This window comes from Streptomyces sp. NPDC050759 (assembly GCF_044456945.1).
Taxonomy (GTDB): domain Bacteria; phylum Actinomycetota; class Actinomycetes; order Streptomycetales; family Streptomycetaceae; genus Streptomyces.
In genome coordinates this window covers 361491-475184 of sequence record NZ_JBITGI010000005.1, presented here as the reverse complement: position 1 = coordinate 475184, position 113694 = coordinate 361491, and the positions used below count along the sequence as shown (strand labels likewise).

Sequence of the window (113694 nt, the reverse complement as noted above, 5' to 3'; positions counted from 1 at the left end):
CGTCATGCGCCCAAGGGTACCGAGTGTCTCATGTGTACACAACGGCTCACTGAAGCCGAAAAGTTACCCACAGGCTGTGGACGGCCGCCACACTGGCCCGGCCCGGCCGGCTCGCCCATGTGCCGGTACGTACGGCGACAGCCCGGCCCCGGCACGCGGCCGTGGTGGCCGGTGCCCTGGCCGGGCCGTCGTTCGCCTACGGCGCGTATCTGGTCGCGATCGCCGATACGCCCGGTAGCGGGAGGACGCCTACTCGTCGTCCTCGGGCTTCTCCGCGTCGTTGACGTCCTCCTCGAGGCCGAGCTGTTCGACGAGCCACTTGTCGAACTCGATGGCGGCGCGCACCCAGCTGACGGTCGAGGAGACGAAGTGCTCCAGGCTGACGCCGGTGCCGATGAGCATCTGCGCCTCGCCGATCAGACGGACGGTGCCGTCGTCATGGGTGTGGCTGTAGACCTTGGGCCACAGGGTGCGCCGGTTCCAGTCGTCGATGGACTCCAGCAGCGTGGGCTTCTCGTCGATCTGGTGGGGCCGGTCGTAGAACGTCCGCACCGAGAAGACCTGCTGGTCACCTTCGCCGCGGAACATGAAATACGTACGGAACTGCTCCCACGGCGCCGCGAGGTCACCCTCGTCGTCGACGACATACTTCAGCTCCATCTGGTCGAGGAGCTGCTTCACAAGATCCTGATCCGGGACGACGGGGCCCGCCGGTCCTTGCTGCGGCTCGGGCTGGCCCCCGAAGTTCGGAATCGAGGACGGGTCGATGGTCACCGTGAATTTCCCTTCGTAATGATTCCGCCATCCTCCCCCATCCGGGGAGGGGGGTGGCAAGCCCAGACGGAACCTGTCCTCCCAGGGCTGACATGATCCGGTCAGCCACGGAAAACAGCGGCCGAAGAAACGGGGAACACATGACACAGACGGAGACCGAAACGGTGCCGGAACAGGTCCGGCCGGGCAGGACCAGATGGGGCGTTTTCACGGCGATCCTGGCCGTGCCGACCCTGGTGGTGGCGGGCCTGATCGCGCTGCTGGTCGCCTGGCTGTTCACGGACGACTCCGTCGACACGGGCGTCCGGAAGGTCTCGTGCACCGAGGCGTTCGCCTACGGCGAGGCGAAGCCGCCGACCGGGGCACGCGACCTCGCGTGTGTCCTGGAGGCCGCGCAGGACCCCCGGTACGAGGCCCGCTTCCGGCTGCCGCGCGCCGAGGTGAACGCCTGGGTGGCGGCCAGCTACCCGGACGGTCCGGGACTGCGGAACGTGCAGTGCGGCGGCGGCGCCGACGTCGAGGCGTGCATGAACCGGGGCCCGGTCGCCGGGCAGAGTTCCTCCGTGCAGCTGGAAGTCACCTACGACGGGTCGAACTGGTCCGTGGTGCGGTTCGTGGCGTTCACGCCGTGACGAGGGGGGTGGCACCCACCCGCACCCACCCCCTCGTCATCGCACTCCTCAGAGCGTCTTGCCGGTCGCCGGGCCCACGATCAGCCCGTCGCCGAAGGCGTCCACCCGGACCGTGTCGCCGTCCTTGACCTCGCCGGACAGGATCTCCTTGGCGAGCCGGTCACCGATGGCGGTCTGGACGAGGCGGCGCAGCGGGCGGGCGCCGTACGCCGGGTCCAGGCCCTCGACGGCGAGCCAGTCCAGGGCCGCGTCGGTGACCTCCAGGGTGAGCCTGCGCTCGGCGAGCCGCTTGGCCAGGCGGTCGATCTGGAGCCGTGCGATGCGGCGCAGCTCGTCCTTGGTGAGGGCCGAGAAGACGACCAGGTCGTCGAGCCGGTTGAGGAACTCCGGCTTGAAGGAGGCCCGGACCACCTCCAGGACCTGCTCCTTCTTCTCCGCCTCGCTGGTGATCGGGTCGACCAGGAACTGGCTGCCCAGGTTGGACGTCAGCACCAGGATCGCGTTGCGGAAGTCGACCGTACGGCCCTGACCGTCCGTCAGGCGACCGTCGTCGAGCACCTGGAGCAGGATGTCGAAGACCTCCGGGTGCGCCTTCTCCACCTCGTCGAGGAGCACCACGCTGTACGGCCGCCTGCGCACCGCCTCGGTCAGCTGGCCGCCCTCCTCGTAGCCGACGTACCCGGGGGGCGCGCCGACCAGCCGGGAGACGGTGTGCTTCTCGCCGTACTCGCTCATGTCGATGCGGACCATCGCCCGCTCGTCGTCGAAGAGGAAGTCGGCGAGGGCCTTGGCGAGTTCGGTCTTTCCGACACCGGTGGGGCCGAGGAAGAGGAAGGAGCCGGTGGGCCGGTCGGGGTCGGAGATACCGGCCCGGGTGCGCCGTACGGCGTCGGACACGGCCCGCACTGCCTCGCTCTGGCCGATGAGCCGCTTGCCCAGCTCCTCCTCCATGCGCAGCAGCTTCTGCGTCTCGCCCTCCAGCAGGCGGCCCGCCGGGATGCCGGTCCAGGCGGCGACGGTGTCGGCGATGTCGTCGGCGCCGACCTCCTCCTTGACCATGGTGTCCTTGGAGACCTCCTCCTCGGCCTCGGACGCGGCCTCCAAGTCCCGTTCCAGGGTGGGGATCTCGCCGTAGAGCAGCTTGCTGGCGGTGTCGAAGTCGCCGTCGCGCTGGGCGCGTTCGGCCTGGCCGCGCAACTCGTCCAGCTTCTCCTTCAGTTCACCGACCCGGTTGAGGGACTGCTTCTCCTTCTCCCAGCGGGCGGTCAGGCCCCGCAGCTCCTCCTCCTTGTCGGCGAGGTCGCGGCGCAGCCGTTCCAGGCGCTCCCGGGAGGCCGGGTCGGTCTCCTTGACCAGCGCGAGCTCCTCCATCTTCAACCGGTCGACACCGCGCTGGAGTTCGTCGATCTCCAGGGGCGAGGAGTCGATCTCCATACGGAGGCGTGAGGCCGCCTCGTCGACGAGGTCGATGGCCTTGTCGGGCAGGAAGCGGGAGGTGATGTACCGGTCGGAGAGGGCCGCCGCGGCCACCAGCGCGCTGTCGGCGATCTGGACCTTGTGGTGGGCCTCGTAACGCCCCTTGAGGCCGCGCAGGATGGCGATGGTGTCCTCGACGGTGGGCTCGGCCACCAGCACCTGCTGGAAGCGCCGCTCCAGGGCGGGGTCCTTCTCGATCCGCTCGCGGTACTCGTCGAGGGTCGTGGCACCCACCATGCGCAGCTCACCGCGGGCCAGCATGGGCTTGAGCATGTTGCCGGCGTCCATGGAGGAGTCCCCGCCGGCGCCCGCACCCACGACCGTGTGCAGCTCGTCGATGAAGGTGATGATCTGCCCGTCGGAGTCCTTGATCTCGGCGAGGACGGTCTTCAGCCGCTCCTCGAACTCACCGCGGTACTTGGCGCCGGCCACCATGGCGCTCAGGTCGAGCGAGACGAGCCGCTTGTCCTTGAGCGACTCGGGCACGTCTCCCTTGACGATCCGCTGGGCGAGCCCCTCGACGACGGCGGTCTTGCCGACGCCGGGCTCACCGATGAGGACGGGATTGTTCTTCGTACGGCGGCTGAGCACCTGCACGACCCGGCGGATCTCCTGGTCGCGGCCGATGACGGGGTCGAGCTTGCCGTCCCGTGCGGCGGCGGTGAAGTCGGTACCGAACTTCTCCAGGGCCTTGTACTGGCCCTCGGGGTCGGCGGTGGTCACTCTGCGCCCTCCTCGGGCCTTCTGGAAAGCTTCGAGCAGCTTCTTCGGGGTGGCGCCCTGCCCGGTCAGCACCTCGGCGGCCGGTCCGCCCTTGGCGGCGATGCCGATGAGCAGGTGCTCGGTGGAGAGGTACTCGTCGCCGAGATCCTGGGCACGGGCCTGCGCGTCGGCGATGACGGACAGCAGGTCGCGGTTGGGCTGCGGGGGCGCGACGGTGGACCCGGCCACGCTGGGCAGCGAGCCGAGCACCTTCTCGGCCCCGGTCCGCACGGCGGCCTGGTCGGCGTCGACGGCCGCGAGCAGGTCGACGATGTTCTCGTTGTCCTGCCCCTGGAGCAGAGCGAGGAGCAGGTGGGCGGGGGTGAGGTCCGGGTGTCCCTCGGTCACGGCCCGGTTGCTGGCCGCGTTGATGGCGTCCCGGCTCCGGTTGGTCAGCTCGGCATCCACGTGTCCGTACTCCTCCTCGGTGTCAGCTCCTGTACCGACTCCTGTTACTGACTCAGTCAGCGTACATAAAGTTGAGTCTATTCCACTCAAGGCAGTCCGTGGGAGGAACGGGGGACTAGCGTCCCGGCATGACCTCCTACGCCCAGGATCCGGGTGCCCCGGACCCGTCGTTCCTCAGCTTCTGGCGGGAACGGCATCTGTGCACACTGACGACACCGCGCCCGGACGGGAGCCCGCACGTGGTGCCCGTCGGGGTGACATACGACCCCGAGGCCCGTCTTGCTCGGGTGATCGCGAGCCGGACGAGCGCGAAGGTACGGCACGTGCTGGCGGCCGGCGAGGGCGGGGCGGCGGTGGCGGTGTGCCAGGTGGCGGGGCCGCGGTGGGCGACGCTGGAGGGGCGGGCGCAGGTCCGCACGGAGCCGGAACGGGTCGCGGAGGCGGTGCGGCGATACGCCGAGCGCTATGAACGGACCCCGGCGCCGAACCCGCTGCGGGTGGTCATCGAGATCTCACTGACGGGCGCGATGGGACGTTTTTGAGCCACGGCCCGATCGTCCGATACCCGGAAATGTCCCCCAAAACTGCAGCGGCGTCACCGTGTTCAGGTCACGGTGACGCCGCTGCGGGGGGAAGCACCTGAGCGATCTTGTTAAGACGGGGGAATCGCGTCAGGCACTGCGGGGGGTGGCTGAGATGGTCCGGGGGGTGGGGGTTTCCGGTTCCACCAGCCGATGGTCTCGTTGGTCCAGGTTCACAAAGATCATTCCGTACCGGATGGCACACCGAACGGGCTGCGGCGCCCCCCGAGGCCGCCGCAGACACCGGTACGCCCGCACGTCCTCGTCCTCGTCGCGCGTGACGACCACCGGTTCGCCGAAGACGGTCACCATCAACGAGTCACCGGGGTGGGGGATCGCGGTGACGAGGTCGATGAAGTGCCAGCCGGAGCGGTAGGCGGTGGCCATCTCTCTGCGGAAGGAGCGGTCGTCGGGTGGAGTAGTCATGTCAAGACCAGATGCTGTCGGCGGGGAAGAGCTGAGCACTCTCGTCGGCAGGCGCAGTCGACGTCACCGCCACTGACCCGGCATCCCCGGATTGCGCGTCACCCTTCACAGCAGAGAGGCCACTCAGTGTTCCGAAGGCCACAACGGCGGAGAAGGCGGCGACAAGCACCGAGCGAAGCATTCTCTTCCTCATAGTCGGCTTCGTCCTCACTTGAAGGTCCCCTCTTCCCCCGTCGGATAAGACGATGGCTCATTCAGGCACGTCATGGCCACACAATCAGTGCATCATGTTCCTGCATGTTCAGGACCCTGGGGGGTGGAGATTTGACAGCAAATCGGACCAACGCGACACATCCCCATGCGATTACTGAACTATGTGCAGAGGGTGAGCGCTTGTATGCGAATGCCCTGCGCACAGGACGCATCGCCCGCGCTGACGTGGAACCCGCGCCGTGCCTGATGGAATACGCCCTTCTGCACCCCGACCCCGACGACGTGAACTGGCTGCGCCCCGTGCCGCCCTCCGTCGCACTGGCCCAGCGTCTCAATCCGATCGAACGCGAGATCTCGGAACGCCGACGGACGTCGATCGAGCTGGCCGAGGTGTTCGAACCGTTCATGGCCCTCAGCGCGCAGGGAACGGCACCGACGCACGCCATCACGGTGCTGGAGGGCCTGGACCGGATAAACGCGGCTCTCGACCTGGCCACGGAGCAGTGCCGGAACGAGATGCTCACGATCCAGCCCAGCGCCAACCACCCCGAGCGCAGGGTCATCGAAGGACTGGAACGCGACAGGACCCTCACCGAGCGGGGCGTCCGGATCCGGACCCTGTACCAGCACACGGCGCGCTACAGCCCGGCCCGGCTCGCCTACATGGAGCGGTTCGCCGACGGCAAGGTGGAGTACCGGACCATCGACGAGCTGGTGGAACGGCTCATCATCTGCGATGAGTCCGTTGCCTTCCTCCCCGTCCGTGACGACCGCCAGGTGGCCCTGGAACTCCGGCACCCGGGCCTCGTCGGCTACCTCATCAAGGTCTTCGAGTTCATGTGGAGTCGCGCGGTACCGCTGAGCGCCGGGGCTCCCTACGAGACCGCTTCCGACGGCATCACCGACATCCAGCACTCCATCGCCAAGCTCCTCATCGAGGGCCACGTCGACGAGGCGATAGCCCGCCGCCTGGGCATGAACGTACGCACCTGCCGTGCCCACATCGCCAAGCTCGCGACCGCCCTGGGAAGTGGCAGCCGCGCCCAGCTCGGCTTCCTCATAGCGCAGTCGGGCATCCTGAAGCCCGACCAGCCGGCATCCGGGGGAGACGACCGCCCGTGACCGGGTCTCACACGCACGGAACGGAGGAGCTGTGCGAGGCGGGCCTGAGCCTGTACACGCGCGCGCTGCGGGAAGGACGGGTACGGGCCGCGGAAGCGGACGGGGCGCCGTGTCTGGTCGACCTCGGTCTGCTGCAGCCGGACCTCGGGGACCTGCGGTGGCTGCGACCCATCGCTCCGGCCTTCGCCCTCCACCGCCTGCTGCGTGGCGTGGAGGAGCGCATCGCGGACGAACGGCGGCGCGAGGAGCGGCTGGCGGCGACGTTCGAGCCTCTGGTGGGGATCTCCGGCGCACTCGCCGAGACGCCGACGATCAGTGTCCTCAGCGGTCTCGACCGTATCGGCGAGGCCATTGAACGGACCGTGTCGGGCACTTCAGGTGAGATGCTCGCCATTCAGCCTCACACCCATCACGTCCCCGCTGCCGGAATCTATGCCGAAGCTCTGGTCCGCGACCAGGCCCTGCTCGACCGCGGCGGCCGTATCCGCACGCTCTACCAGCACACCCAGCGCCACGCGCCCAGCATCCTGGCCCGCTACGAACGGCTGCACGGCGACGTCGAAGCCCGCACCCTCGACGAGGTCACCCAGCGCCTGATCGTCGTCGACCGCGACATCGCCTTCATCCCCGCCAACCAGGACCGCACCCTCGCCCTGGAGATCCGCCACCCCGCCATCGTCGACTTCCTCGTCACCGCCTTCGACCGGCTGTGGCGGCTGGCCACCCCGATGTACCCCGAAGCGGTGCAGCAGCCCACGCGCGACGGCATCACACCCCGTCAACGCGCCATCGCCGCGCTCCTCGTCGAGGGCCACACCGACGCCGTCATCGCCGACCGCCTCGGCATGAACATCCGCACCGCCCGCGTCCACATCGCCAAACTCGCCGCCACCCTCGGCAGCGAGAGCCGCGCCCAACTCGGCTATCTCATCGGGCAGTCCGGGATTCTCGGCCAGGAGGACACGGGCGAGTGAGCACGGCGGCGGCCCATCCGGAGCACGGCCCGGAAGACCCGTGCCCGGAAGGCATCGAGGTCTACGCACGCGCCCTGCGCGAGGGGGGCATCGACAGGCAGGACGCCTCGCCCGTCCCGTGCCTCCTCCACACCGGGCTGCTGCGGCCCGACGCCCGGGACCCCGCCCGGCTGGAGGCCGTACCGCCCGCCCTCGCCCTGCACCGCATGCTCCGCGCCACCACGGACCGCGTGGCGCACGAGCGGCGGCGTGAGCAACGGCTCGCCGAGGCGTTCGCGCCGCTCCTGCGGATCGACGGGCGCGGTGCGGCGGTCGCGGAGAACCCGGCGATCAGAGTCGTCAGCGGTACCGGCCCCATCAACAAGGCCATCACCGAGGCCATGGCCGGCACCGTGCGCGAACTCCTGTGTGTGCAGCCCAACGTCCACTACAGCGACAGCCGGGGCGCCGCCGCCCAGGTCGTGGCCATGGACCGGGACCAGGCACTCCTGGACCGCGGCGCCCGTATCCGCACCCTGTACCAGCACACCCAGCGCCACATGCCGCTCGTCCTCGCCCGCTACGAGCAACTCCGCGGCGACGCCGAGGCCCGCTCCCTGGACGAGGTCACCGACCGGCTCATCGTCGCCGACCGGACCGTCGCGTTCATCCCCGCGGGCGAGGACGGCACGGTCGCGCTGGAGGTGAGGCACCCGGCCCTGGTGGAGTTCCTGGCCGCCACCTTCGACCGGCTGTGGTGGCAGGCCACGCCCATGTACCCGCAGATCGTGCACCGCCCGAGCCTCAACGGCATCACGCCCCGTCAACGGGCCATCGCCGGACTGCTCGTCGAGGGCCACACCGACGCCGTCATCGCCGACCGACTCGGCATGAACATCCGCACCGCCCGCGTCCACATCGCCAAACTCGCCGCCACCCTCGGCAGCGAGAGCCGCGCCCAACTCGGCTACCTCATCGGACGGTCCGGGATTCTTGACCGGGGAGCGTGATCGAGGGCACGGCCGTCGGGCCGTCCAGGCCCACCTGCGCTATGCGAACACCCAGTTGCGTACGACTGGCCGCCCCGAGCGTCTCCGACAGTCGCGCGATATGGGCCCGGCAGGTGCGCACGCTGATCCCCAGCCGTTCGGCGATCACCGCGTCCTGGTGGCCCTCGGCCAGCAGCGCGGCGATGGACTGCTCGCGGTGGGAGATGCCCTCGATGCCGGTGTCCGGGAGGGGGGCGGTGAGGGGGATCGCCAGGCGCCACAGGCGCTCGAAGACCGTCAGCAGGTACTCCACCAGCGCCGGGTGGCGCAGCTCCAGGGCGAGGGTGCGGTCGGCGTTCGCGGGGATGAAGGCCACCGTGCGGTCGAAGAGGATCAGCCGGTCGATGACCTCGTCCAGTGTCCGCGCCTGGACCGAACCGCCCATCAACTCCAGGTAGTTCAGGAGTCCTTGGCCGTGCCGGGCCACATGGGTGTACAGGTCCCGCATCCGCACGCCCCGGCCGCGCAGCGCCAGCGCCCGGTGCAGGCCCTCCGTCAGCTCGTGCTCGGGGCGGATGCCGCCGGGCTGCACCGTGAGGACCTCTGTCGTGCACGCCTCGGTGGCCTCGTCCATCGCGGCCTGGATCCGTGAGAGGCCGTCGAGGACCCTGATCGCGGTCCCCTCACCGGCGCCCGGCACCACACTGGGCCCGAGACCGGCGTACCGCTCGACCGCCGCGACCGCCGCCCCCACCCGCTGCTGGCTCGTGCTGACCTCGTCGTAGACGCCGCGCAGCAGCCGGGTCATGACCTCCTGCGGTGCCGTCGGCACCAGCCAGTCCATGTCGTCGGGGTCCGGGTGCAGCAGGGCCAGTTCCAGCAGACAGGGCACCGGCCCCGCGTCGGCGCGCGGCACGCGGCCGCGCCGTACGGCCCGCGAGTACACCCGGTCCCCGGCCTCGCACAGCCGGTCGGCACCGTGTGGATGGTCGTCCGTCCTGAGCCCGGCCATCGCCCATCCCACCCCCGGTTCCCGCGTCTACCGCCCTCTTGTGCTGTTTTCCCATCGGGGCGTGGAAGCCCCCAGGCTCCGCCACTATGCGCGGCCCCGACCCGCTCCGCAACACGGCTCCTCGGGCCGGCGCCGGGAAAAACGGCCGGTATACCCCGTTACCTCCGGGCCTCCGTCCGCCCGTCTGCAACAAGCTGCTCCCCCGCCCGGCCAGGACCGTCCCCGTGCGGAACAACCCGCTCCGCGCGTCAACTCCCGGAAATCACGCAGTGATCATCCCGTTACCTGCCGCACTTAACGTCAGGTCATGGCGGACATATTTGACGCATACGCGTTGGCCGACGCGTGGGACGAGATGTTCGAGCGGCCGGGTGAGGTCAGGACCGCCTACGAGCCGGTGCTGGCCGCACTCCAGCCGATCGAACCGAGCGAACTCAGGTTCCGGGCCGACCAGATGGCCCGGGCGTTCACCGACCGGGGCGTGACCTACGCCTTCGCGGGCGAGGAGCGGCCCTGGCCGCTGGACCTCGTGCCCAGGATCCTCGACGCCCTCGAATGGGATCTCATACAACGCGGGGTGAGCCAGAGAGTCAGAGCCCTGGAGGCCTACCTCGCCGACGCCTACGGGCCCGCCCGTGCCTTCGAGGACGGTGTCGTGCCCTGGCGGCTGCTGCTGAACTCCCCGCACTTCCACCGCGCCGCCCACGGGCTCGAGCCCACGGGCGGCGTCCGCATCCATGTCGCCGGCATCGACCTGGTCCGGGACGAACAGGGGGACTTCCGGGTCCTGGAGGACAACGTCCGGGTTCCCAGCGGCGTGTCGTACGTCATCGAGAACCGGCGCGCCATGACCCGCGTCTTCCCGTCCCTCTTCGCCGAGCAGCATGTGGTTCCCGTCGACGGCTACGCGCAGAAGCTGCTCGCCGCCCTGCGCGCCGCCGCGCCCGACGGCGTCCAGGACCCCCGGGTGGTGGTCCTGACCCCCGGGCCCAGCAACGCCGCCTACTTCGAACACGCCCTGCTCGCCCGGCTGATGGGCGTGCAGCTGGTCGAGGGCCACGACCTGGTCTGCCGCAGCAACCGGGTGTGGATGCGCACGACACGCGGAGAAGTGCCCGTCCACGTCGTATACCGGCGCCTGGACGACGACTTCCTCGATCCGCTCCACTTCCGCCCCGACTCCGTGATCGGCTGCCCGGGCATCCTCGGCGCGGCCACGGCGGGCCATGTCACCCTCGCCAACGCGGTCGGCAACGGCATCGCGGACGACAAGCTGCTCTACACCTACGTCCCGGACCTGATCCGTTACTACCTCTCAGAGGAACCGATTCTCCCCAACGTGGAATCCTTCCGCCCCGACGAACCCGGCCAGCTCGAGGCCGTCCTCGACCAGATCGACAAGCTCGTCGTGAAGCCCGTCGACGGGGCCGGCGGCCAGGGCATCGTCATCGGGCCGAAGGCGGACCGCGAAACCCTGGAGAGGACCCGTGAGGCCGTCCGCAAGGACCCCCGCGGCTTCATCGCCCAGCGCCCCGTCGCCCTGTCCACCTCCCCCACCCTGGCGGGCGAGCGCATGGCGCCCCGCCACATCGACCTGCGCCCCTTCGCCGTCAACGACGGCAACGACATCTGGGTCCTGCCCGGCGGCCTGACCCGGGTCGCCCTCCAGGAGGGCAACCTGATCGTCAACTCCAGCCAGGGCGGCGGCTCCAAGGACACCTGGGTGCTCGCCGAGGGCCCCGCGGAGCCGCCCACACCCGCCAACGGGACCGCCCTCCTGGACATCGCCCCACGTCAGCACGGTCCCGACGGCAACCCCACCGTCGTACAGGAAGGGGCCCAGCAGTGAACGACGTGATCCTCTCGCGGATAGCCGAGGCACTGACCTGGACCGGCCGTTACGTCGAGCGGGCGGACAACACCGGCCGCATTCTCGACGCCTACCTCCACCGCCTGCTGGAGGACCCGTGGCGCGACGAGGACGTGGCCTGCCGGTCGCTGTACGCGATCCTCGGCGTCGACGCGGGCGGCACCCGGGTCGACATGCAGCAGGTCCTCGACCAGCTCGCCTTCGACGCCCGCTCGACCTGCTCCATCGAGGGCGCCCTCGGCGCGGCCCGGCTGAACGCCCGCAGCGCCCGTGAGGCCGTCTCCTCGGAGATGTGGGAGTGCCTGAACTCCACCTGGCACGCGCTGGCCGACCAGCGGCTCGCGGCCCGCCGTACCGGCCCCTACGCCTATCTGGAACTCGTACGGCGGCGCGCGGCGCTCTTCTTCGGTCTCGCCGACTCCACCATGAGCCGCGACGACAGCTGGCGTTTCGTCGTGCTGGGCCGCAGCCTGGAACGGGTGGACATGACCGTACGGCTGCTGTCGGTCCGGGTCCTGGACGCGCCCCACGCGCCCGACTGGCCGACCCTGCTGAGCGCCTCGGGCGCCGACGAGGCGTACGCGCGCGTGTACGGCGGTTTCGGCGACACCCCGCGCGTCGCCGAATTCCTGCTCCTGGACCGCGACTTCCCGCGCTCCGCGCTGCACGCGCTGACGACGGCGGAGGAGTGCCTGACCGCACTCGGCCGGCCCCGCCAGGACCCCGCGCGCCGCCCGATCGGCCGGATGCGCACCCGTCTGGAATACCTCGACCTGCACGCCCTGGAGGAGCAACTCCCGCTGCTGCTCGGGGACCTGCAAACCGCGTGCATGGCCTCCGCGGAGGCGGTGGCGGAGCGGTTCTTCCCGTACCAGGGGCCCGTCGAGTGGGCCCAGGAAAGAGCGTGAGCATGACCACCCCCGCATCCCGCCGCCTCCGGATCAAGCACACCACGAAGGTCTCGTACGCCCAGCCCGTGGCCTCGTCCCACAACGAGGTCCGCATGACCCCGCTGACGCTGCCCGCCCAGACCACCCTGGACGCCCGGGTCACCGTCAACCCGACCACGCCCACCTGGTCGTACTGGGACTACTGGGGCACCCAGGTCACCGGCTTCGACCTGATGGACCCGCACGGCCATCTCACCATCACGGCCTCCAGCCTGGTCGAGACGTCCCGCCCGGAGCCGCTGCCGGCCGCGCCCACATGGGACGAGGTGGCCGAACGCGTCGCGGGGTCCCGCCTGTTGGAGTTCGCGAGCCCGACGGGCCGTACGACGGTCCCGCCGAAGCTGATCAAGAAGGCCCGGAAGGCGGCGGCCGGCCTCGACCCGCACGAGACGGCGGTCGCGGTGTCGGCGCTGGTCGCCGACCGGGTGTCGTACCTCCCCGGCACGACCAGCGTGAACACCTCGCCCGCGGAGGCCTGGGAGCAGGGCGCCGGCGTCTGCCAGGACATCACCCATCTCACCGTCGCCCTGCTGCGGGGTGCCGGCCTCCCGGCCCGCTATGTCTCCGGCTACCTCCACCCGGAACGCGACGCCGAACTCCACCGGCCCGTCGCCGGGGAGAGCCATGCCTGGATCGAGTACTGGGCGGGCGACTGGTGCGGCTACGACCCCACCAACCGCGTCCGCGCCGACGAGTCCCACGTGGTGGTGGCCCGGGGGCGCGACTACGACGACGTGACGCCCCACAAGGGCGTCTACCGGGGCGTACCCGGCGGATCGCCGGAGGTCACGGTGGAGTTCACGCGGGTGGCGTGAGCGGGCGGGCGGGCGGGCGGGCGGAGGGAGTTTCCGGGGGGTTCCGGTTCCCTCCGCCCCGGTACGGCTACTTCAGGCCCGCCGCCGCGCAGTCGCTCTTGAACTGCGCGGTGCAGATGTCCTTGATCGTGTAGATGCCGTCCTTGACGACCGTGCTCTTGATGTTGTCCTTCGTCAGGGCGACGACCTGGACGAGCTGGGCCGGGATGTTCTTGTTCGTAGGGCTGTCGACGCTGTCCGTGGCGAGGGCGTCGAACTGGATGCCCTTGCCCTGGACCTTCATGACGGCCATCTCGGCGGCGGCCTCCGCCTCGCCCGGGTACGGCTTGTAGACGCTCATGTACTGCTCGCCCGAGACGATCCGCTGCACCGCGGCCAGCTCCGCGTCCTGGCCGGTGATCGGCGGGATGTTCGTCATGCCCGCGTCCTCCATCGCCTGGATGGCGGCGCCGGCCATGGCGTCGTTGGCGGAGTAGACGGCCTTGATGTTGCCCTTGCCGAGCGAGCTGATCGCCTCGGCCATGTCCTTCTGGGCGGTCTCCGGCTTCCAGCCGTCGACGTCGTAGGTCTCGCCGATCGTCACCTTGCCGTTGAGTTCGGACATCGCGCCCGCCTTGAACTGTCCGGCGTTCGGGTCGGAGGGCGAGCCGTTGATCATGACGATCTTGTCGGAGGTGTCGATGCCCGAGCCGAGCGCCTCGACGAGGGAGCGGCCCTGCACCTCGCCGACGAGTTCGTTGTCGAAGGAGACGTACGCGTCGATCGGGCCCTCGGCGAGGCGGTCGTAGGCGATGACCGGAATGCCCGCGTCCTTGGCCTTCGTCACCATGTCCGCGATGGCGTGCGAGTCCACGGCGTCCAGCAGGATGACGTCGACCTTCTCGTCGATCATCTGCTGCATCTGGGTGGCCTGCTTCTTGGCGTCCGCCTCGCCGTTGGCGTAGAGGGTCTTGCCCTTCTTGTCCGTGAGCTCGGCGACCTTCCGCTGGATGATCGGGTAGTCGAACTCCTCGTAGCGGGTGTTCGTCTTCTCCGGCATCAGCACACCCACGGTGATGTCGTCACCCTTGGTCGGGCTCGCCTCGCTCCCGCTCGCGGCGCCGAGCGCCCCGCAGGCGGCCAGCGAGAGGGTCATCGTGGACGCGGCCACGGCTATGGCGATACGACGCATGGGGCTGCTCACTTCTGGTGCTTTCCGGACGCGGGCGCGGCATTGCGGCCCATGTGTCTGAAAAGACAACGCGGGGCCGCCCAACGACGTCAAGCGGAATCACTTAACGAGTGCGCAACGCCACTCTCCGCCGATGGTGTGAAGACTTGGCGCGAACACTAGTACAACCAACTTCACACCTGGCGAGTCGTGATCACAGCAGCCGCACAACTGCTGTTCCCCGTACGACCAGAGGATCGAATGAAGTCAGCCAGACGGACGACCGCAGCCGCCGTCGTCCTCGCCACCGCCGGCACCCTCGTCACCCTGACGGCGGCCCCCGCCTCGGCGGCCGTGTCGTGTGCCTCGCCCGTGTTCAAGCGGCAGTTCTACGCGAACACGAGCCTGTCCGGCACCCCGAAGAAGACCGACTGCGACACCGCGATCGACCAGAGCTGGAGCGGCGCCCCCGTCTCCGGCCTGCCGAAGGACAACTTCGGCGTCCGCTGGACCGTGACCCGCGACTTCGGCTCCGGCGGGCCCTTCGCGCTCAGCGCCACCGGCCTGGACGGCATCCGCGTCTACGTCGACGGCGTCCGCAGGATCGACCTGTGGAAGAACGTCTCCACCACGGTCAAGAAGACCGCGAACGTGACGATCCCGTCCGGCAAGCACACCCTGCGGATCGACTACGCCAACTTCACCGGCGCCGCCAAGGTCAAGGTCACCTACGCGCCCCGCACCTCCGCCGACGTCGACAAGGTCAGGCCGCTGGTCCCGACCGGCACTTCGGTGTCGTACGACAACGCCACAGGCAAGGCCAAGGTCACCTGGGCGAAGAACAAGGAGATGGACCTCGCCGGCTACCGGGTCTACCGGCGCCTGAAGGGCACCTCCTTCGGCAGCAAGCCGCTCACGACGACCACCTCGGCGTCGTACACCGACAGCGCCCTTCCGGTGACCGGCGACACGTACTACTACGAGGTCCGCGCCTACGACAAGGCGGGCAACGAGTCGGGCGGCACCGCCGACCAGGCCGTGGTGACCGCCGACCGGACCGCACCCGCGGCGGCCACCGGGGTGACGGGGCTGGGCACCACGGCGGGCAACTCGCTGACGTGGCAGGCGTCCTCGTCGAAGGATGTCGACCACTACGACGTGTGGGGCGCGCCCGTGGGACAGTCCGACCCCGACGGGCCCGAGCCGGTCTGGGGTACCTCCTGGACGGACGTGACGGCGGACGCCGGGACGGCGTACGCGTACAAGGTGCAGGCCGTCGACACGGCCGGGAACTTCGCGCCGGTCTCCGAGCCGGCCACGGTCACCCGTCCGGTCGCCTCGACCGTGCCCGCGCCGACCGGAGTCACCGGCACGCCCGCCGACGCGGCCACCGCTCTCGCGTGGGCCGCGGCCGACGGTGCCACGGGCTACCGCGTCTACCGGCGTACCGAGGTCAACGGCGCCTGGAGCCTGCTGGGCACCGCGCCCGGCACGTCGTACGAGGACACCTCCGCCCCGAAGGGCAAGGCCTTCTACTACGTGGCCGCCGTCGACGCCCAGGGCGCCGACTCGGTGCCCTCCACCGAGGTCACCGTCGACCGGCTCACCCCGGCCACCGCGACCGGGCCGGCCGCGCCGAAGCTGACCCTGGTCACGAACGGGGTACCGGCACGCGCCCCCATCCAGGTCACCGCGGCCCCCGGCACGGGTGACGAGGGACGCGTCCTGAAGGGCTACGCGTGGGAGATCTCGGGCGCCTGCGGCGACAGCGGCACCCAGTTCTCCACCACCGGCACCCTCTCCTGGACGGCCCCCTGGAACGGCCCCTGCGTCGCCGAGGTGTACGCCGTGGACGCCTACGGCCGCCAGGGCACGCAGAGCGCCTCCGTGGAGTTCTTCAGCGGCCGTTGACCGCACAGGGGAAAGGGCCCGGAGAGATCTCCGGGCCCTTTCCCCTGTCTGCCTAGTCCCTGGCCTTCTTCGGCCGCCACACCACCAGCGCGCTGGTCTGCTGGACCTCCTGGTACGGCACCAGGTCACGGCGGTACGACGCGTGCACCGCCGCCTCACGCTGCTGCATGGCCGCCGCGGCCCCCTCGACGGCCGCCTGGAGCTCGGCCACCCGGGACTGCAGGGCGGCGACCTGGTTCTCCAGTTCGATGATCCGCTTGATCCCGGCCAGGTTGACGCCCTCGTCCTGCGACAACTGCTGCACCTGGCGCAGCAGTTCGATGTCGCGGGCCGAGTAGCGCCGGCCCCGGCCCGCGGTGCGGTCCGGGGACACCAGGCCCAGACGGTCGTACTGACGCAGCGTCTGCGGATGCAGTCCGGACAGCTGGGCCGCCACCGAAATGACGTAGACCGGGGTCTCCTCGGTCAGTTCATACGGGTTGCGTCGACGACCGTCCATCTCGATCAAGCTCCCTTCGCGGCCTGGAACAGCTCCGCCCGTGGGTCCTCACCCACGGTCGCCTCGCGATACGCCTCGAGCGCGTCACGAGCCTTCCCCGACAGCTCGGTCGGGACACTCACCTCGACGGTGACCAGCAGATCGCCCCGGGTGCCGTCCTTGCGGACCGCGCCCTTGCCCCGCGCCCGCATGGTGCGGCCGTTGGGCGTGCCCGGGGGCAGTTTCAGCGTGACGGCGGGGCCGTTCAGCGTCGGCACCCTGACCTCGCCGCCGAGCGCCGCCTCGGAGAAGGTCACCGGGACCGTCACCGTGAGGTTGTCGCCCTTGCGGCCGAAGACGGGGTGCGCGTCGACGTGCACGGTGACGTACAAGTCGCCCGCGGGGCCGCCGCGTTCACCCGGTGCCCCCTTTCCGCGCAGCCGGATCCGCTGGCTGTCAGACACTCCGGCCGGGATACGGACCTGCATGGTGCGGGAGGACTTCGCCCGCCCGGAGCCCTTGCAGATCTCGCAGGGGTTCTCCGCGATCAGGCCGCGGCCCTTGCAGTCCGGGCAGGGGTCCGTGAGGGAGAACCCTCCGCCGGAGCCCCTCGCCACCTGGCCGGTGCCCACGCACGTCGGGCACACGCGCGGGTTGCCGTTGGCGTCGCCGGTGCCCGAGCAGGCCTTGCAGGGGGCCTGCGAGGACATCCTGAGCGGGACCGTCGCACCCTCGATCGCCTCGGTGAAGCTGAGGGTGACCTCGGTGTCGATGTCCTGGCCGCGCCTGGGCTGGACGCGCGTAGTTCCGGAGCTGCCCCGGTTGAACAGGCCCCCGAAGACGTCTCCGAGTCCGCCGCCGAAGCCGCCGGCTCCCTGGCCCCCGCCCTGGGCGCCGCCTCCGAAGAGGTCGCCCAGGTCGAAGTTGAAGGAGCCGCCCGCGCCGGCCGGCCCCGGGCGGAAGCCGCCGTTGCCGAACAGGGCGCGGGCCTCGTCGTACTCCTTGCGCTTCTTGGGGTCACCGAGGACGTCGTTCGCCTCGGAGATCTCCTTGAAGCGCTCCTCGGCCTTGGTGTTGCCCTTGTTGGCGTCCGGGTGGAACTCGCGGGCGAGCTTGCGGTACGCCTTCTTGATCTCGGCCTCGGTGGCGTCCTTGGGGACGCCGAGGACCTTGTAGTAGTCCTTCTCGATGAAGTCCTTGGTGCTCATCCTCGACGCGCCCCCTTTCCGGTGTCCCGATCGTTCTCTTCGACCTCAGCCCTCCTCAGGGCCGTTGTCCTTGTCGTCGCCGGCCTCGGAACCGTCCTCGGCCTTGACCGTCTGCGCGCCCGGCTGCGGTTCGGCCACGGCCACCCGCGCGGGGCGGATGGTGCGCTCGCCGATGCGATACCCGGGCTGCAGAATCGCCACGCACGTCGTCTCGGTGACGTCGGGCGCGTAACTGTGCATCAGGGCCTCGTGGATCGTCGGGTCGAAGGGCTCGCCCTCCTTGCCGAACTGCTGCAGGCCCATCTTCGCCGCGACGGTCTCCAGGGACTCCGCGACGGACTTGAACCCGCCGAGAAGTTCCCCGTGTTCCCGCGCGCGGCCGATGTCGTCGAGCACGGGCAGGAGTTCGGTCAGGAGGTTCGCGATGGCGATCTCCTTGACCGTGATCCGGTCCCGCTCCACACGGCGGCGGTAGTTCTGGAACTCGGCCTGGAGCCGCTGGAGGTCCGCGGTGCGCTCGTCGAGCGACTTGCGCACCTGGTCCAGCTGGGCCGTCAGGCCGGCGATCTGCGCTGTTGCGTCCCCGGCCGGGGCCGCCCCCGCCTCCGAAGAGGGGGCGGCGGCCTTCGGCTCGGCGTCGTCGGGGGTGGCGCCGGAGGGGACGTCGGGCTTCTCGTCGAAGCCCGGGGTCTCCTCCGTCACGCGGCACCGTCCTTACGCTCGTCGTCCACGATCTCGGCGTCCACGACGTCGTCGTCCGCCTTGGCCTGGGAGGCACCGGCGTCGTCGGCGTCACCCGCGCCCTGCGCGGCCTGGGCGTCGGCGTACATGGCCTGGCCGACCTTCTGGGAGACCGCGGCGACCTTCTCGGTGGCGGTGCGGATCTCCGCGGTGTCCTCGCCCTTGAGCGCGGCCTTCAGCTCCTCGACGGCAGCCTCGACCTCGGTCTTGACCTCGCCGGGGACCTTGTCCTCGTTGTCCTTGAGGAACTTCTCCGTCTGGTAGACGAGCTGCTCGCCCTGGTTGCGGGTCTCGGCGGCCTCGCGGCGGCGGTGGTCCTCCTCCGCGTACTGCTCGGCCTCCTGGCGCATCCGGTCGACCTCGTCCTTCGGCAGCGAGGAGCCGCCGGTGACGGTCATCTTCTGCTCCTTGCCCGTGCCCAGGTCCTTCGCGGTCACGTGCATGATGCCGTTGGCGTCGATGTCGAAGGCGACCTCGATCTGCGGGACACCGCGCGGGGCCGGCGGCAGACCGGTCAGCTCGAACATCCCGAGCTTCTTGTTGTACGCCGCGATCTCGCGCTCGCCCTGGTAGACCTGGATCTGCACGGAGGGCTGGTTGTCCTCGGCGGTGGTGAAGATCTCGGACCGCTTGGTCGGGATCGTCGTGTTCCGCTCGATCAGCTTGGTCATGATGCCGCCCTTGGTCTCGATGCCGAGGGACAGCGGGGTCACGTCGAGGAGCAGGACGTCCTTGACCTCACCCTTGAGGACACCGGCCTGCAGGGCGGCGCCGATGGCGACGACCTCGTCCGGGTTGACGCCCTTGTTGGCGTCCTTGCCGCCGGTGAGCTCCTTGACGAGCTCGGCGACGGCGGGCATCCGGGTGGAGCCACCGACGAGGACGACGTGGTCGATCTCGTTGATGGAGACGCCGGCGTCCTTCATGACGTTGAAGAACGGGGTCTTGCAGCGCTCCAGGAGGTCCGCGGTCAGCTGCTGGAACTGAGCCCGGGTGAGCTTCTCGTCCAGGTGCAGCGGGCCCTCGGCGGAGGCGGTGATGTAGGGCAGGTTGATCGAGGTCTCGGTGGAGCTGGACAGCTCGATCTTGGCCTTCTCGGCGGCCTCGCGGAGGCGCTGGAGGGCCATCTTGTCCTTGGCCAGGTCCACGCCGTGACCGGACTTGAACTGCTGCACCAGGTAGTCGACGACACGCTGGTCCCAGTCGTCACCACCGAGGTGGTTGTCACCGTTGGTGGCCTTCACCTCGACGACGCCGTCGCCGATCTCGAGGAGGGACACGTCGAAGGTGCCGCCACCGAGGTCGAAGACGAGGATCGTCTGGTCGTCCTTGTCGAGGCCGTACGCGAGAGCGGCCGCGGTGGGCTCGTTGACGATACGCAGGACGTTCAGGCCCGCGATCTCGCCGGCCTCCTTGGTCGCCTGACGCTCGGAGTCGTTGAAGTACGCCGGGACGGTGATGACCGCGTCGGTCACCTTCTCGCCCAGGTAGGACTCGGCGTCCCGCTTCAGCTTCTGGAGGATGAAGGCGGAGATCTGCTGCGGGTTGAAGGGCTTCCCGTCCAGCTCCATCTTCCAGTCGGTGCCCATGTGACGCTTCACCGAACGGATGGTCCGGTCCACGTTGGTGACCGCCTGGCGCTTGGCCACCTCGCCGACCAGCACTTCGCCGTTCTTCGCGAAGGCGACGACGGACGGCGTGGTCCTGGCACCCTCGGCGTTGGTGATGACGGTGGGCTCGCCGCCTTCGAGAACGCTGACGACGGAGTTAGTCGTGCCCAGGTCGATGCCGACCGCACGTGCCATGGTTGATTCCTCCAGCTGACTTGAGTGGAACAGGCTCAAGTGTGCACGACCGCCGCGGCTCGGTCAACAGACCTGAGTCGTGCGGGCTCAACTCTTATCCGTTCCTTACGCGCAACTGGGTCGTGACCTGCGGCGATACCCGGCGCGGCACCTGGTGGGACTTCACGTTCGGCTTGACGCGAAGCAGCACGAGCACGACCACCAGGGCGACGGCGGCGACCCACAGGGCCGCGGTCGCGGCGACCCACCCGAGGTGCACGAGGGCCCCGACGAGTACCCCGCCGAAGGCCGCGACACCCAGGACGACGGACGCCCCCTGCGGAGTGAGGCCGAGCCGCCGCAACCGGTGGGCGAGATGGTCGGGGGCGGCACGCAGCAGCGGCCGCCCGGACAGCCCCCGGGCGAGAACGACGAGGACGACGTCGGCGGCCACCACCGCGTTCAGCGCGAACAACACCCCCGCACCGGAGCCGAGTTCCTGCCCCGCGCGGGTCGTCACGGCGGCGGACGCCAGCACGAACCCGGTGAACAGGGCCCCGCACGCGCCGAGTCCCACCCGCGCGGGATGCCAGTTGTGCATCAGGAACCCGGTCAGCGCGGCCGCCAGCACGCTCAGCAGGACGGCCACTCCGTCCATCACCTCGGCCGCCGCACAGGCCCCCGCCCCGAAGGCGGTGACGACCCCGACCGTCCCGGCGATCCCTTCGGCGTGGTCCAGCGCCTTGAACCCGAGGGCGACGAAGACGATCCAGCCGGCCGCGAGGAGCCCGGCGAGCACCCCTGTCTCCTCGTACGGCACGACACACACCGCCGCCATCGCCGTACCGCCCACGAGGAACCGGGCCTTGACCCGCCGTACGTCGGCGACGAGCCCGAGGAGGGCGACGGCGGCCCCGGCGACGAGCAGCCGCTCGACCTCGGGCCCCAGGGGTGTGGCCCCTTTCCAATCCCCGACCGCCGCGACCAGACAGGTGGCGACGACCACCGCCACACCGCCGGACAGCGGCATGGGTCGCCGCCATCGCCGGTCGACGATCCCGAGGCGCAGGGCGGGCACCCGCAGCACGGCGGCGAGCACGGCTGCGAGGAGCAGGGCGGAGGTTGCGGCGAGGATCCCATAGAGCACAAGCCCAAATTAGCGGCGTATGCACCAATTCATCACGAATAACACGATCGGGTTTTAAGGTAACCCTCAGCGATTCAGATCACCCCGTGCCCGGCTACAGTGCGGCGGAGGATGGGGGTAGTCTCAAACGGACTGCATAAGTTACCGCTTAGTAATGACGAGAATCCGTCCTCGTGGATCTCTCGTAGACCCCTCGCAGGCCCGAGGAGCCCCTAAATGCAACTCGCCGCGATCATCGTGTCGCTGGTACTGACCGTGGTCGGCGTGGCACTGCTCGCGCGCGCCATCGGCCAGTTCGTCCGGTACTTCAAGCTGGGCCAGCCCGTGCCCGCCGGAAGCAGGACCGACAACCCCTACGCCCGCAGTGTGACGCTGGTGAAGGAGTTCCTCGGCCACACCCGGATGAACCGGTGGGGCATCGTCGGCTTCGCCCACTGGTTCGTGGCGATCGGCTTCCTGACGCTGCCGCCGACCCTCGCCCAGGCGTTCGGCCAGCTCTTCAAGGCCGACTGGGTGCTGCCGGTCATCGGCGAGTTCCTGCCGTTCGAGATGTACATCGAGTTCATCGGTGTCATGACCGTGCTCGGCATCGCCGCGCTCATCGTGATCCGCCTGCTGAGCCTGCCCTCCCGCCCCGGCCGCAAGTCCCGCTTCGCGGGCTCCAAGGCGGGTCAGGCGTACTTCGTCGAGTACGTCATCCTCACCATCGGCCTCGCCATCTACGTGCTGCGCGGCCTCGAGGGCGCGCTGCACCACGTGGAGGGCTACGAGGCCGGGTACTTCGCCTCGTACCCGCTGGTGCTGGCCTTCAAGGGCCTGAGCGTCTCCGCGCTGCAGAACCTCGTCTACTTGGTCGCGACGATCAAGATCGGCACGTCTTTCGTGTGGATGATCGTCGTCTCGCTCAACACCAACATGGGTGTGGCCTGGCACCGCTTCCTGGCCTTCCCGAACATCTGGTTCAAGCGCAACGCGGAGGGCTCCACCGCTCTCGGCGCCCTGCAGCCGATGACGTCCGGCGGAAAGCCGATCGACTTCACCGACCCGGGTGACGACGACGTCTTCGGGGTCTCCCAGGTCGAGCAGTTCTCCTGGAAGGGCCTGCTGGACTTCTCCACCTGCACCGAGTGCGGCCGCTGCCAGTCGCAGTGCCCCGCGTGGAACACCGGCAAGCCGCTCTCCCCCAAGCTCCTGATCATGTCCCTGCGCGACCACGCGCACGCCAAGGCCCCGTACCTGCTGGCCGGCGGCGGCAAGACGATGGAGGGCGAGGAGAAGGCGTCCGAGGAACAGCTGGCCGGTGTGCCCGCGTCCGCTCTCGCCGAGGCCGAGCGCCCGCTCATCGGAACCCTCGAAGAGAACGGCGTCATCGACCCGGACGTCCTGTGGTCCTGCACCACCTGCGGCGCCTGTGTCGAGCAGTGCCCCGTCGACATCGAGCACGTCGACCACATCGTCGACATGCGCCGCTACCAGGTGATGATCGAGAGCGCGTTCCCGTCCGAGGCGGGCACGATGCTCAAGAACCTGGAGAAGAAGGGCAACCCCTGGGGCCTGGCCAAGAAGCAGCGCCTGGAGTGGCTCAAGGAGGTCGAGTTCGAGGTCCCGGTCGTCGGCCAGGACATCGAGGACCTCACCGAGGTCGAGTACCTGTACTGGGTCGGCTGCGCGGGTGCCCTGGAGGACAGGGCCAAGAAGACCACGAAGGCCTTCGCCGAGCTGCTGCACATCGCGGGCGTCAAGTTCGCGATCATGGGCGGCGACGAGAAGTGCACCGGCGACTCCGCCCGCCGCCTCGGCAACGAGCCCCTGTTCCAGGAGCTCGGCATGGAGAACGTCATGGCACTGAACATGGCGTTCGGCGAGGAGCTCGACGACGACGGCAAGGTGGTCCCCGAGTCCGCCAAGCCCAAGTCCGCCAAGAAGATCGTCGCGACCTGCCCGCACTGCCTCAACACGATCGGCAACGAGTACCCGCAGCTCGGCGGCGACTACGAGGTCATCCACCACACCCAGCTGCTCCAGCACCTCGTCGACGAGGGCAAGCTGGTCCCGGTCACGCCGGTCGAGGGCATCATCACCTACCACGACCCGTGCTACCTGGGCCGCCACAACAAGATCTACACGCCCCCGCGCGAGATCATCGCGAACGTCCCGGGTCTCCGTAACGAGGAGATGCACCGCCACAAGGAGCGCGGCTTCTGCTGTGGCGCCGGTGGCGCGCGCATGTGGATGGAGGAGCGGATCGGCAAGCGCATCAACAACGAGCGCGTCGACGAGGCTCTTTCGCTGAACCCGGACATCGTGTCCACGGCCTGCCCGTTCTGCCTCGTCATGCTCACGGACTCCGTGAACGGCAAGAAGAACGACGGCAAGGCCAAGGAGTCCATCCAGGTCGTGGATGTCGCCCAGCTCCTGCTGGAGTCCGTGCGGACCCCGGTCGACCCGGAGGACGCGGCGGAGACGGCGAACGAGCCGGAACCGGAGCCGGTGAAGTAAGCGGTCACAGCTGTGCCGTTCGGCGCCCCCAGGTCCCACCGGGCCTGGGGGCGCCGCGTCTTCCAGATCTCCGCTCAGAAGTGGGTGGCGATCCCGAAGACCCGCCGGAGCTGAGCCATGTCGTGCCGGTCACGCGCCGTCGGCTCGTACCCCTGGTGGAAGTAGACCTGCTGCTCGGCGGACAGACACGGAACGGCCGTCCCGCCCACGGTCCCGGTCACGAAGCTGGAGGCCGGGTACGCGAAGGGTGTACGCGCGCGTGTCGAGCCGTGCGGGACCGTCCGGTACGGCGACCACCAGACGGGACGTGTATCCCCGTACGGCGTCCTCGCCCAGGTCCGCTCGGACGGCCCGCGGACGCTCCACCACCTTCGCCGCGCTCACCTCGGCGCCCGCGTCCCGCAACGCGGCGACCTGTTCGCTCCCCGTGGCCATCAGCCCGACGAAGAGGGCACCGCACGCGAAGGTCACCAGCAGCCAGACGGCACCGCCGCGAGCCCGGATCCAGCGCACCGATTTGAAGGAGAACCCCAGCGCCTCGCCGAGAGCGCCACCGGACCCGGACTTGTCCGGCACCACACGGCCGGACCCGCGCCGCAGCCCCCACAGCGCCCCCGCCCGCAGCACCGCGCACCCGGCCGCGACCGCGCCCCACACCAGCGGCCCCGTCCACGGCCGGGGCGTGGACGCCACTCCCAGCAGCCACCAACAGGCCACCGCCGCCGCGACCCACTCGACCAGCCCGCCCAGCCGGACCGTCCAGAGCAGCGCCAACCGCACGCCTTCCGCCTCTCCCCCGTCGACGACGCCCGCAGGGCTGTCGCCGCATCTCGAACAAGTGCATCATTGCCGGGGTCGTTGTCAATGATGCTGACGAGGTGAACGGTGCGCGTGCGGATCGTGCGGAGAGACGTGATGTGTACGACGCCCCCGGGCGGCACCCTGATCACCGCCGTCGCCGCCCTCGCCGCCACCCTCCTCCTCGCCGCCTGCGGCCCCGCCCAGCACACCGGCTCGGCGGACCGCACCCCCGTACGGATCGCCGACGCCCCGGCACGGCTCCCGGTGCCGAAGGGCAAGGGCAGCAGGACCCCGGACGACTTCAACGGCGACGGCCACCGCGACCTCGTCCTGGGCGACCTGGTCAAGGCACAGGCCCACGCCGACGATCCCGGCATCGGCATCGTCTACGGCAGCGAGCGCGGACTGGTCCCGGGCGCACGGCAGTTGATCACCCCGAGCGGACAGGGCGCGGCCACCGACGGCCAACTCCCCGCCCTGTTCGACGCGGAGGCCAGCTGCGACCTGGACAAGGACGGCTTCACGGACCTCGTCGTCTCCACCGACCCGCCCTACGACGGCCAGGGCCGGCCCCCGGTCCCGCTCCAGATCCTCTTCGGCTCCCCGACCGGCCTGACCGGCAAGGCAGTTCACCTCTCGGTCCCGCCCGCCGCCCGCGTCGGCAACGACTGGCCCGACCAGCCGGTCTGCGGCGACTTCGACGGCGACGGCACGAAGGACCTGGTCCTGCATGCGACGGGCGGTCACCTCACCTACCTGCGCGGCCCGTTCACCCGCAAGGGCGAGCCGAGCGGGGCCGGCGCCCCGATCCGGTCGCCCGGCGAGGTCCCCACGGGCCCGGCCGCCGACGTCGACCGCGACGGCTACGACGACCTGATCGTCCGTACGGCACAGGGCACCGGTCCCTCCGCCGTGGTCCTCGGCGGTCCGGCGGGCCCGACCCGAACCGGAGCCGTCCTGCCGTCCGGCATCGACGTGGCCCTCGGCTCCTTCGGCCGCGGCAAGGCGCTGGACGCGGCGGTCGGGGCCATGGGAGGAACGTCACTGCGCTATGACCTCCCGACCGCGGCGAAGGGCTCCCTGGACTCCCCCGGCTCGGTCCTGGACGCCGCCGACTTCGACGGCGACGGCCTGAGCGAACTGGTCTCCAGCGGCTCGCGCCTGCGCGTCTTCCAGGGCCGTACGACAGGTCCGTCCGAGAAGGCGACGGCCACCGTCGCACCCCCCGCCACCGGAACCACCCGCGTCCTCGCGGTCGGCGACTTCGACGGCGACGGCCGGGCGGACCTGGCGGTACGGACGTACCGGAGCGAGACGAAGGACACGGTCGCCGTCTTCTCCGGGGCGAGGAAGGGGCTCGTGAGCGCGGAGCCGGCCGTGACGTTCTCCACGTCGGCGTTCCTCAGCCGCTGACCCCGTAGGGGACAGACGAGAACCCCCTTAAGGGATGTCACAGCTCGGCAGCAAAGCCGTCCCCGAAACCCCGGGCCGCGCACGCCGCTCCCCGGGACCAGGTACGTTCGAAGACGTGGCTGGATTCAGGATCGGACGCGGCCGGGACAACGGCGCTCCTCACGCGCGACCGCAACAACCTCCGTACGGGCAGCAGGCGCCCCAGGGACAGCCGTACGGCTATCCCCCCGCGCCGCAGCCCCACCCGGGCCAGTGGACCCAGGGCGGCGGCGGCGGGGGCTACGACGAGCCGGAGTACTTCGGCGACGGCGCCGGTGCTGGTGGTGCCCCGCACCCGCAGGGCGGCCATGACCCGTATGCGGCCAACAACCCGGGCCACACCCAGGCGTTCTCGGTCGGGGAGGACCCCTACAACCAGGGCGGCACCTACCGCGCGGGCTCGGCCCCGGCCGCCCCGGTGGGCCCCCGCCTGCACTGGAAGGAACTCCTGAAGGGCATCCTGCTCTCGCCCAGGCAGACCTTCCTCCAGATGCGGGACTACACGATGTGGGGCCCGGCCCTCGTCGTGACCTTCCTCTACGGCCTGCTCGCGGTGTTCGGCTTCGAGGGCGCCCGAGAGGACGCGATCAACGCCACCCTGTCGAACGCGATCCCGATCGTCCTGACCACGGCCGTCGCCATGGTCCTGTCGGCCTTCGTCCTGGGCGTCGTCACCCACGCCCTGGCCCGCCAGCTCGGCGGCGACGGAGCGTGGCAGCCCACGGTCGGCCTCTCCATGCTGATCATGTCCCTGACCGACGCCCCCCGCCTGATCGTGGCCATGTTCTTCGGCGGCGACGCGTCCTTCGTCCAGCTCCTGGGCTGGGCGACCTGGGTGGCGGCCGGCGCCCTGCTCACCCTGATGGTGTCCAGGTCCCACGACCTGCCGTGGCCGAAGGCGCTCGGCGCCTCCGCGATCCAGCTGATCGCACTGCTGTCGATCGTGAAGCTGGGCACGTTCTAGCGTGTACGACGAGAAAGGGTCACCTGGGGAGGGTCGTGTGAGTCCGAGTCCGCGCGAGGTGTTTCTCCGGCTTGTTCACGGGGTCGCCGACGGGAACTTCGACGAGTTGCCCGACCTGTACGGCGAGGTCACCGATGTCCGCCATCCCATGGCCACGCCCGAGTCCGAGCCGTTGACGAGTCGGTCCGCGCTCCAGGAGCACTTCACGGTGCCGCCGGAAGTCCGGGGGTCCTTGCCGAAGAGGCGGGTCGTCGACGTCGTCGTTCACGAGACCGCCGATCCTGAAGTGATCGTCGCCGAGTTCGCCTATGAGTTCACGTTGCCGGACGGCTCCATGTCCAAGGTGCCCTGCGTCTTCGTCATGCGGATCCGGGACGGTCAGATCATCGAGTCACGCGACTACATCGACCCGATTCGTACGTACACGGCACGCGGTGACCTTGACCGCCTCATCACGTCGTTGCGGACGGATGTTCCTCAGCCGAGGGCTTCCTGACCTGCCGGTGCCGCAGTGGCCTGCGGTAACCGCAGGTCAGACCGCTTCCTTGTTCTCCCTGGGTGCCTCGCCCGACCTGTGCACCGGAGGCAGGACGCTCCACGGAAAGTTGATCCAGTCGTCCGTCCGCTTCCAGACGTACTCGCACTTCACCAGGGACTGGGACTTCTCGTAGATGACCGCCGAGCGGACCTCGGCGACGGCGTCGAGGCAGAAGTCGCGCACCAGTTTGAGCGTCTTGCCGGTGTCGGCGACGTCGTCGGTGATGAGGACCTTCTGGTCGGAGAAGTCGATGACGTTGGGGACGGGGGCCAGCATGACCGGCATTTCCAGGGTGGTCCCCACGCCGGTGTAGAACTCGACGTTCACCAGGTGGATGTTCTTGCAGTCGAGCGCGTACGCGAGGCCGCCGGCGACGAAGACTCCGCCGCGGGCGATCGAGAGCACGACGTCGGGCTCGTAGCCGTCGTCGGCGATGGTCTGGGCGAGCTCACGGACGGCGGTGCCGAACGCCTCGTAGGTCAGGTTCTCCCGTACGGCGCTCATACCTGGGTCCGGTGGAAGTTGAGGAAGGAGCGGGAGGCGGTGGGGCCGCGCTGGCCCTGATAGCGGGAGCCGTAGCGCTCACTGCCGTAGGGGAACTCGGCCGGCGAGGAGAGCCGGAACAGGCACAGCTGGCCGATCTTCATGCCCGGCCAGAGTTTGATGGGCAGGGTGGCGAGGTTCGACAGCTCGAGGGTCACGTGCCCGCTGAAACCGGGGTCGATGAAGCCTGCCGTGGAGTGGGTGACGAGTCCGAGCCGGCCGAGGGAGGACTTGCCCTCGAGGCGGGAGGCGAGGTCGTCGGGGAGGGTGATGACCTCGTACGTGGAGGCGAGGACGAACTCACCCGGGTGGAGGATGAAGGGCTCGTCGCCCTCCGGCTCCACGAGCCGCGTGAGGTCGGCCTGCTCGACGGAGGGGTCGATGTGGGGGTAGCGGTGGTTCTCGAACACCCGGAAGAAGCGATCGAGGCGCACGTCGACGCTGGACGGCTGCACCATGGATTCGTCGTAGGGATCGATCCGTACCCGCCCGGCGTCGATCTCGGCCCGGATGTCCTTGTCTGAGAGAAGCACGCCCCGAGGATACGCAAGGCGCGCGGACCGACCACCATCGGACGGACCGCGCGCCTGGTACCGATCTTTCAGTGCTTCTCCAAGGTCACCGGAACGACGCTCCGAAGCCGCGCACAGCGAGGACAGCGGACGAGCCGTCCGGGGCCGAGTCGTTCGGCCTGCTGCATCGGGAACGAAGCGGTGCTGAACACGTGCCCATCGGCACAACGGACGACGGTGCGCTCCATCAAGTCCAAGAGTCCCTTCCCCAAGAGCCGCGTCGGGCTACTGCTCACCTGACGACAAATGCCACGTTACGGGATGAACGGGACGGCCCTCCAGGCGGCACTCCGGTCCCGCCCGGACCCTCTTCCACCCCTCCACCGTACGCCCCAACTCCCGCTGCCCGCAGCCCTGTCCCACCCCTGAGACGCACCAAGGGCCCCACGGCTTCGGCGCCGGGGGCCCGGGATGAGGTAAGGTAACGTTGCGTTCGACACCGGTTCCGTCCGGCGTGTTACGCGGGTGTAGTTTAATGGTAGAACATCAGCTTCCCAAGCTGAGAGCGCGAGTTCGATTCTCGTCACCCGCTCCATGATGAAACCCCAGGTCAGTGGCCTGGGGTTTATGTTTAGCCGATGGTTGTCCAGCGGTTTCCCGCCCGCCAGGCGCACGAAGATTGGGCACGCGGAGGGCACGGGTTCCGGGCGGCAGCCGTACGCACAATGCCTCCAGGCCAGGAAGTCCGGCTTGACCTGCGGCTTCGCAGTTCAGACCCGAACCTCTTCGCGTCAGGAGACCTCAGCCTGCCGTTCCCTCCGCGACTCTGAATGGCGTTTGCGTGCACAGCGGAGGCGATGCCGGCCGAAGTCCCTTTCAGCGGCTGGGACTTCCCTGCCGGAAGACCGTCACAACGGCAGATCGTCGGGCAGGACCCGGAATGCCTTGTGACGCCCCAACGGCCGTACAGCACGGAAGTCACGCCGGTCGAGGGTGAGAATCGCGTCGGTGTCGTACTCCGCGGCCAGCGCCACGTTCACCGCGTCGGCGAGGTCGAGATCCAGTGCGCGGTAACGGACACGAACAGACTGGGCTGCACCCAGGTGATCCTCCGTGATCTCCGGTACGACGACCCGGCCCCGACTCATCCAGCGGCGGAGGTCGTCAACTGCACTGACGGCGGCCTCCCGCCCGAGCCCTCGCGTGGCGACGTGATCGAGTTCCGCCAGCAGGAGCGGCGACATGACCAGCAGGCCGGCCGCCATGATCGCCTCGTTCGCCGCCCTGTATTCCGGGTGCGTCGAGTCGAGGGCAGCCAGGAGGCCGGACGTGTCGGCGATGACGATGATCACGCGGCAGTTCCGGAGTCCGTCTTGCGGCGGACCGCGTCGGCAACCACGTCACGGACCTCAGCCTTGGAGGGCGTACGCCCCGGCCCTTCGAAGGTACGCGAGAACAGCGGCTCGTCCCAGACGCGATTTGCCATCGCCGCAAGGTGGATCCCCTGCCGAATGATCTCCGCTTCGCTTATGCCTCGCCGTTTGGCCGCCTCCTTGATGATCGCAAGGTCCTCGGGATCGGCGTAGACGTTCGTGCGCTTCATGGACATGTACCAAGAGTAGTCCATGTCCTAGATTGATGTATGGCAGATGCCCCCTCGTCTCACGGGCAGCCCCCTAAGAGACCAGCCCCGGCGCCAGACTGCCTGCGGGAAAAGGGGTGCGTCATGGGGTTGGGCTTCAGCGTCGGCGTCCCCCGGACGAGTGCGCGTGTCTCCCCACGTGGGGTGCGAACCGCGATCGGTCCCGAGCCGCGAGGCTCACCGTGGGCAGTGGCGGTACGCGGATCCCGTCCGGTGCCGTTCAGTGGTAAGGCCCAGTTCGTGCAGCCGACGGGCGAGCGCCAGGGCGGCGACCTTCCGACGGCGCTTGGCCTGGAGCCCCGACGACGGTGCGCGAGTCCGTCGGCTCCCTTGTCCGTGTAGAGCTCCCTGTGGAGTCGCAACTGCGGGGCTGCGCCGCCCGCACGGGATGTCGTACGTGTGCCTGCGGGCCTCCCGCCCCAGCTCACGGTCGTCCCTGCTTGCTTCCACCAGTGGCGCGTATCGCCATGGCCAGAGAGGTCGCCCACTCCGCATCAACCGACGACCGCGGTGATGTGCCCTTTCCTCCTTTCCGCGCGGAGCACTGCGCGAGCCGCCCCGAGGATCTCCTCGTCCATCTCCGGCCCGGAGGCCAGCACCTGGAGCAGCCGAGTCCGCCACACATCGGGGTCCGTCTCGTACGCATAAAGCACCCGTACGCCGTAGCCTCCCCGTACGCCGTCGCAGCCACCGGACAATCGTCGGCGAACCGCCTCCTTCAGCACAGCGTGGAGGTCGTGGACGACTCCTCGTGAGGTGTCGGTGAGTCCGGCCGCCGCCCCCGTGGCCAACGCGGTCGCCACCAACTCCACTTCGGTCACGCGGATCCCCTTCGGTTGTGCGGGTTGTGCGATGTCGTGTCCATGAACATGGCCGGGGGTGCTGCAATTCTGATGAAATTCCGATGACGTAGGGAAGCGGAGGGTTCGGGGTGGACGACGGATCTCCTCAGCTGCTGCGGTTCGAAGTGCTCGGACCGTTACGGGCATGGCGGGGCGGGGCGCCGCTGAAGCTGGGGCCCGTCAAGCGGCAGGCCGTGCTGGCCGCTCTGCTGCTGCGCCAAGGGGCCGTGGCGAGTCATGAGCGGCTGCTCGACGCGGTGTGGGGCGAGGAGCCTCCCGCAGGCGGTCACAAGGTCCTGCCCACCCACGTCAACTCGCTGCGCAGGGTGCTCGATCCGGAAGGCACCCCGCCCGCGGAGTCGGTGATCCGCAGCGGCAAGGGCTGGTACTGCTTCGTCGTCGAGGAGGTCAGGCTCGATACGGCGGATCTGGACGAACGGGGCGACGAGGCGCTGCGCACCGTCGCGTCTGGCGACCTGGCCACCGCCGCGGCCCAACTCTCCGCAGCCATCGGGCTGTTCCAGGGCGAGCCCCTGGCCGGGCTGCCGGGACCGTTCGCGCAGGAGGAGCGGCAGCGGTTGGACGAGCGCCGACGGACGTTCCGGCTGGAGCGGCTCAAGTGCCTGGTCCTTCTGGGCCGGTTCGGCGATGCCCTCGACGACCTGAGCGGGCTGTCCGCGTCTTCGATGGCTGACCGCTACGACGAGTCGCTGACGGCCTTGCGCATGCGGGCCCTGTACGGCCGCGGACGTCAGGCGGAAGCGCTCAGAACTTATGAGGACCTGCGCGTACGACTGCGTGACGAGCTCGCTGCCGATCCCGGTGAGCAACTGCGCCGGGTGCACGAAGCGGTACTGCACCAGGACGACGCCTTCCTCCTGCGTCCGCCCCCGTCGGTACTCTCCACACCGCGCGAGAGAGCCGTGTCCGCCGAACTCCCGCACGACACTCCGGGTTTCGCCGGCCGCACCGGCGAACTCGACCGACTCCACTCGCTGCTTGCGCCCGCGCGGACGCAAGGGACGGCGAACACCGTGGTCATCTCCGCCATCGGCGGCGCCGCGGGCATTGGCAAGACCGCACTGGCCGTGCACTGGGCACACCAGGTCCGCGACCGCTTCCCGGACGGCCAGCTCTACGTCAACCTGCACGGCTTCGACCACGACCGACAGCCCCTCGAACCCGGCGAGGCCCTAGAACTGCTGCTGCGCAGCCTGGGGCTCGCGGCGTCGGAGATCCCCCCGCACCACGAGGCCCAGGGCCGCGTGTTCCGGACCCTGCTGGCCGACCGACGCATGCTCGTCCTGCTGGACAACGCGGCCTCGGCCGAGCAGGTACGTCCGCTGCTGCCGTCCGGCCCTACCTGCTGCGTCCTCGTGACCAGCCGCAACCGGCTCGGCGACCTCGTCGCCCACGACGGCGCCCACGCGCTGCCCCTGGATCTCCTCCAGCCGGACGAGGCCCGCGCACTGCTGAGCCGGACCCTCGGCACGGACCGGGTCGACGACGACAAACACGCGGTCGACGAACTGATCCGGCTCTGCGGCAGCCTCCCCCTGGCCCTGCGCGTGGCCGCCGCCAGGCTCGCGGGCGATCCGGCCCTGCGGACGGCCGACCTCGTCGCCGAGATGAACGAGGGCAACAAGCTGGAGGCACTGGAGCCGGACAGAGACGCCAACTCTCCTTTGCGTACGGCCTTTTCGGTGTCGTACCGGGTCCTGGCACCCGGGGCACGCCGGCTGTTCCGCCTGCTCGGCCTGTTCCCGGGAGCGGAGTTCACCACCGAGGCCGCAGCGGCGCTCCTGGATGCGCCACTGTCGCAGGCCCGGCGTCTGATCGGTGCACTGACCTCGGCCCACCTGGTCGAGCCCGCGACGGCGGCGCGTTACCGGTTCCACGATCTCCTTCGCGAGTACGCACAGGAGTGTGCGCTGGTGGAGGAGGCAACGCCGGACCGTGAAGCCGCCCTCGAACGACTCCTGATCTGGTACCTCAACGCCATCCGAACCACCGCGGGGACCGGGCTCTTTCCGGAGCTGCCCACCAGCCTCCGCCCCGACAGACACCCGGGCATGCCGTCAACCATCGCCGCCGGACCGTGGCTGGATGCAGAACGGGCGAATCTGCTCGCCGTCATCAACCATGCCGCCCACCACGGCCCCCGCCCCGTCGCCTGGCACCTGACCTCCGCACTGTTCAGCCACTTCTGGATCCATCTGCCACGGAAGACCTGGCAGACCACCGCGCAGACGGCACTGGACGCGGCCGAGACCGATGGTGACCTGTTCGGCCAGGCAGCGATGCACTCCAGCCTTTCAGCGGCGCGGTGGGACCGGGGGCATGTCCGACAGGCGATGGAACACGCCACACGCGCACTGGACATCAGCCGGGAGCTCGGTTGGGCGTCGGGCGAGGCGTCGGGTCTCGGCCTCAGAGGCATGGCGTATTGGAGCATGGCGCGCCTCGACAGTGCGCACGACGATTTCACCGCCGGCCTGCGCATCTTCCGTGAGACCGGGAATCTCTACTTCGAAGGATTCGGGATGGTCGGCCTCGGTATGGCCTGCCGGGATCTGGGTCGGCTGCACGAGGCCGCCGACCACCTCGAACGTGCCGTCGGACTAGAGGCAGAGGTCAGCTGGTGGGACGCCGGCTCGGCCCTGCAGATCCTGGGCGGGGTGTACTGGGAACTCGGCCGTCTCACCGACGGACTCGACCTCCTCGGCCCGGAGGTCGCCTCCGACAAGCGGGCCGGTTACCGCGACGGCCGCGCGATGATGCTCGACGCCATCGCGAAGATCAATATCGAACTCGGCCGCCACGGCGAAGGGCTGGAGCAGGCCGGGCGGGCCTTCGCCCTGGTCGAGGACACGAAACGGCACTGGGTTCAGTCCGGCATCCTCAACACTGTCGCCGCCGCCCGCCGACGACTGGGGCAGCTGGACCGGGCTCTTCAGGCCGGCGAGCAGGCTCTCGCCCTGGCCCGCGAGGCGCGATTCCGGCGAGCCGAGGCGGACAGCCTCCTGTGCCTCTCCCTCACCTACGGGGAAGCGGGCCGGTACGACGAGGCCCGCACCCACGCCGAACAGGCGCTGGCTCTGGCCCGCGCCCATTCGTTCCGCGTGGTGGAGGGCCAGGCCCTGACAGCCCTGTGCGAGACAGCGGAGGCCGAGGAAGCACACGGCACGGCCGTCGAGCTCGGCCAGGCAGCCCTCGCCGTACACCGCGGGACCGGCCACCGACTCGGTGAGGCCCGCACCCTCCTGGCACTCGCCCGCGCCCACTGGAAGACCGACGCCGCCGCCGAACTGATGAGGCGACAGGCGTGGGCCATCTTCTCGGACATCGGCGTGCCCGAGACGGAGTACGCGGATCTCGACCGGTGACGTCTCCTCAGCCGAGCCCGTCAGTCCGTTCCCGAGGTAGCCGGGACATGTGCTCCGGCCGGGGCGCCGCGGGGGTTCTCTTTGATCGCCACCTTCGCCTGACAGCGAGGACAACCCCACAACCTGTCGGGCGGTGAAACGCCTCAGACGATGTCGTGGACGTTGTGCTCGGTCAGGTCGGATGCGTGCCGGGCGACAGTGCCGTAGTCGGCATCGTCGTGGAGGACAACCAGGCCGTGGTGAGCCGCTGTAGCGGCGATGACGAGGTCCACTGCGGCGGCGTACGGGTGCGTCGGGCCGGTGGCGGGGCGAGCGGTCGGGGGCGGGAACGGCTGCTCAGGGCGCCAGTCGGCTCGTCGGTGAGTTGCGCACGCGTCACCCCGCCCCGACGACCCGTACCGCGTGCTCCAGCAGCCGGGTCTCGGTCTCTCGTAGCCGGGTCAGGAATGCCAGGCCTCGTGCGGCCTCGTCGGCGGCCTTCTCGGGTGGGAGGAACAACAGGCGGAGCCTGAACTGCCGTACTTGGCTGTCCAGTTCGCGGTAGGCATGGAGGGTGTCGGCCAGCGGCTCGTGCAGGGCGCAGGTTTCGGCCAGGTGAGCGAGGCGGCGCAGGACCATTCCCTTGTGTTCGGAGAGCAGATGGAACCTGCGGTAGTCGAGGCCCGCCGTCCCGTCCTTCACCTGGGTGAGGTGGAGGACCAGATGGTCGTACGTGCTCACCCCGGCCCTGGTTTCGAGATCGGCCGGGTTCGGTGCCGGCGCGGTGGGAGCGGACCACCAGGTGTCGGTGTCCTGAGTGTCGCCGGGTGTGCCCGAGAGGTAGTCCTGGAGTGCACGGACCAGGCGGGCAGGGCTGAAGCTGTGCGGGACCGTGCGGGGCCGCAGAAGCTGGACGGGGCTGCGGACTTCCGAACGCCCCTCGTGGACGGCCGACTTCGCCTCGCGGAAGGCCCTGGCGAAGTCGTCGTAGGAGATGCGGAGTTCGCGGAAGACGCGGGGTCTGCCGCCGAACCCCACCACGGCGACCTCCCGTCTACGGTCGTCGTATCCGAAGACGAGGTACTCGTGCAGCCGGACGAACGGCCGGCCGCGCAGATGGTCGTCGTCGACGAAGACAGTGCAGTGCTGGCCGGCGGAGATCCGGTCACGGATCAGGTCGATGACCGACGGGCCCGCCGCGGAGACGGCGGCCCAGTCGAGGGTCCTGCACTCCAGGACCTTCCGATAGCCGAAGGAGTCGGCGAAGTCGAGGTGCGGTTGCTCGCCGCTGCTCGGGGAGTGCTCCGAGTGGAGCTGGACGTAACGCTCCAGGTACCAGGGGAAGGTGTCCTCGTGGGCCAGGGCCACGCACAGCGGGAGGGCCCCGTAGAGGTAGGAGGTGTACTCCCGCTGGACGTTGGTCTTCAGGCAGGGCACGGCGGGCTCCCCGGATTTCAGGGTTCAGGGTTCAGGGTTCAGGAGAAGGTACGTACGACGTCCCGGACCTTCGCCACGGTGTCGCCGTACGTCCCGAAGTGGGCCAGCACACTGAGGTGTTCGCGCAGGTGCAGCAGCGGCATGCGGTCGCGCCAGCCGTCGGGCAGGGGGGAGATCTCCTCGTAGGCGTGGAAGAAGCGGTCCGGTGGAGGATCGCAGCAGTACGTCATGCTGAGGTCGGACTCGGCCCACATCCAGCACACCGCCGGGTCGAGGAACACGGGTTCACCGGCCGGGTCGGCGACGATGTTCGCGCGCCAGAGGTCGCCGTGGTTGAGCACGCAGGGAGACGTCGGGACGAGCTGCGGAAGGCGTTCACAGATCCTCTCCAGGCCCGCCAGGTCGGCCGGTTCGAGGGCACGGCGTACCTTCGGCTCGCGCAGGTAACGGCGGATTCGGTGCTCGGCGAAGAACTCGTGGCCGTCGTCGGCCCAGCCGTTCTCCTGGGGAAGCAGGCCGAGCCATCCGTCGGTGTCCCAGCCGAACCGGTCGCCGCGCACCGTGTGCAGGGTGGCGAAGGTCCGGCCCGCGGCCTCCCAGAACTCGTCGGTGTCGGGCCGGGGGTGCAGGGCCTCCATGAGGACGTGGTGCGCACTCACCTCGAACACCTGGGGAGTACGGATGCCCGCGCGTTCTTGGAGCGCCCTGAGTCCGGCCGCCTCCAGCGGGAACAGGTCGGGCGGAGCGTCGACGGATCCCTTGAGGACGTACGCCCTTCCGTCGGTGAGGGTCAGCCGCCAGACGTCGTTCACCGCGCCGCCGGAGAGCGGCTCGGCGTCGGCCACGTCCGGGACGACGCCGCTGGGCAGGCTCTTCCAGCGGGTGTTCACGCGATCAGCTCCGACAGGGCGTCCCACAGGGTGCGGGCGGAATGGAACATGGCGAACATGATCCTGTCGTCGGGGAAGGTGACGGCGAACCGCTGCTCGAGGTCGACCACTATGTTGACCGCGGTGAGCGAGTCCAGGCCGTAGTCCGCGAGGGGTGTGTCGTGGTCGAGCGACCGGTCCGCGGGGAGGCCGAGGTTGGTCTGGAGGATCTTCTCGAAATCCTTCTCGCTGTCAGTGGGCTCAATATCGGTGGAGCGCTGCATTTTCCGTCCTCCTCAGACGATCAGCATCGAGTCGCCGAACTCGTTGAAGAGGTAGCCGTTCGGCAGGACTTCCTCCCGGTACACCCGCAGCAGTTCCGGCGCCCCGGTGAAGGCGGAGGTGAGACGCAGTTCGGAACTCTGCGGCATGTGGAAGTTGGTCAGGAAGGAGTCGCACACCTTGAAGCGGTGGCCCGGGCCCAGGATCAGGTTGGTCCAGCCTGACCCCGGCCACACCCGGCCGGTGCGGTCGTCCGCCACCGTCTCCAGCGCGCGCAGCGCCGACGTACCGCAGACCACGATCCGGCCGCCCGCCCGGCGCCGCTCGTTGAGCGTGTCGGCGGCCCGGAGCGACACCTCGTACCGCTCGGGCCTGGGGAACGGCAGGCTCACGCCGGCCCTTCCGCGCGGCAGGTCGACGCCCTCGTCGTCGGCCCACTCCACGTCCTGGCCGAGCCACTCGCGCAGATAGCCGTGCTGCCACCGCGCGGCGATGAAGTGGGTCACCTCCACGACGGAAACGCCCTGTTCCTCGAGGGAGCCGAGCAGCTCCGGGGTGAAGTGCCGTGCGGCGGACGGGAAGAGGGTGGCGCCGGGGCGGGTGGCGAGGGACGTCTGGTAGTACTCGGGGTCCTCCGGGTCCTTGTCCAGATAGTCGGGATACGCGATCTGTCCGACCCGGGAGAGGACGTCCACGCCTCCAGGTTCGAGGCGCAGCCGCCACACGCCCACGGACTCCTCGTGGAGCAGTTCCCCGGTCACCTCTCCGTCCGCCCCGAACCGGAAGCGCTCGCCCGGCACCGCGATGGGGGCCGGGAGGACCAGACAGTGCCAGGTGCCGTCCTCCATCGGGGAGAAGACGTTCACCACGATGGGCTTGCCGCGGGCGTCGGTGCCGCGCAGGATCGACGGGACCACCCGGGCGTTGTTGACGACCAGCGCGTCTCCCGGGGTGAGATACCGGCCGAGGTCGGCGAAGCGCCGGTGCTCGACGGCGTCCGTACGGCGGTCCAGGACCAGCAGCCGGGCGTCGCTGCGGGCCGTACCCCGCACCTCGGCGGGTTCCTGGGCGATGAGGTCGTGGGAGAAGGGGAAGTCGTACTGGCCCGTTCGCTGCTCGGCTGTCTCGGTCACGTGCGTTCTCCTTGAGTTGCCGGGTCCGGCTGAAACTGGTCGTCGTCGGAGGTCGACCGGATGCGAGTGCGCCGGAGTTCGACGCGGGTCGCCGAGACGGCGGCGCCACCGTCGAGGACCACTTCGACCGGGAGGTCGCGGCTGAGGAAGGCGAGCAGGCCGGCCGTCATGCCGTAGGCGCCGACGTTCGGTACGACGAGGACGTCACCGGCCTCGACCTCGCCGAGCCGTACCTGGTGGCCGAGCACGTCCGCCGGGGTGCACAGCGGGCCGGCCACCGTGACGGGGCCGGGGTCGGACGCCGCACCGGGTGTGCCGCCCCGCCGCTCCACGAAGGGCTCCATCACGGGCCGTAGCAACCGGCCCGAACCGGACATGCCCGCAAGGTGGTTGATGCCGCTGTCGATCAGTACATGGGTCTTGTCCTCGCCCCGCTTGACCTCGACGACGGTGGCGAGGAGCCGGCCGCAGTCCGCCACGAGGTAGCGGCCGGACTCGAAGGCCACGGCTGGACGGCCCACCCGCCAGCCGGGCAGGTGCTCGTCCAGCGCGTCCCCGAGCACCTGGCGGAGCCCCGCATACCGTTCCCGCACGGCCCGGGTCGCGAAGGGCGCCCCGAACCCGCCGCCCAGGTCGACCAGTTCCATCGGCAGTCCCAGTGCGCGCAGCCGGCCGGCCGTCCGCACACTGCCGAGGAACTCCGCCGTCAGGCTCTCCTCGTCCCGGGCGTTGCTGACCGGGAAGAAGTGGGCGCCGACGACACGGGTGCCGGGCACGGTCAGATACGAGGGGAGGTCCCGGGTCAGTTCGTCGAGCGGTACTCCGAACTGCGTCGCCCGGCCCGACATCCGGATGCCGGCGGCGCCCTCCAGGACTCCGCTGACCCGGATCAGACAGTCGGCTCGGACGCCGAGTTCCGTGGCGGCCGTACCGACGCGTCGCAGATCGTCCGCCGACTCCACGGAGAACCTGCGCACGCCGAAGCGGAGGGCCGCGTCGATCTCGGTGGGTGTCTTCGCGGGCCCGGTGTACAGGCACCGCCCGCCCGGCCATCCCGCGAGGGCGGCGGCCCGCAGCTCGCCCGGGGAGCTGATCTCGGCTCCGCAGCCGCCGAGCCGCAGGGTGCGGGCCAGCTCCGGATGCGGGTTGGCCTTGAGGGAGTAGTACAGCTCCGCCGGTTCCGGGAGCACGGCGCGCAGGTCGGCGAGGGACTGCCGCACCTGGTCGGTCTCGTAGACGTACAGCGGGCTGCCGAAGCGCCGGACAAGGTCCCGTGCGGCGGTCGTCACGGGCTCACCTCCGTCAGGAGGGACCGCAGGGCGACGCGGTCCAGCTTGCCGTTCGACTGGCGGGGGAGCTCCGCCACGGTGCGGCAGACACCGGGGACCTTCTGCGCGTCGAGCAGGGTTCTGAGCTGCCTGAGCACCTCCGTCTCGGGCACGGACGCGACGACGAAGAGGGCTGCGTCCCTGCCGTCAAGCGGTGGCAGGACCGCCGCCTCGGTCACGCCGGGGACCGCGCGGGCCGCCGCCTCGATCTCCGCGGTGCTGGTGCGGACACCGAGGCGCTTGAAGACGGAGTCGCGGCGACCGACGACGTACACATGGCCGTCGGTGTCCAGGTAGCCGTAGTCGCCGGTGTGCAGGACCGTCTCCCCAGCGGATCCGTCGGCCGGGCGTCTGAAGACCTGTGCCGTGATCTCGGGGGCGTTCCAGTACCCGTCCATGACATGGGGGCCCGACACCACGATCTCCCCCACCTCACCGGCCTCGGCCTCGTGGCCGTCCGCACCGAGAATCCCGACCCTCGTCCCGGTCAGCGGCGGTCCCACCGAGCCTGGCCGCTCACGGTCCTCGTCCACCGGCGCGATGGAGATCCGCTTGCACTCGGTCGTGCCGTACATGAGCTGGATCCCCGCCCGCGGGAAGCAGGCGCGCAGTTCGCGGATCGTCTCGGCCGGCAGCGCCTCGCCCGTGTTGGTGAAGAGGCGCACGCTCGACTCCACCGGCCGGCCCCGGGCGAGCCGCAGCAGGATCGTGGCGAGTCCCGGCACCAACGGGACGACGGTCGCACCGAGTTCACGGATCCGGGTCAGGACGCGGCCGTCCACGCCGCCGGGGGCAACGACCAGTTCGGCGGTGGCGTGGGCTGCCAGGAAGGTCTGGTAGAGGCCGTAGTCGAAGGAGAGGGGCAGCCGGCAGTAGACGACGTCGTCCGGCGCGTACCGCAGGCGCTCCGCGATCGCCGTGACCGCGAAGAGGATCTGCTCGGCGCGGCAGACGACCGCCTTCGGCGCGGCGGTGCTGCCGGAGGTGTAGATCAGGAGGGCCGGGTGAGCGGCCCGTGCGGTGGGGTCGGAGAGGGCGTCGAGATCCGCCGACGACGGTTCCCCGGCGGCCGGGACCGACGGGATGTCCTGCAGGGTCAGGCTGGGTGTCGCGTCCCGTACGACGTGCTCCAGCTCCCGCCGGGTCGCGGTCGGGCTGAGGGGGATCGCCGTCGCGCCGACGAGGGAGCAGCCGTACAGCGCGGCCAGGGTCTTGCGGTTGCCGGCCGCCCGGATCAGGACCCGGTCGCCGGGGCCGATGCCACGGTCGCGCAGCCAGGCGCCGAATCCGTGGCTGTGGGCGGTGAGTTCGCGGTAGGTCCAGGAGCCCTCGTCGTCACGCAGGGCGGTGCCGTCGGGGCGTCGCTCCCGGGCGGACAGGAGGAGGTCGTGGATCGCGTGCATGGTCATGCGGCGGACAGCCTCCGATGTCATGAGCGAAAGGGAAACACGACAACGTTGTCGTAGAGAGAGGCCCCCTGCCGAGGAGGGAGTGAGGGGGAAGGGTGGGAGCGTCCGTTCCGGGCTCCGAGTCCCCACGATTGAAGCCGTGTCTCGATCTGGCTGTCAATGCCCAACCCCCTTATTCATCCGATGAGTCGGGCGGGCGACACCTCACACAGCACGGCACCCACCGCCTGAAATGTGGAGATGAAGTGAGGGATATGAGATTTATTCGCGCTCATCACCGGACCGTACCCGATGCTGGCGATGCACAGAGCGCATCTTCGGCTCTCCTGCTGGATCAATACATCCGATGTAACGCCGCGCGTGACAGCGCGGGGGAGACGGGAGAGGTATGCCTGCGGCGATCAGCACCGAAGGACTCACCAAGGTGTTCCACACCACCGAACGCGGCGAAGGGTTCCGGGGCGTCATGCGCTCGCTCGTGGCACCGCGCAGGATCGCCAGAACGGCCGTCGAGGATGTGTCCTTCCAGGTCGAGACCGGTGAGCTCCTCGCGCTGCTGGGCCCGAACGGGGCCGGCAAGTCCACCATCATCAAGATGCTCACCGGCATACTCAGGCCGACCTCCGGCCGGGCGGAGGTCGTCGGGGTGGTGCCGTACCGCGAGCGGATGCGCAACGCGCGTGCCGTGGGGGCGGTGTTCGGGCAGCGGACCCAGCTGTGGTGGGATCTGCCCGCCCGGGAGTCCTTCGCGATCCTGCGGGACATCTACGACATCGGCGAGGCCGAACACCGGGCGAGACTGAGGGAGTTCGACGACCTTCTCGATCTTTCGACCTTCTGGGACACCCGGGTACGGCATCTCTCACTCGGCCAGCGGGTGCGCTGCGACCTCGCTGCCGCACTGCTGCACGATCCGCCGGTGATCTTTCTGGACGAGCCCACCATCGGTATGGACATCGTTGTCAAGGAGCAGGTGCGGCGGTTCCTACGGCACCAGGTCCAGGAGCGCGGCCGTACGGTGCTCCTCACCACGCACGACATGACCGAGGTCGCCCAACTCGCCGAGCGGATCGTGCTGATCAACCACGGGCGCGTCGTCCGCGACGGCTCGCTGGAGCAGATCCGGCGCAGTTTCGGCGGCTCCTGGGTGGTGCGCGCCACCGTCACGGGGCCGGCCGACGCCCGCTGTCCCGAAGGGCTGCGCATCGTCCGCGCGGACGGCCCCCACCTCGCCTTCGGCCCGGACCCGGCGGTCCAGCTGCCTGCCCACGAGGCGCTCCGACGGGTCGTCCAGCACTACGACGTCGCCGACCTCGCCCTGGAGGAGAGCGACTTCGAGGACGTCATGCGGGCCGCCTATCTCGACCCGGACACGCCCGGCGCCCGTGAACCGGCGTGAGGGGCGCCGTACGCGATGACTTCCCACGAGACGACGCCGTACGAGCGGACACCGGCCCCCGTCGTGCGCCGGGTCGGCCGGCGCCCCTCCCGGGCCTGGCGGACCGCCCGGATCACGCCGCTCGCCGAGGTGCTCGCACCCGGCCGCACGGCGGCCACTCTCGTCCGGCTGTGCGTGCAGATCCTGCTGGTCGTCTGCTTGTGGCGGGCGCTGTACGCGAACACCGCGAGCAGCGCGGGCCTGGACCGCGAACAGGCCGTCACCTTCGCCGTGCTGGCGGTCCTCATGACGCCGCTGCGGGGCCTGGACCGGCACAACGCACGCGACTCGGTGATCCTGCACCTCCACTACGGCACCGTCGTCTTCTGGTTCCTGCGCACCGTGCCGCCCGCGCGCTACTACCTCTACCGCGCGCTCGGCGACCAACTGTACGGCCTGGCCTGGGCGTTGGCGGGCTACGGCAGCTGCCTCGCGCTCGGTGTGCTCGCGCCGCCGGTGTCGGCGGGAGTCGGGGCGGTGTGTGCCGTGAGCCTGCTCCTGGCGCAGACGGTGCTGTACCAACTGACGCTGATCGTCGACCTGTTGTGCTTCTGGACGATGCGCGACATGGGCGTGTTGCAGATCCTGAACTTCCTGCGGAACCTGCTCTCCGGTGCGTACGCCCCGCTCTGGTACTTCCCGGGGTGGTTCCAGGCGCTGAGCGCGCTGCTGCCCTTCCAGTCGACGCTCAACACGCCGCTGTCCCTCTACATCGGACGGATCCCGTTGTCCGCCGCTCCGGCGCAGCTCGCGGCCCAGGCGGTCTGGGCGGCGGGCCTCGCACTGCTCAGCCGGTGGCTCTGGCGCAGGGCGTCGGAGCGGGTCGTATCCCAGGGAGGGTGAGGAAATGGCAGCGCAAGGACTCCGGTCCTACTGGTCCTACTGGTCCTTCCGGTCCTTCCGGTCCTTCCGCAAGGCGTGGTCGGTCGCCGGGCGGATCATCGGGATCTCGTTCCGGGCGCAGCTCGAATACCGTACGGACTTCGTACTGAGCGTCTCGGTCGGCGCGGTCTGGCAGGTCTCGGTCATTGTGTTCGCCACCGTGCTGCTGGGCCGGTTCCCCGGCATGAGCGGCTGGCCGAGCGACGCGGTCCTGCTCATCGCCTCCATGCGGATGCTTAGCCATGCGCTGAATGTGCTGTTCTTCGGCCGGGCGCACCACATGGCGGGGCTGGTGCAGAGCGGGCGGATCGAGGGGTTCCTGCTCCGGCCGCTGCCCGTGTTCCGGCAGGTGCAGCTGTCGGTGTTCCCCACGAACGCGCTCGGGGATCTGGTGGTCGGGGTGTCGATGTTCGCCATCGCCGTCCTCACCGTGTCCCTGGACTGGACGGCGGTGCGGATCGGCTACCTCGCCGCGGGGCTGGTGGGCGGCACGCTGATGGAGGCGGCCGTGTTCGTCGCGCTCTCGGCGCTCCACTTCCACTATCCGAGCAGCTCGTACTGGAGTGTGTGGACGGAGGAACTCCTGGCCACCTTCGGGAGCTACCCGCTCGCCATCTTCCCCTGCCTGGTCAGCGGCGCCTTCACCTTCGTGCTGCCGCTGTCCTTCATCGCGTACTTCCCGGCGGCCGTCCTGACCGGCCACGACAGCGAGCTGGGAGTGCCCTTCGCGGTGGCCGCGGGGGCACCGCTGACCGGTCTCGCCGCTTTCGTGGGCGCACGACTGCTGTGGAACCGGAGTCTGCGGCACTACACAGGCGTCAACGGGTGACCCTGTCCGCGTCGGGGCGACGCCCGGACGGTTCGCACCCCCGCCGGAGACCGACCGAGCACGACGTGCCCCGCACCGAGGTACTCACGGAGTTCGGCCGAGTGCTGGGCGAGCACCCCGCCCGGCGAGCCGCGCCGTCCGCACACGGGCCGGCCAACCGGCTCGGCAAGGTCATCCGTTCTTGAACAACTGCTAGTATTCGCCCGCTTGTTCGGGGGGATGGGGCCCTCCGTCGGGGAGGGGAAGCAAGTGACTCGTCGTACCTTCATGCGTGGCTGGCTTGCCACGATCATCGGGTTGGCGCTCTCTGTGTCCGCCGTGCCGCTGGTGGCGCCGGCGCACGCGGAAACCGCGACGGAGATCATCGTTCCGGCCACCATGCGCACGACCCCGCGCACGGCGTATCTGCAGAGCGCGGGGGCTTCCGGCTTCCTCGAGTACCGCTCCACCGCCGAGGGTTACGGCCTCTGGTGGACCGGCTACGACGGCAGCCGAAAGCCGGTGGAAGGTGGCGAGGGACTCGGGCCGCGCACTGCGGGGTCGTACGGCACCGGTTCGGACGTCGTCGCGCTTCGCCCGTCCCAGAGCAGTGGTGGGCAGGTCCTGCTCCGGGACATGGGAACCGGTACGACGGAGACCGTGGCCATCCCGGCAGGCCAGAGCTATCTGCAGACGTACGGACGTACTGTCCTGACGAGCACGTCGACCGGTGGGGAACGGACTCAGCTGTTCCTGCTGCGCAACGAGGGCGGCACCACGGTGCAGAAGCCCGTGACCGGATTCCCGGACGGGACGGTCTTCCCCTTCTTTCCCAGGGGTTCCGCCTCCGGCATCCTCGTCAACTACAACGGCCCGGACCATGTCCTCCATTACGCCTGGGTGGATGCCGGGACCGGTGCCGCCACGATCCTGCCTCCAGCGGTGGCGAACACGGACACCGTGGTGGGATCCGACTACCTGGCCAGCTGGTACGGGTCCCGGGTGCGGGTGTATGCCGAGGGTGCCTACGACGCGCCCACGCACGAGGTTGCGTTCCCCCGCACCTCTGACAACGCGATCCTCGGCGTCGTCGGTGACGCGCTCGTCGTCGCGCGGCGCAGCGGCTCCTCCGGCTGGAGTGTGTCCGCACTGCCCTTCGACGGCTCCGCGGAGCGGCCCCTGTTCGAGCGGGCGGATCCCGATACCGTCATGACCCCCGACGGCGGTCTGGTCCTCGCCGGCGGGGAGTCCTCTCTGGACTACGGCATCGCCAAGGTCCAGGCGGGGGCCGACGGTCTGCCCCGGGTCCACCGGATCGTGGACCTTCCGGCCGTGCCCATGGGGATCGAGTCGCTCGACCTGAGCGGCGGTGAGCTGATGACCTACGAGTCCGGCGACGGGGCGACACACCTGTACAGCCGCTCACTGGCCACGGCGGAAGCTCTGACGGCGGGCCCGCACACGGACCGGGGAGCGACCCGGAGGTGTGGGGTCATGGCCGGGGACCACGGGAGCTGTCCCGACCTGATGGGTACGGGTGACGGCCGGGCGGTCATCCGGAGCACGCCCGGGGACGTCTCCCTCCTGGACCGGGGTCAGTCCCTTCCCGGCACCGTGGTGACCTCCGGCCTCCAGGACAACCATGGACTCGTGGACGTCGCGGGCCGGTATGCGGCCTGGCGTGGGCCCTCGCCCGCGGGAGACGGCCTGATGGTGGCGGATCTGGACACACGGAAGGTCGTGCTCACCCGTACGGGCGCAGCCGGTGCGGTCCCCTCCGCCCTGTGGGGGGAAACGCTGTGGGCGGCGGCCGGGGACGGCAGTGTCACGGCCACGGAGGTGCGTTCGGGCAACACGATCACGTCATTCCGGGTGGTCGGCAGCGGCTGCGGTTCGGGCGACTTCCAGGCGGTGGGACGCTGGGTGTACTGGTCCGGCTCGTGCGATCTTCCCCAGGGCAGCGTGCAGAAGGCCTTCGTGTACGACACCCGCAGGAAGACGCTCATCGCCGTGCCCACCGGCGGAGAGGCGCACCTGGGCGACGGCTTCCTGGTCACGCGTGACTCCACATCCGGAGCGCTGATCCTCACGGACGTCACGAGCGGCTCCGCGGTGAGCCGGACCCTGGCGGCCAAGGCCGGACGGTGGGACGTCGATCCGTACACCGGCCTGGTCGGCTACGTGGACCCGGCCTCCCAGGACATCCACGTCCTGCGGAGCGGCGTCCCCGCCACGGACATCGCGGTCCTGGGAGCGAGGACGGAACCTTCGGTCGGCCTGGTGGACTCGTCGTCCTCGTGGGACGGCACGTGGTGGCTGTCGAAGCCGGCCGCGTCGTGGACGCTGGTGCTCAGGAACAAGGCGACCGGGGCCACCGTGCGCACACTGTCCGGTGGCGCCGCCCACGACGCGATCCATACGTCGTGGAACGGCAGGACGTCTGCGGGTGCGTATGTCCCGAACGGCACGTACGGCTGGACGCTGACGGTGGCCCCGGCCGACGGGCACGGTGCGTCGGCGACGGCGTCCGGCTCGCTGAAGCTGACCGGTGGTGCCGCGGTGAGGCGCGACCATGTCGGGTCCGACGGCATCGGTGACCTGCTCAGCCTCACCTCCCAGGGTGCGCTCTCCTTCCATCGGGGTGACGGCGCCGGGAAGTTCTCGACGAAGACGTCGGCTCCGGGATGGCCGGCCTCGATCACGGCGGTGCCGTTCGGAGACCTGAACGGTGATCGCTGCAATGACGTGCTCGTGCGGTTCAGCAGCGGTGCCCTGCGGGCGTACCGCCCGGGGTGCGGCAAGGCCCTGACGACCTCCACGCCGTACACCACGCTGGGAACGTCGGGCTGGAACCAGTACAACGTGCTGACCTCACCGGGTGACATCAGCGGTGATGGCCGGGCGGACCTGATCGCCCGCCAGGCGTCCACCGGTGACATCTACCTGTACAAGGCCACAAGCAGCGGAAAGCTCTCGGCACGGGTGAAGATCTTCTCCAGGTGGTCCGGTTACAAGAAGATCATCGGCGTCGGTGACCTCAACGGCGACGGGTACGGAGACCTGCTGGCGCAGGACACGTCGAACAAGCTGTGGCGGTACGTGGGCACGGCGAGCGGCGGCTTCAGGGCGCGGGTCAAGGTGGCCGACAACTGGGGTGCCTCCTACAACGTCGTGGTGGGCGCCGGCGACATCACCGGGGACGGGAGGGCGGACATCGTCTCCCGCGACACGGCCGGCAAGCTGTGGCGCAACAACGGCGACGGCAAGGGCTCCTTCGGTCCTCGCACCGGGATCGCCGCTGGGTGGCAGGGCTACAAGGCCCTGTACTGACCACCCGTGACAGGTCGCGTCCGCACTCATGTGGCCGGTGTCTCGCCTGCCTTGTCCGCGACCCCGACATTCAGCAGCGCCTCGTCGGCCGAGCCCAGGAAGTCGAGGGACTTCTTGTCGAAGACCCAGACCGTGCGGCCGTCGCGCTCCTTGAAACTCAGGCCGATGCCGGACCGGCCGGCGTAGTCCTTGGCGTCGGCGACGACCGAGACGCCCGGGATCTTCGCGGCCGCGCGGTAGAGCGCGGCGTCCAGTTCGGGCAGGAGCGTGGCGTCGGGCAGCATGTCGCCGATCTTCTCCAGCGCCGCGCTCTCCTCGGTCTGCCCCTCCCCTTTCGTGCCGGCGTAGATCTTCTCCAGCAGCGCATCGGGGTCGGTGGGCAGCGCCTGAAGCTCACGGAACGTGGTGACGTTCGGGTCGGGGCTCAGCCTCATGTCGTGAGTGCCCTTGGAGTACGAGGAGAACGGGTCCCGGGGCCGGAACGGCGGGCCCACCAGCACCGTGACCCGGCGCAGTCCCGCGCGCTTGCCGTCGACGGCGGTCCACCTCGCTTCGCGCAGGATCCGGATGTCGTGGTCGGAGAACTTCATGGAGCCCTGAGAGCGGACATAGATGTACTGGTCGTCGCTGACGGGCACGGACTTCTTCGCGGCGGCGACCTCGGCGATGCGATGGAGGAGGTCGACCGCGTCCGCATCGGTCGTGGCGGTCCTGGACCCGACGGCGCCGGCAAGGACCGCGGCGACGATCGCTGCCGCCGTGGCGAGGGGCACGGCGATGACCGCGAACCGGCGGCGGGCGGCGCGCGCGCGCCGACGGGGGGCCGTCGCGATGTCCCGGAGTTCCGGGGCTTGCTCGGTGAGCTCTCTCATCAGAAGGTCCTTCAGCAGGTCGTGGCGGTCGCTCGTCAGGACCGGCTCACCCGGGCTCGGCAGCAGCCTGGCCAGTTCCTCGCGCTCTTCGGGGTTCATCGGTGCTTCTCCTGAGTCGACCGGGCCGTTCCGGGACGGCCACCCGGTACCTGTCCGGTGCGCGGGCCGAGTCCCGGCTCTTCTTGCTGGGGTGGAACATCCGGTATCGCGGCGGCAGTTGGCTCCCCCGGATACTCGGCCGGCCGTCCGGCGGACGTGCGCCGGGCCAGCTCCGCCTCCGACAACGTCCGCAGCCGCTGCCTTGCCCGGGCGAGCCGCGACCGTACGGTGCTCGCCGGCACGCCGAGGGCCTCGCCCGCGGCCGCGTAGCTCAGTCCCGACCAGACGCACAGGGCGAACACCTCACGCTCGGCTCTGCGCAGCCGGCCGAGCGCGGTCTGCGCGGCGGCGAGCCGCTCGGCTCTCTCCATGCGTCCGACGACGTCGTCGGCGAAGTCGGGCACGGTGTCCCGGTCCGCCGGGCGGTCGGGGAGCCGGGCGAGCGCGGCGCTGTGCCGGCGGGCGGCGCGGCGCGTGTTGCGCAGAACGTTGGTGGCGATGCCGTACAACCAGGGGCGCAGTCCGTCGCCGTCGGGCACGTCGGCGTCCTCGTCCGGGGCCGCGGCTTCGGGTCTCAGCTTCTCCCTGAGCCGCCAGGCTTCCAGGAAGGTCAGGGACACCACGTCCTCCGCGGTGCCCCGGTCCGCCGACAGGCGGGCGGCATGACCGTAGACGGCCCGGGCATGCGCGCCGAACAGTTCGGCGAAGGCTTCCGGATCGCCGGCGCGTATCCGGTCACGCAGGGAAAGTTCCACAACCAGCCCTGTCCGCTCGGCACTCGTCGTCTCTGTGGCGACGATCACATCACGAGGCAGTCCAGGAGATCCTCACCCAGCGTGGACAACCCCGGTCGACAGCGGCGCGGGCCCCGTCACGGCGCACTCGCCTCCCCCATCGTCCTCGTGCCCTCGAAGGTCGCCGCCTCGGCCTCCGGGGCGGCGCCGACGCGGGTGAGAGCCTCGGCCGCACGGCCCCAGGCGGCCGAGGCGGAGGACAACCGGCCCTCCGCCTGGTGCAGCCGGGCCAGGTTGCGGGCCGCGCGGGCCTCGGCGTAGGCGTTGCCGGACGAACGGCAAGGCGGTGCTCTCGGGACCGTCTTCAGCGGTGAGGCGGCCGGCCGGTGCGGCCAGGTCGCGTCGAGGGCGGGGAAATGCTCTCCTGGAAGGAGCCGTAGGAGAACACGCCGATGCGTCACAGCCGGGGTTCCGCTCTCGTAGCCGGCCGGTCGGTCGCCCCGACCGGAACGGGTGGGGGGTTGTTGCCCACGCGGGATCTCGCGGCCGCCTGGTTGCTCGTGGTCCTGATCGCGGTGCCCGCCTGGGTGCTGACGATCGGCCAGGCCCGGGACATGGGGGTCGAGCCCGGCACGATGGGGATGGCGCTGCCGCTGTTCCTGCTGCTCTGGGTGACGATGATGGCGGCCATGATGCTGCCGTCCATGGCGCCGGTGGCCCTCACCTGGGTCCGGGGCATCGGCCGGCAGTCCTCCGGCTGGGCCCGGACCGCCCGTACCGTCGCGTTCGTCGCCGGGTACCTGCTGGTGTGGACGGCGTTCGGGCTGCTCGCCTACGCAGCGCTCGCCTTCACCGGCAGCCTCGTCGGCGACCACCCCGCGGCCGGTCGCTGGATCGGCTCGGTCGCCTTCCTGCTCGCGGGCCTGTACCAGCTGGGCCCCCTGAAGTCCGTCTGCCTGCGGCACTGCCGCGACCCCCTGGGCCACCTGGTGCGCTACTCCGGCTTCCGGGGGCCGGCCCGCGACCTGCGGGTGGGCCTCCACCACGGCGCCTACTGCGTCGGCTGCTGCGCCGGGTTGATGGTCGTCCTCGTTCCGCTGGGCGTGATGAACGTGGCGGCGATGGCGGGGCTGGCCGTGGTGATCTTCGTGGAGAAGCTGTGGTCCCGCGGCCCCCTGCTCGCCCGCGCCATGGGCGTCGTATTCCTCGTCCTGGCCGTGCTCGCCCCCTTCCAGGAGTGGCTGCTTCCCGGGCTGCGGGACTCGATGCCGTCGATGGGCGACATGTGATCCCCTGCCGGTGATCGGGTTCCCCCTCAGGGAAGGGAGGTGCAAGCTGGAAGGGAGACCGTTTCCCGATCCCGGGACTCGGCTCGGGACACGCGGTCTCGCCACTCCGAGTGAGCCTTCTGGGGCTCGGCAGGAGAGAAGCGAGATGACAGAACAGGCCACCACTGCGACGCGCTGGCATCTGACCGGCGACTGGTTCGATGTGTGCAAGTGCGCCATCCCCTGTCCGTGTACGTTCGCCCAGCCCCCGACCTACGGCGACTGCGAGGGCGTGCTGGTCTGGCACATCCGGGAGGGCAGCTACGGCGACGTCCGTCTCGACGGCCTCAACGTCCTGATGCTCGGCTCCTTCACCGGCAACGTCTGGGCCGGCGAGCACAGCGACCCCTACGCCGCCGTCTTCCTCGACGAACGCGCCGACGAACAGCAACGCGGTGCTCTCGGGGCCGTCTTCGGCGGCGAGGCGGGCGGCTGGCCGGCGCGGTTCGGGGAGATGCTCCGCCCCGAGATGCGCGGCATGGACGTCGCACCCATCCACGTCGAGATAGACGACGACCTCGCCACCTGGCGGGCCGAGATCCCCGGCCGGGTCACGGCGGCCGCCGAGGCGCTCACCGGCCCGACCACCGCGGACGGCGCGCGGGTCCAGGTCCACAACGCCCCGGGTGCCGAAGTCGGACCGGGCCAGGTCGCCACATGGGGCCGCGCCACCGTCGACCGCGCGGATGCGTTCGGCTTCACCTGGGACCGCTCCGGCAAGTCGAGCAAGCACTTCCCCTTCGACTGGAGCGGACCGGACTGATCTCAGGTTTTCCGCGCCATTCGGCAGTCCGGCTGCGTCACAGTCGCGCCCCGAACGACCCCTTGGCTTCACGCGGGACGACAGCCTGCCGGAACTCGTCCCCCTGTAGAGGCGGCGAGAACTGGCAGAGGATCTCGCGTCAGGGCGGGAGGTCGTCGGGCAGTGACAGCCTCGGTCACCATCTCACCGCGATGTCCGTGCAGTTGGAGATGGCCTCGGACTTCCAGAGCCTGGACCCCGACGCGGCCCGGCGGACACTGGAGGAGGCACGGCGATCGGTGCGGCTCGCGCTGGGCGACGTACGGCAGTCGGTGCGCGCTCTGCGGGACGAGGCGACGCGCCCCACGCTGTCGGCGGCGCTCGCCGCGCTGGCGCGGGACGGTGCGGCGCGGCCGCGGGTCAGTGTCGAGGTGAGCGGCGACGAGGACGGCTACGGCGTGGCCGAGTTGACCGCGCTGCACCGGGCCGCGCAGGAGGCCGTGACCAACGCGTGCCGCCATGCGCGGGCCTCGCAGGTGACCGTCGTGGTGCGGTTGGCCGGGGGCGCCGCACGGCTGGAGGTGACGGACGACGGTCGCGGCTTCGCACCGGAGGCGGCCGCCGCCGGGTTCGGGCTGCTCGGCATGCGGGACCGGGTACATCTGGTGGCGGGGAGCGTCGACGTCGAGAGCGGCCCGGGTGCCGGCACCCGGGTGACGGTGACGGTCCCGCGCGGGACGACGGCGAAGTCCCCGGTGGACGGGAGGCGGTGACATGAACGACGAGGAGCCCGAACAGGCGGCGCCCGTGCGGGTGCTGGTCGTGGACGACCAGCGGCTCATCCGGGACGGCATCGCCTCCCTGCTGTCCATCCGGCCGGGCATCGAGGTCGTCGGCACCGCCGTGGCGCGGACTCTGGAGATGAAGCCGGACGTCGTGCTCATGGATGTCCGGATGCCGACGATGGACGGCGTCGAGGCGGTCGCCGTCCTGCGGGACCGGGCGCCTGAGTGCCGGGTCGTGATGCTGACGACGTTCGACGACGAGGAGTACGTCGTGCAGGCGCTGCGGGCCGGCGCGCACGGCTATCTCCTCAAGGACCTGCCGGCCGGGGAACTCGCCCACGCGGTCCGCCTGGCGCAGGCCGGCGTCACCCAGCTCGACTCGTCGGTCGCCCGCCGTCTGACCGCCTTCCTGCCTCGTCCCGAACCGGCCGCCGGGGCTCCCGCCGTCTCCCTCAGCCCACGCGAGACGGACATCCTGCGGCTCGTGGCACACGGGCACACGGGCACACGGGCACACGGGCACACGGGCACACGGGCACACGGGCACACCAACAGGGAGATCGCCGCGCGGCTCTACCTCAGCGAGGGCACCGTAAAGAACCACGTCTCGCGCATCCTCAGACGCCTCGCCCTGCGCGACCGCACCCAGGCAGCGCTCCGGGCCCGGGACCTCGGCCTGCTGTGAACCTCCGCCGTCACCGGTGGGCGGTCCCGTGGTACGGCCGCGCAGAGCACCACTCGGTGTCTCCACACGGCCGGTCCACTGCCCGCATGGCGACGTGCGGCGAGGGAGTCGAAGATGGGACTGACGGAGGTGACCGCTCATGTGCCGATGGCTCGCTTACTCGGGAACACCCCTGCTGCTCGACACCATCCTCTACAGACCGGCCCATTCCCTGATCGATCAGAGCCTGCACTCCCGCATGGGAGTCGAGACGACGAACGGCGACGGTTTCGGCGTCGGTTGGTACTCGGAGGAAGACATCGAGACTCCGGCGCTGCTCAGGGACATCGGCCCCGCCTGGAACAACCGCAACCTGAGGGAGATCGCGGACCATGTCCGCTCGCCCTTGTTCTTCGCCCACATACGGGCGTCGACCGGTACGGCGGTGCAACAGACGAACTGCCACCCGTTCCGGCACGGCCGCTGGATGTGGATGCACAACGGTGCCATCGCGGATTTCCACCGCATGCGCCGCGATCTGTCCCTGCTCGTCGACCCCGCGCTGTACTCCGACATCGAGGGGACGACGGACTCGGAGATGATGTTCTACCTGGCGATCACCTTCGGCCTGGACGAGGATCCGCCGGGCGCCGTGGCCCGCATGGTGGGAGTGGTGGAGCGCAGCGGCCATACCCACGGTGTGGAGTTCCCGGTCCAGATGACCATCGCCGTGAGTGACGGCGAACGCCTGTGGGCCTTCCGCTACTCGAGCCAGGGCGCTTCCCGGTCGTTGTTCTACAGCACGCGCGTGGACACACTGAGGGAGCTGCACCCCGACATGACGTTCCTGCGGGAAGTGTCCGACGAGACCCGTCTCATCGTGTCCGAGCCCCTCGGTGATCTGCCGGGTGCCTGGAACGAAGTACCCGAGAGCAGTTACGGCGTCGTAGGGCCCGGAGCCGACGAGTTGCATCGCTTCGTCCCGGAACCGGCGTGACGCGTCAGCAGATCACGGGCTCTTCGCACCCTTGCTCCTGTTGGTGCTCGTACCGCTGCGCCCTGGCTTTGCCGGCACGGTCTTCCGCCCTGCCGTCGGCCACTTGAACTCGATCTCCAGCTCGATCTCCCCCTCACCGATTTCGACCTCCATCTCGCTACGAAGGTCGTCGGGGATCCGCAGGCTCAGCGTTCCGGGGCCGAGTTCCAGTTCGGCATCCCCGCCTTCCCTCAGCGCGGCTGCGAGTGCCGTGAGCTGGTCGGCCGCCTCAAGGCGGGACAGGGAGCGCTTCTGTTCGAACTTGAGGTCCTTCATGGGTGTCTCCGATCCGGATACGGCTTGTTCGGCCGGTCGGGCCACCTCCAATCTCGCCCTCCTGGGTTCGCCGCGCATGTCGGGGTGGCCCGGTGCGACGCGCGTCATGGCGGAGGGGCTGGGATGCTGGTGGAGGAAGCGCCGCCCGTGACGTGACCCCGGCAGACAGGGGTAGTGAGCGACCGTGGCCGAGACCTACGAGAACGCCCCAGAAACCACCGTTCCGGCCGTACCGTACGCCGATCCCCGGGGAGACCCGTTCCTGCGCACCCGGTTCGCGCTCCCCGCGCGGCCCGCCACCTTCCTGCGGCGGCAGCGGCTCCTCCAGCACCTCGATCAGGCACTCGTGACACCGTTGACACTGGTCAACGGCCCGGCCGGGGCCGGCAAGACCTTGCTGGCCGCCGAGTGGGCCACCGGACTGCGGCTGCCGGTCGCCTGGCTCACCGTCGAAGCGGGGGACCGGCGTCCCGGGGTGTTCTGGGCGTACGTCCTTCAGGCACTGCGCGCCTGCGGTGCGTCGGTATCGGAGGCGGTCGCGGCCCCCGCGGACCCTTCACGGGTGGACCGCAAGCTGCTGGCAGCGCTCGCCGCCGAGCTGAACGAACGCGACCGGCCCGTGGTCCTCGTGCTCGACGAGTACGACCGCGTGACCGATCCGGAGGTCACGGAGCAGCTGGAGTTCGTCCTGCACCACGCCGGGCCCGGCCTGCGCCCCGTCCTCGTCGCCCGCACCGAACCGCTGCTGCCGCTGCACCGTTACCGGGCGGCCGGGGAGCTGACGGAGATCCGCGCCGCCGAGCTCGCGTTCACCCCCGAGGAGGCCGTCGCACTGCTGGAGCTGCACGGTCTGAGCCTTCCGGTCCCTGCCGCGCGCGCCCTGGTGGACCGCACCCGGGGCTGGGCCGCCGGTCTGCGCCTGTCCGCCCTGGCCGCCCTGGAGTGCGCCGACCCGGAGCTCTATCTGAAGGAGTTCGAGGCGGCCCGCAGTACGGTCGCGGACTTCCTGCTGGCCGAGGTCCTCAGGGGACAGCCGGAGGAGACCCAGGGTCTCCTGCTGCGGGTCAGCGTCCTGGAGCGTTTCTCCCCCGATCTGGCCAACGCGCTGACCCTCCGGACCGATGCCGAGCCCCTTCTCGCCGGGCTGCACCGCGACAACGCGTTCGTCGAGTATCTCGGGCACTCCTCGTACCAACTCCACCCGCTGTTCCGGGAGATACTCCGGGCCCATCTGCGCGTACGTCTGCCCGGCCTGGAGCCGGAGCTCCACCGGCGGGCCGCGCGGTGGCTGCGTCGTTCCGGATTCCTGCCGGAGACACTCGCCCACGGCGCCGCCGCGGGCGACTGGGACTTCGCCGCCGGCGCCCTCGTCGACGACCTCGCGATCGGGCAGCTCTTCACCGGCCTGCGCTCGGACGAGCTGACCCAGTTGTTCTCCCCCATGGGGCCCGAGGCCCGAAGCCCCGCGGCGGACGTCGTACGCGCCGCCCGTGACCTGTCCCGGCACGACCTCGATCATGGTCTGGCACGTCTGCGCATCGCCGAGGAGCATCTGACCGAGGAGCGTCTGACCGACGACGCGCCCGGCCTGGCAGCCGCCCAGTTGAGCTGTGCACTGCTGGAGACACTGGCCGCCCGGCTGACCGGATGTCCCCCACGGGCCGAAAGGGCCGCCGTAGCCGCCGATGACCTGCGGCAGGAGGTCCCGGCGCATCTCCTGGACAAGCATCCTGAACTCACCGCTCTCCTGCTGACCCATCTGGGCTCGGCCCGCCTGTGGGCGGGGCGTTTCGAGGACGCGCGCGCTGTCCTGACCACGGCGGCCGCCGCTCCCGGCGGAGCCTCCACCGTGCTGCCCCGAGAGGACGCCCTGGAGCACCTGGCGCTGCTCGACTATCTGGACGGCTGGCTCGGCCGAGCGGAGCGCAGGGCCTTGGCGGCGGTGTCCGAGATGGAGCGCGTCGGCCTTCCCCAGCCGTCCGGCTCCGGCATCGGACAGCTGGTCCTCGCCGCCGTGGCCGTCGACCGCCATGAGCTGGGCCGGGCCCAGGCCCTCCTCGACGAGACGGCCCGGCTCCCGGCAGGAACACATGACCCGGTCCCCGCGGCGGGGCGAGCCCTGGCCACGGCACGCCTGCTGTTGGTCAGGGGCAGGGCACGGGCCGCCGTGGAGGCGGCCGACCCGGACGTCTCCGCCGCCGTGGCCTCACCCTGGGCGACGAGCCATGAAGCCCTCGTCACCTCTGCCGCCCACCTGGCCGAAGGGCGGCCGGACGCGGCGGCCGAGGCGCTCCAAAGTGTGTCCGCCGACCAGCCGGGGTGTGCCGTGGAGGCCGCGGCGATCCAGCTCGCCACAGGCCGTACGGGGGCGGCCATCGACCTGCTCGACGGCATCCGCGCCGGGGGCCGCGCCGGGCCGGCGGTGACCGTGCGGGCAGCGCTGGTGAGGGCTCAGGCGGCGGAGGGGGCGGGAGACACCGCCACGGCCCGCAGGCTCGTGGCCCACGCGCTCCTCGACGCTCGGCGGGAGCGGCTGCGGCGTCCGTTCCTCGATGCCGGGGCGTGGCTCCGGCCCCTCCTGGCCACGGCTCCGCTCCACGACCTGGCGGCGGGCTGGCTGACGCCCGGCTCGCCGAGACATGGTGAGCGACCCCGGCCGGAGGCGCCGCCCCCGCCGCTCGTCGCGGTGGAGCTGAGCGGACGCGAACGCGACGTCCTGGAACGGCTGGCCCGGATGATGTCGACGGAGGAGGTCGCCGCCGACCTCTACGTGTCGGTGAACACGGTGAAGACCCACCTCAAGAGCGTCTACCGGAAGCTGGCGGTGAACCGGCGAGGCGACGCGGTGCGCCGCGCGCGCGACCTCCGGCTGCTGTGAAGGGAGGACTCCCTTCCCCCGTGGCGGGTGAGGCACGGGGACCGCGCTTCGGATGCGATGGGAGGGCGGTCGACTCTGCGAGGTGGACACGATGAGGCACTGGCGGGCTCTGATCGTCCTCGGTGCGGCCCAGTTCCTGATGGTCCTGGACACCGCCGTCATGAACGTGTCCATCAGTCAGCTGGTCGAGGACTTCGACACGGAGGTCACCGCCATCCAGGCCGTCATCACCCTGTACGCGCTGGTCATGGCCGCATTCATGATCATCGGCGGTAGGTTCGGGGACATCCTGGGGCGCCGCCGCATGTTCTTGGTCGGGATGGTCGTCTACGGGGCGGGGTCGGCCCTGACCGCCGCGGCACCCACGCTGTGGGTCCTCGCGCTGGGCTGGTCCGTCATCGAGGGACTCGGAGCCGCCATGGTGCTGCCTGCCATGGCGGCCCTCGTCGCGGAGTCGTATCGCGGGAAGGACCGGGCCGTCGCCTACGCGGTCATCGGCGGGCTCGCCGGCGCCGGGATCGCGGTCGGTCCGCTGCTGGGCGGCTGGGTGACGACGTACCTGACCTGGCGGCTGGTCTTCGCCGGCGAGGTCGTGGTCGTCGTGGCCGTGCTGCTGTGCCGCCGGGTGATCGCGACGCCCGCCCCGACCGGGGCGCGCCCCCGGATGGACTGGGTCGGCGCGGTGCTCTCGGCGGCCGGGCTCGGGCTGGGCGTGCTCGGGGTACTGCAGAGCAGTACCTGGGGGTGGGTGCAGCCCCGCAACCCGCCCTTCACCGTCTTCGGCTTCGCCCCGACGCTGTTCGTCGTCGGTGCCGGGGCGGCCGTCCTGGTCCTCTTCCGGCACTGGGAACGGCGGCGGGAGCACCAGGGCGCCGACCCTCTCGTACACCTTTCCGTGCTGGGCAGACCCGCGATTCGGTCCGGCCTGATGACGCTGCTGAGCCAGAACCTCATCCTGCTGGGGCTGTTCTTCACCATCCCGCTGTACCTGCAGGTGGTTCAGGGATTCGACGCCTTCGAGACGGGACTGCGTCTGCTCCCCGTGTCCGCCACCATGCTGGTGACCTCCCTGTCCGCGTCCAGGCTGGGACGGGTGTGGGGGCCGCGCCGGGTGGTCCGGCTGGGCCTGGCGACTCTGACGGCGGCCATCGTGTGGCTGCTGGCCACCATCGACCCCGTCATCGACGACGCACAGTTCGCCGGAGCCATGGCCCTGCTGGGCGTGGGCGTCGGACTGCTCGCCTCGCAGTTGGGCAACGTCGTCCAGTCCAGCGTCGGCGAGGAGGAACGCAGTGAGGCCGGAGGACTCCAGTTCACGGCACAGAATCTGGGCTCCGCGCTGGGCACCGCCCTCATCGGGTCGATTCTCATCGGCGCGCTGGCCCAGGCCTTCACCACGCAGGTGGACGACCATCCGCAGCTGTCCGCGCAGACTCGCGAGCAGGTCGGTGTCGCTCTTGAGGCCGGGCTCACCTTCGTCCCCACCGACCAGGTGCGCTCGGCGGCCGAGCATGCCGGACTGCCGCCGTCCGAGGTCGATGCCGTCACGGATTCCTACGCCTCCGCGCAGCTGAACGGCCTGAAGGCGGCGATCCTGGCCACCGGCGGCATCGCGCTCGCCAGTTTCCTGGTGACATCGCACCTGCCGACCGCCCGGGAAAGGCGTCCGCGGCAGCCGGACGCCGGCAGTCCGGCCGGAGCGACCGGATCGGCGCGCTGAGTCCGGAGGGAGTCGCCGGTGTCCAGAACCAGAACCAGAACCGGTCCGGCCACGGCCCGCGGGGAGCGTCGTGTCGAGCGCCGCGCCCACGCGGACTACACGGGCGGCGTCTACGGATCCATGCTCGCGGCCTCCGTGGTGATCGGCGCCGGGTCCCTGGGCTCCTTCCCGCGCACCGAGCTGGTGCTGCTGCTGTTGCTCACCGGCCTGGTGTTCTGGATCGCGCATGTGCATGCCCAGCTGTTCGGGGCGCGGCTGGCACAACAGGCTCTGGACCGCCGTGTCGTGCTGCACGTGTGCCGTGACGAGTGGCCGATCGTCAATGCCGCTGTCCCGCCGGCCGTCGCGGTGGCCGTCAGCCCGCTCCTGGGCCTCGACGTGCGAGGTGCCGTCTGGCTGGCTCTCTCCGTCGCCGTGGCCGGGCAGGTGGGCTGGTCCGTGGCCGCCGCACGGCGCGCCGGTGCCTCGCGGCGGCTTCTGGCCGCCACCGCATCGGTCAACCTGCTGCTGGGTCTGCTGATCATCTGCTTCAAAATCGTTCTCACGCATTGAGAAGAGGACGGTCACCTGTACCGGGTGAGGCACGCAGGGGCGGGGAGGCGCACGATCGCGGGGAAGGGCGCCGTCCGCCCGTCCCAGGCAGTCCATGGGAGGACAGCTCGTGCGCTACGAGATCCGCGTCGAGGGACACCTGTCGGAAACGCTGGCCAAAGCGTTTCCGGAGCTGGGCCACGTCGTGATGTCCGGCCAGACCGTCCTGTTCGGTCCGGTCGTGGACGAGGCGCACCTGTACGGGCTGCTGGCACGCTGCCAGTCACTGGGACTGCGGGTTCTGGAGATGAGGCAGCTGCCGGAGTGACGAGGTCGACGGGACAGGCGCCTGGAGATCGCCACCCGCCCCCACGGCCGCGCCGGCGGATCACCCCCGGTGGGTGAGCCCGGCACCCGGTGACCGGCGTGACGCTGGAGCGGTCCGGCACACCGTTCCTCGGACACCGCCCCGTCGGCGGTCCAGGGGCGACGCGCTCGATCACGTGAGGAGGAGCCATGACCATGTCGCGTGATCCGGCGCCGCCCCCCGGGCCAGAACCCCCTGCCGCCGGGGCGGCCCCCCTCCCGTTGAGTGATCCCTCGGACGTGCTGGCGCGACTGGGCCGCTCGTGGACCTGGATCCTGTGCTCAGCGGTCGCGACGCTGGTGCCGGGCGTCCTGGTACTGGTCTGGCCGGAGGAGACCCTGCATGTCCTGGCCGTCCTCATCGGGCTGTACCTGCTGGTCACCGGGGCGTTCCGGTTCGTGGCGGTCTTCGGCCGGGAGGAGCACGGTGAACGGATCCCGGGGCTGCTGCTGGCCGTGCTGTACGTCCTGGCCGGGGTTCTGAGCCTGCGGAACCCGCTGCAGACCATCGCCGCCCTCTCGCTGGTCGTCGGCGTCGTCTGGCTCGTCTCCGGCATCCTCACCCTCTACACGGCCCTCGCCGCCAAGGACCTGCCGCACCGCGGAGTCGTCCTGGGCGCCGCGGTGCTCGGCATCGTCGCGGGAATCGTGGTCCTCGCCCTGCCGGCGGAGTCGGCCCGCGCCCTGACCCGGCTGCTCGGCCTGTGGCTCGTCCTGCTCGGCCTGGCCGAGGCGGCGGTCGCCCTCGCGTGGCGGGCCGCACTGCGAAAGACGCAGACCACGGGGCCGCACACCCACGCCGAGACGGTCTGACACCGCATCCGCCACTCCGGCATCCGGCACCGCACCCGCCACTCCGGCATCCGGCACCGCACCCGCCATCCGGCGCGCACACCCGGACCGTGCGGTCGCCTCCGCCCAAAAGGGAGCATGGAGGACCGGGCGGCGGCCCCGTCGGTCATGGCCCGGAAGAAACCCACGAGTCCGGCAGACGGGCCTCGCCCTCGGCGAGTACGTCGCCTCCTCCGACCGGTACCGGACAGCCGCCGCCCCCGCCGTACGCGGGCCGAACCCCCGCAAGGTCACCCGCGCCGGGTGAGGCACCCGGCCCCGGTCGTGTCCACGCTGAGACTGCACGTAACGGCAGCCGGGCCGACGCCCGGGACGGAGGAGAGACATGAGCGCGCAGACGTACCTCGCGTACGACTATCCCCTGCTGAGCGTCTTCTGGAGCATGCTCTGGTTCTTCCTGTGGATCATGTGGTTCGTCCTGCTCTTCCGCGTCGTCGTCGACATCTTCCGTGACGACGACATGAGCGGCTGGGGAAAGGCCGGCTGGCTGGCGTTCACCATCCTGCTGCCCTTCCTGGGCGTCTTCGTATACGTGATCGCGCGCGGCAAGAACATGGGCCGCCGGGAGATGTCCCAGGCCCGAGCACAGCAGGAAGCCTTCGACGCCCGCATCAGGGAGGCCGCGGGCACCACGGACCGGCCCAGCAGCATCGACGAGCTCGCCAAGCTGTCCGACATCCGCGCCCGCGGCGACATCACGGACGAGGAGTTCCGCAGGGCCAAGGAACTGGTCCTGGCCGGCCACGGCCCGGCGGAGCACGCCGGCTCCACCACCGGTCGCTGAGCGTACGTACACCAAGAATCGAGGCACAGGATGACTGCGACACACACTCAGGCACACACGGCGAAGCAGGGATGGGCAACCGGCCTGACCGCCTTCGGTGCCGTGATGCTCTTCCTCGTCGGCCTGCTCGACATCTTCCGGGGCATCATGGCCATCGCCGAGGACGACATCTTCGTCACGACGCGCAACTACGCGTTCGAGTTCGACCTGACCGGCTGGGGCTGGATCCACCTCGCGCTGGGCGCGGTCGCCGTGCTCGTCAGCATCGGGCTGCTGCGGACCTCGACCTGGGCGCGCGTCCTCGGCGTGGCCATCGCGGGGCTCGTCATCATCGCCAACTTCCTCTCCCTGCCGTACTACCCGGTGTGGTCGGTCGTGATGATCGCGATCTCGGGCTTCATCATCTGGGCCCTGTGCGTGGTCCAGCGCGACAACCTCTTCACCATGTCCGACGAGCGTCCGCTGTCCGACGACCGTCAGTCGCACAGGATGTCGTCTCCGCCGCACGGACCCGCGTGAGCCCAGGGGCCGTATGAGCCCAGGGGACCGCGTGAGCACAGGTCAGGGACCGCATGAGCACAGCGGTCTCAGGGAGCGGCCGCGGTCCGGGACCCGGTGGCGGGCGGGGCGGAACCGGTGTCCAGGAACTCACGGATCGCGAAGCCCACCAGCACGACGACCGCGGTCCACACCACGACCATCGTGGTCGGGTAGGTCCAGGTGAACAGGACGATCGCGGCGACCACCAGGATCGCGGCGCCGATCCAGCGCTTGAAGCGGTGCACGAACCGCCCGACCGCCCCGAGTGGAAGCCCTTCGGAGACCGCCACGTCGCGCAGGGCGCCGATGCTCCTGCGGCAGCCGTTGCGGACGAGGACGGCGATCCGGGACGGGCCGCTGAGGAAAGCGCCGACGGCGACGATGAGGGCGACGGCACCCAGCGCCCGGACACCGGCGCGCAGGAACCTGATCAGCGCGTCGTACACCGCACCGGCGGCGGCCGGGGACGCGCCGGAGGGCAGATGGTCGAGGTAGACGTCCCGGAACACGGTGAGGGTGATCCCGAGGACCAGCATGGCCAGGAACACCGCCAGCCCGGCCCCGATCAGCGCGTGCCGGCGGTTGAACGCGGTGTACACCCCCGCCGCGGCCACCAGCAGGGCGAGGAGGGGCAGCCAGCTGCCCATGATCTCCAGGACCCTCATATAGGTCTTGATCTTGCCGATGTCCTTCGACTGGACCACCACGAAGTCCGTGTGGACGTCCGGGATCTTCGCGGCAATTCCGAGGCCGGCGCCGACCAACCGCTCCTTGACCTGGGCCACGATCGGTGCCACGTCGATGGCCACCTGGTCGTTCTTCAGCGAGACCGCGCCGCCGCCCTCGCCCGTCAGGGCCTTGTCGACGGACGAGTGCACCCTGCGGTTGGCGTCCACCCAGACCGTCTCGAAGGCACTGCTGCTGACCACCCGCTCCACGGTCCCGCTGACCAGCTGCTTCAGACCGCTCGTGATCGGCCCGTCCAGATTGCCGACCAGCTGGGCCGCCTTCGGCGGTACGCCCTTCTCCGACACGGCGTCCTGCAACTGTTTGACCAGCGCGTTCACGTCGATCTGTGCCAGCACCACGTCGGTGACCCGGTTGGTGACGGCCTTCTGCACATCCGGATCGGAGGCCAGCGGTCCCACCGTGGCGACGTAGCGGTCCGTGTCCCGCACGATGCTGTTCGCCCAGACGGCGATGACGGACAGCAGCGACAGCAGGGCCGCGAAAAGGATCAGGAGCACGGATCCCGTGGACCGGAAGAAGTGATGCCGTGCCGCTCGCGGGTGGGCGCCACTCTCCAGGGCACCCACGCGGTGCCGCAGTTCGTCCAGTTCGCTGCGTTCCCGGTTCGAGAGCGGCTCGTCGTCTCCGTTGGCCATGGGCACCAGAAGATCCGTGCGACGCAGAACGCGCGACCCGTGTGCGCCCGACGGGTGAACCGCGCACGACGTGCGGCCGTCCCTGTGCGGTGATGCAATGGCACGGGGGAGCAGGCACGAGCCCAGAAGGTGACGCTGTGAGCGACACATTCGATGAAGTCGACACATCCGGCGCGATGGGACCGATCGACTATCTGGTCGTCGAGTTCCCCGGCAACCGCATGACCGGCGAGGGCTTCCCCCTCCTGGTCGATCTGGTGGACCGCGGCCTCATCCGGATCCTCGACCTGACGTTCATCCGGAAGGACGCCGACGGATCGGTGACCGGTCTGGAGATCGGCGATCTCACCGGCGACGGCGAACTCGACCTGGCCGTCTTCGAGGGAGCGTCCTCCGGTCTGCTGGGCCAGGACGACCTCGTGGAGGCGGCCGCCGCCCTGGAACCCGGCAACTCCGCCGGCGTCCTGATCTACGAGAATCTCTGGGCCGCGCCGTTCGCCGCCGCCCTGCGCCGCGGCGGTGCCGAGCTGGTCGCCTCCGGGAGGATCCCGGTGCCCGCGGTCCTGGCCGCGCTCGACGCGGCGGAAACCTCGCCCTGAAGAGCGAGGGCCCGGGGAAACGAGAAAGGAGATCACCATGCCTGGACTCCTCCGAGGGGTTGCCCGTACGGCCGTAGTCGCCGGAACCGCGACCGCCGTGTCGAACCGCGTATCCCGTCGGCAGCAGGGGCGATGGGCGGCCCAGCAGGGGTATCAGGAGCCGGCACCGCAGCCGGCACCGGCGCCTCCCGCCGAACCGGCCGCTCCGCCGGCCTCCGACATGACCAGCAAGATCGAACAGCTGAAGCAACTGGGCGACCTCAAGAGCCAGGGCCTGCTCACGGAAGCGGAGTTCGAGGACCAGAAGCGCAAGCTCCTGTCTTCCTGAGGTGACCGGAAAAAAGTTTCCGGCTCAAAGCAACCCTTTGCATCGCCTGTGACCACAAGGAGTCGGATCCGGCCGTTACGGATCTTGGATTCGCCTTCCTGTGGTGACCGGTATGCAAGGAGAAGCACCTCCCATGAACCACCCCCCGAACGGCGGGCGCCGCGGGCGTCACCGCCGTCGCTGGACCGCGACCGGTCTGCTGCTCGGCGTGCCCGCCATCGTCGTGCCGTACTTCCTGTTCACGCAGGAGGACTCGCAGGCCGCGACGGTCGACCGCGATGCCTACTACCGGCTGGTCTCCGTGCGCAGCGGCAAGGTGCTGGACGTCAACAGCTTCTCCACCGCCGACGGCACCCGTATCCAGCAGTGGACCGACCAGAACACCGCCAACCAGCAGTGGCGGCTGAAGCCCACCGGGGACGGCTACTACGAGCTGGTGAACCGCAACAGCGGCAAGGTGCTGGGGATAGCGGGCGGTTCGACCGCCGAGAAGGCCGCCGCCGAGCAGCAGACCGACCGCTCCGCCACCTCCCAGGAGTGGCGGATCCACGAGGTGAGCGGTTCCGACGCCGTCACCTTCACCTCCCGCAGAAGCGGCCTGGTCCTGGACGTCTCCGGAGGCTCCACGGCCCAGGGTGCGGCGGTCGTGCAGTATCCCGACAGACACAGCACCAACCAGCAGTGGAAGCTCGTGAAATCGGCGGCCCAGCCCCTGGCGGCGGGGTCCGGCGGTGCGCAGACCACGGCCGCGACCGGGCCGTATGTGTGGAACAACGCCCAGGTAGTGGGCGGCGGTTACGTCACCGGTCTGGTGTTCAGCCCGCGCGAGAAGGGTCTGCTGTACGCGCGCACCGACATGGGCGGCGCCTACCGCTGGGACACCGCGGCCGCGCAGTGGATCCCGCTGACCGACCGGTTCGGGGAGAAGGACTGGAACCTGCTGGGCATCGATGCGCTGGCCACCGACCCCGTCGACCCCGGCCGGCTCTACGTCGCGGCGGGCACCTACACCAACAGCTGGGCGGGCAACGGTGCGATCCTGCGCTCCACGGACCGGGGCCGCACCTTCCAGCGCACCGATCTGCCCTTCAAGCTGGGCTCCAACGAGGACGGCCGCGGGGCGGGCGAACGGCTCGCGGTCGACCCGGGGAACCACGGCACCCTGCTCCTCGGCACCCGCAAGAACGGCCTGTGGCGCAGTACCGACAGCGGCATGACATGGGGTCAGGTCTCCTCGTTCCCCGTCAAGGACGGGGCGGGCAGCGGCGCGGGCATCTCCTTCGTGACGTACGGCCCGGCCGGAAGCAGGACGGTCTACGTCGGCGTCGCCGACAAGTCCCGCTCGCTCTACCGCTCCACCGACGGGGGCGGCACCTGGCAGGCCGTCTCCGGGCAGCCCACCGGCCAACTGCCGCAGCACGGCGTGCTCTCCGGTGACGGCTCGCTGTACCTGACGTACACCGACGCCCTCGGACCCAACGGCGTGACCGCGGGCTCGGTGTGGAGGTACACGCCGGCCGGCGCGGGCGGGACGTGGAAGAACGTCTCCCCGTCCACGGGCAGATACGGGTTCTCCGGCCTGGCCGTCGACCCGCGAAAGCCGTCCACGGTGATGGTCACCACCCTCGACCGCTGGTGGCCCGAGGACGAGCTCTACCGGAGCACCGACGGCGGTACGACCTGGAAGGCGCTGGCCGCCAAGTCGGTGCGGGACGCCTCCGCCGCGCCCTACGTCGGTACCGGCATCGGGCACTGGATGACCACCCTGACCATCGATCCCTTCGACTCCGGGCACGTGCTGTACGGCACCGGCAGCGGCATCTGGGGCACCAAGGACGTCACCGCCCACGACAGCGGTGGCACCAGTCACTGGACGGTGGAGGCCCGGGGACTGGAGGAGACCGCGCTGTCGGACGTGATCGCCCCGCCCGGTGGCGCCACCGCCCTCACCGCCATGGGTGACCTGGGCGGTTTCCGGTACGGCGGCTCCCTGGCCAAGGTGCCCGCCGGGCGGCTGAAGAACCCGATGATGACCACCAGCACCGACATCGATTTCGCCCAGTCCCACCCCTCGGTGATGGTCCGCGTCGGCCGTGGCGGCGCGCAGGACGGCGCCTACTCCGCCGACGGCGGCAGCACCTGGAGCGGCTTCACGTCGGAGCCGGTGGGCAGCGCCGACAGCGGCCAGGTCGCGCTCTCGGCGGACGGCTCCGCCATCGTGTGGACCGAGGCCGGTCAGGCCCCGTACCGCTCGACCGACAAGGGGGCGAGCTGGTCGAAGGTCGGCGGCCTGGGCAGCGGCGCCGTGGTCGTCGCCGACCGCGCCTCGGCCAGGACCTTCTACTCACTGGCCGACGGCAGGCTCTACGCCTCCACCGACGGCGGAGCGACCTTCACCGCTCGCGCCACCGACCTGCCCGCCGGCCGGCTCGCGGCCGCCCCCGGCATCGCCGGTGACCTGTGGATCTCCGGCGGCGGCAAGGGGCTGCTGCACTCCACCGACGGCGGCCGCACCTTCACCACGCTCACCACGGTGCAGTCCGCCTCCGCCCTCGGTTTCGGCAAGGCCGCGCCCGGCACCTCCTACCAGGCCCTGTACCTGATCGGCACCGTCAAGGACGTCACCGGAGTCTTCCGCTCCACCGACAAGGGCGCCACCTGGCTCCGCGTCAACGACGACGCCCACCAGTGGGGCAGCATCGGCGGCGTCGGCGTCGTCACCGGCGACCCCGACACCTTCGGACGCGTCTACGTCGGCACCAACGGCCGCGGCCTCCAGTACGGCGACCCGTCCTGACCCGACGCCCGGGCGGGGCCGCAGCCACAGTGGCTCGCGGCCCCGCCTCCTCGGTGAACGCCTAGCGGCGAGCGGGACGCCTGATGCCCGCGCGCCCCGCCTTCTCGGTTCGCTCGGGTCCGGCATTGGCGCGGTCCTCGTCCGTCGCGGCCCAGTCCCTGGGCTGGAGGAAGAGCAGCTCACCGCTGCCCGGCACGATGATCGCGCCGCCGAAGGGCTCGTCGCCGGCGAACCAGACGCCGTCCGTGATGCCGACAGGCCACCGACCACGCCCCAAGGCGTGCTTCGCACGCAGGGTGAAGGGGGTGCCACCCTGATCCCCGAAGCGCAGGAAGAGCGTGTGGGTCGACTCCATGCCGTACTTCTCGACCGGTGTGCGGAATTCGAGCGGGTAGGCCCGGAACACCTTCGAGCACTTCCGGGTAAAACTCAGACGGTCGGAAAGAAGGAACAGCGTCCACAGCATGCCGAACATTCCGACAATGGCCACCGGCAGCAGATATTCGAGGTGGAACACGAACAGCTGGACCCACAGCAGCAGGAACACCGGAAAGAACTTGACGAATTTCTTCAGTGCGACACCGTAGTGGTAGCGCACCGCGCCCCCGAAGTCCGTTCCGTCGGTCGCGTACGGCGCGGGCGGGGTGTCCGACTCCAGACCGTCTTTCCATCGTTCTGGCACTGTCATCCGAACGGGCTCCTTTCGTCTCCCCCTGAGCCGGAATCCGAGAACGAGACCTCGGCAGGGTCCGGGGTGCCCACGGCCAGTTCCACGGGCACGATGCCGTCGGCCGGACCGGTCCCTTCCCCCAGCATCTGGAGAAGCACGGCTTCAGGGCGCGCTCCCGACGTGACCCCCTTTTCTTCGACTGCGAGCGAGGCCCATGCCTTCGGCGCGCGCCACCACACTAAAGTAGAGGCAAAATCCGGGGCGATCACACCGAGTCGAACAAGGCACATCTGCTCCTCCGGGTCCTTACAGCTCGTCCACGGAGTGGGAGCGACGCAGGCGTGCGGTCGGCCGGGTGTCCGGTCGACCGCACGTCGGGGATATGCAGCCGAGGACTACGCCGGTATCAGCTGCCACTGCTGGTTGGTGCCGCCGGTGGGTGTCCACTGCTGCCTGCAGCAGCGCCGCGACCTAGCGGGAGGACCGGTCCATTTCCCTGGGACTCGCACCCCTCACCTGCGCGTCCTGGCGGTGGGCGTGGGCTCCGGGCCGTCGGCTCGCAGAGGGTCGGGGCCGGGCTTCGGGGGGTCGGCGACCACCGGCCCCCTCTTGAGGTGGCGGGGCACCACGTCCTGAGGGAACGTCAGCTGTTGGTTCATCCACTTCAGGGCGGGGGCCATCTCCTGAACCCAGGTCGGGAAGTTGTGGCTGCCGTGCTCGGGCAGGATCGACGCGACCCGCATGGGTGCCTTCACTGCCCTGATGAAGGCCTGCGTCTGCGGATAACCGCGCTCCCCGTGCTTGCTCTCGGCCACCAGGACGGAGACCTGGGGGGCGGGCAGGTGCTTGAGCCGCCACATCAGGTCGTGGCCGTTCATCCGCTCGGTGCGGTCCGGTCCGCTGCCGAAGAGACTGCCGGTGGTCGGATCGTCCTTGACCCGGTAGTCGGGCGACAGCGCGGCCGCCGTCGTGTACACATGCGGATCGCGCATCGTCAGCTGGAGGGCGCAGCTGCCGCCGGAGGAGTAGCCCATGACACCCCAGGCACTGGCGTCGTGGCCCACCCGGTAGGCGGACTTCAGGGCGTCGGGGAGATCCCTGGCCAGGAAGGTCTCGGTCTGCGGGCCGCCCGGTACGTTCACGCACTCGGTGTCGCGCGGCGGGGCGATCGTCGGCCGGATCATGACCATGATGGTCGGCTGCATCTGACCGCTCTTCTGCAGTTCACCCGCGGTCTGTGACACCCGCAGATGCTGCGCGAGGTTGAAGATGCTGCCCGGGTAGCCGCTGAGCGCGACGATCACCGGGAAGCGCTGGCGCTGGTACGCCTTCTGGAAGTACTGCGGCGGCAGGTAGACGAACGCCGGGTCGACCACGCCCGTGCGGCGGCCGATGACCTTCACGGACTCCACTCGCCCGTTCACCGCGGCGGGACCGGTGGGCAGTCCGCTGACCCGGCTCAGCTGCTCGTCGCCGGCGGGCTGCACCAGCGCCCCCTTCACGGCGACGCCGTTCACCGTGCCCGTGCCGCCGTCGTCCCCCGCCTGTGTCACCCCGACGGGGGCCGTCTCGACACGGCCGAAGAGTTCGCCCCACGATCCGAAGAACTGGTACGAGGAGTTCAGCCAGCACGCGAACGCCGCGATCATCACCACCTGGGTGGTCCCGATGGCCAGCAGGCGGCCGAAAACCTGCCACAGTCCCTGCCGGGCGAACCGTGGCCACGACCAGACCAGCAGTCCCACACACACGGCGGCGAGGGCCGCCATCACATACACGGTCGTCTCGCTGGTCAGACCCATGCGGTTGATCCCCGATTTCCTACCTGTGCGGTTTCCTTCACACAGAAGGAGGGTCCTGGAATCCTCCGCGTTCCCCAATTAGTGCAAAAGGGGTGGTGAAACCGCTCACTCGGCGGCGTCCCCCGCCTGCCGCCCCATGGTGCTCGCCCGCGGGACGAGCCGGTGCGGGGCACGGATCTCCATGCCGGGGACCGGGGTGGAGCTGCCTATGCGCTTGAGCAGTCGCTGCACCGCCGTCTCGGCGATCATCTTCTTGTCCGGCGAGATGGTCGTGACGGGCGGGTTCGCATAGCGGGCGTCCTCGATGTCGTCGTAGCCGACGACGGCGACGTCCTCGGGGACGCGCAGTCCGCGGGCGGCCAGCGTGTGCAGGGCGCCCAGGGCGACCAGGTCGCTGTAGCAGAAGACCGCGTCGGGCGGTTCGGGCAGGTCGAGCAGGTGGGCCATGGCGCTCGCGCCGTCGGAGCGGTTGAAGCGCGGGGTGGAGATGACGAGTTCCTCGTGGACCGGTATACCGGCCCGCTCGTGGGCCAACCGGTAGCCCTGGGTGCGCAGTTGGGCCGCCTCACCGGTGCGGTAGGGCTGGTCGCCGATCGCGGCGACGCGGCGCCGGCCGAGGCCGAGCAGATGCTCCGTGGCCTCCCGGGAGGCGGTGACGTCGTCGATGCCGATGTGGTCGAAACCGCCGTCGCTGACCCGCTCGCCGAGCACGACCAGCGGGAGGTCAGCGTCGCGCTCGCCCAGGTCGGACTGGGCCAGCCCCAGCGGACTGAAGATGACACCGTCGAACAGCAGTTGCTGGGAGCGGCGGCTGAGGAACAGCTTCTCGTGCTCCGCGTCGCCGTCGGTCTGGTCGATCAGGACGTTGTACCCCTGCACCCGGGCCGCCCGGATGATGCCCTGCGACAGTTCGGCGAAGTAGGGCGTGTCCAGATACGGCACCACCACCGCGATCTGACCCGACCGGCCGGAGGCGAGATTGCGGGCCAGGACGTTCGGCTGGTAGCCGAGCTCGTCGACCGCCTTCTGCACCCGTGCCCGCATGGTCTCGGAGACCGGTGCGTAGCCGTTGACCACGTTGGACACGGTCCGGCTGGAGACGCCGGCGAGCGCGGCGACGTCGCGGAGTGTGACGCCTCTAGTCATATGTCACCTTCGTCCCGGTTGCCGTTTTCAGCGCTGAAAGTTTCTTCCCGGTTACCTCTTGCAGCGCGGCAAGTTCTCGGTTAACACTTTTGCAGCGCTGCAGAGCGTAGCAGAAGGGGTCCTGATCCAGTCGGTTCGGGAACCCAGGGTCCGTGACGTCACCGCGTCGCGGACCGGACCGTAGGAGCCGCAGTGGGAACAGCCACCCCTCAGGAGCCGGGAGCCGCACCGGCCATGACAGGGCTTCACTCTTTACTCGTGGTGGTCTGACAGCGCCCGTGCGCTGATCACCGAGCTCCCTCTCACCTTTACCGACGTCACGTGCGCCCACCCTCCCGCGCCAGTTGACGTTCGTCCCCTCACCGAGCCGCAGTGCCCGCACGCCCTCGGCCCGTCCGCGCCGTACCCCCGTGTGTCCGGCGTACCTCCGCCTTGCCTCCCTCGTCCCCGCCCTCGGGCACCACACCCAGGAGATTGCTCATGTCCTCCACCAGAAGGCCCACGTCCCGTTCGCTGCGCCGGACCGCGGTCGCGACGACCTCCGCCGCCCTTGCCGGCGTGCTCCTCGCGGCCTGCGGGTCGGGCGGCGGCAGCGGCAGCGGCACCACGGGCAGCGGCCCGGTGCACATCAAGGTGTGGGCCTGGTACCCGCAGTTCAAGCAGGTCGTGGCCGAGTTCAACAAGACCCACAAGGACGTCCAGGTCGACTGGGTGCAGGCGGGCGTCGGCCAGGACGAGTACACCAAGCTGAAGACCGCGCTCAAGGCGGGCCAGGGCGCCCCCGACGTCGTCATGCTGGAGTTCCAGGAGCTGCCCACCATCCAGCTCACCAAGGGCCTGCTCGACATGGGCAAGTACGGCGCGAACGCGGACAAGGGCAACTACGTCGACTGGGCCTGGAAGCAGGCCTCCGACGGCGACCACGTCTACGCGATCCCGGTCGACGGCGGCCCGATGGCGATGATGTACCGCGCCGACCTCTTCAAGAAGTACAAGCTGAAGGTCCCCACCACGTGGGCGGAGTACAAGGAGGAGGCCGTCAAGCTGCAGAAGGCCGACCCCAGCGCGTACATGACCGACTTCGGCAGCGACGAGACGGCCGCCGGCTGGCGCCAGGGCCTGACCTGGCAGGCCGGTTCCCGCCCCTACACCTACTCGGCGAGCAAGCTGCCGGACATCGGGATCAACCTCAACGACTCCGGCTCCAAGAAGGTGTACGACTACTGGGGCGACCTGGTGAAGAACAAGCTGGTCGACACCCAGTCGTACGCCACCACGGACTTCTACAACGGGCTCAGCACCGGCAAGTACGCCACCTACATCGCGGCCGGCTGGGGCCCGGGCTACCTCTCCAGCGTCGCCGCGAAGACCGCGGGCAAGTGGCGCGTGGCCCCGCTGCCGCAGTGGACGGCGGGCGGCAACGCCCAGGGCGACTGGGGTGGTTCGAGCTTCTCGGTGACCTCCCAGACCAAGCACCCCAAGGAGGCCACCGAGGTCGCCCGGGAGCTGTTCGGCACTTCGCAGGCGGCCTGGAAGATCGGTATCGACCAGGCCTACCTGTTCCCGCTGGTCAACCCGATCCTCAACGGGGCGTACTTCCAGGACAAGAAGTACGACTTCTTCGGCGGCCAGCAGATCAACAAGGTGTTCGTGCCCGCCGCGAACGGCATCGGCACCTTCGACTGGAGCCCGTTCCAGGACTACGCCTACAACACCGACACCGCCGAGGTGGGCAAGGCCGTCCAGGGCCAGGGCTCCTGGTCCTCGGTCTCCGACAACGTCCAGCAGCAGGTGAGCTCCTACGCGGCCAAGCAGGGATTCAAGGTCAGCAAGTAACCGGCCCGAGTCCCCGACTCCGACTGCCCCCGCCGGCGCCCGCGCGTCGCACCGCCCGCCGGCGGGGGCCCCGTAAGACGCGCAAGGAGATGTGATGAGCCTGCTCCGACAGCAGGGACCCGCGACGGCCGCGCCCCCAAATGCCGTAAAATCAAAGGGACTTCGCGCCCCCGTGACCGGCGCGGGCGTGGGCCGCCGGAACGGACGGCGGTCCGCCCACAACCGTCACCAGGCCATGGGCCTGCTGCTGATCACCCCGTTCGGCCTGCTCTTCGCGGCCTTCCTGGTGGCACCGCTGGCGTACGCCTTCTGGCTGAGCCTCAGGACCTCCACCCTGGTCGGCGGTGACCACTTCAGCTGGTTCGCCAACTACCAGCAGACCTTCCACGACCCGCACTTCCTGGCCGGTGTGCGCCGCGTGGCGGTCTTCGGCCTGGTGCAGATCCCGGTCATGCTCGGGCTCGCGCTGCTCGGGGCCCTCATCATCGACGAGGTCTCCAGCAAGCTCGCCAAGGTCTTCCGGATGACGCTGTTCATGCCGTACGCCGTCCCCGCGGTGATCGGCGCCCTGATGTGGGGCTTCCTCTACAGCCCCACCTTCGGCCCGGTGAACGCCCTCAGCCACGCCCTGGGCACCGGAAAGGTCGACCTGCTCGGCCACAGCCTGATGCTGACCTCGCTCGGCAACATCGTGACCTGGCAGTGGACCGGCTACAACATGATCGTCCTGTACGCCGCCCTGCAGGGGCTGCCCCGCGAGGTCTACGAGGCGGCCAAGCTCGACGGTGCGGGGCAGATCCAGACGGCCCTGCGCATCAAGATCCCGATGATCTCCTCGGCCATGGTGCTCACCCTGATGTTCACCATCATCGGGACCCTGCAGTTCTTCACCGAGCCGCGGGTGCTGGAGCCGACGGCGTCCTCGGTGATCACTCCGGACTACACGCCCAACCTCTACGCCTACAACCTCGCCTTCCAGTACTCGGAGTTCAACTACTCCGCCGCCATCTCCTTCTCCCTCGGAGCGGTGGTCTTCATCGGCTCCTACCTCTTCCTGTTCGCCGCACGCAAAAGGAGCGGACTGAAGTGACCACCGCCGCTGCCCCCGTCCCCGCCGTCGCCGTCCCGGCGCCCCGCCGTACGTCCTCCGCCAGAGGACGCGTCACCGTCAACGCGGTGATGGTGGCGATGATCCTGTACTTCCTGATGCCGTTCTGGTGGCTGGTCGTCGCCGCCACGAAGAACAACGACGCCCTGTTCTCCACCGCGGCCCTGTGGTTCCACCAGCCCGGTTCCTTCTTCGGCAACCTGAAGCAGCTGTTCACGTACAACGACGGCGAGTACCTGCGCTGGATGGGCAACACCGCCGTCTACGCGGGCGTCAGCGGTGTCGGCGCGACCGCCGTGGCCACCTTCGCGGGGTACGCCTTCGCCAAGTACCGCTTCCCCGGCCGCAACCTGCTCTTCTCCAGCCTGCTGGGCGCCATCATGGTCCCGGCGACCGCGCTGGCCATCCCCACCTATCTGCTGCTGAGCAAGGTGGCGCTGACCAACACGATGTGGGCGGTCATCCTGCCCTCGCTCCTCAACCCGTTCGGCGTCTACCTGGTGCGGGTGTACGTGCAGGAGTCGCTGCCGGACGAACTCCTCGAGGCGGCCCGAGTCGACGGCGCCGGTGAGCTGCGGGTGCTGTGGTCCGTCGCGCTGCCGACGCTGAAGCCCGCGCTGGTGACCGTGCTGCTGTTCTCCATGGTCGGCACCTGGAACAACTTCTTCCTGCCGCTGGTGATGCTCAACAACGACAAGCTGTTCCCGCTGACCGTCGGCCTGCAGTCCTGGTACCAGGGCGCGCTGGTCCAGTCCGGCGCCAACACGCTGTTCACGCTCGTCATCGCGGGTTCTCTCGTGGCGGTCCTCCCCCTGATCGTCGCCTTCCTCCTCCTTCAGCGGTACTGGCGCGGCGGTCTGACCGTCGGAAGCCTCAAGTAAGTCCAGCCGCCCAGCCCCCTCCCGTTCTGCGCACCTCCCGGAGCGACCTTCATGCTGCACGCCTCCCTGACCGTCGACCCCGCCTTCCGCGTCGCCGACGTCAATCCCCGTACCTTCGGCTCGTTCGTCGAGCACATGGGCCGCTGCGTCTACACCGGCATCTACGAGCCCGGCCACTCGTCCGCCGACGAGGACGGCCTGCGCCGTGACGTGCTGGACCTGGTGCGCGAGCTGGGGGTGACCGCCGTGCGCTATCCCGGCGGCAACTTCGTCTCCGGCTTCCGCTGGGAGGACAGCGTCGGCCCGGTCGCCGACCGCCCCACCCGCCTGGACCTCGCCTGGCACAGCACCGAGACCAACGCCTTCGGCCTGCACGAGTTCCAGCGCTGGGCCGAGAAGGCCGGCGTCGAGCCGATGATGGCCGTCAACCTCGGCACCCGCGGCGTCGCCGAGGCCCTGGACCTGCTGGAGTACTGCAACCACCCGGGCGGGACCGCCTGGTCCGACCAGCGGATCAAGAACGGCGCCCGTGACCCGTTCGGCATCCGCATGTGGTGCCTGGGCAACGAGATGGACGGCCCCTGGCAGACCGGCCACAAGACCGCCCAGGAGTACGGCCGGATCGCCGCCGAGACCGCCCGGGCCATGCGCATGGTCGACCCCGGCCTCGAGCTGGTGGCCTGCGGCAGTTCGAGCTCCTCGATGCCGACCTTCGGCGCCTGGGAGGCCACCGTCCTGGAAGAGGCCTACGACCAGGTCGACTACATCTCCTGCCACGCCTACTACGAGGAACTCGACGGCGACCTCGGCAGCTTCCTGGCCTCCGGGGTCGACATGGACCACTTCGTCGAGTCGGTGGTCGCCACCGCCGATCACATCCGGGCGAAGCTGGGCAGGAAGAAGCGGATCAACCTCTCCTTCGACGAGTGGAACGTCTGGTACAACACCCGTTTCGAGGCGCAGGGCAAGCCCTCCGACTGGGCCGTGGCGCCACGGGTGATCGAGGACGAGTACAACGTCGCCGATGCCGTCGTGGTCGGCGGACTGCTCATCAGCCTGCTGCGCAACAGCGACCGGGTCACCGCCGCCTGTCTCGCCCAGCTCGTCAACGTCATCGCGCCCATCCGCAGCGAGCCCGGCGGCCCGAGCTGGCGGCAGACCACCTTCCACCCCTTCGCCCAGGCGGCCCGGCACGCCCGCGGCACGGTCCTGCGCGTCGAGCCGGTCGCCCCGGTGTACGAGACGAAGAGGTTCGGCGAGGTCCCCGTCGTGGACGCCGTGGCCACCCACGACGGCGACGAGCTCACCGTCTTCGCCATCAACCGGCACCAGAGCGACAACGTCGAACTGGCCCTGGACCTGCGGGCGTTCCCCGGTCACGCCCTGGTGGAGCACTCGGTGCTGAGCGACCCCGACGTCCGCGCCGCCAACACCCAGGACGATCCCGACCGGGTCCGTCCCTACGCCGCCGACACCGGTGCGGTCACCGACGGCCGCCTCACCGTGAGCCTGCCGCCCGTCTCCTGGAACGTCGTCCGGCTGCGCCGCACCGCCGGCTGACGACTCCCCCTCGAACACCCGCCGTTCCCTCTCCCCCTTTTCCCCCGGGAGCGGCGGGGCCCGCACCATCCCCTCTTCCCGGACATCCCTTGGGAGCCGCCCATGTCCACCATCAGGGAAGGCGCCAGACACCGCGCCGTACCCCGCACCCAGGCGATCACCCTGCTGCTGGCCCTGCTCGCAGCCGCCGTCGCCCTCGTCCTGCCCGCCTCCGGCCAGGCGCACGCCGTCTCACGCGCCTCCCAGACGATGTACACCCCGCCGTCGAACGCCCCGTCCCCCGGCTCGCTCTACCCGCGCGCCATCCGCCTGCAGAACAGCGGGTCGTCCAACGGCACCCTGCTCGCCACGTTCGAGCAGTACAGCTCGGGCACCCCCGTCTTCCCGATCTACCGCAGCACCGACAACGGCAGCAGCTGGACGCAGATCTCCAGCATCAGCGACACCCACAACGGCTTCGGCAACCGCTACCAGCCGTTCCTGTACGAGCTGCCCAGCGCCATCGGCAACTTCCCGGCCGGCACGATCCTCGCCGCGGGCAACTCCATCCCGAACGACCTGTCGACGACCGAACTCGACCTGTACGCGAGCACCGACCACGGCGCCAGCTGGTCGTACGTCAGCTCCATCGCCACCGGCGGTGAGGCCGACCCCACCAACGGCAAGACCCCGGTGTGGGAGCCGTTCCTGATGGTCTCGGGCAACAAGCTGATCGTCTACTACTCCGACCAGCGCGACCCCAACTACGGCCAGAAGATCGTCCACCAGGTCTCCACGGACGGCCTGACCTGGGGTTCCGTCGTCAATGACGTGGCCACCTCGACGTACGGCGACCGTCCGGGCATGCCCGTGATCGCCAAGCTGCCCAACGGCAACTACGTGATGACGTACGAATTCTGGGGCGCTCCCGAGGGCGGCTTCGCCGTCTACTACAAGATCTCCGCCAACCCGGAGGCGTTCGGCTCCGCCACCGCCATCGCCCTCAAGGCGACCGACGGCACCCAGCCCAAGAGCTCCCCGTACATCACCTGGCTGCCGACCGGCGGCGCCAACGGCACCCTGGTGGTGAGCGCCAACAGCAGCGACGACCTGTTCCTGAACACCCAGAACGGCGCCGCGAACACGTGGACGCGCATCGCCTCCACCGTCCCCGGCGGCTACAGCCGCGGCCTGCTCCCGCTGGCCGACGGCCACAGCCTGCTGGTCCTCAGCGGCGGCCACCTGACCAGCACCGGCCTGAACCCGATCAGCTACGGCACGATCGACCTGGGCGGCGGCATCTCGGACGGCGCCACCTACACGGCGTCGAACGCCAACAGCCACCTGATGCTGACCATCGCGGGCGGCTCCACCACCAACGGCGTGGGCGCCACCCAGCAGAACGCCGACAACGCCACCGACCAGAAGTGGAAGTTCGTCCAGCAGACGTCCGGCTACTTCAAGATCTTCAACGTGGCGAGCGGCAAGGTGCTGGGCGTGACGAACCAGTCCACCGCCAACGGCGCCAAGGTGGTCCAGTGGGACGACAACGGCACCCTGGACCACGAGTGGGCGATCGCCCCGAACCCGGCGGGCGGCTTCACCGCCACCAACCGGATCAGCGGCAAGTACCTGGAGATCCCCAGCGCCTCCACCACCGTCGGCACCGCCGCCGGACAGTGGGCGGACACCGGCTGCGCCTGCCAGCGCTGGAACCTCACCCAGACCGCCCTGCCCGACCTGGCCACCGGCCAGTACCGCCTGGTCAACAAGAACAGCGGCAAGCTCCTGGAGATCCCCGGAGCCTCCACCACCGTCGGCAAGCAGGCCGGCCAGTGGGTGAACACCGCCAACAACTGCCAGCTGTGGACGTTCCAGTCCCAGAGCGGCGGGGCGTGGACCGTGAAGAACGTCAACAGCGGTCTGTTCCTCGACACCAACGGTTCGACGTCGGCCGGCGCGGCCGTCGTCCAGAACGCGTCGTCCACCGCGAGCTCCCAGAAGTGGACGCTCACGGACGCGGGAGGCGGCTACTACAAGCTCGTCGACGTCGGCAGTGGCCTGGTGGCGGACGTCGCCTCGGCCTCCACCGCCAACGGCGCGCTGATCGTGCAGTCGGCGGACAACGGCGCCGATGACGAACTGTGGCAGGTCGTGCGGGTCAACTGACCCGCCGGGGGCCCGGACGCGTCCGGGCCCCCGATCTTCTGCCCAACATCCCGAACAGTGACCGTGATATCGAACAAGAGAGGTGGGCTGTCGTCATGCCTGAAGAACCCTGCGTCGTGGGCGTCGACTTCGGCACCCTGTCCGGCCGTGCCGTCGTCGTCCGCGTCCGCGACGGCGAGGAGCTCGCGTCGGCGGAGCACGTCTATCCGCACGCCGTCCTCGACCGAACCCTGCCCGACGGCACCCGGCTGCCCCCGGACTGGGCCCTTCAGGTCCCGTCCGACTACATCGACGTGCTGCGCACCGCCGTACCCGAGGCGCTGGCCCGTGCCGGAGTGGCGCCCGAGCAGGTCATCGGGATCGGCACCGACTTCACCGCCTGCACGGTGCTGCCCGCGCTCGCCGACGGCACACCCCTGTGCGAGCTGCCCGAGTACGCCTCCCGCCCGCACGCCTACGTCAAGCTGTGGCGCCACCACGCGGCCCAGGGCCAGGCCGACCGGATCAACGCGCTGGCCGCCGAGACGAAGGAGCCGTGGCTCGAGCGCTACGGCGGGAAGATCTCCTCGGAGTGGGAGTTCGCCAAGGCGCTGCAGGTCCTGGAGGAGGACGCGGAGGTCTACCACCGCACCGAGCGGTGGCTGGAGGCGGCGGACTGGATCGTGTGGCGGCTGTGCGGGACGTACGTCCGCAATGCCTGTACCGCCGGTTACAAGGGCCAGTACCAGGACGGTCGCTATCCGTCGCCCGCCCATCTGGGTGCTCTGCACCCGGACTTCGCCGGTTTCGTCACCGACAAGCTGGACCAGCCCATCGGACAACTCGGCGACCCGGCCGGGACGCTGACCGCGGAAGCCGCCGCCTGGACCGGACTGCCCGAGGGCATCACGGTCTGCGTCGGCAACGTCGACGCCCATGTCACCGCCCCGGCGGCGGCGGCCGTGGAGCCGGGCCAGATGGTCGCCATCATGGGCACCTCCACCTGCCATGTGATGAGCTCCGACCAGCTCGGCACCGTGCCCGGCATGTGCGGTGTCGTCGACGGCGGCATCCTGCCCGGCCTGTGGGGTTATGAGGCCGGACAGAGCGGTGTCGGCGACATCTTCGGCTGGTTCGTCCGCACCGGATTCCCCGCCGAGTACGCCGAGAAGGCCGCGGCGGCCGGGCAGACCGCGCACGAGTACCTGACCGAACTGGCCGCCCGGCAGCAGGTCGGCGAGCACGGACTCGTGGCCCTGGACTGGCACAGCGGCAACCGCTCGGTGCTGGTCGACCACGACCTCAGCGGCCTGCTGATCGGCCAGACGCTGTCCACCCGCCCCGAGGACGTCTACCGCGCCCTGCTGGAGGCCACCGCCTTCGGCACCCGCACCATCATCGACGCCTTCGAGTCCGCCGCCGTACCGGTCCGAGAACTGATCATCGCGGGCGGCCTGACGAAGAACGCCCTGCTCATGCAGATCTACGCCGACGTCACCGGCCGCCCGCTCGGCGTCATCGGCTCCGCCCAGGGCCCGGCGCTCGGCGCCGCGATGCACGCCGCGGTCGCCGCCGGGGCGTACCCCGACATCCGCGCCGCCGCCCACGCCATGGGCAAGGTCCACCGCGGCCTCTATCTGCCGGACCCCCAGCGGGCGGCGGCCTACGAGCGCCTGTACGCGGAGTACCGGGTGCTGCACGACTACTTCGGCCGCGGCACCAACGACGTCATGCGCCGCCTGCGCCGCATCCGCACCGAAGTGTCCGCGTCCTCCTGATCCGCGTCCTCCCGAAAGGAAAACCCTCATGGACACCCACGCCATCGCCCACCCCGACCAGGAGATCTGGTTTCTCACCGGCAGCCAGGGCCTGTACGGCGACGACGTCCTGCGCCAGGTCGCCAAGCAGTCCAGGAACATCGCCGAGATCCTCGGCGGCCCCGGCAAGGTCCCGGTCCGGATCGTGTGGAAGCCCGTCCTCACCGACGCCGACGCGATCCGCCGGATGTGCCAGGAGGCCTCATCCTCCGACACCTGCGTGGGGGTGATCGTGTGGATGCACACCTTCTCCCCGGCCAAGATGTGGATCGCGGGCCTCAGCGCCCTCGACGTGCCCCTGCTCCACCTGCACACCCAGTACAACCTGTCGCTGCCCTGGCCGAGCATCGACATGGACTTCATGAACCTCAACCAGGCCGCCCACGGCGACCGCGAGTTCGCCCACATCGAGTCCCGCGTCGGCGTCGACCGCAAGATCGTCGCCGGGCATGCCACCGACCCCAGAGTCGTGCGGCGCATCGCCGCCTGGGCCCGCGCCGCCGTCGGCCGGCACGCCTCCCGCACCCTGCGCCTGGCCCGCTTCGGCGACAACATGCGCGATGTCGCGGTCACCGAGGGCGACAAGGTCGAGGCCCAGCTGCGGTTCGGGTTCTCCGTCAACACCTACGCCGTCAACGACCTGGTCGCCGTCGTCGACGCCGTGGAGGACAAGGCGGCCGCCGAACTCGCCGCCGAGTACGTCGAGTCCTACGACGTGGTGCCCGCCCTGCGCCCGGGCGGCATCCGCCACGATTCCCTCCTCTACGCGGCCCGCCAGGAACTGGGCCTTCGCACCTTCCTCACCGAGGGCGGCTTCACCGCCTTCACCACCAACTTCGAGGACCTCGGCGGGCTGCGCCAACTGCCAGGGCTGGCCGTCCAGCGTCTGATGGCCGACGGCTACGGCTTCGGCGGCGAGGGCGACTGGAAGACCTCCGCCCTGCTGCGCACCATGAAGGTCATGGGCGCCGGACAGCCCGGCGGCACCACCTTCATGGAGGACTACACCTACCACCTCGGCCCGGGCACCCCGCGCGTTCTCGGCGCCCACATGCTGGAGGTCTGCCCCTCGGTGGCGGCCGCCCGGCCCCGCTGCGAGATCCACCCGCTGTCCATCGGCGGCCGCGAGGACCCCGTCCGCCTGGTCTTCGACGCGGCCGAGGGCCCCGCCGTCGTCGTCGGCCTCTGCGATCTCGGTGACCGCTTCCGGCTGACCGCCAACGCCGTCGACGTCGTCGGCCCCAGCGAGCCCCTGCCGCACCTGCCCGTGGCCCGGGCGGTGTGGAAACCGCGCCCCTCACTCGCGGAGTCCGCCGAGAGCTGGCTGCTGGCCGGCGCCCCGCACCACACCGTGCTCAGCTCCGCCGTCGACATCGAGACGCTGACCGACTACGCCGCCATGACCGGCGTCGAGCTCCTCACCATCGACGAACACACCAGCACCGACCGCTTCGCCAAGGAAATCCGCTGGAACGCCGCCTACCACCGCCTCGCCCAGGCCCTGTGACCTCTCACCGGCACGAAGGAGAAACACCGATGACCACCACTGTCCCGGAGAGCCTGCGCCGGGAGGTACTGGAGGCGAACCTCGCCATCCCCCAGGTCGGGCTCGCGACCCTGACCTGGGGGAACGTGAGCGGAGTCGACCGCGAGGCGGGCGTGTTCGTCATCAAGCCCTCGGGGGTTCCCTACGAGGCCCTCACGATCGACGACCTGGTGACGGTCCGTCTGTCCGACGGCGCCGTGGTGGACGGCGACCTGCGCCCCTCCACCGACACCGAGACCCACCGCTGCCTCTACCGCGCCTTCCCCTCCATCGGCGGCGTCACCCACACCCACTCCACCCACGCCGTCGCCTTCGCCCAGGCCCGCCGCGACATCCCCGTCCTCGGCACCACCCACGCCGACACCTTCAACGGCCCCATCCCCGTCACCCGCGACCTCACCGCAGAGGAGTGCGCCAAGGACTACGAGTACAACACCGGCGTCGTCATCGTCGACACACTGCACGAAGACGACCGGAAAGCGAGCGAGGTCCCCGCCGCACTGGTCGCCGGCCACGGACCCTTCACCTGGGGCGCCACCGCCCGCAAGTCCCTCGAACACGCGATCATCTGCGAGGCCGTCGCCGACATCGCCCTCCACACCCTGTCCCTGTCCCCGACCGCCCCACCACCCGCCCACCTGCTCGAGCGCCACTACACCCGCAAACACGGGCCCGGCGCCTACTACGGCAACCCGGAGGCGGCCCTGCCGAAACGCTGACGCGGCAGCACGTCGTGCGGGCCGAGCGCGCGGCAGGCCATCTGCCGAGTCGGCGAACCGGGCGGGTTGAGCGGGTGAAGCTTGGGCCCGCCTTCGCGCGGCGGGGCATGGATAAGGCTCCCCGCCGTATCCGGACGAGTCGGCGGACACGACGCGCTGGAGGCGAGTGATGAACCAGAAACAGGTCCAGACCGGCCACACCACCCACCGGGTCCCGGTCCTCATCGTCGGCGGTTCCCTCGTCGGCCTGTCGACCTCGCTGTTCCTGGGCCGGCTGGGCGTACGGCACACGCTGGTGGAGCGGCACGCCGGCACCTCCATCCACCCCCGCGGACGGGGCAACAACGTCCGCACGATGGAGCTGTTCCGGACGGCCGGCGTGGAGGCGGGGATCCGGGACGCCGCCGCCACGCTGGCCGGCAACCACGGGATCCTGCAGACCCCCACCCTGGTCGGCGACGCGGGTGAGTGGCTCTTCCGGGAGATCGACCCGGGCGGCGGACTGGCCCGCTTCAGCCCCAGCTCATGGTGCCTGTGCAGCCAGAACGACCTGGAGCCGGTGCTGCTCGAACACGCCGGGCGGCTCGGCGGCGACCTGCGGTACGGCACCGAACTGCTGTCGTTCGAGAGCGGGCCCTCCGGCGTCACCGCGGTGGTCAAGAGCCGGGAGACCGGCGAGCACACCACCTTCCTCGCGGACTACCTCGTCGCCGCCGACGGCCCCCGCAGCCCCGTCCGCGAGCAGCTCGGCATCGGCCAGAGCGGTCCCGGTGACCTGTTCAGCAACGTCAGCATCACCTTCCGCTCCCGTCGCCTCCCGGAGGTCGTGGGCGAGCGCCGTTTCATCGTCTGCTATCTGACCGATCCGGCGGCCGACGGTGCGCTGCTCCCCGTGGACAACCGGGAGAACTGGGTCTTCCACGCTCCCTGGCACCCCGAACGCGGCGAGACGCTCGAGGACTTCACCGACGAGCGGTGCGTCGCACACATCCGCCGCGCGGTCGGCGTCGCCGACCTCGACGTACAGATCACCGGCAGGGCCCCCTGGCACGCCGCCCAGCGGGTCGCCCGGCGCTACCGGGCCGGACGCGTCTTCCTGGCCGGCGACTCGGCCCACGAGATGTCCCCCACCGGGGCGTTCGGCTCCAACACCGGTATCCAGGACGCGCACAACCTCGCCTGGAAGCTCGCCGCGGTGCTCGGCGGCTGGGCGGGGGAGGCGCTGCTGGACTCGTACGACGCCGAGCGCCGCCCGGTCGCGGAGGCGACCAGCGCCCGCGCCGCCGCACGGTCGGTCGAGCACAGCCATCCCGGTTTCGCCCCGTCGCCCGGCGCGGGCGGCGGCACCGGCCCGCAGCGCGGCATCCTCAACGTGGCCCTCGGCTACCGCTATCCGCAGGGCGCCGTCGTCGGCGCGGACCCCGCGACCCCGGTGGTCCCGGAGCGCCTGGACCTGTCCGGCGCACCCGGCAGCAGGGCCCCCCACATGGCGGTACGGCACCGGGGTGACCGGATCTCCACTCTGGACCTGTACGAGACGTCGTTCGTCCTGCTCAGTGCCGCCGGTGACCCAAGTGGCTGGCACGAGGCCGCCGTCCGCCTCGCCGGGGAGACATCCGTTCCGCTGACCTCGTACCGGGTGGGCCACGGTTCCGGTGCCGAGCTGACACCCGAGGGCGACGCGGACTGGTCGGCCGCCCACGGGACGACGCCCGAAGGCGCCGTACTCGTCAGGCCCGACGGGTTCGTGGCCTGGCGATCGCCCGGGCCGGTCCCGGATGCCGGGTCGGCGCTGCGCCAGGTCCTGACCACGCTGCTGGGGGCGGTCTGACTCCCGTCCGAACCGGGCGCGTTCACCCGGGTGACCGCCCCGAGTGGTGGCGGGCGAGCGGCTGACTGACGGTGGATCACGTCGGGGGAGGGCCAATTCAGCTGACGAAGCACCAGCTGCCCGGCCGCCGACGGAAGGAACGACACATGCGCTCTGCTCGCATCCTCCTGACCACCGCGGCGGCCTCGGCCGTCCTTGCTCTCGGCGCCCCCGGCGCTTACGCGGCCGGGGACGACTGGGATTCGTCGGACTCCTCCTACAGCAAGGAGAACAGGGACCCCAAGTACGACCCGGAGACCTACAAGGACAAGGAGCACGGCCAGGAATCCGGCAAGCACGACGGCGGCGGCTGGAGCGGCAGCCACGAGAAGCCCAGCGGCGGCATGCACACCGGGGGCGGCGGGCTGGCCTCCCCGGCGATGACCGCGGGCGGGCTCGCCGTGCTGGCGGTCGCCGGAACCGGCCTGTACGCGACACGCCGTAGGAAGGTCGCCGGAAGCATGGCCTGAGCCATGCCGGACGCGATAGCCGCTGTGGCCGCCACGCGCGTGCCGCGTGGCGGCCCGGCCGGCCCTCCCCGTGCCCGTACGTCCGATCTGCTGCCGTCCCCTGGTGAGGTGGTGTCCGATGGCAGTCCCCCCCTCCACGCCCGCAGACAACCCCGGCCACGACGAGCCCGCCCCGACCGGCCAGGGATCCCACACCACGATGATGCTGAGCGCCGTGGCGATCCTGGTGCTGGCCCTCGGACTGTTCGGCGGTCACGAGGAGTCCCCGTCCGACGCCCCCGTGCCGCCGCCGGCCGCACCCGTCTCCACCTCGGCTCCGCCTCCCCGGCAGGCGGCCGGGCAGCCGTCCGGCAGGCATCTGCCGCGATCGCGGCCCGTACGTCTGCTCATTCCGAAGATCTCGGTCGACGCCCCCTTCACGGACCTAGCCATCGGTCCCTCAGGTCGTCTCGAGCCGCCTCCCGCCCACGACACCAACCTCGTCGGCTGGCACGCCAAGGGCGCCTCACCCGGGGAGACGGGCACGGCGATCATCGCCGGGCACGTGGACACGGCGACGTCGGCGGCCGTCTTCGTGAACCTCGGACAACTTGCGAAGGGCGACGTCTTCCACGTCGACCGGGCCGACGGGCGCAGAGCGTCCTTCCTGGTCGACAGCGTGGAGACGTTCGACAAGGGCCACTTCCCCAGTCGGCGGGTGTACGAGGACACGGCCACCGCCCAGGTCCGGCTCATCACCTGTGCGGGTGATTACGACCGTTCGGCCCGGGACTACACGGACAACCTCGTGGTCTTCGCCCACCTCCTCTGAGCCCGCCCCGCCCGGCCGCCGGGCCGGCCGGTCACCCCCACGGTGCATACGAGTCGCGCGCTTGCGGGGGCGGCCTGACGATCGAGGAACGCCGACGTCGTCCCCGTGACCGATGTTCGTCCGCCTCTGCCCCCGAAGGAGATGTACCCAGGATGACCACCACGTCCGACCGTGTTTCGAAAGCGCCTGCGCACCAGGCGTCGCAGCGGGTCTCCCAGTCCGTGTTCGACGGCTCCAGGCTCCGTGTCGTCCTGCTGGTGGACGTCTACGACGGGGCCCAGCAGCAGTTCCTCGAGGCGTACGAGAGTCTTTGCAGCCAGGTCGCCTCCGTTCCCGGACATGTCAGCGACCAGCTGTGCCAGTCCATCGAGAACCCCTCCCAGTGGCTCATCACCAGTGAGTGGGAGAGCGCACCGCCCTTCCTCACCTGGGTGAACAGCGAGGAACACGTGCGGATGGTGGAGCCGCTGCACAGTTGCGTACGGGACACCCGGTCGCTGCGCTTCCACATCGTCCGCGAGACCGGCGGCCCGGCGGTGCCGACCGGGCCCGGTGAGCGCCGGCTCCAGGCGTCCCCCAGGATCGGTGACGGGCTGATCCGGCACGCGCTCACCTTCACGGTCAAGCCGGGCAGCGAGGACAAGGTCGCCAAGATCCTCGCCGGCTACACCTCGCCGGAGCCGCGGGTCGACGACGCCACCCGGCTGTGCCGCACCTCTCTCTTCATGCACGGCAACCGGGTGGTCCGGGCCATCGAGGTGCGGGGCGACCTGCTCGCCGCGCTGCGCCACGTCGCCCGGCAGCCCGAGGTGCGGGCCGTCGAGGAAGCCATCAACCCCTATCTGGAGCAGGACCGGGACCTGGACGACCCCGAGTCCGCCCGGCTCTTCTTCACCCGCGCGGCGCTGCCCGCCGTACACCATGTGACCACCGGTCAGGAGAGCCCGGAGGCCGTGCGGCACGCGCTGTACTACCCGGCCCGTGAAGGGCGCGGCATGCGGCTGGCCGAGTTGCTCGCCCGGCAGGACGAGGCGGCTGCGGACGATCCGCGTGGACCGGTGCTGCGCAGCACGATCTTCCAGCGCGACGACGTCGTGATGCGGCTGGTCGACGTGCGCGGCGCCCTCGACAGCGACCCCGGTCCCGTCCTCGGTCTCACGGACCACGGCCGGGCGGCCGAGCTGACGGCACTGCTCGACGGCGAGGCCCTCGGACTGGACGGCCGGGCGCTGAAGGACAGCACCCCCGCCGACCTCCTCGCGGTCTCCCGCATGGACCTCGTCACCGACCGCCGCGCGCCCGGCGCCTGATTCACCGCCACCGGGCCGTGACCGGCCACGCCCTCATGTCGATGCAGCACAGGTTCGGAGGAACGTCGTGATCAAACGTCATCCCGGAGTAGTGGATCTCAGCGAGGTCGAGCCCAACACCCGGCGTGGAGGCGATCTGCGCGCCCTGCTCACCCCCACCACGGTCGGCTCCACCAGCGGTTTCATGGGCGTGGCCATCGTGCAGCCCGGGGACCGCATCGCCGAGCACTACCACCCGTACTCCGAGGAGTTCATCTACGTCGTCTGCGGACAGCTCGAAGTGGACCTGGACGGCGAGCCGCACCCGCTCCAACCCGAGCAGGGGCTCCTGATCCCGTCCCACATGCGGCACCGCTTCCGCAACGTCGGCAATGTCGAGGCCCGCATGGTCTTCCACCTCGGCCCGCTGGCCCCGAGCCCGCCGCTCGGGCACGTCGACACCGAGGACGCCGACGGCAGGCCGATCCCGGCGGAAGCGGCCCACGCGGGCGCGGGCGGGCCGGCCGAACGAACCCGGATGCGCTCATGAGGAGGCGCGTGGCGGTCACCGGCATAGGAATCGTCGCCCCGGGCGGCATCGGTGTCCCGGCGTTCTGGGACCTGCTGACCAGCGGTCGTACGGCGACCCGCGGCATCACGTTCTTCGACCCGTCCGGGCTGCGTTCACAGATCGCCGCCGAGTGCGACTTCGACCCGGCGGCCCACGGGCTGGACGCGGAGCAGATCGCACGGAGCGACCGCTACCTCCAGTTCGCCCTGGTCGCCGGGGAGGAGGCGATAACGGACTCCGGCCTCGACCTCGCCGGGGAGAACCCGTGGCGGGTCGGGGTCTCCCTGGGCACCGCGGTCGGCGGAACCACCCGGCTGGAACACGACTACGTGCTGGTCAGCGACCGCGGACAGCACTGGGACGTGAACCACCGCAAGGCCGGCCCGCACCTGCAGCGGGCGTTCACGCCCAGCACCCTCGCGTCGGCGGTGGCGGAGCGGTTCGAGGCACGCGGGCCGGTGCAGACCGTCTCCACGGGCTGCACCTCGGGGCTCGACGCGGTCGGGTACGCCTTCCACACGATCGAGGAGGGCAGGGCCGACATATGCATCACCGGTGCCTCGGACTCGCCGATCTCACCGATCACCATGGCCTGCTTCGACGCGATCAAGGCCACCTCCCCCAGCAACGACGACCCCGCCCACGCCTCACGGCCCTTCGACGCCCGCCGCAACGGGTTCGTCATGGGCGAGGGCGGCGCGGTGCTCGTCCTGGAGGAGCTGGAGCACGCCCGGGCCCGGGACGCGCACGTCTACTGCGAGATAGGCGGCTACGCCACCTTCGGCAACGCCTACCACATGACCGGTCTGACCCGTGAGGGCCTGGAAATGGCCCGGGCCATCGAGGACGCCCTCGGCCAGGCCCGGCTCGACGCCACGGCGATCGACTACGTCAACGCACACGGGTCGGGCACCCAGCAGAACGACCGGCACGAGACGGCCGCGGTCAAACGGGCTCTGGGCGCGCACGCCTATGACACGCCCATGAGTTCCATCAAATCCATGGTGGGCCATTCCCTCGGCGCGATCGGGGCGATCGAGGTCGTCGCCTGCACCCTGGCCCTGGCCCGTCAGGTCGTCCCGCCCACCGCCAACTACGAGACCCCGGACCCCGAGTGCGACCTGGACTACGTCCCGCGCGTCGCCCGCGAGCGCAGACTGCGCAGCGTGCTCTCCGTGGGCAGTGGGTTCGGCGGCTTCCAGTCCGCGGTGATCATGACCCTGCCGAGGGAGAGACCCGAATGAGCGCACCGCATCCCCGGCGCGCGGCCGTCACCGGAATCGGCGTGGTCGCGCCCAACGGAAACAGCACCGAGGCCTTCTGGAAGGCCACCCGCGAGGGTGTCGTCGTCCTGGACCGGATCACCCGCGAGGGGTGCGAGCACCTGCCGCTGCGGGTGGCCGGCCAGATCCGGGACTTCGACCCGCCGGCGGCGATCGAGGAGCGCTACCTCGTCCAGACCGACCGGTTCACGCACTTCGCGATGGCCGCGGCCGACCTGGCACTGGACGACGCCGGGCTCAGCCGGTCCGACACCGACGCCGCGCCGTTCTCCGTGGGCGTGGTCACCGCCGCCGGGTCCGGCGGCGGCGAGTTCGGGCAGCGCGAGCTGCAGCAACTGTGGGGCAAGGGAAGCCGTTTCGTCGGGCCGTACCAGTCCATCGCGTGGTTCTACGCCGCGAGCACCGGCCAGATCTCCATCCGGCGCGGCTTCAAGGGCCCCTGCGGGGTGGTCGCCGCCGACGAGGCCGGCGGTCTGGACGCGCTGGCGCATGCGGCGCGGGCCGTGCGGCGCGGCACCGACGTGATGGTGGCCGGCGCGACCGAGGCGCCGCTGGCCCCCTACTCGATGGTCTGCCAGCTCGGCTACGAGGAGCTGAGCACGGTCGCCGAACCGGACCGCGCCTACCGCCCGTTCACCACCGCGGCCTGCGGGTTCGTGCCCGCCGAGGGCGGTGCCATGGTCGTCGTGGAGGCCGAGAGCTCGGCCCGGGAACGGGGCGTGCCGGTGCGGGCCACCCTGGCGGGACACGCGGCGACGTTCACCGGCGCCTCCCGCTGGGAGCGGTCCCGGGAGGGGCTGGCCCAGGCGATCCGGGGCGCCCTGGACGAGGCCGGGTGCGCACCCGAGGAGATCGACGTGGTCTTCGCCGACGCCCTCGGCGTCCCGGAGGCCGACCGTGCCGAGGCGCTGGCGATCGCCGACGCGCTGGGCCCGCACGGCACGCGCGTCCCCGTCACGGCGCCGAAGACCGCCGTCGGCCGGGCCTGCGGCGCGGCGCCGCTGCTCGACGTCGCCGCCGCGGTGCTCGCGATGGAGCACGGGGTGATCCCCCCCACCCCCAACGTCTTCGACATCTGCCACGACCTCGACCTCGTCACCGCCCGCGCGCGAGCCACCGAGATGCGCACGGCGCTGGTCCTCAGCCGAGGACTCATGGGGTCGAACGCGGCGCTGGTGCTACGGCGCGGTGCCGCCGACGCCTCGTAGCGAGGCGTCGCACACCCATCACCCAGCAAGGAGAGGAACCGCATGAGTGACCGAATCACCGTGGAAGAGCTGGCCGAGCTCATGAAGAAGGCCGCCGGGATCACCGTCGCCCCGGAGGAGCTCCAGCAGCGGCAGGAGTCCGGCTTCGACGCCTTCGGCCTCGACTCGCTCGGTCTGCTCGGCATCTTGGGCGAGCTGGAGAACCGGTACGGCACGCCGATGCCTCCCGACGCGGAGAAGAGCAAGAGCCCCCGGCAGTTCCTCGAACTCGTCAACAGCGCGCTTCTGGCGGGAGCCTGAGATGCCCGGACACACGCAGAACGACGTCACCATCGCGGCCCCGTTGGACCTGGTCTGGGACATGACCAACGACGTCGAGAGCTGGCCGCAGCTGTTCAGCGAGTACGCCTCCGCCGAGATCATCTCCCGGGAGGGGAACCGGACCACCTTCCGGCTGACCATGCACCCCGACCAGGACGGCAAGGTGTGGAGCTGGGTCTCGGAACGGGAGCCGGACCGCGACACGCTCACCGTGCGGGCCCGCCGTGTCGAGACCGGGCCCTTCGCCTACATGAACATCGTGTGGCAGTACGAGAAGGTGCCCGAGGGCACCCGGATGGTGTGGACGCAGGACTTCGCGATGCGGCCGGACGCACCCGTCGACGACGCCTGGATGACGGACAACATCAACCGGAACTCCAAGGTCCAGATGGCCCTCATCCGGGACCGCATCGAACAGGCCGCCGGAGAGCGCCGGCCCGTGTCGATGATGTCGGACTGAGCGGGACGGAGGACACGACAATGCATCAGTCCCTGATCGTCGCCCGGATGGCCCCGGAGTCGGCCCTGGACATCGCCAAGGTGTTCGAGGAGTCGGACCGGGGAGAACTGCCGCACCTCGTGGGGGTCGCCCGGCGCAGCCTCTTCCAGTTCGACGACGTGTACCTGCACCTCATCGAGTCCGAGCGGGACCCCGGGCCGGCCATCGCGAAGGCGGCCGGACACCCCGAGTTCCGGGACATCAGCGAACGGCTGTCGGCGTACGTCACCGCGTACGACCCGGCGACCTGGCGCTCGCCGAAGGACGCGATGGCGCGGTGCTTCTACCGCTGGGAGCGGGACGCCGGCTCCTGAACCGCCGCCGTACGACCGCTGTACGACCGCCGCGCGCCGGGCACGCGAACCGTGCGTGCCCGGCGAGCGTCGGTCCACCAGGTCAGGCGGGGATCGTGCAGTCGAACGCGTGCAGATAGGGGTTGACCGGGCGGACGTCGTCGATGACCAGACCCGCCTTCGTCAGCCTGCCGGTCATGCTCTCGGTGGTGTGCTTGGCCCCTCCGACGTTCAGGAGCAGCAGCAGGTCCATGGCGGTGCTGAACCGCATCGACGGCGAGTCGTCGACGAGGTTCTCGATGACCACGACCCGCGCTCCCGGCCCGCCCGCCGCGATGACGTTGCGCAGGACGCGGGTCGTGCTGTCGTCGTCCCACTCCAGGATGTTCTTGATGATGTACACGTCGGCCCGGACCGGGACGGCTTCGCGGCAGTCACCGGGCACCAGGCGCGTCCGGTCCGCGAGCGCCCCTCCCGCGCGCAGCCGTGGGTCGACGTTCTCCACCACGCGCGGCAGGTCGAGCAGGGTGCCGTGGAGCGCCGGGTACTTCTCCAGCAGGCTCGCCACCACATGCCCCTGACCGCCCCCGATGTCGGCGACCGACGTGCTCCCCGACAGGTCGAGGAACTGTGCCACGTCCCGCGCGGACTGCACGCTGGAGGTCGTCATGGCGCGGTTGAAGACGTCGGCCGACTCCGGGGCGTCCTCGTTGAGGTACTGGAAGAACTCCTTGCCGTAGAGGTCCTCGACGACGTTGCGGCCGGTGCGCACCGCCTCGTCCAGCAACGGCCACGCGTCCCAGGTCCACGGCTCGGTGCACCACAGGGCGATGGCGCGCAGGCTGTTCCGATCGTCTTCGCGCAGCAGCCGGGACATCTCGGTGTGCGCGAACGTCCCGTCCGGCTGCTCGGCGAAGACGCCGTAGCAGGACAGGGCACGCAACAGCCGTCGCAGCGTCTTCGGCTCGGTCTTCACCGCGGCCGCGAGGTCCTCCACGGCCAGTGGGCTGTCGTCGAGGGCGTCGGCGACCCCCAGCCGGGCGGCCGCGCGGACGGCGGCCGCACAGGCCGCCCCGAACACGAGCTCCCTGAGCCGCATGGACGGCGGTGGGGCGGTCTGTGCGGTTGTCATGTGACCTCTTCCTTCTTCGCGTTCCTGCATGGTCACGGCCGGTCAGCACAGTCCCGCGGGCTTGGACGCCCCGCAGGTGTTGCCTTCGAAGGTGTTGCTCGTGCCGGTGGTGTCCGTGTTGACGAGGTCCGCCGGGGCGTTGCCCTCGAGCACGTTGTCGGCGATCCGGTTCCGCTCGCTGGTGGTGCCCACGAAGCTCTTGAACAGGACGACGCCGCCCGACATCGGGGAGGTACCGACGTTGCCGGTGATGCGGTTGCCCGTCACGAGCGTGTCCTCGGCACCGGTCAGCACGATGCCGGAGCCCTGCAGCGCGTCCAGCCGGGCCGTCTTCGGGCAGGACTTGTTGTTCCTCGCGATGATGTTGTCGCGCACGGTCAGCGCGCCGGCCTTCGGCTTGTTCTCGTCGCCCACGACGAAGACACCCGCGCAGTTGCCGGTGAGGTGGTTGCCCGCGACGGTGAGGTTCCTCAGGCGCCGGACGGTGACGCCGATCCGGTTGCCCTCCAGGCGGTTGTGCTCGACCACGGTTCCCCCGGTGTCCGCGGCGCCCGCCTCCTCCTTGATCGTGTTCGCGAGGAACAGTCCGGCGTCACCGTTGTCCCGGGCGGTGTTCTGCCGGAACACCCCGTGGACCGAACGCTCCTGGGCGATCCCCCACGTCCCGTTCTTCACCGCGGTGACGTTCCGCACGGTCAGCCCGTCGGTCGCCATCGCGAACACGCCGCTTCCGGTGAAGCCGGTCACGGTGAGGGAGGCGATGGTGACGCCCTCGACGTCGCGTTCCTTCGTACCGATCACGCAGATGCCGTTGCCGGCCTCGGCACACTTGCCGGACTGCTTCGTGTCCGGCTCGATGACGGTGCTGCGGCCCATGCCGGTCAGGGTGATCCCGGGGGTGTTCACCATGACGCTCTCGCGATAGGTGCCGGGGGCCAGGAGCACGGTGTCTCCCGGCTCGGCGGCGTCCACCGCGCGCTGGATCGACTGTCCGGGAAAGACCACGTGGGTCATCTGGTCGGCGGCGACGGGCGGGGCGGCCCCGAACACGGCCCCGATGATCGCTGCGGCGCATGCCAGGCGGGAGATATGAAATCTCATCATATTCGGCACGGTATGGCCTGAATGGTCCGGAAAAGGCTGGATGAGCCATCCGACGGCGTGTCACGGCCGTTCGACGCCCACCTCGAGGACCACCGGCAGGACAGATGTGACTTTCATCGTGCCGGGCCTTCCGGCCGCTGACGCCGGTGACAGCGGGGCAACTCACGTCGTCGGAGGTCACAGGGCTGCGGACGGTTGCGCACGGCAGGAACGCCTGTGCACGCAGAGCAATATCTGTGCCCGTGGTGTGAGAAATAGGCTCGGGGCCCGGCGAGTATTCCCTGGACCGGGGTCGGCTGCAGAATTGGGCGAACCCACAGGTCGGACCCCCCGTGCTACTGTCGATCTCAGTTGCAGGTGTGGTTGCCAGAAGGTTTTTTCCGACGGGTTAATCAGCACGGCGACACGGAGATTCACACAGGGTGAATGTCCGAAACCGCCTCCGAAGGAGAAACAACATGGCTACTGGCACCGTGAAGTGGTTCAACGCGGAAAAGGGCTTCGGCTTCATCGAGCAGGACGGCGGCGGCCCCGACGTCTTCGCCCACTACTCGAACATCGCCGCCCAGGGCTTCCGCGAGCTGCAGGAAGGCCAGAAGGTGTCGTTCGACATCGCGCAGGGCCAGAAGGGCCCGACGGCCGAGAACATCGTCACCGCCTGACACCTGCACCGCCGCGCATATTTCGCAGCTGGGGCCCGCACCGTTCGGTGCGGGCCCCGGCTCGCGGCATTTCAGGGCGCATCACACATCGCCTTCGGCTCGTTCTCGCGATTCTCTGCGCTGCTCATCAGCTGCGGGAATTCCTTGATACGCGCCGTATCAAGGAAGGTTTCGCATGAATCGCACACGTACTAATCCCACCCGTGGCCGCTCCACCGGCCCGCGCCGTTCCAAGCCGCACGGCAATCGACAGAGCGTGTCGGGCGAGTTCGCGCCGCCCAGGACGATCACGCCCGCTCTGCCCGCTGTCGAGGCGTTCGCCGATCTCGACATGCCCACACGGCTGTTGGCGACGCTGGCCCAGGAGGGCGTGACCGTACCGTTCCCGATCCAGGCGGCGACCCTGCCGAACTCCCTGGCCGGCCGTGACGTCCTCGGCCGTGGCCGCACCGGCTCCGGAAAGACCCTCGCCTTCGGCCTCGCCGCACTGGCCCGTACGGCGGGACGCCGTGCCGAGCCGCGGCAGCCGCTCGCCCTCGTCCTCGTCCCCACCCGCGAGCTCGCCCAGCAGGTCACCGACGCGCTCACGCCCTACGCCCGCTCCCTGAGCCTGCGGCTGGCCACCGTCGTCGGCGGGATGTCCATCGGCAGGCAGGCGAGCGCGCTGCGCGCCGGGGCCGAGATGGTCGTCGCGACGCCCGGACGCCTCAAGGACCTCATCGACCGCGGCGACTGCCGGCTGAACGAGGTGGCCATCACGGTCCTCGACGAGGCCGACCAGATGGCCGACATGGGCTTCATGCCCCAGGTCACCGCCCTGCTCGACCAGGTACGCCCCGGCGGGCAGCGCATGCTCTTCTCGGCCACCCTGGACCGCAACGTCGACCGGCTGGTGCGCGGCTACCTGCACGACCCCGTCGTCCACTCGGTCGACCCCTCGGCCGGCGCGGTCACCACGATGGAGCACCACGTCCTGCATGTGCACGACGCGGACAAGCACCGGACGACCACCGAGATCGCAGCACGCGACGGCCGCGTGATCATGTTCCTCGACACCAAGCACGCGGTGGACCGGCTGACCAAGCACCTGCTCAGCAGCGGCGTCCGCGCGGCCGCCCTGCACGGCGGCAAGTCCCAGCCGCAGCGCACCCGCACGCTGACGCAGTTCAAGTCCGGGCACGTCAACGTGCTGGTGGCGACCAACGTCGCGGCGCGTGGCATCCACGTCGACAACCTCGACCTCGTCGTCAATGTCGACCCGCCCACGGACCACAAGGACTACCTGCACCGCGGCGGCCGTACGGCCCGGGCCGGCGAGTCCGGCAGCGTCGTCACGCTGGTCACTCCGAACCAGCGCCGCGAGATGACCCGGCTGATGGTGGCGGCGGGGATCACCCCGCAGATCGCCCAGGTGCGTTCGGGCGAGGCGGAGCTGAGCCGCATCACCGGGGCCCAGGCGCCTTCCGGTGTCCCGGTCGTCATCACCGCACCGCAGCCGGAACGCCCCCGCGGCGCGTCCTCCGCGTCCTCGTCCCGGGGTCGTCGGGGCCGTCGGCCCCAGTCCGGCCAGGGCCGCCCCGCAGGTGAAGCGGCACGCCGCGGCGGACCGCGACGGACCGGCTTCGGCTCCGCCGCCTAGCGCGACCTCCCTCTCAGCTCCCCGTGGGGCCCTGCCGACACATGTCGGCAGGGCCCCACGGGCGTATCGCCACGCAATCCGGCCCACATGCCGACTGCCTCAGGATGTCTGCGTCACTCGAACGCCAAAATCTCCTCTTGTCAGAGTAGACATTGGCCGCCGGCACGGTTACTGTTTTTCCCGTAGACGAGGTCAAGCGAGACCCGCAGACACGAACTGGCGGGTAGCAGTACCGCAGTACGCAGTACCTGTTCAGCACTGGTTCGGAGCAAGGACGGAGGAGCAGACGCCATCAGGATCGCCCGGCCCGAAAGTTCTCGGTCCGGGTACCGCAAGACCCCGGATTGGATGGTGGTCCCCGGTCACGCAGCCGCGATCCCCGCACCCCTCCCGTCATCGGGCCGGGTAGCGGAAACCGAAGGTCGGCGCAGCATGAGGGCCGACAGATGGTGTTGAATTCCCTTCGGGGCCCTGGTGCCGTACGGCATCAGGGCCCCTCGACGCGTTGTACAACGAGGTGACATGGCAGCAGATATCCCCCTGGGCGACCGCCTGGACGACGACGACTACCCCGCGTACACCATGGGCCGGGCCGCCGAGATGCTCGGCACCACGCCGGGCTTCCTCCGAGCCATCGGCGAGGCCCGTCTGATCACTCCGCTGCGCTCGGAGGGCGGACATCGCCGGTACTCCCGCTACCAGCTGCGGATCGCCGCCCGCGCCCGCGAGCTGGTCGACAGGGGAACGCCGATCGAGGCCGCGTGCCGCATCGTCATCCTCGAGGACCAGCTGGAGGAAGCCCAGCGCATCAACGCCGAGTACCGCCGCGCCGCGAACGCGGGGGCCGACAGTTCCGGGCCGGGTTCCGGCTGACCACACGGACGCGGTACGGCCCACGGCGCACCCGGTTCAGAACGCGGCGATCCCCTCCATCCCCGACTCGCCGAAGGCGGGCAGGCCCGTGGCCGTCGTCACCTTGGTGAGGGCGTCGTCGGTCTCGACGCGGAACCCGTCGACGGTGCCGGACGTGGCGTTCTGGACGTAGACGAACCTCTCGTCCCCGGTGACGGCCAGGTCGATCACCCCCTGCGACTTGCTCGACGGCGGGGTGGCGATGCCGACCTTGTCGGTCAGGGAGAGCTTGCCGTGCCTGTCCATGCGGTAGCCGGTGACGGTGGAGTTGCCGGTGTTGCCGCCGTAGAAGAAGTCGCCCGCCCGCTCCAGCCAGCACAGCACCTCCTGACCACTGGCCAGGGGCCGCTGAAGGACCTTCAGCCTGCCGTCCCGCCGGACCTGGTAGGTGGTGACCGTGGACTTCTCGGCCTCGGCGACCAGCATTCGCTTCCCGCTCCGGTCGAAGCTGATCGCGAACGGGACGCCGCCGGCCGACTTGTTGACCACCGGTGCGGCTACGGCCGGGAGTCCGTTCCGCTTCATCGGGAACACCTCCACGGTGTTGTTGCCCTTGGTCGTGACCACCAGGTTCCGTCCGTCGGGGGTGAACTCGACCTCGCCCGGAGAGGTGTCGAAGCGCGGTATGTCCTTGTTGTTCAGGCCCAGGGAGCGGTGGGAGCCGGGAAGCGGCTGAAGTCCGCCGCCGGTGATCCTGAAGCCCTGGACGCTGCCCGCGCCGCCCGCGTTCATGACGTACGCGATCCTGCCGTGCACCGCGATGCTCGACGGGAACCGCCCCCCGGAACCCACGACCTTCCGCTCCCCGAGCCGCTGCCCCTCGACGCGGAACGAGGTCACCGTGCCACTGCCGGCGTTGACCGCCAGCAGCGTCCCCGAGCGGTCGTCGTAGACGAGTGAGCCCTGGGAGGCGAGCGAGTCGGTGGGGGCGTCGACCTGGTCGCCGCCCTTGCCGCCGGTCGCGTAGTCCGCCGCGCGTTCGAGCTTGCCGTCGTCGCCCCGCTTGAATACGTGGATGGTGTTGCCGTCCAGCTCGTTGCCCTGGACGAAGACGGCGTGATCGGCTCCGGCGGCCTTCCCGGAGTACTGACTGGCCGAGGCCAGGGACACGGCCACGGTGGCCGCCCCGGCGAGAGCGAGGGCACCACCGCCGATCATGATGCGCCGAGTCCCGGACCGCGCCCGGTGCCCCCTGCGGGTGCCGGAGGACCGGCTCGTGCGGCGGTGCTCGATGCGGCCGTTGTCCCTGTCGCCATGCCTGCCGGTGTCCATGCCCATGTCCGTTCCTCGGTGTCCGTGCGGTGTCGTCCGCAGCTGCGAACGACACCACAGTGGCCAGCGGGAACGGTGTGCCAGTAGAGAACGCGGTCCGCGTCAGACTCTCGTAAGAGATCACCAGCTGACGGCGTCGTCCATCGACTGCTGCCAGTAGGTGACCTTGAGCGAGTCGTCGACGTACACCCCCTTCGCGGGCAGCGCCGGATGGGCCCCCGCGCCGACGCTCCCGTTGCCGGAGCGGCCCTGGAAGTACACGGTCAGGGACTTCGCGGTGTAGCCGTTCCCGCCGCTGCCGTCGGTGGCGGACAGGTTCACGGAGGCGTAGCCGGACTCGCCGGGCTTGAGCGTGACGACCGCCTGCGGCTGCGAGTCCTCGATGACCGGGGGCACGGCTTGGGCCTCGCCGAAGCGGACGGCCGGGTAGCCGTACAGGTAGCAGCTCTTGCTGCCGGTGTTGGTCACCGTGAGCAGCATGTGGTTCACGGGACGGGTCAGCGGGGCCGCGACCGTCTTCACGGTGGAGCCCTCGCAGGTGACCGGCGTGCCGGAGGCGGCGGGCGCCTTCGGGGCGGGGGTGCGCGCGGTGGTCGTCGTAGTACCGCTGGCGGACCCGGTGCCCGGGGAGTCGGTGGCGGCCGACGGGGCCTTGCCGTCCGAGGAGCCCGAGGAGCCCGAGGCGGCCGGGGAGTCGGAGGCCGTGGTCGGCGAAGGGGCCGCGGACGAGGAGCTCGTGCCCGACCCGCTGCCCTCGTCCTGGGTGCCCGTCCCGTTGTTGCACGCGCTCAGCGAGAGCGTGGCGAGGACGGCGGTGGCCGCGGCGGCGACGAGACGGGTGCGGGAGGTGCGGAGGCTGGACATGGTGTGGTGCCCCTTCGGTGTTCGGGTGGCGGTGGTGATTGGATGACCGAAGCTTGTGAGGTGATCCGTCCCGACCGCCACGTTCAGCGGGCAGTTGGGGATGCTGGAACGCTGAAACGGGCTCTGACCAGGGGGAATTCAGTGACCCTGGAATGCGTGACTGGGACGCGGGGGCTTGAGGGGAACGGGTGTCGGAGGAAACGGGGACCGAGCGGACCGAGGAGTTCGCGCAACTGCTGCGGGAGCTCAAGGACCGGTCGGGGCTGAGTTACGGGACGCTCGCCAAGCGTCTGCACATGAGCACGTCGACGCTGCACCGCTACTGCAACGGCACCGCGGTGCCGGTCGAGTACGCCCCGGTGGAGCGCCTCGCGAGGGTCTGCCGGGCCACACCGCAGGAGCTGGTGGAGCTGCACCGGCGCTGGATCCTGGCGGACGCGGCCCGTGGGCGCAAGGCGGATCAGGGCGCGACGCGGGCGCCTGCCCAGGAAGCCGGTTCGGACGGTGCGGCGGAACCCGGACAGGACGAGGCCGGGGGCGAGAACGGTGAGCCTGTTGTCATCGATACGGCGGCCGTGGCCGTGCCACCGCGTCGTCCCTCGTGGCTCCGTCGTCGCCGTACCGCGCTGATCGCCGCCGTGGCGGTGGTCGCCGCGCTGGGTGGCGTCGCGTACGCCCTGCGTCCGACGACCGTGCGCGCCGGGGACACCACGGCGCCGACGGTCACCGGCACCCTGGACGTCGGCGCGCCCGCGAAGCCCTCCGCCACCCCGTCCCCGAGCGGAAGCGGACACAAACCGTCCGCGTCGGCCTCCGCCTCCCCCGCCGGGACGGCCGCTTCAGCGGATGCCGGGGCCGGCACTTCGAAGGGCGACGGCAAGCAGGGCGCGAACCGGCCCGCCACCGCCGTCCCCCTCGCCGTCGCCGTCCGGCCCTACGTCTACGAGGACCCGTGCAGCCAGCACTTCCTCGTCGACAGCGACCCCGAACAGGTCGGCCCGCCGGCGACCGAGGAGAACGCGCCGCGCTGGTCCGCCGCCTACGGGGCGGTCGCATCCGGCGAGCAGCGGGTCGCGCTCACCGTCCAGGGCACCGGCGAGGACACCGTCGTCCTGAACTCCCTGCACGTCCGCGTCCTCACCAAGGGCGCGCCGCTCGCCTGGAACGACTACTCGATGGGCGTCGGCTGCGGCGGCGGTGTCGGCACCAAGTCGTTCGACGTCGACCTGGACGACGGCAGCCCGACCGTCACCGTCAAGAACGGCCAGCGCGACTTCCCGTACAAGGTCAGCGAGTCCGACCCGGAGGTCTTCTACGTCAGCGCCCACACCAAGGCGCACGACGTCCGCTGGGACCTCAGCCTCGACTGGTCCAGCGGCGACCGCAGCGGCACCGTCCACATCGACAACGCCGGCAGGCCGTTCCGTACCAGCGCCGATGCGGGCCGCCCGGGCTACGACTATCCGCTGGGCAGCAGCGAGTGGATCGAGCGGGTGGGCGGCTGACCCGGGCGCAATCGGCGCCTCACAGCAGTTCGGGCTGCGGCTGTGGCTGCCGCGTCGGCGCCGTCGCCGGTTCCCACCGGGCGACCGTGCGGACATAGCCGTAGATCACCGAGGCCATCGCCAGCAGGAGAAGGGGTCCGGCCAGCCAGGGGTACTCGGCCATGCGCACCGGCAGGAAGCGGTACGCCACCAGGAGCGCGACGAAGACCGTCGCGCCGTAGCCGGTCAGCCGGAGCCCGGACCGGTCCCAGCCGCGGTCGAACGAGCGCAGTCCCGCCTCGATGGTGAGGGTGAACACCACGCCGGCGACGAGGTCCACGCCGTAGTGGTAGCCGAAGCCCAGCGTGGCGCAGAGCGTGGCGATCAGCCAGAAGGTGCCCGCGTGGCGCAGCAGGCGGGGGCCCTTGCGGGAATGGAGGAAGATCGCGGTGGCCCACGCCGTGTGCAGGCTGGGCATGCAGTTGCGGGGGGTGACCCCGTCGAACGGTATGGAGTGCGGGGCGGATATCGGCGGCGGTGTCTGCGGCCACAGGTTCGCCACCGCCCAGTGCCCGTCGCTCGGTATCTGCGGCGACCACAGGGCGATCGACGCCCAGTGGTCGGTGCCGGTGCCGTAGGCGAAGACCGGGCCGACCACCGGGAAGATCATGTAGACGGCCGGTCCGAGCAGGCCGATCAGCAGGAAGGTGCGCACCAGGTGGTGGCGCGGGAAGCGGCGTTCCGCCGCCACGTTGCGCAGTTGGTACAGCGCGACGGCCACCGCGGCCACCGCGAGCTGGCCGTAAATGGTGTCGAGGAAGTTGAAGCCGACCGCTCCGGTGGCCGTGACGATCCGGCCCATGATCCACGAGGGGTTGCCCAGGGCGTGGTCGGCGTTCGCCAGGTATGGGTCCAGCACCTCCGGCCGGCTCTTCGCGGTGATGAGGAGCCAGGTGTCACCGGTCTTGCGGCCGGCCACCAGCAGCAGACCCAGCCCGACGCCCTTCAGCAGCAGGACGCGTTCCCGGCCGGTGCGGCGGGTGACGGCGAAGACCGCGCAGCCCAGGAGCACCCACAGCGCGCCGTTGCCGAAGGGGTGGCCATGGGTCACCTTGACGTCGAGGATCCACCGGGCCACCGCGAAGGCGAGGTCGATGCCGACCGCGGCACCCGTCACGACGAACCGTTGCCGCCAGGTGAGCACCACCATCATCAGGGCCAGGCCGGCGTACAGCATCGGGCCTGATTTGGGCGGGCATATCAGCTCTCGCGCCTGGGTGGTGAGCGGTCCCGGCAGACCGTAGTGACGCGCGGTGAGCTCCAGCGCGACGAAGAACCCGAGGGCCACGACAGCCGCCACGGCCCAGAGTCTCGCCCGCGAATCCATCCGCGGTGGCATTTGTATCAATTTCGGCCAATTTCACTAGATGCTCGTCAGAAAACCGCCCGCCCGACTGAGGAAGAGGGAAGGATCGCGGTCCGGGTTCCTGTGTCCCCCCTGAGAAGCCCGGCTCACCGAAGATGCAGGGTATGGCATGACGCCAACAATCGAACACCGTGCGGCGGCGGTCCGATTCGAGAGCGGTGGCGTCGGTCTCCTGTCGGGGCTGCGCTCACCCGGTGCGCTGCATCGCCCCCGGCCGCCGGGGGGCGTTCGCGTCAGGAGATGGCACGGAGTCCGCCGTGGGCCGGACGGCGGAGCTCGTCGACGGCCTGGGCCGTCGCCTCGTCCGCGGCGAGGAGGACGACCAACTGCTGTGCGTCCGCGGAGAGTTCGAGTGTCTCGCGGACCAGCCGGAGCTCGCGTCCGGAGGGATGGTGCAGCCGGAGATCCCCGCGCCGCGGAACGACGTGCCGACTCAGGCGCCGGGTGAGGTCGGGGCCGGCGACGGGTGCGAGTTCCGCGGTGAACCATTCGTAGGTGTCGAGGGACGGGCCGAGCCACAGGTCGAAGGCCCGTTCGTCCGCGACGTCGTCCCAGTCGGGGAAGAACGACCGGGCGCGGGGATCGGTGAAGACGTACCGGGTGAGATTCGGGGTGTCCGAGTCGAGCAGTCCCGTCCCGCTCGTCACCGCCTCGAACGCACTGGTGTGGGCGAGGACGTCGCCCATCCGGTTGGTCACCAGCGCGATACCCGGCTCCAGGAGGCGCAGCGTCCGCAGCACGGAGGGCCGTACCTGGCGCGGCGGCGGGGCGGGCCGGGTGTGGGCGACGCACTCACCGCCGCTGATCTTCGTGAGATAGCGCAGGTGGTTGCGCTCGGCGGGGCCGAGGCTGAGCGCGTCGGCCAGGGCGTTGACCACCGCGATCGAGGGGTTGCGGTCGCGGCCCTGCTCGATCCGGGTGAGGTATTCGACGCTGATGCCGGCCCGGGCGGCGAGGTCCACTCGCCGCAGACCCGGTGACCGGCGGCGGCCGCGGTCGGGCAGGCCCAGATCCGCCGGCTGGGTGCTGTCCCGCTTGGCACGGATGAAATCCCCCAGAGGTGTCCCCATGGCCCGAGCATAGGACCGCTCCCGCCGCCCGCGGAGAGCTCAGGGTGGCCCTGCGGGGGCCAGCCTCGACCCGGTCTGGCTACGGCCTCGGCGGGATCCGATCGTGGTCGGCATGGAAAACGACAAGCACAAGCTGGTGGTCATCGTCGGAAGCGTCCGGGAGGGACGGTTCGGGCCGGTCGTGGCCTCGTGGGTGGCCGAACAGGCCGCGGCGCACGGCGGTTTCGAGGTGGAGGTCGTCGACCTGGCCGGGATCGACGTTCCGTTGTCACTGCCCGCGGTGTCGCCGAAGTACGCCGGGGACGACTACCCGCGGCCGGCCGGGATGGAGTCGCTGACGTCGGCGCTGGAGAACGCCGACGCGTTCATCGTGGTCACGCCGGAGTACAACCACAGCTACCCCGCCTCCCTGAAGGCCGCGATCGACTGGCACTTCACCCAGTGGACGGCCAAGCCCGTCGCCTTCGTCAGCTACGGCGGCGCGGCGGGCGGCCGGCACGCCGTGCTGCATCTGGAGAACGTCCTGACCGAACTGCACGCGGTGACCGTCCGCGACGGTCTCGCCTTCCCCAACTACTTCACGGCCTGGCAGGACGGCCGCCCCCTCGACCCCGAGGCCGCCGGCTACGCCAAGACCCTCCTGGAACAACTGTCCTGGTGGGCAGGCGCCCTGCGCTCAGCACGCGAGACCACTCCCTACCCGGCCTGAGCAGGCGGCGAGGGCGTACGTCCCGCTCGACGACCGCGGTTCGCCGGCCGGCCGGATACCGGTGGGCGGCGGTTGTCCCGGTGCGTCAGTCCCTCCCTGTGCCTGCCTCCCGGCGGGCACGGGGACATGGGGGACAAAAGGAACAGGGCGTCACCCCCGGGAAAGATGCGTTGCGGATCACTCCACGTGTCGCGGCCGCTTCCCGGGATCTTCGGCAGGCCGCAAAAGTCTGCCGCGGTGGCGTCACATATGCAGGCCCGACGCCGTTAGGGTTGTGACCACGGACGCGCCCCCGAAACGAAGGTGCCATGCCCGCCGAGACCTCTCCCGTCGGCCATCTCGACGACGACGACTACCCCGCCTACACGATGGGGCGGGCCGCCGAGATCCTCGGCATCACCCCCGCCTTCCTCCGGGCCGTCGGCGAGGCGGAGCTGATCACGCCGCTGCGCTCGGAGGGCGGTCACCGCCGGTACTCCAAGGGCCAACTGCGTATCGCCGCCCGGGCCCGTGAACTCGTCGACCAGGGGACCCCCGTCGAGGCGGCCTGCCGCATCATCACGCTGGAGGACCGGCTCGCCGAGGCGCTCCGCGTGAACGAGGAGATGCGCCGGCGGCCGAACGAATAACTGTCACGGCCGCAACAGATTCATGTGCAGGGCGCGGCGAAGTTTTCAGCCCGGTCGCCACCAGAATTCGGGACGACGTAGATCCGCCCACCTACCGTGTGTTACCGTGATAAAAGTTGCAGTTTTGGTTTCCGGAGAATTTCTATGAAGTTCCCCGGCGTCTTTCCGGTCTTCCGGAGGGGAGTCCATCGCGGCGACTCGGGGTCCGTACAGTGCGGGTCCCGGCACTGCCCCCTAGGGAGATTCAATATGGCATCTGGCACCGTGAAGTGGTTCAACGCGGAAAAGGGCTTCGGCTTCATCGAGCAGGACGGCGGCGGCGCCGACGTGTTCGCGCACTACTCGAACATCGCCACCTCCGGCTTCCGCGAGCTTCAGGAAGGCCAGAAGGTTACCTTCGACGTCACGCAGGGCCAGAAGGGCCCGCAGGCCGAGAACATCGTTCCCGCCTGACGCTGACGCGTATCTTCACGGCTGGGGCCCGCACTCTTGGGGTGCGGGCCCTGTCCCATTGTCCCGAAGAATCTGATTGTCCCGAAGAATCTGATTTTCTTCGTTTCTCCCCGGCTCTTTCTTGCGAATTCTCGTGCGGTTTCGCCGCGCCCCGGAGGAATTCCTCGACACGTGCCGCACGCATCGAGGAGGGTTCCGCTCCCATGAACCGCACCCGTCGCACCGGGAACAGCACCGGAAACAACGAGAACAACACGTCCCGTTTCCGCTCCTCCCGTGGAGCGAGCCACCAGCGCTCGCGCCCCGCCGCCCCCGGCGGCGAGTTCACCCTCCCCACCACCGTCACCGAGGCGCTGCCCGCGGTGGAGGACTTCGCCGATCTCGACCTGCCCGAGCGTCTGCAGGCCGCGCTCGTCGCCGAGGGCGTGACCACGCCCTTCCCGATCCAGGCGGCGACCCTGCCGAACTCCCTGGCCGGCCGTGACGTCCTGGGCCGTGGCCGCACCGGCTCGGGCAAGACGCTCGCCTTCGGTCTGCCCCTGCTGGCCCGCCTGGACGGCCGGCGGGCCGAGCCCCGGCATCCGCTCGCCCTGGTCCTCGTACCGACCCGCGAACTGGCCCAGCAGGTCACCGACGCGCTCACGCCCTACGCGCGGGCGCTGCGCCTGCGCGCGGCGACCGTCGTCGGCGGCATGTCGATCGGCCGTCAGGCGTCCGCGCTGCGGGCCGGCGCCGAGGTCCTCGTGGCGACCCCCGGACGGCTCAAGGACCTCATCGAGCGCGGCGACTGCAGCCTGAACCAGGTGACGATGACCGTCCTGGACGAGGCCGACCAGATGACCGACATGGGCTTCATGCCCCAGGTCACCTACCTGCTCGACCAGGTCCGTCCCGACGGCCAGCGGATGCTGTTCTCGGCCACGCTCGACCGCAACATCGACTTGCTGGTGCGCCGCTATCTGCACGACCCGGTGGTCCACTCGGTCGATCCCTCCTCGGGCACCGTCACCACCATGGACCACCATCTCCTGCACGTCCGCGACGACGACAAGCACGCCACCGCCACCGAGATCGCCGCCCGCGACGGCCGCGTGATCATGTTCCTGGACACCAAGCACGCGGCGGAGCGGCTGGCCAAGCACCTGCTGTCGGTGGGTGTACGGGCCTCGGCGCTGCACGGCGGCAAGTCCCAGCCGCAGCGCACCCGGACCCTCGGCCAGTTCAAGGACGGCCAGGTGACGGTCCTGGTGGCCACCAACGTCGCGGCCCGCGGGATCCACGTCGACGACGTCGACCTCGTCGTCAACTTCGACCCGCCCGGCGACCACAAGGACTACCTGCACCGCGGCGGCCGTACGGCACGCGCCGGCGAGTCCGGCACGGTCGTCACCCTGGTCCTGCCGCACCAGCGGCGCGCGATGGACCGTCTGATGTCCGACGCCGGCGTCACCGCGCAGACCACCCGGGTCCGCCCGGGCGAGGCCGAGCTGAACCGCATCACCGGCGCCCGCACACCCTCCGGCGTGCCCGTCGTCCTCCCCGTCCCGGCCACCGCCGAGCAGCCCAAGCGCTCCGGCGCCGGGCGAAGCCGTAGCGGTCGGCCCGCGCGTGGCCGCCGCCGCTCCACGCCCACCAGCCGCTAGCCGTACGACCCACGGACGGGGTCCGGTGGCCGCGCCGCCGGCATCCCCGTCGAGAAGGAGACGAACAGGGCCGCACCCTGGCCGTTCTCACCCTCACGTCCCGACCGCTCCCCGTGGAGGCACCATGCGCATCGTCATCGCACGTTTTCCCTTCGACCTGACCATGAGCGAGGTCGAAAGGTCGATGGAGGGCATCCAGCCCGAACCCGCCACCGGCACGTGTGTGACCGTCGGCCGCCACGTCTACCCGGTCAAGCAGGTCGGCCAGGTGATCACCCGTCAGGACCGCCGCGACTTCACCGCCAACGAGGTGAGCAGGGCCCTGACCCGGCTCGGCTTCACCTGCCACGAGGTCCAGCCGCCCCGCCCGGAGGCCTTCAACGACCCGTCGGCGTCCCTCCCCTGGGCCGACACCCCGCTGGGCTGACCCCGGCCCCCATACACACGGTCAACAGGGCCTCGCCGGCCGGCAGGCCTGGACCAGCGCACTCCGAGTGCCGAGATCGCTCCGTTCCGTTCCCCGCCCCCGCCACCCCGTGCAAGACTGCGGCTCCGCACGGCAGGGCCGCCGTGTGCCACCTGTCCTCGCGTGTCTCCTGTCATCGCTTGAGCGGGGAGCTGCGCGGCGGGACGCTGGGGGCATGGACAGCAGGGGCAGCACACCCGGAGGCACCGTGGACGAACGCGTACCCGAGGACCTCGCGGTCGTCGTCGACGCGGGCGGGACGGTCACGGTGTGGAGCGCCGGGGCGCGGCAGCTGCTCGGATACGAGGCCGAGGAGGTCGTAGGACGTCCCGCGGCCGGACTGCTCGCCGCCGACCTGCCCGAGTCCGCGCGGCGCCATGTGGCCGTGGGCCGGCGCTGGGCCACCGAGGTGGCGCTGCGGCACCGGGACGGCGGCCGTGTCGTCGTACGGCTGATGGGGACACCGCTCGCGGACGGCGACGGCGGGCGGCCGTGGCTGGTGACCGCCGCCGCCCCCCAGCATGTGGCCGGGCCCGTCGAACCGGAGGCGGAGGCCCTGTGGGACCTCACGCTCGCGCAGCTGCCCGTGCCGGTGGCGGTCTACGACCATGAGGCCCGGCTGGTGTCGGCCAACGAGACCATGACCCAGGTGATGGGCCGCAGCGTCGCCGAGATGCGCGGTCTGACCCTGTGGGAGATAGAGCCGAACCCGCCCTTCGACGAGTACGACCGCCTCCAGCGGCAGGTCCTGCGCACCGGCGAGCCGGTCTTCCACGAGAACTTCGGGCAGGCACCCGGCGAGGTCCGGGGCCACGCCTGGTCGATGTTCCTCTCGCCGCTGAAGGACGAGAGCGGTGCGGTGCGGGGCGTGTCCGCGGCCGTCTTCGACACCACGGAGCAGTACTGGGCCCGCCGTCGCCTCGCCATCCTCAACGACGCCAGCCTCCGCATCGGCAGCACACTGGACGTGACCCGGACCGCCGACGAGCTGGCCGAGGTGGCGGTCACGGGCTTCGCGGACTTCGTCACCGTGGACCTGCTGGAGTCGGTGACGCTCGGCGAGGAACCGGAACCGGTGCCGCCGAACCGGCCGGTCACCCTGCGCCGTACGGCCCAGCGGTCGGTCCTCGCCGGCTGCCCCGAGTCGGTGGTCCCGGTCGGCGGGACGACGTTCTACCCGGTGGACACACCCCCGATGCGGGCCCTGGTCGCAGGCCGCGGCACCCTGACGTCGTCCGGGGACCCCGGGATGCAGAGATGGATAGAGTCCTCCCGGGGCCGTGCCGAGGCCGTGACCAAGCACATGATCCACTCGGTGATGATGGTGCCGCTGCGCGCCCGTGGGGTCACCCTGGGCCTGGTGCACTTCCTGCGGCACCGTACGGCGGAGTCCTTCAGCGAGGACGACCGGCTGCTCGCGGAGGAGATCGTCGCGAGGGCCGCGGTGAGCGTGGACAACGCCCGCCGCTACACCCACGAACGCCGCACCGCGCTCACCCTCCAGCGCAGCCTCCTCCCCGACCGCCCGCCGGACCTGGCGGCCATGCAGGTGGCGTACCGCTATCTCCCGGCGGGCTCGGGCGCGGACGTCGGCGGGGACTGGTTCGACGTCATCCCGCTGTCCGGCGCCCGGGTCGCCCTGGTCGTGGGCGACGTGGTGGGCCACGGCATCCACGCCTCGGCGACGATGGGCCGCCTGCGGACGGCCGTACGGACCCTCGCGGACGTGGACCTCGCCCCCGACGAGCTCCTCACCCAGCTCGACGACCTGGTCGTCAGGCTCGACCGGGAGGAAGGGCCGGGGACCGGCGGGCGCGAGGATGCCCCGACGCCGGGCGAGGTGGGGGCCACCTGCCTGTACGCGGTCTACGACCCGGTCTCCCGCCGCTGCACGATGGCCCGCGCCGGCCACCCCCCGCCGGCCGTGGTCACCCCCGACGGCGAGGTCCGCTTCCTGAACCTCCCGACCGGACCCCCGCTCGGCCTGGGCGGTCTGCCGTTCGAGTCCGTCGAGGTGGAACTGGCCGAGGGCAGCCTCCTCGCCCTCTACACCGACGGCCTGGTCGAGACGGCCGACCGTGACATCGAGGTCGGCCTGAACCTGCTGCGCGGGGCGCTCGCCGACAAGGCGGGCCCTCTGGAGGAGACCTGCGACCGGGTCCTGCGGACCGTCCTGCCGGCCCGCCCCGCCGACGACATCGTGCTGATGCTGGCCCGCACGTCGGCCCTGGACACCGCGAGGGTCCGCACCTGGGAGCTCCCGCGCGACCCGGCGGCGGTGGCGCGGGCGCGGAAGTCGGCGAGCGAGCAGGTGACGGCGTGGGGGCTGGACGACGCGGCCTTCGCGACGGAACTGATCGTCAGCGAGCTGGTCACCAACGCCGTCCGCTACGGCGACGACCCGGTCGTCCTCCGGCTGATCCGGGACTCGACGCTGATCTGCGAGGTGTCCGACGGCAGCAGTACGGCTCCGCATCTGCGGCGGGCGCGGGTGTTCGACGAGGGGGGGCGGGGGCTGCTGCTGGTCGCGCAGATGGCGGAGCGGTGGGGGAGCCGGCAGACGGCCACGGGGAAGACGATCTGGGCGGAGCTGGGGTTACCGGTCGATTAGGTTGCCCGGGTTGCCCGATGCGCACGGGACGGCAAACGGAACTCTGGATTCACCCGCCTGTGCGACGATGCGCCCGTGAACGCACCCTCCAGCCCTACCTCAGGCGGACCCCCTACGACCCCCGCCGCCAAGTCCCCTGGTTTCGCAGCGGAGTTCAAGGACGCCGTGACGTTCAGGGCCTTCGGCCTGGTTCTCGGCGGTCTGCTGGTCCAACTGGCCTTCGTCGTCTCCTACGTCGGCGCCTTCCACTCCCCCACCCCCCAGCGGATCCCCGTGGCCGTGGTCGCCCCCCAACAGGCGTCCACGAAGATCGTCGCCCAGCTGAACGCCCTGGACGGCGACCCGGTGAAGGCGACGGCGGCTTCCAGTACGGCTGTTGCCCGCGAGTGGGTCCTGACCCGCCGTACGGACGCGGCCTTCCTCTTCGACGCGGCGGGCACCCATGACACCCTGCTCGTCGCCTCGGCGGGCGGCCCGTCGGTCTCCCAGACGGCGACCCAGATCGCCCAGAAGATCGAGGCGTCGGAGAAACGCCGGATCACGGTGACGGACATCCGTGCCCCCAACTCCGGCGACGGCCGCGGCATGACCTCCTTCTACCTGGTCCTGGGCTGGGTGATCGGCGGCTACCTCACCGCGACGATCATGGGCATGGCGTCCGGCTCCCGCCCGGCGAACCGCCCGCGCACCCTGATCCGCCTCGCGGTCCTGATCCCGTACGCGGTGGTGTCGGGCGTGGCCGGAGCGGTGATCGTGGGTCCGGTGTTCGACGCGCTGGGCGGCCACTTCTGGGCACTGAGCGCGATCGGAGCCCTCACGGTCATGGCCTCGGCGGCGACCGCGCTGGCGCTGCAGACCCTGCTGGGCCTGCTCGGCACGGGACTGGTCGTCCTGCTGTTCGTGGTCCTCGGCAACCCGAGCTCGGGCGGCGTCTACCCGGCGCCCCTGCTCCCCGCCTTCTGGAGCGCCATCGGCCAGGCACTGCCGCCGGGCGCGGGGACCACGCTGGTCCGCAACACGGTGTACTTCTCCGGGCATGCGACGAGTTCGGCGCTGTGGGTGCTGGGGGCGTACGCGGTCGGGGGAGCGGTCTTGGCGTGGGGGGCGTCCTGGTGGCGGGAAGGCCGGGGGGCGGACTCGGGGGCGGAGGCGTCGGTGGCGGTCTGACGGGGCGGCAGGACGGCACGCGGTTCGCTCCTCGGCCGTCGGGTCAGTGGTGCCGCCCGTGCTGTCCCGATCCCCTGGTGACGAGTCCACCGCGCTGTACGGATCGCGGACAGTAGGTTGAATCCAGCGGGATCGGGCCCGCGACTCAGTGTCCGGGAGGTGCTTCGTGACGGCCGAGATGGTGGCCCCGGCGTGGATGCATGAGCAGATCACGGCGGAGGAGTACGAGTCCTGGTCCGAGGAGCAGTGCGCCGGCATCGAGATCGTGGACGGCATGGTCGTCGTGAGTCCGAGCGCGTCCAAGCGGCACCACCGGCCGGCCCGGATTCTGGCGAACGCCCTGGATGCCGCCGCGGGCCCGGAGTGGAACGCCGACACCGCCTTCGATGTCCGTCTTCAGGACGTCCCGCTCACCAATCGCCGCCCGGACGTCGTCGTGTACCGCGCGGACACGATCGACATCACCCCGACCCGACCCGAGCACGTGCTGCTGGTCGCGGAGGTGGTGTCGCCGGGCTCGGAGACCACCGACCGGATCGTGAAGGTCGACCAGTACGCCAAGGCAGGCATCGGCTTCTACTGGCGGATCGAGCAGGCCGCGACGGGCGTCCCTCTCGTGTACACCTACGTTCTCGACCCCGCGACGCAGACCTACCGGGACGGAGACGTGTTCACCGGCGTCCTCAAGGCAGCGGCCCCCTTCCCGGTGGAGATCGACCTCGGGCAGGTCTGAGCCTCGAACCCGTCCGGGGTGTGAGGAGACCGGCTACACCTCGTCCGTGGCGAACAGTTCGAGGTGGCCGCACTTGGGGCAGCGGAACGCCGCTATCTGCCGCCGGGGGCGGCCCATCCGCTTGGCGCCCCCGAAGATCCCCCGCTCCAACGCGCCCTCGACCCAACGCGCGTACCCGCGCGAGTGGTCACCGGTGTCCTCGATGAAACCGTCCGTCAGACCGACGGTGCCGCAGTGGGTGCATGTGTAGTTGTTCACCCCGCGAGTGTAGGAAACGGCCCCCTACGTCACCGCAAGGGCCGGCGCCGGCGTCGGCACCTTCCCCGTCCGCGCCCTCCGCAGGAACGGCTTCTCGACGGCGTAGTACGACAGCAGGGCCATGAGCAGTGTCAGCACCACCGTCGCCGCCAGCCGCCCCTCCTGCACACCGAGGGAGGCCAGGAGCCGTACGACCGGGTAGTGCCAGAGGTAGATGCCGTAGCTCAGGTTGCGGCCCACCCAGGCCAGCGGGGTCAGGGCCAGCAGGCGGGCCATGCGGGCCTCGGGGCGTAGTTCGAGCGCCATGACCAGGATGGCGGACAGGGCCGCCACCGCGAGGAAGCCGACCGTGTACCACGCGGCCGTCCAGGCGCCGAGGTCCTCCGTCACCGGTACCTGCCAGGCGACCAGGCCGAGCAGGGCGAGCGCCGGCCACGCGAGGCGGCCGGACCAGGTGCGCAGCAGGGCCAGGCGGGGGTCGTCGGACCGCAGGCGTGCCAGGGCCACGGCGACCAGGGCGCCGGCCAGCAGCTGGTCGGCGCGGGTGTCGGTGCCGTTGTAGATGCGGTGGGCCGCCTCCGGGTTCCACAGGACGCAGCGCCACAGCAGTGGCAGCACGCACAGGGCCGCCGTGCACAGGAGGACCGTACGGGCCCGGAACCGTCGGAGGACGAAGAGCAGGGCGAGCGGCCACAGCAGGTAGAACTGCTCCTCCACGCCCAGCGACCAGGTGTGCGCGAGCGGGCTGGTGAGGTCGGAGTAGGGGCCGGACTCCATGGCCCGTACGACATTGGTGAGGAAGGCGGCCGACAGGCCCGCGGCCTGGAGCGAGCCGTCGAAGCCCCACAGGGAGGTCGTCGACGCCAGCAGCACGCAGACGGCGCACAGGGCCAGCAGCGCGGGGACCAGCCGCAGCCAGCGGCGCCGGTAGAAGGACATGAGGGAGATGCCGCCGCGGCGGACGTACTCGGCGAGCAGGAGGCGGGTGATGACGAACCCGCTGATGGTGAAGAAGACGTCCACGGCGACCGCGCCGCCCGGCAGCACGTCGGGCTCCACGTGGTGGACGATGACCAGCGCGACGGCGAGGGTGCGCAGTCCGTCCAGTCCGCTCACCCGGCCGGTGCGGGACACCGCGGACGGAAAACCCCGGCTCGCACGGGGTGCGACCGGGGCTGGAGGTCTGCCGGCGGCGACCGCCGTGTCCGCTCCTTCCTGCTCCTCTTCCGCCACGGCCGTCGAGTCCGGTGCCTTCGCCATGAAAGAGATCTCTTCTCACCTGCCCGCTGAATCGAGTAATCCCGGTGCGCCTAACCGGAAATCACGCTCGCATGCCTGTCTGGGCGTGGGCTGTGAGGATGAATGGCGTATGCATGAATGACGTGTTCATGACAAGAGAACTCGGTGACCAAAAAGACTGAGCCCCCTGGCCGACGCGTGCGGCGCGGGCCAGGGAGGCGGCCCGACCCAGAAGCGCGTCCGAACGAGCTAGGCCGCCTCGGGTCGCGGGAAGTCCTCGTCCTCGTCCTCCCCGAAGTCCGGGGCCTGGAACGGGTTCGTGGTGGGAGGCGGCAGAGCCACGGGGGTGCGCTGGGGCTGCCCTTCCGGAGCGGAGAACAGCGAGGTCAGATCGATGAGAGAGGGTCCTTTCTCCTACAGCTTGGTCATCTTGGAGTACGGACTCAGGATCCGCATCTGCGACGAGCCGAAATCCACGAGCACGGCGATTCCGTCCTCGACGCCGATCACCCGGCCGAGACCGTACATGTCGTGGGTGACCTGGTCGCCGACGGCGAAGTGCTTGGGTGCGGGGGCGACCGGGGCTTTGAAGGGACTGGTGGGCAAATGACGCTTCGGTGCAGCAGGCTTTGTCATCCTCCTCAGTATGCGCCTACGGCGGCCCCGCCCGCTCCGTCTGTCCAGGTCCCGATTCGAACACGGACGGGCTACGGACCGCGGACGCGTCGCGGAGACGACCGTGCGGCTCACGGATCAGGAAGTCGGTAAGCACCCCTTCCCGCCTATACCTTTCGTCCCAGCCGTGCCGTCCCACTCGTGCCCGATGCCGGATCACCGTGCCGGAGTCCTGCTGTCCCATGTGAGGCATGTCACGAGTTCTGTCTCCGTCGGGCGATCCAGGCGCCGTACGAGCCGACGGCCCCCTCATCCCCGTACGCTGCCCATCTCCGCCATGAACCCCGTCGGGTTGCTGTCGAACCCCCGGATCAGCTCCTTGAGACGCCATGCCCCGGACGCGTCCCTGGTGAACTCCGCGATGGTCGCGGCCGTGGCGTCCGCGACGCCCGCGAAGTCGTCGGCCAGCAGCCGGCGGTAGCCCTCGACGACGAGCACCCCGGCGTGGGAGAGGTCGCCGAAGGTGCGGGGGCCGCCGGTCTGGTGGATGGCGACGCCGACCACCACCCGCCCGTAGGCGGAGGACAGGCGCTCGAACTCCAGCTCCATCACCTCGACGAACCCGAGGCCCAGGCCGGTCTCGCTGTGCCGGGTCATGGTGATGGTGCCGTCCGGCGAGCGGCTCTCGGTGTGCACGACGTACTCCGGCCGCCCGTACGGGTCGCCGACCGCGTAGGTCGCGGCGACGATGTCGAGATGCCGGGCCGGTTCCCCGTAGGGGCTCGGGTCCCACCTGAGCCGCACCTGGACCTTGCCGAGACCCACACCGTCGCCATGCATCAGACCGCTCCCCGTCAGAGTTCCCCCGGGACCCTCCCGCTTGCTGAAGTATGTGCTCCGATCAGCCTCTTGACGCCTCACTGACGGTTATCTCCTGGTCAGATCTCGACCAGGAGGCCGTCAGCCGGCCGCCGCCCCCGACCTGCG

General features: G+C 70.3%; 104 protein-coding genes, 1 tRNA gene and 2 pseudogenes (2 of these 107 running past the window's edge). 64 read left to right on the top strand and 43 right to left on the bottom strand.

The window, feature by feature from the left end; all coding sequences use genetic code 11:
- Positions 1 to 6, bottom strand: partial view of a type II toxin-antitoxin system Phd/YefM family antitoxin gene (locus tag ACIBJB_RS18710; protein ID WP_005483715.1) — the start only. It extends 264 nt beyond the left edge of the window; the window shows 6 of its 270 coding nt (coding positions 1-6); it begins with the start codon at positions 4 to 6; its stop codon lies beyond the left edge, outside the window.
- A gap of 243 nt (positions 7 to 249) precedes the next feature.
- The gene (locus tag ACIBJB_RS18705) at positions 250 to 774 is read right to left on the bottom strand and encodes a YbjN domain-containing protein (RefSeq protein WP_057614696.1); all 525 of its coding nucleotides are present in this window, start codon (positions 772 to 774) and stop codon (positions 250 to 252) included.
- A gap of 140 nt (positions 775 to 914) precedes the next feature.
- On the opposite strand from ACIBJB_RS18705, the gene ACIBJB_RS18700 reads away from it, so the two are divergent.
- Positions 915 to 1406 carry a hypothetical protein gene (locus ACIBJB_RS18700; protein ID WP_398931762.1) on the top strand — a complete coding sequence of 164 codons (492 nt, stop codon included), beginning with the start codon at positions 915 to 917 and terminating at the stop codon, positions 1404 to 1406.
- Positions 1407 to 1454: 48 nt separating this feature from the next.
- On the opposite strand, the gene clpB is transcribed toward ACIBJB_RS18700, so the two are convergent.
- Positions 1455 to 4052: an ATP-dependent chaperone ClpB gene (gene clpB, locus ACIBJB_RS18695; protein ID WP_398931760.1), complete on the bottom strand. Its 2598-nt coding sequence runs from the start codon at positions 4050 to 4052 to the stop codon at positions 1455 to 1457.
- Positions 4053 to 4180: 128 nt separating this feature from the next.
- Between clpB and ACIBJB_RS18690 the strand changes: the two genes are divergently transcribed.
- Complete coding sequence (locus tag ACIBJB_RS18690; RefSeq protein ID WP_398931758.1) at positions 4181 to 4594, top strand: pyridoxamine 5'-phosphate oxidase family protein; 414 nt, start codon at positions 4181 to 4183, stop codon at positions 4592 to 4594.
- A 129-nt stretch (positions 4595 to 4723) separates the two neighbouring features.
- Here the strand turns inward: ACIBJB_RS18690 and ACIBJB_RS18685 are convergent, their stop codons facing one another.
- Positions 4724 to 5059 (bottom strand): hypothetical protein, encoded by a 336-nt coding sequence (locus ACIBJB_RS18685; protein ID WP_028809089.1) that lies wholly within the window; start codon positions 5057 to 5059, stop codon positions 4724 to 4726.
- 297 nt (positions 5060 to 5356) lie between these two features.
- Between ACIBJB_RS18685 and ACIBJB_RS18680 the strand changes: the two genes are divergently transcribed.
- Genes ACIBJB_RS18680 through ACIBJB_RS18670 form a run of 3 tightly spaced genes read left to right on the top strand, consistent with a single transcriptional unit; the run spans position 5357 to position 8357 of the window.
- Positions 5357 to 6394: a helix-turn-helix transcriptional regulator gene (locus ACIBJB_RS18680; protein WP_398931756.1), complete on the top strand. Its 1038-nt coding sequence runs from the start codon at positions 5357 to 5359 to the stop codon at positions 6392 to 6394.
- Positions 6391 to 7368, top strand: coding sequence for a LuxR C-terminal-related transcriptional regulator (locus tag ACIBJB_RS18675; RefSeq protein WP_398931754.1), 978 nt, complete (start codon positions 6391 to 6393; stop codon positions 7366 to 7368). The genes ACIBJB_RS18680 and ACIBJB_RS18675 overlap by 4 nt, the downstream gene beginning before the upstream one ends.
- Entirely contained in the window at positions 7365 to 8357 is a 993-nt protein-coding gene (locus ACIBJB_RS18670; RefSeq protein WP_398931752.1) for a LuxR C-terminal-related transcriptional regulator, read from the top strand. Before ACIBJB_RS18675 ends, ACIBJB_RS18670 begins: the two co-directional genes overlap by 4 nt.
- Here ACIBJB_RS18670 and ACIBJB_RS18665 read toward each other — a convergent pair.
- Positions 8320 to 9348 (bottom strand): LuxR C-terminal-related transcriptional regulator, encoded by a 1029-nt coding sequence (locus tag ACIBJB_RS18665; protein WP_398931750.1) that lies wholly within the window; start codon positions 9346 to 9348, stop codon positions 8320 to 8322. The genes ACIBJB_RS18670 and ACIBJB_RS18665 overlap by 38 nt on opposite strands.
- 307 nt (positions 9349 to 9655) lie before the next feature.
- Between ACIBJB_RS18665 and ACIBJB_RS18660 the strand changes: the two genes are divergently transcribed.
- The 3 genes from ACIBJB_RS18660 to ACIBJB_RS18650 are packed head-to-tail and all read left to right on the top strand — an operon-like array spanning position 9656 to position 12983.
- Entirely contained in the window at positions 9656 to 11197 is a 1542-nt protein-coding gene (locus ACIBJB_RS18660) for a circularly permuted type 2 ATP-grasp protein (RefSeq protein ID WP_398931748.1), read from the top strand.
- Positions 11194 to 12126, top strand: coding sequence for an alpha-E domain-containing protein (locus ACIBJB_RS18655; protein ID WP_398931746.1), 933 nt, complete (start codon positions 11194 to 11196; stop codon positions 12124 to 12126). Before ACIBJB_RS18660 ends, ACIBJB_RS18655 begins: the two co-directional genes overlap by 4 nt.
- Before the next feature lie 2 nt (positions 12127 to 12128).
- On the top strand, positions 12129 to 12983 hold the full coding sequence (locus tag ACIBJB_RS18650) for a transglutaminase domain-containing protein (RefSeq protein WP_398931744.1): 855 nt from the start codon (positions 12129 to 12131) through the stop codon (positions 12981 to 12983).
- Positions 12984 to 13050: 67 nt separating this feature from the next.
- Here ACIBJB_RS18650 and ACIBJB_RS18645 read toward each other — a convergent pair whose 3' ends face one another.
- The gene (locus ACIBJB_RS18645) at positions 13051 to 14154 is read right to left on the bottom strand and encodes a sugar ABC transporter substrate-binding protein (RefSeq protein WP_398931742.1); all 1104 of its coding nucleotides are present in this window, start codon (positions 14152 to 14154) and stop codon (positions 13051 to 13053) included.
- A gap of 240 nt (positions 14155 to 14394) precedes the next feature.
- On the opposite strand from ACIBJB_RS18645, the gene ACIBJB_RS18640 reads away from it, so the two are divergent.
- The gene (locus ACIBJB_RS18640) at positions 14395 to 16044 is read left to right on the top strand and encodes a fibronectin type III domain-containing protein (protein WP_398931740.1); all 1650 of its coding nucleotides are present in this window, start codon (positions 14395 to 14397) and stop codon (positions 16042 to 16044) included.
- 52 nt (positions 16045 to 16096) lie between these two features.
- Here ACIBJB_RS18640 and ACIBJB_RS18635 read toward each other — a convergent pair whose 3' ends face one another.
- From ACIBJB_RS18635 to ACIBJB_RS18615, 5 genes are all read right to left on the bottom strand, one after another.
- Positions 16097 to 16543, bottom strand: coding sequence for a heat shock protein transcriptional repressor HspR (locus ACIBJB_RS18635; protein WP_352387581.1), 447 nt, complete (start codon positions 16541 to 16543; stop codon positions 16097 to 16099).
- A gap of 5 nt (positions 16544 to 16548) precedes the next feature.
- Positions 16549 to 17730: a molecular chaperone DnaJ gene (gene dnaJ / locus ACIBJB_RS18630; protein WP_398931737.1), complete on the bottom strand. Its 1182-nt coding sequence runs from the start codon at positions 17728 to 17730 to the stop codon at positions 16549 to 16551.
- Between the two features lie 45 nt (positions 17731 to 17775).
- Positions 17776 to 18432, bottom strand: coding sequence for a nucleotide exchange factor GrpE (gene grpE, locus ACIBJB_RS18625; protein ID WP_398931735.1), 657 nt, complete (start codon positions 18430 to 18432; stop codon positions 17776 to 17778).
- Positions 18429 to 20276: a molecular chaperone DnaK gene (dnaK, locus tag ACIBJB_RS18620; RefSeq protein WP_069764469.1), complete on the bottom strand. Its 1848-nt coding sequence runs from the start codon at positions 20274 to 20276 to the stop codon at positions 18429 to 18431. The genes grpE and dnaK overlap by 4 nt, the downstream gene beginning before the upstream one ends.
- A 94-nt stretch (positions 20277 to 20370) precedes the next feature.
- Positions 20371 to 21402 carry an MraY family glycosyltransferase gene (locus ACIBJB_RS18615; protein ID WP_398931732.1) on the bottom strand — a complete coding sequence of 344 codons (1032 nt, stop codon included), beginning with the start codon at positions 21400 to 21402 and terminating at the stop codon, positions 20371 to 20373.
- 216 nt (positions 21403 to 21618) lie between these two features.
- Here ACIBJB_RS18615 and ACIBJB_RS18610 point away from each other — a divergent pair, with 216 nt between their 5' ends.
- Positions 21619 to 23901, top strand: a complete 2283-nt coding sequence (locus ACIBJB_RS18610; RefSeq protein ID WP_398931730.1) for a (Fe-S)-binding protein — start codon at positions 21619 to 21621, stop codon at positions 23899 to 23901.
- A gap of 74 nt (positions 23902 to 23975) precedes the next feature.
- Here the strand turns inward: ACIBJB_RS18610 and ACIBJB_RS18605 are convergent.
- Positions 23976 to 24149: pseudogene (locus tag ACIBJB_RS18605) on the bottom strand (nucleotidyltransferase domain-containing protein); the annotation flags it as partial.
- 667 nt (positions 24150 to 24816) lie between these two features.
- On the opposite strand from ACIBJB_RS18605, the gene ACIBJB_RS18600 reads away from it, so the two are divergent.
- From ACIBJB_RS18600 to ACIBJB_RS18590, 3 genes are read left to right on the top strand one after another with little or no spacing between them, the layout of a single operon-like run.
- Positions 24817 to 26115 carry an FG-GAP repeat domain-containing protein gene (locus ACIBJB_RS18600; protein WP_398931728.1) on the top strand — a complete coding sequence of 433 codons (1299 nt, stop codon included), beginning with the start codon at positions 24817 to 24819 and terminating at the stop codon, positions 26113 to 26115.
- Between the two features lie 34 nt (positions 26116 to 26149).
- On the top strand, positions 26150 to 27118 hold the full coding sequence (locus ACIBJB_RS18595) for a YIP1 family protein (RefSeq protein ID WP_398931726.1): 969 nt from the start codon (positions 26150 to 26152) through the stop codon (positions 27116 to 27118).
- A 37-nt stretch (positions 27119 to 27155) separates the two neighbouring features.
- On the top strand, positions 27156 to 27614 hold the full coding sequence (locus ACIBJB_RS18590) for a nuclear transport factor 2 family protein (RefSeq protein ID WP_398931724.1): 459 nt from the start codon (positions 27156 to 27158) through the stop codon (positions 27612 to 27614).
- A gap of 36 nt (positions 27615 to 27650) precedes the next feature.
- Here the strand turns inward: ACIBJB_RS18590 and ACIBJB_RS18585 are convergent, their stop codons facing one another.
- Complete coding sequence (locus ACIBJB_RS18585; protein WP_398931722.1) at positions 27651 to 28160, bottom strand: phosphoribosyltransferase; 510 nt, start codon at positions 28158 to 28160, stop codon at positions 27651 to 27653.
- Positions 28157 to 28732 carry a dCTP deaminase gene (dcd, locus tag ACIBJB_RS18580; RefSeq protein ID WP_030600337.1) on the bottom strand — a complete coding sequence of 192 codons (576 nt, stop codon included), beginning with the start codon at positions 28730 to 28732 and terminating at the stop codon, positions 28157 to 28159. Before dcd ends, ACIBJB_RS18585 begins: the two co-directional genes overlap by 4 nt.
- Positions 28733 to 29232: 500 nt before the next feature.
- Between dcd and ACIBJB_RS18575 the strand changes: the two genes are divergently transcribed.
- Positions 29233 to 29306 (top strand) — tRNA-Gly (locus ACIBJB_RS18575).
- A 313-nt stretch (positions 29307 to 29619) separates the two neighbouring features.
- Here the strand turns inward: ACIBJB_RS18575 and ACIBJB_RS18570 are convergent.
- The 3 genes from ACIBJB_RS18570 to ACIBJB_RS18560 form a co-directional block, all read right to left on the bottom strand.
- A complete protein-coding gene (locus ACIBJB_RS18570) occupies positions 29620 to 30063 on the bottom strand; it encodes a PIN domain-containing protein (protein WP_398931719.1) in 444 nt (147 codons plus the stop codon).
- Entirely contained in the window at positions 30060 to 30320 is a 261-nt protein-coding gene (locus ACIBJB_RS18565; protein WP_398931717.1) for a CopG family transcriptional regulator, read from the bottom strand. The genes ACIBJB_RS18570 and ACIBJB_RS18565 overlap by 4 nt, the downstream gene beginning before the upstream one ends.
- A 527-nt stretch (positions 30321 to 30847) precedes the next feature.
- The gene (locus ACIBJB_RS18560; protein WP_398931715.1) at positions 30848 to 31174 is read right to left on the bottom strand and encodes a hypothetical protein; all 327 of its coding nucleotides are present in this window, start codon (positions 31172 to 31174) and stop codon (positions 30848 to 30850) included.
- A 110-nt stretch (positions 31175 to 31284) separates the two neighbouring features.
- Between ACIBJB_RS18560 and ACIBJB_RS18555 the strand changes: the two genes are divergently transcribed.
- Positions 31285 to 34581, top strand: coding sequence for an AfsR/SARP family transcriptional regulator (locus ACIBJB_RS18555; RefSeq protein ID WP_398931713.1), 3297 nt, complete (start codon positions 31285 to 31287; stop codon positions 34579 to 34581).
- A 143-nt stretch (positions 34582 to 34724) separates the two neighbouring features.
- Here ACIBJB_RS18555 and ACIBJB_RS18550 read toward each other — a convergent pair.
- The 7 genes and pseudogenes from ACIBJB_RS18550 to ACIBJB_RS18520 form a co-directional block, all read right to left on the bottom strand.
- Positions 34725 to 34865 (bottom strand): annotated as a pseudogene (locus ACIBJB_RS18550) (VapC toxin family PIN domain ribonuclease); the annotation flags it as partial.
- A 91-nt stretch (positions 34866 to 34956) separates the two neighbouring features.
- Entirely contained in the window at positions 34957 to 35997 is a 1041-nt protein-coding gene (locus ACIBJB_RS18545) for a hypothetical protein (protein ID WP_398931711.1), read from the bottom strand.
- A gap of 38 nt (positions 35998 to 36035) precedes the next feature.
- A complete protein-coding gene (locus ACIBJB_RS18540; RefSeq protein ID WP_398931709.1) occupies positions 36036 to 36887 on the bottom strand; it encodes a fructosamine kinase family protein in 852 nt (283 codons plus the stop codon).
- Positions 36884 to 37150, bottom strand: a complete 267-nt coding sequence (locus tag ACIBJB_RS18535; protein WP_398931707.1) for an acyl carrier protein — start codon at positions 37148 to 37150, stop codon at positions 36884 to 36886. Before ACIBJB_RS18535 ends, ACIBJB_RS18540 begins: the two co-directional genes overlap by 4 nt.
- Before the next feature lie 12 nt (positions 37151 to 37162).
- Positions 37163 to 38281 carry an S-adenosylmethionine:tRNA ribosyltransferase-isomerase gene (locus ACIBJB_RS18530; RefSeq protein ID WP_398931705.1) on the bottom strand — a complete coding sequence of 373 codons (1119 nt, stop codon included), beginning with the start codon at positions 38279 to 38281 and terminating at the stop codon, positions 37163 to 37165.
- Positions 38278 to 39570: a type III PLP-dependent enzyme gene (locus ACIBJB_RS18525; RefSeq protein WP_398931702.1), complete on the bottom strand. Its 1293-nt coding sequence runs from the start codon at positions 39568 to 39570 to the stop codon at positions 38278 to 38280. The genes ACIBJB_RS18530 and ACIBJB_RS18525 overlap by 4 nt, the downstream gene beginning before the upstream one ends.
- Positions 39567 to 41042 (bottom strand): class I adenylate-forming enzyme family protein, encoded by a 1476-nt coding sequence (locus ACIBJB_RS18520; RefSeq protein ID WP_398931700.1) that lies wholly within the window; start codon positions 41040 to 41042, stop codon positions 39567 to 39569. Before ACIBJB_RS18520 ends, ACIBJB_RS18525 begins: the two co-directional genes overlap by 4 nt.
- A gap of 364 nt (positions 41043 to 41406) precedes the next feature.
- Here ACIBJB_RS18520 and ACIBJB_RS18515 point away from each other — a divergent pair, with 364 nt between their 5' ends.
- The 4 genes from ACIBJB_RS18515 (at position 41407) to ACIBJB_RS18500 (ending at position 47476) form a co-directional block, all read left to right on the top strand.
- The gene (locus ACIBJB_RS18515; protein ID WP_398931698.1) at positions 41407 to 42417 is read left to right on the top strand and encodes an ATP-binding cassette domain-containing protein; all 1011 of its coding nucleotides are present in this window, start codon (positions 41407 to 41409) and stop codon (positions 42415 to 42417) included.
- A 15-nt stretch (positions 42418 to 42432) separates the two neighbouring features.
- Positions 42433 to 43299 carry an ABC transporter permease gene (locus tag ACIBJB_RS18510; RefSeq protein ID WP_398931696.1) on the top strand — a complete coding sequence of 289 codons (867 nt, stop codon included), beginning with the start codon at positions 42433 to 42435 and terminating at the stop codon, positions 43297 to 43299.
- Between the two features lie 4 nt (positions 43300 to 43303).
- Positions 43304 to 44167, top strand: coding sequence for an ABC transporter permease (locus tag ACIBJB_RS18505; RefSeq protein WP_398931694.1), 864 nt, complete (start codon positions 43304 to 43306; stop codon positions 44165 to 44167).
- Between the two features lie 249 nt (positions 44168 to 44416).
- The gene (locus ACIBJB_RS18500) at positions 44417 to 47476 is read left to right on the top strand and encodes an FG-GAP-like repeat-containing protein (protein WP_398931692.1); all 3060 of its coding nucleotides are present in this window, start codon (positions 44417 to 44419) and stop codon (positions 47474 to 47476) included.
- Between the two features lie 26 nt (positions 47477 to 47502).
- Here ACIBJB_RS18500 and ACIBJB_RS18495 read toward each other — a convergent pair whose 3' ends face one another.
- The 3 genes from ACIBJB_RS18495 to ACIBJB_RS18485 all read right to left on the bottom strand — a co-directional run bounded on the left by ACIBJB_RS18495 (position 47503) and on the right by ACIBJB_RS18485 (position 49642).
- Positions 47503 to 48447 carry a CU044_5270 family protein gene (locus ACIBJB_RS18495; RefSeq protein ID WP_398931690.1) on the bottom strand — a complete coding sequence of 315 codons (945 nt, stop codon included), beginning with the start codon at positions 48445 to 48447 and terminating at the stop codon, positions 47503 to 47505.
- Positions 48444 to 49202, bottom strand: coding sequence for an RNA polymerase sigma factor (locus ACIBJB_RS18490; protein ID WP_398931688.1), 759 nt, complete (start codon positions 49200 to 49202; stop codon positions 48444 to 48446). Before ACIBJB_RS18490 ends, ACIBJB_RS18495 begins: the two co-directional genes overlap by 4 nt.
- A 116-nt stretch (positions 49203 to 49318) precedes the next feature.
- The gene (locus ACIBJB_RS18485; protein WP_398931686.1) at positions 49319 to 49642 is read right to left on the bottom strand and encodes a hypothetical protein; all 324 of its coding nucleotides are present in this window, start codon (positions 49640 to 49642) and stop codon (positions 49319 to 49321) included.
- Between the two features lie 60 nt (positions 49643 to 49702).
- On the opposite strand from ACIBJB_RS18485, the gene ACIBJB_RS18480 reads away from it, so the two are divergent.
- The 5 genes from ACIBJB_RS18480 to ACIBJB_RS18460 all read left to right on the top strand — a co-directional run bounded on the left by ACIBJB_RS18480 (position 49703) and on the right by ACIBJB_RS18460 (position 53697).
- Entirely contained in the window at positions 49703 to 50470 is a 768-nt protein-coding gene (locus tag ACIBJB_RS18480; protein WP_398932011.1) for a DUF2182 domain-containing protein, read from the top strand.
- Positions 50471 to 50615: 145 nt separating this feature from the next.
- Positions 50616 to 51272: a DUF1326 domain-containing protein gene (locus ACIBJB_RS18475; RefSeq protein WP_398931684.1), complete on the top strand. Its 657-nt coding sequence runs from the start codon at positions 50616 to 50618 to the stop codon at positions 51270 to 51272.
- On the top strand, positions 51167 to 52024 hold the full coding sequence (locus ACIBJB_RS18470; RefSeq protein WP_398931682.1) for a sensor histidine kinase: 858 nt from the start codon (positions 51167 to 51169) through the stop codon (positions 52022 to 52024). The genes ACIBJB_RS18475 and ACIBJB_RS18470 overlap by 106 nt, the downstream gene beginning before the upstream one ends.
- Position 52025: 1 nt before the next feature.
- Positions 52026 to 52721 carry a response regulator gene (locus tag ACIBJB_RS18465; RefSeq protein WP_398931680.1) on the top strand — a complete coding sequence of 232 codons (696 nt, stop codon included), beginning with the start codon at positions 52026 to 52028 and terminating at the stop codon, positions 52719 to 52721.
- Between the two features lie 139 nt (positions 52722 to 52860).
- Complete coding sequence (locus tag ACIBJB_RS18460; protein ID WP_398931678.1) at positions 52861 to 53697, top strand: class II glutamine amidotransferase; 837 nt, start codon at positions 52861 to 52863, stop codon at positions 53695 to 53697.
- Between the two features lie 12 nt (positions 53698 to 53709).
- Here the strand turns inward: ACIBJB_RS18460 and ACIBJB_RS18455 are convergent, their stop codons facing one another.
- Entirely contained in the window at positions 53710 to 54012 is a 303-nt protein-coding gene (locus ACIBJB_RS18455) for an amphi-Trp domain-containing protein (RefSeq protein WP_398931676.1), read from the bottom strand.
- A 184-nt stretch (positions 54013 to 54196) separates the two neighbouring features.
- Between ACIBJB_RS18455 and ACIBJB_RS18450 the strand changes: the two genes are divergently transcribed.
- The 7 genes from ACIBJB_RS18450 (at position 54197) to ACIBJB_RS18420 (ending at position 61662) form a co-directional block, all read left to right on the top strand.
- Positions 54197 to 56890, top strand: coding sequence for a LuxR C-terminal-related transcriptional regulator (locus tag ACIBJB_RS18450; RefSeq protein ID WP_398931674.1), 2694 nt, complete (start codon positions 54197 to 54199; stop codon positions 56888 to 56890).
- A 91-nt stretch (positions 56891 to 56981) separates the two neighbouring features.
- Positions 56982 to 58610: an MFS transporter gene (locus tag ACIBJB_RS18445; RefSeq protein WP_398931672.1), complete on the top strand. Its 1629-nt coding sequence runs from the start codon at positions 56982 to 56984 to the stop codon at positions 58608 to 58610.
- An 18-nt stretch (positions 58611 to 58628) separates the two neighbouring features.
- The gene (locus ACIBJB_RS18440) at positions 58629 to 59162 is read left to right on the top strand and encodes a hypothetical protein (RefSeq protein ID WP_398931670.1); all 534 of its coding nucleotides are present in this window, start codon (positions 58629 to 58631) and stop codon (positions 59160 to 59162) included.
- 109 nt (positions 59163 to 59271) lie between these two features.
- Complete coding sequence (locus ACIBJB_RS18435; RefSeq protein ID WP_020276994.1) at positions 59272 to 59469, top strand: hypothetical protein; 198 nt, start codon at positions 59272 to 59274, stop codon at positions 59467 to 59469.
- A 188-nt stretch (positions 59470 to 59657) separates the two neighbouring features.
- Complete coding sequence (locus tag ACIBJB_RS18430) at positions 59658 to 60320, top strand: HdeD family acid-resistance protein (protein WP_398931667.1); 663 nt, start codon at positions 59658 to 59660, stop codon at positions 60318 to 60320.
- A 364-nt stretch (positions 60321 to 60684) separates the two neighbouring features.
- Positions 60685 to 61143 carry an SHOCT domain-containing protein gene (locus ACIBJB_RS18425; RefSeq protein WP_398931665.1) on the top strand — a complete coding sequence of 153 codons (459 nt, stop codon included), beginning with the start codon at positions 60685 to 60687 and terminating at the stop codon, positions 61141 to 61143.
- 30 nt (positions 61144 to 61173) lie between these two features.
- Complete coding sequence (locus ACIBJB_RS18420; RefSeq protein WP_398931663.1) at positions 61174 to 61662, top strand: hypothetical protein; 489 nt, start codon at positions 61174 to 61176, stop codon at positions 61660 to 61662.
- 68 nt (positions 61663 to 61730) lie between these two features.
- Here ACIBJB_RS18420 and ACIBJB_RS18415 read toward each other — a convergent pair whose 3' ends face one another.
- Complete coding sequence (locus tag ACIBJB_RS18415) at positions 61731 to 63068, bottom strand: hypothetical protein (RefSeq protein ID WP_398931661.1); 1338 nt, start codon at positions 63066 to 63068, stop codon at positions 61731 to 61733.
- 176 nt (positions 63069 to 63244) lie between these two features.
- On the opposite strand from ACIBJB_RS18415, the gene ACIBJB_RS18410 reads away from it, so the two are divergent.
- The 3 genes from ACIBJB_RS18410 (at position 63245) to ACIBJB_RS18400 (ending at position 66792) form a co-directional block, all read left to right on the top strand.
- Positions 63245 to 63667, top strand: a complete 423-nt coding sequence (locus ACIBJB_RS18410) for a DUF6325 family protein (RefSeq protein WP_057609416.1) — start codon at positions 63245 to 63247, stop codon at positions 63665 to 63667.
- 37 nt (positions 63668 to 63704) lie between these two features.
- Positions 63705 to 63995: an SHOCT domain-containing protein gene (locus tag ACIBJB_RS18405; protein WP_398931660.1), complete on the top strand. Its 291-nt coding sequence runs from the start codon at positions 63705 to 63707 to the stop codon at positions 63993 to 63995.
- Between the two features lie 133 nt (positions 63996 to 64128).
- Complete coding sequence (locus ACIBJB_RS18400; RefSeq protein ID WP_398931658.1) at positions 64129 to 66792, top strand: RICIN domain-containing protein; 2664 nt, start codon at positions 64129 to 64131, stop codon at positions 66790 to 66792.
- 61 nt (positions 66793 to 66853) lie between these two features.
- Here ACIBJB_RS18400 and ACIBJB_RS18395 read toward each other — a convergent pair whose 3' ends face one another.
- The 3 genes from ACIBJB_RS18395 to ACIBJB_RS18385 form a co-directional block, all read right to left on the bottom strand.
- Positions 66854 to 67480, bottom strand: a complete 627-nt coding sequence (locus ACIBJB_RS18395; RefSeq protein WP_398931656.1) for a hypothetical protein — start codon at positions 67478 to 67480, stop codon at positions 66854 to 66856.
- 494 nt (positions 67481 to 67974) lie between these two features.
- A complete protein-coding gene (locus ACIBJB_RS18390; RefSeq protein ID WP_398931654.1) occupies positions 67975 to 69264 on the bottom strand; it encodes an alpha/beta hydrolase in 1290 nt (429 codons plus the stop codon).
- A 105-nt stretch (positions 69265 to 69369) separates the two neighbouring features.
- Entirely contained in the window at positions 69370 to 70410 is a 1041-nt protein-coding gene (locus tag ACIBJB_RS18385) for a LacI family DNA-binding transcriptional regulator (RefSeq protein WP_398931652.1), read from the bottom strand.
- Between the two features lie 480 nt (positions 70411 to 70890).
- On the opposite strand from ACIBJB_RS18385, the gene ACIBJB_RS18380 reads away from it, so the two are divergent.
- From ACIBJB_RS18380 to ACIBJB_RS18295, 18 genes are all read left to right on the top strand, one after another.
- A complete protein-coding gene (locus ACIBJB_RS18380; RefSeq protein WP_398931650.1) occupies positions 70891 to 72246 on the top strand; it encodes an ABC transporter substrate-binding protein in 1356 nt (451 codons plus the stop codon).
- A 94-nt stretch (positions 72247 to 72340) separates the two neighbouring features.
- Positions 72341 to 73336 carry a carbohydrate ABC transporter permease gene (locus tag ACIBJB_RS18375; protein ID WP_398931648.1) on the top strand — a complete coding sequence of 332 codons (996 nt, stop codon included), beginning with the start codon at positions 72341 to 72343 and terminating at the stop codon, positions 73334 to 73336.
- Positions 73333 to 74235 carry a carbohydrate ABC transporter permease gene (locus ACIBJB_RS18370; protein ID WP_398931646.1) on the top strand — a complete coding sequence of 301 codons (903 nt, stop codon included), beginning with the start codon at positions 73333 to 73335 and terminating at the stop codon, positions 74233 to 74235. The genes ACIBJB_RS18375 and ACIBJB_RS18370 overlap by 4 nt, the downstream gene beginning before the upstream one ends.
- A gap of 51 nt (positions 74236 to 74286) precedes the next feature.
- Positions 74287 to 75795 carry an alpha-N-arabinofuranosidase gene (locus ACIBJB_RS18365; RefSeq protein WP_398931644.1) on the top strand — a complete coding sequence of 503 codons (1509 nt, stop codon included), beginning with the start codon at positions 74287 to 74289 and terminating at the stop codon, positions 75793 to 75795.
- A 102-nt stretch (positions 75796 to 75897) separates the two neighbouring features.
- Positions 75898 to 77943: an RICIN domain-containing protein gene (locus ACIBJB_RS18360; RefSeq protein ID WP_398931642.1), complete on the top strand. Its 2046-nt coding sequence runs from the start codon at positions 75898 to 75900 to the stop codon at positions 77941 to 77943.
- Positions 77944 to 78038: 95 nt separating this feature from the next.
- On the top strand, positions 78039 to 79700 hold the full coding sequence (araB, locus tag ACIBJB_RS18355) for a ribulokinase (RefSeq protein ID WP_398931640.1): 1662 nt from the start codon (positions 78039 to 78041) through the stop codon (positions 79698 to 79700).
- A gap of 28 nt (positions 79701 to 79728) precedes the next feature.
- Positions 79729 to 81246, top strand: coding sequence for an L-arabinose isomerase (araA, locus tag ACIBJB_RS18350; protein WP_398931637.1), 1518 nt, complete (start codon positions 79729 to 79731; stop codon positions 81244 to 81246).
- 29 nt (positions 81247 to 81275) lie between these two features.
- Entirely contained in the window at positions 81276 to 82004 is a 729-nt protein-coding gene (gene araD / locus ACIBJB_RS18345; protein WP_398931634.1) for an L-ribulose-5-phosphate 4-epimerase AraD, read from the top strand.
- 169 nt (positions 82005 to 82173) lie between these two features.
- On the top strand, positions 82174 to 83835 hold the full coding sequence (locus ACIBJB_RS18340) for an FAD-dependent oxidoreductase (RefSeq protein ID WP_398931632.1): 1662 nt from the start codon (positions 82174 to 82176) through the stop codon (positions 83833 to 83835).
- Between the two features lie 146 nt (positions 83836 to 83981).
- Entirely contained in the window at positions 83982 to 84344 is a 363-nt protein-coding gene (locus tag ACIBJB_RS18335; RefSeq protein ID WP_398931630.1) for a hypothetical protein, read from the top strand.
- A 118-nt stretch (positions 84345 to 84462) separates the two neighbouring features.
- Positions 84463 to 85155: a class F sortase gene (locus ACIBJB_RS18330; protein ID WP_398931628.1), complete on the top strand. Its 693-nt coding sequence runs from the start codon at positions 84463 to 84465 to the stop codon at positions 85153 to 85155.
- A gap of 152 nt (positions 85156 to 85307) precedes the next feature.
- Entirely contained in the window at positions 85308 to 86465 is a 1158-nt protein-coding gene (locus ACIBJB_RS18325) for a SchA/CurD-like domain-containing protein (protein ID WP_398931626.1), read from the top strand.
- A gap of 67 nt (positions 86466 to 86532) precedes the next feature.
- A complete protein-coding gene (locus ACIBJB_RS18320; RefSeq protein ID WP_398931624.1) occupies positions 86533 to 86994 on the top strand; it encodes a cupin domain-containing protein in 462 nt (153 codons plus the stop codon).
- Entirely contained in the window at positions 86991 to 88259 is a 1269-nt protein-coding gene (locus tag ACIBJB_RS18315; protein ID WP_398931622.1) for a beta-ketoacyl-[acyl-carrier-protein] synthase family protein, read from the top strand. The genes ACIBJB_RS18320 and ACIBJB_RS18315 overlap by 4 nt, the downstream gene beginning before the upstream one ends.
- On the top strand, positions 88256 to 89506 hold the full coding sequence (locus tag ACIBJB_RS18310) for a ketosynthase chain-length factor (protein ID WP_398931620.1): 1251 nt from the start codon (positions 88256 to 88258) through the stop codon (positions 89504 to 89506). Before ACIBJB_RS18315 ends, ACIBJB_RS18310 begins: the two co-directional genes overlap by 4 nt.
- Before the next feature lie 42 nt (positions 89507 to 89548).
- Entirely contained in the window at positions 89549 to 89806 is a 258-nt protein-coding gene (locus tag ACIBJB_RS18305) for a phosphopantetheine-binding protein (protein WP_398931618.1), read from the top strand.
- A gap of 1 nt (position 89807) precedes the next feature.
- On the top strand, positions 89808 to 90287 hold the full coding sequence (locus tag ACIBJB_RS18300; protein WP_062040616.1) for an SRPBCC family protein: 480 nt from the start codon (positions 89808 to 89810) through the stop codon (positions 90285 to 90287).
- A 20-nt stretch (positions 90288 to 90307) separates the two neighbouring features.
- Positions 90308 to 90640 (top strand): TcmI family type II polyketide cyclase, encoded by a 333-nt coding sequence (locus ACIBJB_RS18295; RefSeq protein WP_057609423.1) that lies wholly within the window; start codon positions 90308 to 90310, stop codon positions 90638 to 90640.
- An 82-nt stretch (positions 90641 to 90722) separates the two neighbouring features.
- Here ACIBJB_RS18295 and ACIBJB_RS18290 read toward each other — a convergent pair whose 3' ends face one another.
- Together ACIBJB_RS18290 and ACIBJB_RS18285 are read right to left on the bottom strand one after the other, a co-directional pair.
- Positions 90723 to 91751, bottom strand: a complete 1029-nt coding sequence (locus tag ACIBJB_RS18290; protein WP_398931615.1) for a methyltransferase — start codon at positions 91749 to 91751, stop codon at positions 90723 to 90725.
- A gap of 42 nt (positions 91752 to 91793) precedes the next feature.
- Entirely contained in the window at positions 91794 to 92855 is a 1062-nt protein-coding gene (locus ACIBJB_RS18285; RefSeq protein WP_398931613.1) for a nitrous oxide reductase family maturation protein NosD, read from the bottom strand.
- A gap of 458 nt (positions 92856 to 93313) precedes the next feature.
- On the opposite strand from ACIBJB_RS18285, the gene ACIBJB_RS18280 reads away from it, so the two are divergent.
- From ACIBJB_RS18280 to ACIBJB_RS18270, 3 genes are all read left to right on the top strand, one after another.
- Positions 93314 to 93517 carry a cold-shock protein gene (locus ACIBJB_RS18280; RefSeq protein ID WP_020113641.1) on the top strand — a complete coding sequence of 68 codons (204 nt, stop codon included), beginning with the start codon at positions 93314 to 93316 and terminating at the stop codon, positions 93515 to 93517.
- A gap of 175 nt (positions 93518 to 93692) precedes the next feature.
- A complete protein-coding gene (locus ACIBJB_RS18275) occupies positions 93693 to 95156 on the top strand; it encodes a DEAD/DEAH box helicase (RefSeq protein ID WP_398931611.1) in 1464 nt (487 codons plus the stop codon).
- Positions 95157 to 95678: 522 nt separating this feature from the next.
- The gene (locus tag ACIBJB_RS18270; RefSeq protein ID WP_398931609.1) at positions 95679 to 96029 is read left to right on the top strand and encodes a helix-turn-helix domain-containing protein; all 351 of its coding nucleotides are present in this window, start codon (positions 95679 to 95681) and stop codon (positions 96027 to 96029) included.
- Between the two features lie 36 nt (positions 96030 to 96065).
- Here ACIBJB_RS18270 and ACIBJB_RS18265 read toward each other — a convergent pair whose 3' ends face one another.
- Positions 96066 to 97346 (bottom strand): lactonase family protein, encoded by a 1281-nt coding sequence (locus ACIBJB_RS18265; RefSeq protein ID WP_398931607.1) that lies wholly within the window; start codon positions 97344 to 97346, stop codon positions 96066 to 96068.
- Positions 97347 to 97460: 114 nt separating this feature from the next.
- The gene (locus ACIBJB_RS18260; RefSeq protein WP_398931605.1) at positions 97461 to 98204 is read right to left on the bottom strand and encodes a DUF4232 domain-containing protein; all 744 of its coding nucleotides are present in this window, start codon (positions 98202 to 98204) and stop codon (positions 97461 to 97463) included.
- A gap of 188 nt (positions 98205 to 98392) precedes the next feature.
- Here ACIBJB_RS18260 and ACIBJB_RS18255 point away from each other — a divergent pair, with 188 nt between their 5' ends.
- Positions 98393 to 99709, top strand: a complete 1317-nt coding sequence (locus ACIBJB_RS18255) for a helix-turn-helix domain-containing protein (protein ID WP_398931603.1) — start codon at positions 98393 to 98395, stop codon at positions 99707 to 99709.
- A gap of 19 nt (positions 99710 to 99728) precedes the next feature.
- Here the strand turns inward: ACIBJB_RS18255 and ACIBJB_RS18250 are convergent, their stop codons facing one another.
- Together ACIBJB_RS18250 and ACIBJB_RS18245 are read right to left on the bottom strand one after the other, a co-directional pair.
- On the bottom strand, positions 99729 to 101048 hold the full coding sequence (locus tag ACIBJB_RS18250; RefSeq protein ID WP_398931601.1) for a phosphatase PAP2 family protein: 1320 nt from the start codon (positions 101046 to 101048) through the stop codon (positions 99729 to 99731).
- Positions 101049 to 101347: 299 nt separating this feature from the next.
- Positions 101348 to 102184 (bottom strand): helix-turn-helix domain-containing protein, encoded by an 837-nt coding sequence (locus ACIBJB_RS18245; RefSeq protein ID WP_398931599.1) that lies wholly within the window; start codon positions 102182 to 102184, stop codon positions 101348 to 101350.
- A 112-nt stretch (positions 102185 to 102296) separates the two neighbouring features.
- Here ACIBJB_RS18245 and ACIBJB_RS18240 point away from each other — a divergent pair, with 112 nt between their 5' ends.
- The 8 genes from ACIBJB_RS18240 (at position 102297) to ACIBJB_RS18205 (ending at position 110595) form a co-directional block, all read left to right on the top strand.
- Positions 102297 to 102893 carry an NADPH-dependent FMN reductase gene (locus tag ACIBJB_RS18240; protein WP_398931597.1) on the top strand — a complete coding sequence of 199 codons (597 nt, stop codon included), beginning with the start codon at positions 102297 to 102299 and terminating at the stop codon, positions 102891 to 102893.
- A gap of 308 nt (positions 102894 to 103201) precedes the next feature.
- Positions 103202 to 103522 (top strand): MerR family transcriptional regulator, encoded by a 321-nt coding sequence (locus ACIBJB_RS18235; RefSeq protein ID WP_398931595.1) that lies wholly within the window; start codon positions 103202 to 103204, stop codon positions 103520 to 103522.
- A gap of 249 nt (positions 103523 to 103771) precedes the next feature.
- Positions 103772 to 103975: a cold-shock protein gene (locus ACIBJB_RS18230; protein WP_007383480.1), complete on the top strand. Its 204-nt coding sequence runs from the start codon at positions 103772 to 103774 to the stop codon at positions 103973 to 103975.
- 203 nt (positions 103976 to 104178) lie between these two features.
- On the top strand, positions 104179 to 105618 hold the full coding sequence (locus ACIBJB_RS18225) for a DEAD/DEAH box helicase (RefSeq protein ID WP_398931593.1): 1440 nt from the start codon (positions 104179 to 104181) through the stop codon (positions 105616 to 105618).
- 124 nt (positions 105619 to 105742) lie between these two features.
- On the top strand, positions 105743 to 106045 hold the full coding sequence (locus tag ACIBJB_RS18220) for an SCO5918 family protein (RefSeq protein ID WP_398931591.1): 303 nt from the start codon (positions 105743 to 105745) through the stop codon (positions 106043 to 106045).
- Positions 106046 to 106259: 214 nt separating this feature from the next.
- A complete protein-coding gene (locus tag ACIBJB_RS18215) occupies positions 106260 to 108695 on the top strand; it encodes a SpoIIE family protein phosphatase (RefSeq protein ID WP_398931588.1) in 2436 nt (811 codons plus the stop codon).
- A 165-nt stretch (positions 108696 to 108860) separates the two neighbouring features.
- Entirely contained in the window at positions 108861 to 109862 is a 1002-nt protein-coding gene (locus tag ACIBJB_RS18210; protein ID WP_398931586.1) for a DUF3533 domain-containing protein, read from the top strand.
- A 166-nt stretch (positions 109863 to 110028) separates the two neighbouring features.
- A complete protein-coding gene (locus ACIBJB_RS18205; protein WP_398931584.1) occupies positions 110029 to 110595 on the top strand; it encodes a Uma2 family endonuclease in 567 nt (188 codons plus the stop codon).
- Positions 110596 to 110628: 33 nt separating this feature from the next.
- Here the strand turns inward: ACIBJB_RS18205 and ACIBJB_RS18200 are convergent, their stop codons facing one another.
- The 5 genes from ACIBJB_RS18200 to ACIBJB_RS18180 form a co-directional block, all read right to left on the bottom strand.
- Complete coding sequence (locus ACIBJB_RS18200) at positions 110629 to 110853, bottom strand: hypothetical protein (RefSeq protein WP_398931582.1); 225 nt, start codon at positions 110851 to 110853, stop codon at positions 110629 to 110631.
- A 24-nt stretch (positions 110854 to 110877) separates the two neighbouring features.
- Positions 110878 to 112113, bottom strand: coding sequence for an acyltransferase family protein (locus ACIBJB_RS18195; RefSeq protein WP_398931580.1), 1236 nt, complete (start codon positions 112111 to 112113; stop codon positions 110878 to 110880).
- Between the two features lie 393 nt (positions 112114 to 112506).
- A complete protein-coding gene (locus ACIBJB_RS18190) occupies positions 112507 to 112728 on the bottom strand; it encodes a hypothetical protein (protein ID WP_037706913.1) in 222 nt (73 codons plus the stop codon).
- Between the two features lie 288 nt (positions 112729 to 113016).
- Positions 113017 to 113547 (bottom strand): TerD family protein, encoded by a 531-nt coding sequence (locus ACIBJB_RS18185; protein ID WP_398931578.1) that lies wholly within the window; start codon positions 113545 to 113547, stop codon positions 113017 to 113019.
- A 120-nt stretch (positions 113548 to 113667) separates the two neighbouring features.
- A protein-coding gene (locus tag ACIBJB_RS18180) for an inositol monophosphatase family protein (RefSeq protein ID WP_398931576.1) crosses the window boundary here: on the bottom strand, positions 113668 to 113694 show its 3' portion. It continues 777 nt past the right edge of the window; the window shows 27 of its 804 coding nt (coding positions 778-804); the start codon falls outside the window, past its right edge — the gene reads right to left on this strand; the stop codon is at positions 113668 to 113670.

Coding starts and splice junctions, on each gene's coding strand:
- ACIBJB_RS18635 (WP_352387581.1), bottom strand. CDS start 16,543: ATGGACGGTCGTCGACGCAACCCGTATGAACTGACCGAGGAGACCCCG.
- ACIBJB_RS18275 (WP_398931611.1), top strand. CDS start 93,693: ATGAATCGCACACGTACTAATCCCACCCGTGGCCGCTCCACCGGCCCG.
- ACIBJB_RS18660 (WP_398931748.1), top strand. CDS start 9,656: ATGGCGGACATATTTGACGCATACGCGTTGGCCGACGCGTGGGACGAG.
- ACIBJB_RS18665 (WP_398931750.1), bottom strand. CDS start 9,348: ATGGCCGGGCTCAGGACGGACGACCATCCACACGGTGCCGACCGGCTG.
- ACIBJB_RS18300 (WP_062040616.1), top strand. CDS start 89,808: ATGCCCGGACACACGCAGAACGACGTCACCATCGCGGCCCCGTTGGAC.
- ACIBJB_RS18315 (WP_398931622.1), top strand. CDS start 86,991: ATGAGGAGGCGCGTGGCGGTCACCGGCATAGGAATCGTCGCCCCGGGC.
- ACIBJB_RS18595 (WP_398931726.1), top strand. CDS start 26,150: ATGTCACAGCTCGGCAGCAAAGCCGTCCCCGAAACCCCGGGCCGCGCA.
- ACIBJB_RS18585 (WP_398931722.1), bottom strand. CDS start 28,160: ATGAGCGCCGTACGGGAGAACCTGACCTACGAGGCGTTCGGCACCGCC.
- ACIBJB_RS18225 (WP_398931593.1), top strand. CDS start 104,179: ATGAACCGCACCCGTCGCACCGGGAACAGCACCGGAAACAACGAGAAC.
- ACIBJB_RS18460 (WP_398931678.1), top strand. CDS start 52,861: ATGTGCCGATGGCTCGCTTACTCGGGAACACCCCTGCTGCTCGACACC.
- ACIBJB_RS18265 (WP_398931607.1), bottom strand. CDS start 97,346: ATGGGCATGGACACCGGCAGGCATGGCGACAGGGACAACGGCCGCATC.
- ACIBJB_RS18400 (WP_398931658.1), top strand. CDS start 64,129: ATGAACCACCCCCCGAACGGCGGGCGCCGCGGGCGTCACCGCCGTCGC.
- ACIBJB_RS18295 (WP_057609423.1), top strand. CDS start 90,308: ATGCATCAGTCCCTGATCGTCGCCCGGATGGCCCCGGAGTCGGCCCTG.
- ACIBJB_RS18475 (WP_398931684.1), top strand. CDS start 50,616: ATGACAGAACAGGCCACCACTGCGACGCGCTGGCATCTGACCGGCGAC.
- ACIBJB_RS18680 (WP_398931756.1), top strand. CDS start 5,357: ATGTTCAGGACCCTGGGGGGTGGAGATTTGACAGCAAATCGGACCAAC.
- ACIBJB_RS18425 (WP_398931665.1), top strand. CDS start 60,685: ATGAGCGCGCAGACGTACCTCGCGTACGACTATCCCCTGCTGAGCGTC.
- ACIBJB_RS18335 (WP_398931630.1), top strand. CDS start 83,982: ATGCGCTCTGCTCGCATCCTCCTGACCACCGCGGCGGCCTCGGCCGTC.
- ACIBJB_RS18565 (WP_398931717.1), bottom strand. CDS start 30,320: ATGTCCATGAAGCGCACGAACGTCTACGCCGATCCCGAGGACCTTGCG.
- ACIBJB_RS18270 (WP_398931609.1), top strand. CDS start 95,679: ATGGCAGCAGATATCCCCCTGGGCGACCGCCTGGACGACGACGACTAC.
- ACIBJB_RS18310 (WP_398931620.1), top strand. CDS start 88,256: ATGAGCGCACCGCATCCCCGGCGCGCGGCCGTCACCGGAATCGGCGTG.
- ACIBJB_RS18520 (WP_398931700.1), bottom strand. CDS start 41,042: ATGACATCGGAGGCTGTCCGCCGCATGACCATGCACGCGATCCACGAC.
- ACIBJB_RS18235 (WP_398931595.1), top strand. CDS start 103,202: ATGCCCGCCGAGACCTCTCCCGTCGGCCATCTCGACGACGACGACTAC.
- ACIBJB_RS18650 (WP_398931744.1), top strand. CDS start 12,129: ATGACCACCCCCGCATCCCGCCGCCTCCGGATCAAGCACACCACGAAG.
- ACIBJB_RS18515 (WP_398931698.1), top strand. CDS start 41,407: ATGCCTGCGGCGATCAGCACCGAAGGACTCACCAAGGTGTTCCACACC.
- araB (WP_398931640.1), top strand. CDS start 78,039: ATGCCTGAAGAACCCTGCGTCGTGGGCGTCGACTTCGGCACCCTGTCC.
- ACIBJB_RS18495 (WP_398931690.1), bottom strand. CDS start 48,447: ATGAACCCCGAAGAGCGCGAGGAACTGGCCAGGCTGCTGCCGAGCCCG.
- ACIBJB_RS18505 (WP_398931694.1), top strand. CDS start 43,304: ATGGCAGCGCAAGGACTCCGGTCCTACTGGTCCTACTGGTCCTTCCGG.
- ACIBJB_RS18685 (WP_028809089.1), bottom strand. CDS start 5,059: ATGACTACTCCACCCGACGACCGCTCCTTCCGCAGAGAGATGGCCACC.
- ACIBJB_RS18445 (WP_398931672.1), top strand. CDS start 56,982: ATGAGGCACTGGCGGGCTCTGATCGTCCTCGGTGCGGCCCAGTTCCTG.
- ACIBJB_RS18470 (WP_398931682.1), top strand. CDS start 51,167: ATGGGGCCGCGCCACCGTCGACCGCGCGGATGCGTTCGGCTTCACCTG.
- ACIBJB_RS18410 (WP_057609416.1), top strand. CDS start 63,245: ATGGGACCGATCGACTATCTGGTCGTCGAGTTCCCCGGCAACCGCATG.
- ACIBJB_RS18240 (WP_398931597.1), top strand. CDS start 102,297: ATGGAAAACGACAAGCACAAGCTGGTGGTCATCGTCGGAAGCGTCCGG.
- ACIBJB_RS18690 (WP_398931758.1), top strand. CDS start 4,181: ATGACCTCCTACGCCCAGGATCCGGGTGCCCCGGACCCGTCGTTCCTC.
- ACIBJB_RS18325 (WP_398931626.1), top strand. CDS start 85,308: ATGACCACCACGTCCGACCGTGTTTCGAAAGCGCCTGCGCACCAGGCG.
- araD (WP_398931634.1), top strand. CDS start 81,276: ATGACCACCACTGTCCCGGAGAGCCTGCGCCGGGAGGTACTGGAGGCG.
- ACIBJB_RS18260 (WP_398931605.1), bottom strand. CDS start 98,204: ATGTCCAGCCTCCGCACCTCCCGCACCCGTCTCGTCGCCGCCGCGGCC.
- ACIBJB_RS18430 (WP_398931667.1), top strand. CDS start 59,658: ATGACCATGTCGCGTGATCCGGCGCCGCCCCCCGGGCCAGAACCCCCT.
- ACIBJB_RS18280 (WP_020113641.1), top strand. CDS start 93,314: ATGGCTACTGGCACCGTGAAGTGGTTCAACGCGGAAAAGGGCTTCGGC.
- ACIBJB_RS18340 (WP_398931632.1), top strand. CDS start 82,174: ATGAACCAGAAACAGGTCCAGACCGGCCACACCACCCACCGGGTCCCG.
- ACIBJB_RS18365 (WP_398931644.1), top strand. CDS start 74,287: ATGCTGCACGCCTCCCTGACCGTCGACCCCGCCTTCCGCGTCGCCGAC.
- ACIBJB_RS18380 (WP_398931650.1), top strand. CDS start 70,891: ATGTCCTCCACCAGAAGGCCCACGTCCCGTTCGCTGCGCCGGACCGCG.
- ACIBJB_RS18700 (WP_398931762.1), top strand. CDS start 915: ATGACACAGACGGAGACCGAAACGGTGCCGGAACAGGTCCGGCCGGGC.
- ACIBJB_RS18360 (WP_398931642.1), top strand. CDS start 75,898: ATGTCCACCATCAGGGAAGGCGCCAGACACCGCGCCGTACCCCGCACC.
- ACIBJB_RS18415 (WP_398931661.1), bottom strand. CDS start 63,068: ATGGCCAACGGAGACGACGAGCCGCTCTCGAACCGGGAACGCAGCGAA.
- ACIBJB_RS18535 (WP_398931707.1), bottom strand. CDS start 37,150: ATGCAGCGCTCCACCGATATTGAGCCCACTGACAGCGAGAAGGATTTC.
- ACIBJB_RS18215 (WP_398931588.1), top strand. CDS start 106,260: ATGGACAGCAGGGGCAGCACACCCGGAGGCACCGTGGACGAACGCGTA.
- ACIBJB_RS18375 (WP_398931648.1), top strand. CDS start 72,341: ATGAGCCTGCTCCGACAGCAGGGACCCGCGACGGCCGCGCCCCCAAAT.
- ACIBJB_RS18385 (WP_398931652.1), bottom strand. CDS start 70,410: ATGACTAGAGGCGTCACACTCCGCGACGTCGCCGCGCTCGCCGGCGTC.
- ACIBJB_RS18510 (WP_398931696.1), top strand. CDS start 42,433: ATGACTTCCCACGAGACGACGCCGTACGAGCGGACACCGGCCCCCGTC.
- dnaK (WP_069764469.1), bottom strand. CDS start 20,276: ATGGCACGTGCGGTCGGCATCGACCTGGGCACGACTAACTCCGTCGTC.
- ACIBJB_RS18610 (WP_398931730.1), top strand. CDS start 21,619: ATGCAACTCGCCGCGATCATCGTGTCGCTGGTACTGACCGTGGTCGGC.
- ACIBJB_RS18195 (WP_398931580.1), bottom strand. CDS start 112,113: ATGGCGAAGGCACCGGACTCGACGGCCGTGGCGGAAGAGGAGCAGGAA.
- ACIBJB_RS18600 (WP_398931728.1), top strand. CDS start 24,817: ATGTGTACGACGCCCCCGGGCGGCACCCTGATCACCGCCGTCGCCGCC.
- ACIBJB_RS18185 (WP_398931578.1), bottom strand. CDS start 113,547: ATGCATGGCGACGGTGTGGGTCTCGGCAAGGTCCAGGTGCGGCTCAGG.
- ACIBJB_RS18305 (WP_398931618.1), top strand. CDS start 89,549: ATGAGTGACCGAATCACCGTGGAAGAGCTGGCCGAGCTCATGAAGAAG.
- ACIBJB_RS18645 (WP_398931742.1), bottom strand. CDS start 14,154: ATGCGTCGTATCGCCATAGCCGTGGCCGCGTCCACGATGACCCTCTCG.
- ACIBJB_RS18395 (WP_398931656.1), bottom strand. CDS start 67,480: ATGACAGTGCCAGAACGATGGAAAGACGGTCTGGAGTCGGACACCCCG.
- ACIBJB_RS18455 (WP_398931676.1), bottom strand. CDS start 54,012: ATGAAGGACCTCAAGTTCGAACAGAAGCGCTCCCTGTCCCGCCTTGAG.
- ACIBJB_RS18405 (WP_398931660.1), top strand. CDS start 63,705: ATGCCTGGACTCCTCCGAGGGGTTGCCCGTACGGCCGTAGTCGCCGGA.
- dnaJ (WP_398931737.1), bottom strand. CDS start 17,730: ATGAGCACCAAGGACTTCATCGAGAAGGACTACTACAAGGTCCTCGGC.
- ACIBJB_RS18190 (WP_037706913.1), bottom strand. CDS start 112,728: ATGACAAAGCCTGCTGCACCGAAGCGTCATTTGCCCACCAGTCCCTTC.
- ACIBJB_RS18290 (WP_398931615.1), bottom strand. CDS start 91,751: ATGACAACCGCACAGACCGCCCCACCGCCGTCCATGCGGCTCAGGGAG.
- ACIBJB_RS18390 (WP_398931654.1), bottom strand. CDS start 69,264: ATGGGTCTGACCAGCGAGACGACCGTGTATGTGATGGCGGCCCTCGCC.
- araA (WP_398931637.1), top strand. CDS start 79,729: ATGGACACCCACGCCATCGCCCACCCCGACCAGGAGATCTGGTTTCTC.
- ACIBJB_RS18465 (WP_398931680.1), top strand. CDS start 52,026: ATGAACGACGAGGAGCCCGAACAGGCGGCGCCCGTGCGGGTGCTGGTC.
- ACIBJB_RS18230 (WP_007383480.1), top strand. CDS start 103,772: ATGGCATCTGGCACCGTGAAGTGGTTCAACGCGGAAAAGGGCTTCGGC.
- ACIBJB_RS18220 (WP_398931591.1), top strand. CDS start 105,743: ATGCGCATCGTCATCGCACGTTTTCCCTTCGACCTGACCATGAGCGAG.
- ACIBJB_RS18245 (WP_398931599.1), bottom strand. CDS start 102,184: ATGGGGACACCTCTGGGGGATTTCATCCGTGCCAAGCGGGACAGCACC.
- ACIBJB_RS18285 (WP_398931613.1), bottom strand. CDS start 92,855: ATGATGAGATTTCATATCTCCCGCCTGGCATGCGCCGCAGCGATCATC.
- ACIBJB_RS18330 (WP_398931628.1), top strand. CDS start 84,463: ATGGCAGTCCCCCCCTCCACGCCCGCAGACAACCCCGGCCACGACGAG.
- ACIBJB_RS18420 (WP_398931663.1), top strand. CDS start 61,174: ATGACTGCGACACACACTCAGGCACACACGGCGAAGCAGGGATGGGCA.
- ACIBJB_RS18640 (WP_398931740.1), top strand. CDS start 14,395: ATGAAGTCAGCCAGACGGACGACCGCAGCCGCCGTCGTCCTCGCCACC.